The following is a 115,343-nucleotide window of genomic DNA, read 5'->3' on the forward strand; positions in this document are numbered from 1 at the left end:
GCACAAGGGGCTGAAAATGAAATCGCCCTGGGAGTACCGGGCGGAACTGGCATCAAACGAATGAGGTGGTGTCCGGTTTAGCGGGGGCAACTACAATCCTCTCCATAGAATCTAAAGTTGCGATGGCGCATAATCGCAAGCAAGTATGATACATGCAAAGAATAAGGATGTTGGCTTAAATGGACCATCGAATTCTAGTGCTTGATGGCAATCAAAGGGCGGCCTTGGCGGCTGTACGCTCTCTCGGCTCAAAGTCTTTGTGGGCCGCCGTCGGGGAATCAACGACGACATCTCTGGCAGGTGCATCGAGATACTGCTCCCGACGCCTTCAGTATCCGGACCCTTACTCCTCACCAAGAGAGTTTTTCGATGCCATACTGCTTCTTATCGATCAGGAAAGAATTACGTTCCTATTACCAATTACCGAAGCAACCACTTACATCTTGATGAAATACCGGTCTGAGCTACCTGAGTCAGTCATTCTGCCTTTCCCATGCTCAGCCGCAGTTGAAAGCCTTTCAAACAAAAACGAACTCTTTGAGTTAGCTGAACGGTTGGAAATCCCAATTCCACAGACCATCGTGTGTAGGAATGCCGAGCAGGGACTCCTAGCTCTCGAATCTATCAATCACTTCCCTATTGTCATTAAGCCATTCAAGTCGAAAATTCTCACACAAGGCTCGATAACCTCAACTCACGTATTTATTGCTGGTTCGAAAGAAGAGGCTTCACTAGCTCTGCAAACTCATTCCTTCTTCAACTTTCCTTTCACGCTACAGACATTTGTATCCGGACATGGCGGGGGCGTTTTTGCATTGTTCAACGAGGGAAAGCCGGTTTGCTTCTTTGCCCATCGGCGACTCCGCGAAAAACCCCCGGGCGGAGGAGTCAGCGTACTCAGCGAGTCTTCTCCAATAGATGAATCGCTACGTGCTGCAGCCGAGAGGCTTCTAAAAAGCGCAAATTGGCACGGCGTGGCGATGGTGGAGTTTCGGATATCTGACGATGGTATAGGTTATCTGATGGAGGTTAATCCGCGATTCTGGGGCTCCTTGCAACTAGCTATTGATTCTGGCGTGGATTTCCCCTGGCTCCTTTTCCAAATCTGCACCGGACAGAGGACTTCAAAAATCATTTGGAAACCCTGTCGACTTCGATGGCTGCTAGGTGATCTGGACAGGCTCTACCTGATACTCAAGGCGCCGAGATCAACTTATTCAATTCGCAGGAAAATATTGGAGATTCTGAGGTTTCTAAAACCTGGGCGCTTTACTCGCCATGAGGTAAATCGATTGGGAGATATTGGGCCAGCCTGGTACGAGCTGCGACAGTATATCGCTGCACTAAAAAACTAAAAATTTCGAAGGCAACTCATCCAATGCCTTATCTCGAGCTAAAAAGGCTTGGAGTGAAACTACCACTAACTCGCCAATCCTTTTTTAGCTCTTCCAATCCATTTACGATCTGCAGGAACTCTGAGTATTTTTGTGGCAAGGAGAAACGCGGCATTTCGAATGGGCAATTTCCATGTTTGGCATACTCTTGGATCGTGTTGAACGCTAATTCGAAGCCGGCGCTCTTGAGCTCTTCAATGTCGGTAGAGTCATAATCGGATTGTCTTCCGGTTGGGTATGCAAACACTTTTGGATCAAAACCCAGCTCCTGTTGTATACGTTTGCGGGATTCGTTGATCTCAAAGCGTTTTTCATCTCTCGGCAACGCCGAAAGTATTCGATGAGAATAGGTGTGAGGATAGACCCCGTGGCCACGAGCCCTTAGGGACCGGGCATCTTGCCAAGACATCGGCCGGTAAGCAGCGGGGATTTGTTCTGGGAAGGGAACTTCAAGTTTCGGGTATAATTCTGATGTTATCCAGGCATAGATGGCCTGTTGTTTTTCCAACTTCAGTGAATTGCGGATTTGACGAATCGTTGCCTTTAGATCATTCGATTCAAGATCTGCGAAATACCCAGAACCCGAAGGAAGAGTTATTCGAACTTTTGAAACTTCGCTGTGATTGAACGCGTAACTTACTTGATCATCCCAAGGCCAGAGTTTTTGATCCAACAAACCAGTAATCACAAAAAAATTCAACGGAAAACCGTATTCTTCGAACACTCGCGCCGCCAAGTCATGGTGATCATAGAAGCCATCGTCGATCGTAAACACCAAAGATTTTGATGGAAAAGCAGAGCCTCTCTCAAGAATTGAACAGAACTCCTCCATGCCGAGCACGCGAAAGTTGTTTGCTGAGAGATAGTCCAAATATTTGCGAAGTGTTCCTACAGAAATTTTTCCTGAAAAGTGAGTCTCGCTCTCATCTATCCGATGAAGCAGGAATATCGGCAATCTGCCTGGCTTCAAAAACCTGTACAAGCCAGTTTCCCCGAGAAGGATGGCGCACTTCAGAAGAAAACCCCTCATTAACCGCCTCCTGCGTACTAACCCTGAAAGCGCATGCCGCTCCTGACAAAGCGTTAACGCCCGATAAGACATTGATACAGCTCGTAGTACGCGCTCTGCATACTAGTCAGGCTGAACCGCCTGAGCGCGTCGTTTCGAGCATCTTGGCCGAGCTGCGCTCTAAGACCTTGGTCACTCAACCGGGCAATAGCACTAACAATGGCCCCTGGATCTCTGACAGGTACCAGCAAGCCCGTCTCTGTGTCCCTTAGAATCTCCTCTGGCCCACCGCTTCGTGTCGCTACGATAGGTATACTAGCCATCATAGCCTCCACGGTTGAAATTGAGAATCCCTCTGATACGGACGGTAAAAGGAAGATGTCGGCTTGCCTTAGAATATTAACAACGTCGTCACGAAATCCAAGCCAGTGGATATTAGGATAGTTGTCGGCTTGGGCTATTTGGTGGCTCAATTTTGCAAATAGTTCCTCACGCTGATGCCCGACCACCACAAAATGGACAAGTGGATCGCGTTCGGCAAGTGCGACTGCTGCCTCAACAAGGTACTCATATCCCTTTGCCGGGCGTATATTCCCCACTGAAACAACAATAGTTGCGTGGGGTGGTAAGCCAAGTTCGTATCTCAGACCCGAGGCTTGCGATCTGAAGAACAAATCCGGATCGACTCCATTGTATATAAGCCTTAGTTTCTTATCCGGCAAAGAACTACGGTGCCGAAGCTCGTCTTGAAGTCGCTTAGAAACACAGACGATGGCAGAAGCACCAAGCCCTACAATAGCGAACTTCGCTTTCAGAAAGCGCTCGCTGGCGGCAACATCAACTGCTCCATGGAAAGTGGCAATCATGGGCTTTCTGCAAATAAGAGCGACCATGGCTCCATAAACATTGGAACCCAAAAGGTGGGCGTGGATCAGATCAACGCGTCTTTCCCTGACTAACCGCCTTAACTCACTGATATAGCTAAAATTGAAACTCCCCTTAGAATCAAGGAAAACTGGTTGGATGCCGAGCTCCATAACTCGTTCAGACACCCATCCTTTGCCCCTAAGCACGACTACATTGTTCAGCCTAGAGACTTGCATCTTCTTCAAAAGGTTTATGAATACGGTCTCCGCACCGCCTGGGCCCGTAGTATCAATTAGGTGCAAAACCGTTTTCATGTCGTCCCTTCGAGATTCCCTTTGCCTTTTGCCCAATAAAGCGTACGCAGAATTGGGCTCTTGACCAGCATGATAGAGATTAGCTGATAGGCGTCTGTTGCAAATCGCGCTTTGTAATCCTCCCGGCGCCCGACCCCGGCAAGCATGTCTAGCGCGAACGTTTTGTTGTCCTGAAACGCACTTTCAAGTGCGTATCCAAGGTGTAATGAGCCGAGTGCGATTTTCTTGTGAAAGCTTTCGTCAAATCCCGCCTGAATATTGTAGACAACTCCTCGATACCAGACGTTATAAACGACCGAAACGAGCCGATCACCGCAAAAGAGTGCGCTTAGCAAGGGCTGAGCTCCCTCTTTTTCAACACGGGACAAAAATTTTAAATGAAAATCCCAGCTTGTTTGATCGAAGCATGGTTTGCCCCATCGAGCTTGGTGGAAATCGTTCAAAGCGGAGAAGAAAGAATCTGGCCGGCTCGGCCACAAATTTTCCTCCCGTACCGTCCCTTGAGCACCAAGTAGTTTTCTCCGGTTATATAGCCGCAATCGGCTATTAGGCCCTAACGATGCCAGATAATCGGAGAAGCTCCCCCGAGTCGCAACGAGGTATCCGTCATCTTTAGCCACAAACCTGAGGCCCCAACTATTTCGAGCTGCAATCTCATACAATGCTGACAACTCGTCAGAATCTCCGGGCAAGTCACTGAAAAAAGCTTCACCCCATTTACACTTCGCGAGCAGATTACCCAGCTCATCAACCACATTAAGTTTCGCTTTAGCCGGGAAAAAGGAATTGTGCTCAGTTCGCGGTGTTTTTAACTGCCTAGAGCTTGTTCCTACAAACTGGAGTGAACGGATCGTCAAGAGTCCCCTGAACCTATAGTTGGACACGTAGAGCCCTGGAACTTCTCCATCCCACAATTCAACCAACTGAAAACCTTTTGTGTGTCCCCAGGTTTCCCACCAGGCGCTTTGCCACGCTTTTGTCTGAAATACACTCATCAGGGCAAGACCTTCACAATGTGCGGCCCGATGAGATTGGCCAGCCAGACAGGCATCCGTTGCCACACAGCAATCATTACCCGGAATTTTGGATTTTTGGGATTGAGTTTCGGCAGGGCTTTTTCCTCTGGCAGCAGGTAATCCCAGTACAGCTTGACGGGTTCTGCACCCCACTGCTGCTTGAAACGATAAGTCCCGGCATCTTCGCTACAACGGCCAAAATCGAACACTCGGAATCCCTGCTGGACGGCAAATTCCAGTATCTTCCAATACATAATCATATTGATGCTGGTGTGATTGTAGTTGCGCAGTGTTGATGCCCAGGGGATCTCCATTCTGCTCCGATAACCGGTTAAAAAGGCGCAGCCTACGGCTTTTCCCTGAATCTTGACCACTGCAAGCCAGGCTTCACCATTCAGGGTTTCCAACAGATTTCGGAAAAAGCCTTTGCCATACACAGGCGTCCCGAGGTCACGCATGTTGACAGAAAAAACCCGATAGAATTCGTCGAGGAGCTCCTCCCCGCCGATAGCAAACTCGGTCATTTCACGTTCACCACGGCGAACCTGGGCCCGTAGTTTCGGCTGGAAACTGTCCCATAAGTCGGCTGCTTCGGAAGGCAATGACAACCAGAAACTCACTTTATCGGTGCGCTGAGGGAGGCCCAGTGTATTGTCCTGACAGAACCTCAGTTCAACGTGGCCGGCCTGCAACTCTTGGCGCCATTGCTCAGCTTTTGTAAGGAGCTCGGCTGCAATTTCGGGATTGTCTGCCAGCACCCCGCCATAATTAAAATAAGGCATTGAGACTAGGAAGTTGCCGAACAGCCGACTTTTCAGTTGGACGAGAGGCAAAACTCCAACAATGCTGCCGTCGCGCGCCGAAGCACAGAGGAATTGGGTTTCGTGTCCGTAGGTCTTCTCAATAAATGAAGAAACAAGAGGTCTGTGCCAGATGGACGCACCAGGGTGCCCGGCTACATAGGCTTCAGCAGCGTCCAGGTTCTGAGCGCCAACTGGTTCAACGGTTATTGGTTGGGATTGCGCCTGCTTTGCGATGGCGTGTGGAATGGAAACGGGCTTCGGTACCCACTTCTTCCGGGTCACTCCCTGGTTAAGCTGCTTTTTGACAAGCTTCTGGAGCTGCTTGATCTCCCCGGCAACACGTTGTACTTCATTAACCAGTTCTTCGGTATTCTCGCCGTTTTTGCGCGCCTCACCCACCAGCCGGCCTAATCGGCCTTTGGTCGCCTTGAGCTCTTCCAGCCTGACCCTGGAGGCCTCCAGGTTGGCAACAGGCATCTCCGTTCCCATCAAACTATCCTTAGAAAGCTCTCAAACAGTAGCTACTGGCACATTCTCAGACAGCAACAGCTTTGGTGGAAATATCCATCTCGGACAACACATCAGAGACGGAGCCAAACCGGAAATCTGTAAGCAGGCGCTCAAGCCGCCCCATACATTTATCCAGGTTGTTGTAATGTCGAAAGCGAGAGAATGCTTTGACTTTCAGCCTTGGTTGTCCTGTATCGATTTCCCAGGGGTGGAGGTAAAAGATAAAGGGCTGCCCTGCCCTGTTGATTCTGCCCAGCCCCCAGTGACTCAGCCAGTAAGGGAACAAGCGGAAATAACCACCGCCTGCAATAGGCAGCCGATACTTACCGATGGGGCAGGTAGACAGAGGAAACTCGGTAAGGGTCCGGCCGTTAGGAGCTTTTAGAAGATAAGGCTCGTGCGGGGTGCCAGGCATGCCGTAGCGATCGTGATGAACCGGAAAAATGGAAGAGTCCCACGTAAACCCTTCATCACACAGAATATCCAACGCCCAGCGGGATTGTGCGGTAATGGAATAGCTCGCAGCCCTGTAACCCGTGATCGGCTCTCCCGTAATGTCCTCCAGAATACGTTTGGACTTGCGCGTTTCTTCACGAAACACTTCAGGGCTTTGCGTATAGACCAGCTGGTGGCTATAACCATGACTGGCGATCTCGTGACCTGCTTTCTGAATCTTCCGCACCAGCTCCGGTGAACGCTCCGCCACCCAGCCCAGGGTAAAGAAAGTTGCTCTAACGTTGCGATTTTCAAACAACTGCAGTAACCGCTCAGTATTGGCTTCGACTCGATACTCCATAGAGGGCCAATCATCACGATCAACGGCCTCAGCGAGCGCGGCGACCTGAAAATAGTCCTCTACATCAATTGTCAGGGCGTTTTGTCTCACTTCCTTGGTACTCCGAGTATGGAACATCAGTATTTGAAAATGCGGTGGCTCAGAAGAAACGGTAATTCAGTCCTATCAATATCCAGTTCTCTTCATATTCGCTTGTAGGTGCATCACTTGTTCTGGAGGTATGGCCAATCCTGCCCGAGACACCGAGATCCCGAGTGAGCTCGTAAGTCAGCCCGACATCGAGGCTGGCTGTTTCCTGGTCAACGTTGTCCACGTCGAACGTCTCATATTCGTATCGGAGCGTTGAGCCGAAGGTCAACAAAGGGATGATCGGCCGACGATAACCGAGTGATAGCCCAAGTCGGTCCTCAGTTTCGTTTGCGCGAATGTAATCAGATCGATTGGCGAAGGCATTTATGACAACTTGTGATCCATCGCTAAATTGTCTTCTCAAACCGGTGTCAATCGCCGTTACTTCGAGTTCACTTACTTCCCGAAGGTCGAACACGAATTCACCGAATCGAATATCAAAATCAGAGGTTTGGTCTGTAAGCTCCCGGCTGGCATTCAGATAGAAAACAGTAACGGGATTAATATCCCGTTCCAGTTCAATGTTGCCTACCCACCCATCGCTCGATTGGCTACTTCCTGCAAAATCACTCTGAATCTTGCTGACCCCAAGACTGCCGGCAATGCGCGTTGTTGACCATGTTTTGGAGAAAATCACGCTCGCCACATCGGTGTCAATTTCAGCACCGGTGTCAAAGTCTACCTTGTTGGTTGAGAGAGTAATTCCACCGGAAAGAGACTCACTGAAAAGACGATTCCAGGTCGCAGAACCAATATACCGCTCGCTATCAGTTTCTTCTGGTTCACTGAACTCGGTATTTTCGTAGCTGGCCGACAGCCTCAATTGATCAACCCTGCTCAGGGGCAACACATAGACAGGGCCGGTACGGAAAACATTCTTACGGGTTGTATTGTCTGGCGTTTCCGTCCCGCGGGAGTCCTGCACGACATCGCGGAGATTATCGGAAATTTCCCAACTAAAGCCATGAGCAATCTTACAGTTCCCCTGGAAATCCAGAGTCGTATAAATTTCCGGATCATAGGTTCTGTCGTGCCAGATCCCGTAGCCAATATCTGCGAGGGAATCGGTTTGACACTGCCCTGGATCACTCTGGTGAGATAGCTGGAAATTCAACCGTGTCTCCACATCACTAACCGCGTCAGCAGAGGAGTTGGTTACGTTATCACTGTACCGATTCCCTAGCCCCACAGATAAAGCCAAAGGCTCAGCAATCGCAGATGTCGTAATAAAATAGCCAGACAACATTCCAGCAAGCGCCAACGGCAGCTGTTTCCAAAGCTTAATGGAACTAGCCATTGATTACCGCTCCGACAAATTTCTCAGAATTGAACGCCCCTGCTGCATCCTCTATGCCATCTGGCGTCATACCCGCATGAGGAACCACTAGCATGGCGAAGTCACAGAGTTCGGTCAGAATCCTAGCATCCGGAGACTCAGTAATGGGCGCGGTATCAAGAACGACAAAGCGATCCGGGTACCGTCGGCGCACCGCCTGTAGAAACTGTTTCATTCGAAAAGAGGTGAAAAATTCACTTGGTGTCTCTCTTCGGCTGCCGGCCGGTATAAGGCGCAACCTCGGTATTCCTGTGGGATAAAGAATTCGGCCAATGTCGTAATCCGGGTCATCAAGGAAATCCGTAAGCCCGGAATCAGGCATTATATCCAGCATCGAATGCAGCGCAGGTTCCCTGAGGTTGCAGTCTATGATAAGTGCAGTTTTGGCCTCGTCGAATGCAAACGCAGCGGCAAGATTTATGGCAACGAAAGAAGAGCCGGCACTCTCGCAGGCTCCGCTAACCACCAACGTAAAGTTGTTCCCACCGGATTTCTCAAGAAGTTTGGTGCGCAGGTTTCGAAAATGGTTAACAAGTTTGCGATTCGGCGATTCGGGGTAGACGATTCTTCTTTCTTCCAGATCATCCGGTGTCAGGCGCCTGGGCTCCTGCATTCGGGCAATCTGCTTGCTGATGACATACTTGTCGACGCTGCCAGCTCCGAGCTCAAGAGAACTGGGCACCAGCATTCTTGAATCGTCCCACTCGCCGAAACGGTCCTCGCCCCTGCGGACAATTTCCGGCCTCCTAACGTCCTGTTGTTGGCCTGCGTCGGAAACGTCTTCACCATCCCTGTTCATTTTCTCAAGCTTCCATTTCTCGAAATCCGATAAGACGCTGCCCTCGGTTTCGGCTTTCCTGTCATTATCCTTTCTATCCTTGTCCGCTTTGGAATCAGCCATCAGATAACTCCAAACACAGATGCCAGAGCCACGGCCAAATAAGCAGCCGTCACTAAAATGGCCATGAGAACGACCGCGACGGTAACCCTTCTGTCCCGTCGTTTCTCGAATGGTGTTCGAACCTCAGGCAAATGCTCCAGCACCGTAATATCAAGAATCTCTTCAAGTTGTTCCCGAGAACGAATACGAGGATCTATTTGTAATAGCCCTGCTACAGCGCCGAATGGAGCCACAGCCCCTAGAAAAAGACCGGCCAACGCAAACATCGAAAACTTTGGCCCTGTGGGGCTGGTAGGGTATTGCGCGGCCTCGTTTATCTTATAGCTGAGGCCCTGGCCTTCAATGTCCAGATGCATGGATACCCTCGCTTTTTCCCTGCGTTGGAGAAGATCGTTGTAAATATCCCTATTTACCTCCATGTCACGGGTTAAATTCGAATACTGGGCTTTGTTTTCCTGAATGCGCTCCATACGACGCTTCTGCTCTTCAATCAGCCGTTCAATGGAGCGAATCCTCGTCTCAACCGTCTCAACATCTGTATTCGTAGTTACCAGTTCCGATCTAACCTGTTGGTAAACCGGATTAGGCGCGCTCTCAGACCCGGAGGAACCACTTGCAAGCTCTTGTTCCTCTTGAGCCTGAGCTCTTTGTTTTTCCAATTCCTGAATTTGCTCACGGAGGATCACAATGTCCGGATAAGTATCGTGATAACGCAGTCTCAGTGAATCAAGCTGTTCTCTCATCGAATCAAGGCGTTGCCGATAAGCATCCACAGTGCGACCTTGCCTTATTGTCGGACTGATTGCATTTAACTCTCGTTGCAGCGAACTTGCACGAGTCTGCAGCTCTTCCTTCTCCAGTTGAGCAAGCTCAAGCCGACTCTGCAGATTGGATAACCGGGAGTTTGCATCTGCCTCGGTTCCATCAACATTCTCGGACAGGAACTCTTTCATCTTCGATTCTACTTCCGCTATTTGGGCTTCGTAGCTTTTCACCTGCTTGTCTATGAAATCATAAGCGGAACGACTCTCTTCCCGCTTTCGTCTTGCGTTTTCCTCAATGAATGCCTGGCCAAGCTTCTGAGCCACACGAAATGCTGTGAGAGGTGAAGAGGAAGAATATCCGATACTGAAATAGTTATCGCCTCTCTGCCCGACGGACATGGCACTTCGCAGACCATTGATTCTCTTTTCGAGTTCCTCAGGCCCGAGATTGGTCTGATCACCACCAAAAAGTTCATCGTCTTTGGCGATATCCTCCAGTACAGTTCTCGACGCCAAAAGTTCTCTTGCGGCCGATATTTTTTCAGTGACTTCCGTTGCCACGGCCCGCCCTTCCATCAAGGGCTGGATGATGTTTCTGTCATCAACAAATATCACGACCTCGGATTGGTACTTGTAAGGCCATAAAAAGCCGGCTGCCAGAACGCCAAAGCTGACCAATGAAAACATCAGGCAGGCGAGCCATTTATGGGCCCTGACCTCCCTTAAAATTTCTTTTGGCAACTGGTTGATGGGAAGAGCCATGTCGAATATCCGTTATTCAAAGGCGAAGTTACAATTCGAGTACAGACTGCCTCAGAGACTTCTCTCGGGTATTGTGAGAATGTCACCAGGCCTCAATCTGTAATTCGTGGATATATCCCCTCTGGAAAGGATTTCATCCAACCGCACGGGAATAGCAACGACTTCGTCGCCCAGCACCCTGTAGAGGACCGAATTATTCGCAGCCGCAAAAGGGGTTACACCACCGGACGTAAGTACCATATCAAGTACCGTCATACCTGCTCGGTGAGGAACAGAGGTTGGTTGCTGAACAGCCCCTGTAACCCGCACTCGTTCAGTGAATTCGTGGCTTCCCATACTGGTAACGACGATACTGACCTGAGGTTCCCTGATATAAGCTGACAGGCTGGTCTCAATATCGTTCGCCAGAGCTTCCGGTGTGCGCCCGGATGCCTGAACATCGCCAACCAGTGGCACCGATATTTTGCCATCTGGCCGCACCGGCACAGAGATACTAAGATCCTCATTACGCCAGACCGAAACCCGAACAACGTCTGTTGCCCCGAGCACATATTCATCAACGGAATCCGTTGTATCAACCGCCAGAGCTCGCTCGATCTGCTCGGGTGTCGAGACTGTTGGCCCGGCACAACCCGAACCGAACGTCAGAATTGCAAGACACGCTACTAATCCAGGGATTGAGTATTTCATTGACATTGTAATTACTCTCCAAAGTTCCTTATGCGTTTCCATGTAGCAGCTCAAGCGGGCTCAGAGCTATCTGGATCCTTTCTTGAACAATACCACTTCCACTGTCTGAATTATAATCAACAAATCGAGCAACATACTTTGATTCTTGATGTAATAAAGGTCGTAACGAAGCTTCTCTCGGGTGTCTTCCTCATTGTCGGCGTAGGCGAAACACAACTGGGCCCAGCCCGTTAAACCAGGCTTCACCCGGTGGCGCTCATCATAAAAAGGAATTTTCTCGGAAAGTTGCCTAACGAAAACCGGGCGTTCTGGACGGGGCCCGACAAAGGACATCGTTCCATTCAATACATTGAATATCTGCGGCAACTCATCAACGCGTATTTTGCGAATGATTTCACCAACTTTGGTAACCCTTGCATCATTCTGGCTGGCCCAGACAGCTCCATGCTTTTCAGCATCGGTAATCATTGAACGGAACTTGTAAACTTTGAATACCTTTCCATTCAAACCCACACGTTCTTGACTGTACAAAACGGGAGCCTTGAAACCGTCTTCAATCTTGATCGCAATGACTGTAAGCAGCATTAAAGGCAAGCCCGCAACTAATAGCACTGAAGCGGATAGAATATCGAGAGAACGTTTGCTGAATCCGGATACTGAAGAGAGATTGAAGCCGTCAGAAAATACCAGCCACCCCCTCGTCACCATTTCAAGCGCGACTTTTCTTGACTCTCTCTCATAGAAGGTAGCGCCGTCCACGATTCGGATCCCTTCCATTTTGCACTCCAGGAGATCCTCCATCGGAAGACCTTTTCGCCTGTCATCAACAGCAACAACTATTTCCTGAACCGGGTTTTTTAAAACGAACTGGTGTAGGGAGAAAGGTAGGCGAAGCAAGTGCTCCTCAGGAATCTCAACCGGCTGACCTGGCAGCGGTACAAACCCCTGGAGAATAAAACCTTTCCGGTTAAACGGAGTTGTCAGGTCTTCGTGAATCTGCCGAGCCCTGTGTCCAGCTCCGAGCACGAGTACTTTTCTTTTAAATGCGTCCTTCCCCGCCAGAGCAAAAAACATCCAGCGGCAAACGCCCAGAAGAAAGAAACCGAAGACAGAAGCAGAAGTCAGTAAATCTGTGAAGCCCAAATACCAGAGCCAGTCGTTCGACAAGATATAAATAAAAGCAGAGGCGGGCACGCCAATAATGAGGGCGAAAATAGTCCTCAGCATCATTCCGGACATACCCTCATCAAGACGGGACTGATGCACGCCCAGCGAGATCATGATCAAAAGGTTTATCAGCGCGAAAACAAGCGCCGAGGGCAGGAGAAAGAGGTAGCTCTCTAGAAAGAACGAGACTTCACCAAAGTGGCGAAAGAACACCGCCAGAAAAAAGCTGAAGACCAACACAATTAAGTCGATCAGGCCCAGAATAACGAAGGGAACGTGGATGTAATGCCTGAACAATCTGACGTGGGCCACGCCAACTCCTTTTGCTGTCCAATGTAAACACTTCTGCGCATCCGATGCGGCAGATAAGACACTGAACAGAGTTTACTGCATTTTAATGATACTGCAATCGGCCGATGGCCCGCTCACAAGCGGCAAGAGCTCCAGCAAGTCAAAGCACCCTGCTCTCCAAAAAGCCAGGGTGCTCGGTACTTGCTCAATTTAGGCTGATTTACGACGGCGAGCCATTCCCAGGCCCAGCATGCCGAGTCCAAACAAAGCGAGCGTACCCGGCTCAGAAACAGCTTTTACATCCGAGATACCAACGACCAGATCATTGTAATCAAAGTCTCCATTGAGCAGGTCCTCAAATGCAATAATCAGGGAGCTGTTGCTGAAGGCGCTGTTGAAGCTTTTGCTGACATCGAAAATGCGAGTCATGTCAATGCCACCGTTCAATGCAGCATCAGAATAGAACTTAGTGCTGCCGCGCTGAAGATAAAAACCAAAGGTGGAGCCAATATCTGCAGTTCCAAATCTGGTTTTGGCCGTGCCTGCCTCGAGATCAAAATCAACTCTGGAATTTTCATTTACATTCGAGGTGTCGCCACCCTCGAACACCTGGAGTGCCTCGCCAGTGTTGTTGATGTCGTAGATACCGAAACTGTTGATATTTGCAAATCCGGCAAACTCGAACAAAAGAAAAGCACCCGCTGAATCGGAATCACCGTCTGTGTCGGTCAACTGTGCGTATGATAGGCCGGTGTCGTATATCGGCCCGTCGCCCGAGGTATCGTTAAAAATTGCTGAACCATTGTCAGCTTTGAGATCGAAAATATCGACCGGGCCTGCGTGCGCAAATGCACATGCCCCGGCGAGCATTCCTGCTGAGATCAGTTTTGAAATCATTTTCATAGTACTGCTCCTTTTTTAGAGTTATTGTCAAATCTGGTGTATGACCATCAGGCAGCGCTCCTGTCAGATTGATCCTCCACCGGTATTCCATCCTGAAACTGCACGTTGTCCACGACCAGCTTCAGTTGGTTGAACCCCTTGATCCGCTTCCAGCGTTTCTGGGCGGATTGGAGCAACTTGAACACCATCGATAACGTGGTGTCGCGATTGCCACAAGACCGGCTCCGCTTGGTTCTCAGCCGTACTGTGGCGAAGGTGGATTCAATCGGATTGGTGGTCCGTAAGTGAATCCAGTGAATCGCCGGGAAATCGTAGAAGGCCAGCAGCTCATCCCGGTCCTTCTCCAGGTTTTCCATGGCCTTCGGGTACTTGTCCCGGAACCGCCGCAAAGCGCTGTCAAACGCCTTGTGGGCGCTGTCACGAGTCTCTGCCAGGTAGATCTCATGCAAGGCTGACTTCACCTTCGGTTGCACCGACTTGGGCAGCTTGTCCAGCACATTGGCCGTCTTGTGCACCCAGCACCGCTGGTGCCGGGTGTCCGGAAACACTTTGCTCAGAGCCTTCCAGAAGCCCAGTGCGCCGTCACCCACAGCCAGCCTGGGCGACGGCTCCAGACCACGTTCCCGCAAGTCCGTGAGCAGCTCTCGCCAACTGGCCTCGGACTCCCGGTGGCCATCCTCGACAGCCACCAATTCCTTGTGGCCATGCTCAGTCACGCCGATGATTACCAGCAGACAGAGTCGATCGTCCAGCCGGACGTTGCTGTACACGCCGTCGGCCCACCAGTACACATAGCGTTTCTGGCTCAAGTCCCGGCGCTGCCAGTCCTTGTGCTCATCCAGCCACTTCGCCTTGAGCCGGGAGACCGTGTTCGCCGACAACCCGTTGGCCTGCTCGCCGACCAGCGCGCTCAGGGCCTCCTGGAAGTCACCGGAGGAGACGCCCCGCAGGTAGAGCCAGGGAATCAGTTCCTCCAGACTCCGGGCACGCTTCAGGTAGGGTGGCAGCAGGTGGCTGTTGAAGCGAATGCCAGAGCCACTGCGGTCCCGGACTTTGGGAACCTGGACTTCTACGTCGCCGACGCCGGTCTGAACAGTGCGTTTGGGAAGGTGCCCATTGCGCACCACAGCACGGCGGCCATCCGGTGTCTTGACGTCTGCGCACTGCTTCAACAGGCTCTCCAGCTCCGTCTCGACAGCCTGTGCAATCAGATCACGGGCACCCTGACGGATTAACTCGTGCAAGGGATCGTTGCCGGCTACCTCTGGTTGTGAAAGAGCATGCAGGTTAGACTTGGACATGGCGTATCATTCCTCTGTTGGTTGTGATCGTCGCGGTGATCAACCAACAGGATACGCCACCCCTTCAACCTGCTTCCATACACCAGAAATCACCATAACTCCCTTTTTTACTTCTATATCTTCTTGGTGTCCCAAAAGCTAAGCACATTCCAGGCCAAATTTTTAAAGTTTTTAAAACAATACCTTAGGATACACTGGAGAATGACCCGTAAATTTTTTCGACATTTTAAGCACGGTCTCTGACAGTCAAAAAGCCGCTTTACTATTTCCGTTGTAAAATTTTCCGACAATTTTTGATGAGGGATAGGACCTGCCCAAAACGCTCGACAACAATTCCTGAGGAGTTGGTCTAAAAGCTCTCGGAGCATTCCAAAACGTTCCATGGTTCGATTGGCAACTTGTGCTCTAGGAATCAATACTTCTCTTGTGTGATTTGATTTCAAGCAGGGAGAGCACTCATGCTTCGCCAAATCATTTTCCCAGTGATTGTCTCAGGTCTAATGATGACCGGTTGCCAGACCTGGCCACCTCAGGATCCCAATAGACTGCCTCCCTCTGCTGCGTTACCAGCAGAAAGTCAGTCCGGACAGGTTCAGGTTTTTTACTGGGATGGCATATCGGGGACCGCTACGGAAAACCTCACGTCCATTCAAAGGTACCCCAATGCTCCGGACGCCACCGATATTTTATCCACACTTCAGGGACCGACGAACCGTGGTGAAGGTTTTGGTAGCCTAGTGCGTGGATACATTATTCCGCCTCAAAATGGTTTATACACATTCTTTGTAAGCGGAGACGATCAAACAGAATTTTGGTTAAGCTCAACAGAAGCCTCTTCGCAAAAAGCTAAAATAGCAGAGGTTCCAGGTTGGACAAGCCCACTGTCTTACACCAAGTATTCTTCCCAACGATCCGGAGCGATTGAGCTTCAAGCCGGCGAAAAATATTACTTTGAAATCATTCACAAGGAGGGCGGCGGCGGTGACCACTTTAGTGTTGCATGGGAGGGCCCCAATATAAGTCGAACAATCATTGGCGGCGAAAATATTGCAAGTTATGCAGGGGCCATAACCGGTGGTACAGGAGAGAGTTCCGATGAAGAAAGCTATCGATTCGGATACTTAGTCGGCTTTCACGACGGTTCGCAAAGCATTGCATTCAATCCACAGTTTCCACCTCTGGACCAAGACGATGACGGGATCTACGACAATTGGGAAGTGGTGTACGGTTTAGATCCTGAAAACCCCAACGATGCCGCCTCAGATCCGGATAACGACCTGCTTGTAGCTGCCGATGAGTTCTTGCTTGGCACTTCCGAAAACAATGCCGATACCGACGGTGATGGTATTCCGGACGGCGCTGAGTTCGCTATGGAGCTAAACCCGCTGGATTCGACGGATGCCATAGAAGATCTTGATGGAGACGGTGTCAGCAACGTAGATGAATACGTTGCCGGGACAGACCCTTCGGATAGCAGCTCTCTACCTGAACAGGAAACTGCACTTTCCTATTCGAATGGCTTCGTAGGTCAATATTTCCTCGGCACGGAGTTTAACGAGTTCGTACTATCACGTCGGAACGACAGCATCCAGTTTTCTGTCGGTTCAGAAGGGTTTATCGAGGAACAACCAGCCGACAATTTCAGCGCGAGGTGGTTCGGTGAATTCACCGCCCCGCACTCGAGCGGTAGCCGCGAATACATCTTTTACGTCGTGACCGATGATGGCTCAAGGCTATACATCGATGGCCGAGAGAGAATATCGGCGTGGAGAGATCAGGGAGAAACCACATATAGCGCAACGGTATCTCTTGAACCAGCGCAAACGGTCACGCTAGTAATGGAATATTACGAACGAGCGGGAGCAGCTGTGGCTCAGCTCTTCATAGGAGATAACACATCGGGGGAGATATTGAACACGGCTAATGTGGTTGCATCGCCAGACTTTAGCATGTCATCAGGCACTGATTCGGACGGAGACGGAATTCCTGATACTTGGGAACTTCGAAACGGGCTCGCATCTTGGGAAGCCAACGCGTCAGACATCAATAACAACAGCGGAGTTACTAATCTAGAAGCCTTCAATGCTGATTTAAGTCCATGGACTTTGACCTCCCTCGCTTCACCTGAAAGTCCAACCGTCGATGACGGTGGAGGAATTACTGCTCCCCAACCAGCGCCCTCTTCAGCCACATTAACTTGGACGGCACCGCTGACGAGAGTAGACGGGAGCTCCATCAAGTTGAGCGAAATAGCCAGTTATGAGGTTGCTTATGGAACTGGCCAGAATGATCTGGACAACACTGTAACCGTGGACGGCGGTGAAAACAGCGTTGTTATCGATGGGTTAACCGCGGGCACCTGGTTCTTCTCGATTAGGGTAATTGATGCTGACGGACTCGCGAGCGCTTATTCGGAAGTCGTCAGCAAGCAGATCAAATAGCTCGTCTATAAACGAAACAGTGCCATGAACTCATTGACTGGCGTCGCTTCCAAGGTTTGGTGATTAGTACAGGTATCTATGATATTTTTCCGCCGATTCAGTGGAAAACACGTCGCCAGATTCGTGTTAAATTTCTCTTCCAACAGCGGGAGGCCTTCGGTCCTGCGTCTTCGGTGGCCAATCGGATATTCCACTGCCACGTTCTCTGAACTTGAGCCGTCTTTAAAGAACACTTGCACTGCGTTAGCAATGGATCGCTTATCAGGTTCGATGTACTCACGCGTATAGCGCTCATCCTCAACCACCTCCATTTTATTCCGAAGCCTATCAATGATCGGATTCGCCTCGTGGAAGTCGTCCTCATAATGCTCGGCTTTCAGACTTCCGAAGATGAGTGGCACAGCAGTCATGTACTGCAGGCAGTGATCCCTGTCTGCGGCGTTCGCGAGTTTGCCAACTTTTGAAATAATCCGGATGGCTGATTCATGGGTGGTGATTACAATTTTATCGATGTCATCAAGTCGGTTTTTTACTTCCGGGTGAAGGGTCACTGCCGCCTCCGCAGCCGTTTGTGCATGAAACTCAGCCGGGAAGGAAATCTTGAACAGTATGTTCTCCATCACATAGGAGCCGAATTCCTGTGGGATTGAAAGCGCTCGTTCCCCTTCAGGTTTAATTTTCTGATCCTTGTTGGTTTTGCTAAACAGAACATCGTAAAAGCCCCACTGAGGCGCTGTCAGAACACCGGGTATCCCCATTTCGCCTCGCATCGCAATGTCAGCCAGCCTGACAGCCCTTGACGTTGCGTCCCCCGCTGCCCACGATTTTCGTGATCCTGCGTTGGGCGCGTGGCGGTATGTTCGCAGGGCCTGTCCATCGACCCAGGCGTGAGACAGTGCGGAAAGCATCTGCTCCCGGTTTGCCCCCATCAACTTCGCTGACACCGCTGTTGATGCGACCTTAACCAGCAGAACATGATCAAGCCCAACGCGGTTAAAGGAATTCTCAAGCGCCAGAACGCCCTGTATCTCATGGGCCATAATCATCGATTCCAACACCACGCGCATGGTGAGGGGCTCTTTGCCTTCCGATACACGCTTCTGGGATAGATGATCCGCCACAGCCAATATGGCTCCCAGGTTGTCTGATGGATGCCCCCACTCCGCCGCCAGCCAGGTGTCGTTGTAATCAAGCCAGCGGATGATGCAACCGATGTCCCAGGCAGCTTTCACCGGGTCCAGCCGGTATGACGTGCCGGGCACACGGGCCCCTTGAGGTACAGTTGTGCCTTCGACCATGGGACCGAGGTGTTTGGTGCATTCAGGAAACCGAAGCGCAAGCAAACCGCAGCCGAGGGTGTCCATCAGGCAGTAGCGGGCGGTAGTCCAGGCTTCTTCGCTGTCGATCTGGTAAGTGAGGGCGTAATCGGCAATTTTCTGGAGAACGGTGTCGTAGTCAGGCCGTTCGTTGAGATCAAATGTAGCTGTCATTGAGCTTTTCTCCGTGTCGAATGGCTTTACAGGCAGTCTAGTTGGATGTGTCACAAAGTGCAGTCCCAATGCCTGTCTGGCTTTCTGCCCGGAAAAAAGACAGCGTCAGGTTATTTAACATTTATCGTACTTCTAGCTTTTGTCTATTTGCTATCTTCATGTTTTTAATACGCTTTTCCTTCCTGGCCTTTTGTTTGCAGCCGATGGTTTGAGACAAATGTCTCTCCAAAACGCAATAGAACACCGGAAACATTCGATAGAGGGAAGATAATATGATTAGGAAAAATCAATTCGGTGGACGTATAGCAGGCGCTTCAATAGCACTTGTTCTCTTGGCCGGTGCGGCCAACTCAACAGCTGCTCCGATTACATTTTTCGGAGAAGATCCCACAACGGCTGGAACACTGGGCCCAAACTCGACAGCAGCCAGAAACGACTTCCTCTCCAATCTCACAGGAGTTGGGAATGAGGACTTTGAATCCTTCTCGCTGGGAGATGATGCGCCCTTAAACCTGACCTTCCCAGGAAGCGCAGGAACCCTGGGTGCAACCCTTACAGGAACCGGTGAAATAAATGACTCCGGTCCTGGCCGTTTCGCCACATCCGGTACGAATTTCTGGGAGGTTACTACCGGCTCCTTCAAGATCGATTTTTCCGATCCTGTCAGTGCTTTCGGGTTCAATGGGATCGATATCGGAGATTTTGTAACGGACCAGATGGTGCTGAACCTTACCAACGCGTCTGGCGGGACTTCAGAATTGACTGTCCCGCACTCGTTGGGGATTGGGAACAATGATCAAGCAACCCTGTTCTTCGGGTTCTACGATCTTTCCCAATCTTATACCAGTATTGAGTTCACGAATGCCGGCGGTGGAGATTTCTTTGCTTTTGATGACATGGTCATTGGTGATGCAGAGCAAGTGACTCCAGACCCGAAGCCAGTGCCTGAACCATCAACGTTGGCGTTGTTGGCTATCGGACTGCTGGGTTTTGGAATCAGACGTCGGTTCACGCCGCGCCTGCGCCAGTAAGACGAAAGAGCCCTGAAAGTAAAAAGCCATTTGGTTGAAAAACCAAATGGCTTTTTCTTTTATCGAGCTAGATTTGACGCTTTCTTCTGCTCAAACCGAGGCCTGCGAGGCCCAGGCCAAGCAGCGCAAGAGTTCCAGGCTCGGGAACGCTTGCAAACGCATGGTTGTCGGTCTCAAATGCTTTGCCTGTGCTGATCAACTCAATGGTGTCGAAAAGCTCTGAACCGAAGAAGAAGTTCACATAGCGGTTATCGTTCAGGTTAACCTGATTGCCCTCAACCAGAATGTCGGGATCGACGGCCTGAAGTTGCGACCCGGTAACAAGCCAGTTGTCACCAGAAATCGAGTTAGAGAACTTGATCGAGTTATAGTTGTCGATTGAACCCCAGAACAAGCCGAAATAGTTGTATGAACCGCCTGGATCCAGAGTCGCCGACACACCGTTGGTGTAAGGCTCGGGCACGGTCAGATACTCATTGTCGGGTCCCAGATTGAAAGGCGCCGCATACTGGCCGCTCTGGCTTCCTGTGACAACATCGTAGCTTCCTGTGCAGCCTCCTGCGTAACTACAGCCACTGCTGAAATCGATTTCGGTGGCGCCTGCAACACTGCTGTTGTATACGCCGCCGGCTTCAACAGTAATCAGAAGGGCATTGGCGCTGCCACTGGCCATTAAACCGGCCGCTGCAGCTGCGGTGAGGAGTTTTCCATACTTCATAGCGTGACCCCATTAGTCCTGTTTGTCAGGATTCATTCCTGCTTATCAGAGTTCTCGCGAGAGAACCGGGGTAAACAACGCGCAAATCGTGCCATGAACGACGGATTACACTGAAAACAGCACCTTATTGACTACACACGTTCATTGGCAGAACACAATGTAAATAAAGCTGACATATAGGAAACGAAAAAGCGCGGGCATGCTCGGGCACAAAAAAGCCGGAGCATTCGAACTCCGGCTTAATGGCTGGCCCAATCGCTAAAAGAGCCTAGAAGGTATTCCCGGGCACCCTCACCCAACCTTCCATCAAAACCCGCGCACTGCGGCTCATAATGGCTTTGGTTGCGGTCCACTGACCATCCACTTCCTTCGCTTCTGCCCCTACACGCAAAGTGCCTGATGGGTGACCAAAGGTCACATGGGTACGGTCGCCACCGCCAGCAGCGAGGTTTACGAGGGTTCCGGGAACGGCCGACGCCGTGGCAATGGCCACCGCCGCGGTGCCCATCATGGCGTGGTGGAGCTTGCCCATGGACAGAGCGCGAACCAGTACATCCACGTCCCCTGCCCCGATGCTTTTCCCGCTTGAGGAAACGTAGTCCGAGGGTTTCGCCACGAAGGCCACTTTCGGGGTGTGCTGGCGATTGGCCGCTTCTTCGATGTTCTGGATAAGCCCCATTTTCACCGCACCATGGGCACGGATGGTTTCGAACCTCGCCAGGGCCGCGGGATCGGAGTTGATGTCGTCCTGCAGCTCGGTGCCTTTGTATCCGATGTCCTCGGCGTTCACGAAGATGGTGGGAATGCCGGCATTGATCATGGTGGCTTTCAGGGTGCCTACGCCAGGCACTTCCAGGTCGTCCACCTGGTTGCCGGTGGGGAACATGGAGCCTTCGCCATCAGCCGGGTCCATGAATTCCACCTGCACTTCAGCGGCCGGGAAGGTCACGCCGTCGAGCTCAAAATCGCCGGTTTCCTGCACTTCACCGTTGGTGATGGGCACGTGGGCAACGATTGTTTTCTTGATGTTGGCCTGCCAGATACGCACGGTGCAGGTGCCATTTTCCGGAATACGGTCTTTGGCCACAAAGCCGCCGTTGATGGCGAAAGCGCCTACGGCGGCGGTGAGGTTGCCGCAGTTACCGCTCCAGTCCACAAAGGGCTTGTCGATGGAGACCTGGCCGAACAGGTAGTCGACGTCGTGATCCGGCTGGGTGGGTTCTGCCAGGATCACAGTCTTGCTGGTGCTGGAGGTAGCACCGCCCATGCCGTCGATTTGCTTCTGGTAGGGGTCGGGGCTGCCGATCACCCGCAAAAACAATTTGTCCCGGGCTTCGCCCGGGCTCTGGCAGGCTTCCGGCAAATCCTTCAGCCGGAAGAACACGCCTTTGCTGGTGCCGCCACGCATGTACGTGGCGGGGATTTTTATTTGTGGCTTGTGTGTCATGCCGCACCTTCCGATTGCAGAAAATCCTCGGCAAACCGCTGCAACACCCCACCAGCGCTATAGATAGACACCTCTTCAGCGGTGTCCAGGCGGCAGACGACCGGAATGCGCTCGGTGCTGCCGTTCTTCCGATGAATGACCAGCGTGAGCTCTGCGCGAGGCGCAGGGGTGCCCTCCACGTCGTAGGTTTCGGTGCCGTCGATGCCAAGGGTCTTGCGAGTGGTGCCTTCCTCGAACTGCAGGGGCATCACGCCCATACCGATCAGGTTGGTGCGGTGAATCCGCTCGAAGCCTTCGGCCACGATGGCTTCTACGCCTGCCAGTGCCACGCCCTTGGCGGCCCAGTCACGGGAGGAGCCCTGGCCGTAGTCGGCACCGGCGATGATGATCAGCGGCTGCTTGCGCTCCATGTAGGTTTCGATGGCTTCCCACATGCGGACCACTTTGCCCTCCGGCTCGATGCGGGCCAGGGAGCCCTGCTTCACGTTGCCGTTTTCATCCCGGACCATTTCGTTGAACAGTTTGGGGTTGGCAAACGTAGCGCGCTGGGCTGTCAGGTGATCACCACGGTGGGTGGCGTAGGAGTTAAAGTCTTCCTCCGGCACGCCCATCTTGTGCAGGTACTCGCCAGCGGCACTGTTCATCATGATCGCGTTTGAAGGCGACAGGTGGTCGGTGGTGATGTTGTCCGGCAACACCGCCAGCGGACGCATGCCCTTGAGGGTTTTCTCACCTACCATGCCACCTTCCCAGTAAGGCGGGCGACGGATGTAGGTGCTCTGGGGGCGCCACTCGTACAGCGGGTTGGTGTTGGCCTGGGCATCCCGGGTAATGTCGAACATCGGGATGTAGGTGCTGCGGAACTGCTCCGGCTTCACGCTGGATTTCACGATGGCATCGATTTCCGCATCGTCCGGCCAGATGTCCTTCAGGGTGACGGGATTGCCGTCTTGATCGTAGCCCAGGGCATCTTTTTCGATGTCAAAACGGATGGTGCCTGCAATCGCATAGGCAACCACCAGCGGCGGCGACGCCAGGAATGCCTGCTTGGCGTATGGGTGAATCCGGCCGTCGAAATTCCGGTTACCGGAGAGCACGGCAGTGGAGAACAGGTCGCGATCCATGATTTCCTGCGCGATCTTCGGATCCAGGGCACCGCTCATGCCGTTACAAGTGGTGCAGGCAAAAGCCACCACGCCAAAACCGAGCTGCTCCAGCTCAGGCAGGAGTTTGGCCTCTTCCAGGTACATCTTGACGGTTTTGGAGCCCGGCGCCAGGGAAGTTTTCACCCAGGGCTTCCGGGTCAGGCCCAGCTTGTTGGCGTTGCGGGCAATCAGGCCTGCAGCCACCATGTTGCGGGGGTTACTGGTATTCGTGCAGCTGGTGATGGCGGCGATGATGCAGGCGCCATCCGGCATCTTGCCCTCTTCCTGTTCCCATTCACCGGCAATGCCACGCGCTGCCAGCTCGGAGGTGGGCAGGTGTGCGTGAGGGTTGGAGGGGCCAGCCAGTGTGCGAGTGACTTTGGACAGGTCAAACTTCAGCACGCGCTCGTATTCCGCGTTTTTCATGCTGTCGGCCCAGAGACCCGTTTCCTTGGCGAATTTCTCGACCAGGGCCACCTGATCGTCCTCGCGGCCGGTCAGCTTCAGGTAGTCGATGGTCTGACCGTCGATGTAGAACATCGCTGCGGTGGCACCATACTCCGGAGTCATGTTGGAGATGGTGGCACGGTCGCCCACGCTGAGGCTGTCTGCGCCTTCACCATAGAACTCCAGGTATGCGCCGACCACTTTCTCCTTGCGCAGGAACTCGGTGATGGCCAGTACCATGTCGGTACTGGTGATGCCGGGCTGCAGTTTGCCAGTCAGCTCTACACCCACGATATCCGGCAGGCGCATCATGGAGGCACGCCCCAGCATAACGCTCTCGGCTTCCAGACCACCCACACCCACGGAGATAACACCGAGGGCATCAACCATCGGGGTGTGACTGTCAGTACCGACACAGGTATCCGGGAAGGCTACGCCATCGCGGTTCTGTACCACCGGAGACATCTTCTCCAGGTTGATCTGGTGCATGATGCCGTTGCCGGGAGGGATCACGTCCACGTTTTTGAACGCGGTCTTGGTCCAGTTGATGAAGTGGAAACGGTCATCGTTTCGACGGTCTTCAATCTCACGGTTCTTCTCGAACGCGTCCTTCTCGAAACCGGCGTGCTCCACGGCCAGCGAGTGATCCACGATCAGCTGCGTCGGAACCACAGGATTGACCTTGGCGGGGTCACCGCCCTTCTCGGCAATGGCATCACGCAAACCTGCGAGATCCACCAGAGCGGTCTGGCCAAGAATGTCGTGGCATACCACGCGGGCCGGATACCAGGGGAAATCCAGGTCGCGCTTGCGTTCGATCAGCTGTTTCAGGGAATCCGTCAGCACCTCAGGATCGCACCGGCGAACCAGTTGCTCAGCCAGGATCTTGGAGGTGTACGGGAGCTTGTCGTACGCTCCGGCCTGGATGTCTTCCACGGCCTCGCGAGTATCGAAATAGTCCAGGTCGGTACCTGGCAGACTCTTGCGGTATTCAGTGTTCATGGCCGCTCCTCAATCGGAACCCACTTGGCATCCGCCGGGCCGGTGTAATCGGCGCTTGGGCGAATGATGCGGTTGTTCTCACGCTGTTCTTTCACGTGGGCGGTCCAGCCGGATACCCGGGACATCACGAAGATTGGGGTGAACAATTCGGTTGGAATGCCCATGAAGTGGTAGGCGGATGCGTGGAAGAAGTCCGCGTTACAGAACAGTTTCTTCTCGCGCCACATAACCGCTTCACAGCGCTCGGATACCGGATACAGCACGGTATCGCCCACTTCTTCCGCCAGCTTCTTGGACCACTGCTTGATGATGGCGTTCCGCGGGTCGGACTCCTTATAAATCGCGTGACCGAAGCCCATGATCTTTTCTTTCCGCTCAAGCATGCCCATCAGGCCTTCTTCGGCCTCTTCCGGGGTCTTGAACTTCTGGATCAGCGCCATGGCGGCCTCGTTAGCACCGCCGTGCAGAGGACCGCGCAGTGAACCGATCGCACCGGTCACACAGCTGTGAATGTCAGACAGTGTGGAGGCACACACGCGGGCGGTGAACGTGGAGGCGTTGAACTCGTGCTCTGCGTACAGGATCAGAGAAACGTTCATCACGCGCTCGTGCAGCTCGCTGGGCTTCTTGCCGTGAAGCAGCTCCAGGAAATGGCCGCCGATGGAATCCACGTCGCTCTCGGTTTCGATCCGAACACCCTCGTGGGCGAAGCGGTACCAGTAAGTGATGATGGACGGGAACACCGCCAGCATGCGGTCGATCTTGTCGTCCTGCTCGCTGAAATCTTCTTCGGTTTCCAGGTTACCCAGCATGGAGCAGCCGGTACGCATCACGTCCATCGGGTGCGCGTCTTTGGGGATCTGCTCAAGCACGGTTTTCAGGGCAGTCGGCAGGCCACGAAGGCTCTGGAGTTTTTTGGTATAGGCATCCAGCTCCTGCCGATTCGGCAATTTGCCCCGAAGCAGAAGGTAAGCGATTTCTTCAAACTGGGCCTTCTCTGCCAGATCTGCGATGTCATAGCCGCGGTATGTCAGGCCGGCGCCGCTTTTGCCGACGGTGCACAGAGCCGTTTCGCCAGCTACCTGGCCACGGAGGCCTGCGCCACTCAGTTGTTTTGCTTCAGCCATTGTTGTCTCCCATCTTTATCTTGTTTGGACAATGGGGTCAGATAACACGGTCATCTGACCCCAATCGCAGTCGTTAGCCTTTGCTCTGCTGGAACAGCTGGTCCAGCTTCTGCTCGAAATCGTGGTAGTTCAGGAAATCGTACAGCTCCATACGGGTCTGCATCATATCGACCACGTCTTTCTGGTCGCCCTTCTCCAGGATGTTCTGGTAAACAGTCAGAGCGGCCTTGTTCATGGCGCGGAAGGCGCTGAGCGGGTACAGAACCATGTCGGCGCCGGCTTCGGCCAGTTCCTTGCGGTTGTATAGCGGTGTGGCACCAAATTCGGTGATGTTGGCCAGGATAGGCACGTCCAGGGCTTCGGAGAAGGCCTTGTAGTGCTCAAGTTCCGTAACCGCTTCGGCAAAGATGCCGTCGGCGCCGGCTTCAATGCAGGCCTTGGCGCGCTCGATAGCGGCTTCGAGGCCCTCTTTTTGGAACGCGTCGGTACGGGCCATGATAAAGAAGTCTTTGTCTTCCCGGGCATCCACGGCGGCCTTGATGCGGTCGACCATCTCCTCCTGGGACACGATTTCCTTGTTCGGGCGGTGACCACAGCGTTTCTGGGCAACCTGGTCTTCGATGTGGACAGCGGCTGCACCGGCACGCTCCATCTCGCGGATGGTGCGGGCGATGTTGAAAGCACCACCCCAGCCGGTATCAATATCAACCAGCAAAGGTACGTCGGTAGCTGCGGTAATTCGGCGAACGTCCTCGACCACATCGTTCATGGAGGTCATGCCCAGATCCGGCAAACCGTAGGAGGCGTTAGCGACGCCGCCACCTGAAAGATAAATGGCCTGATGACCCACTTTCTCGGCCATCATAGCGGCGTAGGCATTGATGGTTCCGACAATCTGAAGGGGCTGGTTGTCTTTGAGCGCTTTGCGGAAGCGGGCGCCGGGGCTGAGTTTGTTGGACATGGTGTTGGCCTCTCTTGGTTATTCGTAAATTTGTGCGTGAAATCGGGGTCTGCCCCCCTTGTTCAAATTGTGAGCTCGCCTTCCTCGATCTTTCTCTCGATGTTCTGTCTTGCTGCGTTGATATGGCGTTTCATCAGAAATTCGGCGAGTTCCCCATCGCGCTGGGCGATGGCCTCGACGATACGGCGGTGTTCACCCAGTGCCCGCTGGGGGCGCCCGGTGGAGGTGCTGAGACGGTAACGGTACATCCGTACCATGTAATAAAGATCACCAAGCAGCATCTGGGCAAGTTTGGTATTGCGGCTACCGGTGGCGATTCTGTGGTGGAAGTCGTAATCCCCTTCGGCCTGGTAATAGGCCTGGCCCTGGGCTTCATCGATCATGCGTTCGTGGGTGTCGAGGGTAGCCTGAAGATCGGCGATTTCCTGGTCGGTCATGCGCTCGGCGGCCTGTCGAGCGGCCAGCCCCTCCATGACTTCGCGTATGCGGTAGAGCTCCATTAACTCGGACGCACTGACTGAAACCACCTTGACGCCGGCATGGGGACGGCGCACTAGAAGGCCGCGGGATTCAAGACGGCCCAGCGCTTCCCGGAGCGGGCCGCGCGTGAGGTTAAAACGGGAACAAAGCTCCAGTTCGCCGATCTTCTCGCCGGGCGCCAGTTCCCCTTTGACGATTGCCGTTTGCAGACAATCAAACGCCTCATCGGCGCGGGTGTAGGTGGTAGACAGTAACTCAGCCATAGTTTGTCAACAAAACCGGGTTGATTTTGAGCAAAGCTACGCTTGAGCGATCATATTGTCAACAATATTGGCTAAATTGAGCTGCAAATTGTTTACAATAGATAGAGCCAATCAGTAGATCTGGCGTTCGGCGATCGGTGGCGGAGTGTACTGATATAGCCAGGTTTCCGTCAGCGGCTCGCCGCCCAGCCTGAGGTACAGGCGGATATTGATGGGTTCAATCGAGTCATCCGGCACCAGGTCGAACATGGCCCGGTAGCCGTCGATTGCAGACAATGGTCTTGCGGAAGTGATTTCGACGTCTCCATGGCTGACAGTTATGACCGGCTCTACCTCTGCATCCTTGGCGAGCATTTCAAGCGCGCCGCCGGCGAAATCAACCGCAAAGCGCCAAGAGAAATAGGTGCGCTCCTGGCCCACGATACCGCCCAGCCCGGTCCTTGTTGCTTGCACCGTGGCTAATTCATAAGGTTGCAACGGAGCCTGCTCGCCCCAGTGCAGGCGGTAGCTATAGAGGTATTCCCGGCCTGGCAACAGAGGTTCCTGCGGATGCCAGAAGGCGACGATATTGTCGAAGGTTTCATCCACGGTAGGGATTTCCACCAGATCAACACTGCCCCGCCCCCAGTCTCCCCGGGGCTCCACCCAGAGGCTGGGCCGGCGATCGTAAAACACGCCATCATCCTGGTAGTGGTCGAAATCCCTGTCCCGCTGCAGCAGGCCAAAGCCAACGGGGTTGTTATCCTGAAAAGTGTTGAACCTGAGATTGACGGGATTCACCAGTGGCCGCCACAACCACTCGCCGTTGCCGTTGCGAATGGCGAGGCCGTCAGAATCATGTATTTCCGGACGCCAGTCGTAGCCCATGCGATCATCATTTTCACCCACCTGGTACATGCTGGTCAGCGGCGCAATCCCTGCCCTCGTGATTTGCGTTCTCGGGTATAGCGCTACATCCACATCCATGACCATGTTGCGCCCCGGGTCGAGCACAAATGCGTAGGCGCCGGTGGTACTAGGGGAATCCAGCAGAGCCCATACCCTGAGTAGCTGGCTGCCCGGGGCCGGTTGCTCCAGCCAGAACTCCGAGAAACGAGGGAATTCTTCCTCCCGATTCATGCCGGTATCAATCGCCAGCCCCCTGGCTGACAGACCGTACTGCATCTCTGCGCCAACCGCCCGGAAATAGCTTGCTCCAAGGAAGGCGGCTAGATCCAAGGCGAAATTGTTGTGGTAGTGAATCCGAAAACCGGCGTAGCCCAGGTCTTCTGGCAAATCGCCCAGGGGCTGATCGCCGTTGTACCGGAACAGATCCTGTCGATAGGCCAGTTCCGTTGCCTCGCCATCAATGACTTCATGGATTTTTACGGGTTGCTGGAAATACAGCCCAAGGTGGAAGAGCTGAATCTGGAAAGCAGTGTCGTCGTCGCGCCAGAGCGCCCGGTCGGGCCTGAAGGCGATGGCCTGGTAGTCATCCCAGGAAATGGATTTCAGTGATTGGGGCAATTCGTTTTTATGGGAGACATACGCCTCAGCTGCCAATGCCCGGGCCCGACCTTTGAGCCAGGCGTAGCTGAAGGTACGGGGACTGCTTCCAGATACTGGTTGGAGGCCGGTACCCATCGCAAGGGGCGACAGTGGTAACGCGCCAGCACTTACCAGTGCTCCCAGCCCCTTGATCAGCGTTCGTCTGTCCATTGGTCTCGCCCCTCCTGTACCGGGCTATAGATTGCCATAGAGAAGATCACGTGGACTATGTACGAACAATAAAAGGTAGAGAGCCTATTCGGGTAAGGAACCCACGCTGCCGAAAGCGCACCAAATGAGTGCAATCAGGCAAGGAGGATCGCACTAAGAGACCTCTGATCAGAGAAATTTTTGGTAATGGTAAACCTGAAGAACCCTCCTCTTAGGGGCCATAGCTCTTTGCTAGAACGTACAATTTCCAAAACCGCCCTGCATTTGTCGTTACAACTTGGGTAAACTCGGCACACTTTGTGATAGAACACTTGTTGATAGGCTTACGCAGAGGCGTTGAGCGGCCCACAGGGCGTGAAACCGACCATCAAAGGACGAACGATATGATCAGAAAATGCCTGTTTCCCGTCGCCGGCTACGGCACCCGCTTTCTTCCGGCCACCAAGGCGATGCCCAAGGAAATCCTGCCGGTGGTAAACAAACCCCTGGTTCAGTACGGCGTTGAGGAAGCCGCCGAAGCAGGTATTCACGAATTCGGCTTCGTGACCGGTCGCGGCAAGCGGGCCATCGAGGATCATTTCGACATCAGCTACGAACTCGAACAACAGATTGCCGGCTCGGGTAAGGAAGAGCTGCTGACCTCCATCCGCGAGCTTATCGACCACAACAGTTTTGCCTTCACCCGGCAGAATGAGATGAAGGGCCTCGGCCACGCCATACTGACTGGTCGCAACCTGGTGGGTGACAACCCGTTTGCGGTCGTGCTGGCGGATGACTTCTGCATTGGCCCCGATGGTGAAGATGGCGTCCTGGCGCAGATGGTGAAGCTCTACAATCAGTTCCGCTGCTCTATTGTAGCCATCGAAGAAGTGCCGGCTGATGAAACCCACAAGTACGGGGTGATCGCAGGTGAATCCATGAAAGATGGCCTCTACCGGATCACAGACATGGTAGAAAAGCCGGCTCCGGAAGATGCGCCCAGCAACCTCGCCATTATCGGCCGCTATATTCTCACGCCGGATATCTTCGAAATTATTGAGAAGACCCCGGCGGGCAAGAACGGTGAAGTCCAGATCACCGATGCCCTTCTTGAGCAGGCGAAAAATGGTTGCGTGCTGGCTTATCAGTTCAAAGGTCGCCGGTTCGATTGCGGCAGCATTGATGGCTTTGTGGAAGCCACCAACTACGTTTACGAGAATATCTACAAGAAAGGAAAGTAAGAAACCCCGGGGCGGGATCAGTTGCCCAGGATTTGCAGAATCATTCGCCGGTTTTCCGCACTTGTCCTGCGGAACCGGCGAAGAAGCTCCGCTTCTTCCGTGGTCAACTGGACCTTCTCGAGGACTTGTTCCAGCTCGTCCAGCGACTCGAGAAGTTCGTCGCTCTTATCCAGGGCAATACCGGGCAGCTCAAGTTGCCCATGGTCCTCAGGCTTTTCTGGCTCCCAGTGCTGAATGGGTTGCGCATGCTGCATGGCCACTTACCTCGTCATCCAAGCCGGGATACTTGTCCCGATAATGCCCTGCGAAGTGAATCAATCCGGAAATGTAACGTACATATAGCTTTGCACACAATCTGCCTATACTGAAGATGGCAACAACCAAACAGGCTATTTATGGCGGCAAGAACTCTGGATATCGACTCGGCATGGGAGTTGGTGCTTAGCGCAGTTAACCGCAGCAATGTGACACTGCCATTGCCGGGAACCGACAAAGAAGCGGTAAAACTTAACGGCCACGGGGCGTGGCACCTGATGCAGCCGGCCACGGGTGAGGCGAAGGATCTACTCTCGGTATTCCTACCCCTTTGTCGGCCGGTGCAAGATAATGGCAGCCCCAAAGTTATTGGTCAGTTGGGCCAGAGCCTGGACGGACGCATTGCCACGGTTACCGGTCGCTCCCGGTTCATCAACGGCGACGATGGAATTACCCATCTGCACCGGATTCGCGCAGTGTCGGATGCGGTTGTTGTCGGGGCCGGAACCGCAACTACAGACAATCCCCGTTTGACCGTTCGCCGCACCAGTGGCCGCAACCCCGTGCGCGTGGTCATTGACCGTCACCATCGCGTACCGGACAGCCATCACCTGTTCACCGATGGCGAAGCTCCCACCCTGCGGTTGGTGGCAGGTACTTACGAGAAAGCGAAGAATCCATCGATCGGTTCCGGGGTTACGGAGATTCCCTGTCTCGGGGATGCCGAATCCGAAGATGCCGTCGATCCGAGAGTGATCCTCGAGGTTCTCGCAGACCTGGGGCTGAAAAAAGTTTTTGTGGAAGGGGGCGGTGTTACCGTTTCGTGCTTCCTGAACGCTGGCTTGCTGGACCGCCTTCACGTGATGGTCGCACCCATGATCATCGGCAGCGGCAGACCAGCCTTCTCGCTTCCCGAGATCGACTTTCTGGATGATGCCTTGCGGCCGCGCGCCCAGCTTATAAACCTCGGCAGCGACATGCTGTTCGACCTCGACTTTACCCGTGATGTGTAGGTCGAAAAAAAGCAGCCCCTGGTAAACTGGACACCAACACCAACGCTCCGTACCCAACGCTCAGTGCCACGCCCTGCTCCGCGGGCAATCCCGCCATCGGCCACAGCAAGGCTGCCGCGCCCTCGCGGATGCCCCAACCGGCAACCGTCAGCGGTACCACCATGCTGAGCAACAGGATACTGCCCAGACTGACAATGATGGCCGCCGACTCTGTACTTTCGATATAGCCTGCGCCCCAGGCCAGGCAGAGAAAAACCCCAAGATAGCTTGCCAACACCAGTAAAGATGAGCCAATCTGAACCGGCAACACCGTTCGGTTTAGCAAAGACTCGTAAAGATCCCGCCTGAGCCGCTGAAGATAAGCCGCCAGCCCGGTTTTGAGGGCCAACCAGAGTGCAAGAAACACCCCAATAACGCCGGCGCCCAGCAAGAGCCCGCCATTCCATTGACCAGCCGCTACCCGTCCGGAACCGAGCAGCCAGCTGCCCGATATGACAACCACGAGCGCCAAAACCAATTGGCCCGAAAGTCGCTCGATGGCCACCCCGTGCACAGCGGAGAGGCGCTCTCCGGCGCCGCTGCCATGTCGCCAGGCCCGGTTTACGTCGCCGAGCACACCTCCCGGCAACACCTGGTTCAGAAACGTCGCCAGATAGTACTCCCGCACCGCTGCTCCATAGGCCAGGGGCAGCCCGAGCCGTTCGACGGTGTAACGCCATCGCCAGGCAGACAACGCCACCTGAAAGACCGTAAGTGCCAGTGCGGGAACCAGGACATAGGGAGAAAAGCGGGCAAGCTCCTGCCAGAGCTCACCCGAATCAATCGAGCGGATCACGAACCCGATAGCCAGAACCGTGAATAGCCAACGGGCCGCCAGCTTCACCTGCCTTTGACGCAGTTCGGTCAAGGCAATGCCTCGGGTGGCAGCGCCAGCAGATCCAGGTGTCTCACAACAATCGTCAGATTCCTTTCGGATAACTGCTGATTGCGTGTCTCCAGCCAGCGTGACAATCGGTCCGCCTCGTGAGGTGACTGCTCAACGGCCGCGTCGATCCAGCCTTGCATCAGCATGTTGGCCAAGGCGTGATCCGCGCCATCCAGTATCCAGGGGGATTCCGCCAGTTCAACCCGGTAACCTTCGGCAACCAGCAGGTCTTGCAACACAGTGCTGGCCTCCGGCCCGAGCGCGGCACCAATTCCCTTGTCGCCGTGCTGGTGCCGATTTACCAATGTCTTCACCAGCTCATCATCAGGATGCTCGGGAGACAGCTCAAAGTGACCGGCATAGCTCAACACAATGAGCATCGCGGACTTCCTTCCTGCGGCTGCGAGGGCTAACGCATCCAGCCATGGCTCGGAAACCAGATCAATCAGTGCTGACGCTGTTATCAGGTCCGCCTCCCGGGGCAGTTGTTGCTCCATGTTTTCCGACGTCAGCTGAACCGGGCGGGTTTCAAACGGCACATCCAGGCAGTCCACACGCTGTCCGGCCTCCCGCAATAACGCAGAATCCTGATCCAGTGCCAGCCAGGTTTGAGGCACCTGCAGCGCAGGCACCAGGAATAGCGCGTTTGAGCCACGACCGGTTCCAATGTCGACAATTTGCATCGGGTAGTGGCTCTCGGGCGACAAGCCATCATAACGATTCAACAACCAGTGATTGAGCTGATCGGTCAGCCCTTGTGAGCGAGCCCGGTGATCCGCTGCTTCCCGGGCTGCCAGCCATGTGCTCTCGAATTCCGAATGCTGGTGCAGATGCGTGGAAAGGCCACGGAAGTAGTGCAGCGCTTCTAAGACATCTTTGCCGGTATCCGCCCATGAGCGGATTCGGCGGGATTCCCTTGCGGCAAGTTTACGGGCGTGCTCAAGCTGTTCCGGATGTTCCAGCCAGTTCCTGAGGCGCGCCTCAAGGGCCCTGACATCGCCCGCACAATACTGAACCACACCAGGCCTGGCGGAGGTGTTGGCAAGGGCGCCGCCATCGGAGGAAATAACGGGTAGCCCTTCCGCCAGCGCCTCATCAATCACCATGCCATAGCCCTCGTACAGGGAGGGCAGTACAAAGAGATCCGCCTTGCGGTAGAGCTCGGCCAGCCCGGCTTCTTCGACTTCCCCTGCCAGCGCAATCCTGTCTTCAAGGCCCGCTTCTGCAATCGCCTGGCGAACCTGCTGGCTGTATTCCGGATCACGACTGTCAGACCCTGCCAACGTGCATTGCCACGACACGCCCTTCAGGTTTTCCAGCGCCTCCACCAATTGATGCTGGGCCTTTCGGGGTGACAGATGAGCAACGCACAGAATGTGCGGGGTACCGGTTTGCGACGACTGATCACAGCCTCTGGGGGTCGCGGCTCGGGTGACGCCCGGCTCGGCAACCCTGATCATCTCAGCCGGCACCTCGTAATCCGCCAGGCGAGCGGCGGTGTGTTGGCTGGTGGTGATCACTCCGTTTACAGATCCGAGCGCCCGTGTTTCAGAATCCAAAAACCACTGCCTATTGGCTTCGCTGATACCTGTTTCGTCAGCCAGGGGGTGGTGTACGAGGGCAAGCAGATTCAGGCGTCGGGAATGCTTTTCGACGATTTCCGGCAGGCCACCCATGGCAAGGCCATCGAGTACCACAGAGGCGCCATCAGGCAGACTCGCGAGCTTCTTATCCATCCCATTACGGGCGACCCTGTCCGGGCGTGGAAACTGCCCGGGCAACCCACTGACCCGGGCTCTGCAACCGGCGTCGCCCAGGGCTTCCACGAGCTTGCGGACATACCGGTAGCCGCCCGTGTTCTGTTCCGGATCACCCGGAACAATAAACTCCAGGAAGCCCGGTTTGTCAGATTCCGGCATGGTAGCTTGCCCAGGCAATGTGGGATTCCGAGAGGGTGACTTTCAGGCTGACAATCCCTTCTCCTGTCTCGCCAAGACGGCCACCGTGAATGGCTGCCGCCATACGATCGAAAACCAGTTTGGCCATGAATTCGGTGGTGGTATTCCGGCCGCGCAATTCCGGCAGCTCGTCCAGGTTCTGCATATTGAATTCGGAGAGAATGCTTTTGAGAAGTTCGGAAGCCAGGCCAATGTCGACGACCAGATCGTGCTTATCCAGTTGGTGACGCTCAAAGGTCACGTCGACCACATAGGTGGCACCATGAACCTTCTGCGCAGGACCAAAGATCTCTCCGTTGAAGCTGTGGGCAATCATCATGTGGTCCCGGACCGTCAAACCGAACATAGTCTCTCCTTAGCAGGCAATTTTGGATTTTCAGTAAACAACGCGATGGCACAGGGTATCCCGGCCATCAATCAGAATTCGCGCCATGGATTTTGGTAGATCATCAAACTTGCATTCGCCGGTAATCAGCACATCCAGCGCATCGTCCTGGAGCAATTCCAATGCGAGCGCCAGGCGTTTGCGATAGTCCCACCGTGGAACTCGAGATGGCACTATCTGGCCCACCTGGCTGGATTTCAGGGTCAGACGCCGCGGATGGAATGCGGCCCCCAACGGTGCAGATACCAGCTGATCCCCGTACCAGCTCATTTCCACAATGGTCGCCTCCTGCCCTGCCAGCCCAAGAGCGGTCTCCAGGCCCGAGGGGTGGCCACTGGCATGGATAACAAGGTCGTGATCATCAGGGGCCGACTCACTGCTGAAGGTCAAACCGAGCTGTTCGGCAACGGCCTGTCTCTCTGGATTCGTATCGATCGCGGTGACACGAGCTCCCGGGATACGACTCGCCAGCCAGGCGACGAGCAGGCCAACAACACCAAGACCAACCACGGCAATGCGGTCACCGACTGCTGGCGCTCCATCCCAGAGGCCGTTTACAGCGGTTTCCATGTTGGCGGCAAGTATTGCTCGCTCGGCGGGCAAGTCTTTGGGCAAAGGCGTCAACGCCGACGCCGGCACCCGGTAGCAATTCTGATGCGGATAAAGGCAGAACACCGTTTGGCCCACTAACTCGGCAGGCCCTTCCACTACTTTGCCGACGCTGGCGTAGCCGTACTTTACCGGCCAGGGAAAATCTCCCTCCTGAAACGGCGCCCGCATGGCTGCGTATTCGCTCTTTGGTACCCGGCCATGGAAAACCAGTGATTCCGTGCCCCGGCTGATACCCGAATACAGCGCCTGCACCTTGACCAATTCTTCTTTATCTTTCTCAACGGACGTCGCCAGTGGCGTTTCCAGAATCTCGCCCTTGCCGGCGCCGGTTACCCACCAGGCTCGTGCCATCGATTCGGTGTTCGGCTCATCAGGGTCGCGATGCAAAAGGATCTCCTTTTTGGCAGTTTTTCAAACGTGCGGGTCGTCGCCCTGCCAGGGCTGAACCTTCAGGTCTGAACACGGTCTATGCTCGTAAGCATGTTCAGTTATACCAACTATAGTCAGTGTACAGCGCATCCGAGGTCTTTGATGCCTGCAATCCTATACGCTGGAGTTCATTGATGGATTCTAACGGCCATTCAGCTTCGCAAAGGATGCCACTTGCCCTGGATCTCGCCTGGGGCTTTGGGCTTGTCGGCCTGTTCTGCGCAGCCACCGGCTGGTTAACCCAGCCCCCCGTCCTTTTCTACTTCTTGGCAGCGGCGCTTTACCTGGCGGTGTGTGCCCTGGTCATCCGGTTCTGGCCCGAAACCCGGGATTTCGGATGGGCAAACCGGGCGACGCTGCTGAGAGGCAGTCTGGTGATAGCCCTGGTGGCTCTGGCCCCCTTTGCCGACCACCTCACTGACAGCCTCTGGCTCTACGGCTGGATGGCATTGCTGGCGCTGATTCTGGATGGCGTAGACGGAAAAGTCGCCAGGGCCACCGGCTCCCAGAGCGAATTTGGCGCCCGCTTCGACATGGAACTGGATGCCCTGTTTATTCTCGGCCTCAGCGTGGCTGTCCTGGCATTGGGCAAGGCTGGTCCCTGGGTTTTGGCCCTGGGCCTTATTCGCTATGCCTTCGTTGTTGCGACTCACTTCCTGGACTGGCTGAATGCCCCACTGCCGGAGAGTTTCAGGCGCAAGACGGTTTGCGTTTGGCAGATCGTTACCCTGCTGGTGGCCGTGTTGCCGCCGGTCAATGCGCTATTCGCCAGTATCACGCTTGCAACTGCCCTAGCACTGCTTGTGTGGTCGTTTTTCCTGGATATTCACTGGCTTTATCAGAGGAGACATCACCATGATGTTCATTAAACGGAAAACCCTTACCCGTTCTGCCATTGCCCTGCCTGCTGCTCTCGCACTGAGCCCGGCAGCCATGGCCGAGCCGAGAAACTTTGTTGTCGACGACGAACACTTTTCAATGTTCTTCGAAATCATGCACATCGGCTACGCCCCGGTGATGGGGATGTTCCGCGAAGTAGAGGGACAATTCGTTTACGACGAAGAAGCCAGGGAGCTCGAATCTGGTCAGCTGGTGTTCCAGAGCGAAAGTGTGTACACCAACCACAAGAAGCGTGACGAACACGTTCGCAACGAGGATTTCCTCGACGCCGACGAGTATCCTGAGATTACCTTTACTATTACCGACTTCGAAACGACTGGCGAAAACACGGGCAAAGTAACAGGCGATCTGGAGTTGCTAGGCCAGACACGGCCCGTGGTGCTGGATGTGACCCTCAACAAGGCAGACGTTTACCCCTTTGGTCATGAGGAATACACACTGGGCATCAGCGCTTCCACCACCCTGAAACGCAGTGAATGGGGCATGACATATGGCCTTGATGGCGCGATGGTCGGTGATGAAGTGAAATTGCACTTTGGCTTCGAGGCCATTCGGGAATCCGGCATGTTCTGATCACCGGCTGATCGGAATGTGAACCGCCGCACAACGCGGACACATTCTGTTACACATAGAGTCCGGATTTTTGGGGTGCGGCGGAAATCCCGTTATCTTTAGAGCTACAACAATAATCAAGGGAACTGCCGCATGCCGGGCAAGGTCGCTCTTCTTCTGACACTGGTAACTGCTGGCGTGGTTGGCGCGGGGTATCTGCTCTCCGCTGACAACCACACAGATTTCAGCTGGTTTTCGAAGGTGGTCGACTTGGCCGAGACGGCGCCTGTCCAAAACGCAGGGCTGGCAAGGCAGTCTTCTACCGATCCCTCGGCTGAGCCGGAACCACCCTCGGATAATGCCCTCGGGTTCATGCTGGCCAGCGTTGCCGATCAATACGCTGAAACTACCCGATACCCTCCGTGGTCCATACCTCTCTCCCCGGAACAGGCGAACGCCTACCGTGGCAATCACTACGAGCCGGTCAGTCTGCCCCTCGAAGGTGACGGGCAGTTCACCGTAACGCTGGAGAAATACCGGTTTACTGCAGGGGAACAAATTCTTGTTGCAGCGGCTATCCGGGGCTCTCAGGTGGTCGGTCGCTCGCTGTCTGCAACGCTGGAGAGGCCGGAAAGCCGGGATGCCATCGCTGGCACCACCTTGGAAGAGGCGGGTTCCCCGGGTTACTTCGAGGGCGTTCTGTCCGCCGACGAATCACCGGGTGAATATCGGCTAATCGTCGAGGCCCGGCTTGATGGCAAACCAGTCCGCCATGTCTCAACACTGGCCATTGAACCTTACCTGGGCGAATTCGAGGGGCTTGGCGATGCCCGTATCCAGGGTAACAATCTGATAATTCCCGTTCGTTTCTCGCCGGAAGATTCCGGCTACTACGCGCTTTCGGCCCAGCTGTTTGTTGGCCAACGCCCGGTTGCTCAATTGCAGATGGAGAAAAGGCTGGACAGCACCTCAAACTCGATCAATCTGAAGGCACACGGCACGGTATTGGCCAATCAGACGGTGGACGGCCAGCTACTGCTGAAAAACCTGCAGATTCGGCAGCTTCCCGCCCGGCCAGGTGACCGGACTAATTACGCTTTCGGCCCCGACGAGGGCTACGCTTTCACACCGCCGGATCTCGGCAGTCTTACCGATACACCGGCGGTGAATCCCGAATCAGAACAGCGCGCGGCTCTGCTGCGGCAGCTTGCCGACAAGTTCTGATGGCAGGGCGCAGGCTCTGCACCGGCTAACGCCGGGCTGTACCGCTACAAGTGGCGGATAAACGTCTTGTGACAACAATAAAGCAGCAAAGACGGAGCAACTATGAAAACAACAAAGATCGGAAATGCCTGTAAGGCCGCCCTGGCGGTCGCTATCACCGGCAGCTTGTTTGCCGGCACCGCCCAGGCCCAACTGGCCGGGCACAACGTGATCCTGGTTCACGGATTCCAGCAACAAGACCTGGCCAACCCTCCCGCCAATCTGCAGGAGGTGAAGAACGCCGGCGAGGACTATTGGCGTACTTTCTGGCTCTCCCGGGCCGAGGCCCGTATCGACTGGGGCAGTGACGGGCGCGTTGAAGGTGGTATTGCCCAGCAAGCCTATGAACAGATGCGTCAGATCAGTCAGCAAGGTCTGTGCAATGACTTTTGCATCGTTGTTTCTCACTCTACCGGGGATCTCGTTACCCGGTATCTGCTGGAAAACCAGGCACGCTGGCTTCAATCCGAGGGCCTTCAGCCGTTGAAAATCCTGGCAACCCTGGATTACTCAGGCGCCGGCGGTGGCACTGAACTGGCCAACCTGGCACTCAGCCTTGCCTACAACGACAGCTGGTACAACTGGCCCCTCCGGGCAGCAGTAGAAGCCTTCACCGGCATTGAGCCGGAACCCGGCAAGCTGGGCGTGGTAAACGACCTGCAAACCAACGCAGCGCGTAACCTGGCGGTGAGCCCGAATGGAATCCCAAGGCTGCGTTTCGTGGCTGGTGGGTCATCCTATGGCGGTATCACCAAGCCATTCATCGCCGGCACGGACGATGGCGTGGTACCCACCCATTCGGCCTGTGGTGCCACCTCCGCCGCCGGGATCGATTCCTGCTCTTCCAGCATCAGCCTGGCGGGCAAGGTAACGAGCCAGGATGGCCCGGCCGCTCTTTACTTCAACCACTATCCGGTACTGATGAACGAGGGAGTCACCCACAGCGGCGTGCTCGGCTCCGAGACGGGCAACATCTCCGTTCCGGTGGTCAACAACACCACTCTCGGCGGTTTGCAGGTGGATTTCGCCAGTCGCACCTACAACAAGCGCGCCTGGTGGCAATGGTGGGGTTCCGGTGACCGGTACATTGAAGTGCCCGGCTCAGATCAGACGGATATGTCGAATCTGGTTTACACAACCCTGAATAACTGACCGTACACGGACAAATACTACAAAGGGCTCAGGGAAGAGCCGCTTCTCACCTCGGTAGTTTTACCCATCTTTTCTTTTTAGTTCGCAAACTATACATTGGTTCGCTTTCGCCGTTCGATTCAACCACTGCCGCCAAGCGATATCCGATGTCTGACACTCACAAATCCGATCTTCTACTGGTTGTTGTTACCCTGTTTGCAGCCATCAGCTGGATGTTTTCCAAGGAAGCAGTACTGCTGATGCCGCCTCTGATGTTCATGGCGGCCAGGTTTTTGATCGCCGGGACGGTGCTCGCCTTTTTCGCCCGTCGCTCGCTGATGAAACTGAGCGTCGATCAGCTTCGCCGAAGTGTGGGTGTCGGACTGGTGTTTGGCACGGCCATGACCTGCTGGGTGATGGGACTGGTTCATATAACCAGTCTGGGTGAAGGCGCCTTTTTGACCAGCCTGGGTGTCGTAATAGTGCCGATTATCGCACGCCTGGTGTTCAAGGAAGCTCAACCGCCGAGCACATGGTTGGCCATTCCCATTGCCGTTGCCGGGCTCGCGCTGCTCTCCCTTGAGAACGGATTTCGCCCTGAAGCAGGCCAGATCTTCTTTGTCATGGCAGCGACAATTTTCGCCCTGTATTTCAATCTCAATACCAGGGCAGCCAACCAGAGAACCGTGATAAACCGGCTCGGCAGAACGGTGGAAAAACACCGCGTACCCGCCCTGCCCCTGACGGCCATCGCACTGCTGACGGTCGGCCTGCTCACCCTGGTTGAATCCATGATTATGGAGCCCTGGCGGCCTACCTTGAATAATCTCTCACCAATGCTGGCCTGGTGGGTGGTGGCCAGTGCCGTGATTGGCACGGCCGGTCGTTTCCTGCTTCAGACGTTCGCCCAGAGCCTGTCTGCGAACAGCCATGGCGTGGTGATTCTGGTACTTGAGCCGGTGTGGGTTGCTCTGTTCGCGGCAGGATGGTTTGGCGAGTCTATGACCGGCATTCAACTGGCCGGCTGTGGCCTCATCTTTGCCGCCCTGATCGTCAACCGCTGGGCCGTGCTGAGCAAAGCCATCAAGGAAAAACTCCGCAAGCGGAAAACCGCATAAAAGTGGTTGACCAGCATCGGCTGAATCAGTATATTTCGTCCCCGTTGCAGGACACAGGACCATAGCTCAGTTGGTTAGAGCGCTACCTTGACATGGTAGAGGTCCCCAGTTCGAATCTGGGTGGTCCTACCACTCCTGCTGAAAGAGTCAGTTGCTTACTCCCTGTAAGAACTGGCTTTTTTTGTGCCCAAAAGAAAGAGCGGCACTGCATAGACCAGCTATTCCCTTGCGCTCCGCAAGCCCGAGAACATGACCCCTGTTCTTAAAAGCTCCCTGAACGTTGTCTCGCCACTCTCGACCTTCGCCATACCATCGTCCAGCATCATCTGTTGCCCCCGATCATTCAGGGCCTGTCGCAGACTGTGCTCATCTTCATGTTTAAGAATCCTGCCATAGTCTTCCTCGGTCAGTTGCCAGACTTCAAAAACGCCGAGCCGTCCGCGGTAGCCCAGATTATTACAGCTGGGGCAACCTGTCGGCAGCCAGGTCTCTTCCGGCACCTCACGGCCTGCATCCAGCAGCCATTGTCGAGAAATCTCGTCAGGCTGACCTTTCGTGCGGCATTCTTTACAAAGCCTGCGAACCAGCCGTTGTGAAGCAACAATTCCGAGATTGGCCGCGATCTCGTAATCGTCCAGCCCCAGATTCCGAAGTGACGTGATGGTCCCCACAGCATCCCGGCTGTGCAGTGTGGCCATCATGGAACGGCCACTGGTTGCAACGCTGATGGCCGCCTGGGCTGAGGGAACATCGCGAATCTCACCAATCAGGACGTAGTCCGGGTCCAGACGAAGCATCGCCTGGGTACCACGTGCGAAGTCGAGTTCATGGGCGGTATCGACCTGCACCTGATTGATGCCCGGAACCTCGTATTCAACGGGATCTTCCAAAGTGACTACATGACTGTCACTGAGTTTCAGTTCATGCAACAGGGCGTATAGCGTGGTTGTCTTGCCGCTTCCCGTTGGGCCAGACACCAGGAACATCCCACCTGTGGCGTCCATCCAGCGCTGAATCCAGCCGATACCCTCGGAGGGTATGCCAAGCTCCTGAATATTCTGCACCGAAGCCGGTGGCGTCAGGACCCGAATCGCAAGCTTGTCCCCCGAGACACAGGGTATGGAAGTAACCCGGAGATCGAGATCAATATCGTCGAGGGTATAGACAAAACTCCCTTCATTGCACCGAACAGAGGGAATCGGGTCGAGGGTCGCCATGGCTTTGAATTGGTTAACCAGGCGCCGCCCCTGGTCGTACGAGACTTCGACCGCATCAACGATGATGCCGTCGATCCGGAGCCGAACCCTATAATGATCCGGGAAGGGATCCAGATGCAGATCGGTTGCACGCGCTGACACAGCGTCCGAAAGGAGCGCATCGGCTTCCAGTGTTTCCGGAGCCTCGTCATCATCGGCAATCAGTTGGCAGAATTCGACAAGCAGGTGGTCTCTGAGGTGGCGCTCGAATCGGCGCTGGGCGCTGCTTTTTTCACTCATGGAGGGCTCCTTCGGAGGACTGGTTCCCTGAGTGTAGCAAACGGATCTTCAGGCCTTTATTCAGCCCGTGACTGATCAACCATGATCAGCTCTTCCAGATCAAAGCCCTCTGCCTTTGCGCGTTTCCTGAACGCCTCAATCGCCTCCTCACTGACCTCGGGGGTACGCGAGAGAAACCAGAGATAGTCACGGTTGTATCCCGTCACAAAGGCGTATGAATAGTGCTCCTTGTCGAGTTCAAACACCACATAAGAGGCGTAGAAAGGTCCGAAGAAAGACACCTTCAGGTGGCCTGTGCTCTCATCCTCGACAAACACCGCTCGGCCGTCAGCTTCCTCCCATGTTTCTTTTTCGACGTTATAACCCCGATTGATTACCTCGATGCTGCCGTCGTCGTTACGGCTGTATTCCGCGCGAACATTGGTGAGACCGCGCTCAAAGGAATGGTCCAGGCGGGCGATTTCGTACCAGGTACCGAGGTAACGGTCACTCTCAAAACCGGAGACTGGCTCAATACCCTCTGGAAGACCGGTGCAGCCGGCCATGCCGATAAGCGCGGCTACCAGAAACCATCTTTTTAACACTGCCATCATCGCCAATGCTCCATTGTCGAGTCCCAGATACGAGAAGGGCCAGCAGTTGCTGGCCCTCTTTTATACGTTGTAGAAGTCCCGATACCAGTCCACAAACCGCGCAATACCCTCCTCTACGGGGGTAGCTGGCTTATAGCCCACATCGTCGATCAGATCATCAACATTGGCGTAGGTGGCCGGCACGTCGCCCGGCTGCAACGGAAGCAGGTTTTTCTGGGCTTTCTTCCCGACTCGCTCCTCGATAATCTCGATAAAGCGAGATAGCTCAACCGGGTTGTTGCTCCCGATGTTGTACAGGCGATAAGGCGCCTTGCTGGTTCCGGGATCCGGGGTTGCTCCGCTCCACTCCCCGTTTGGTTCGGCGACATGGTCCAGGGTCCGGATCACGCCTTCGACGATGTCGTCGATGTAGGTGAAATCCCGGCGGTGGTGGCCGTGGTTGAAGACGTCGATGGGCTCCCCGGCAAGGATCTTTTTGGTAAAGATAAACAAGGCCATATCCGGACGACCCCAGGGACCATAGACAGTGAAAAACCGCAGGCCTGTGGTCGGCAGGTTATACAGGTGGCTGTACGTGTGGGCCATGAGCTCGTTGGCCTTCTTGGAGGCCGCGTAGAGACTCAGCGGATGATCCACGTTGTCGTGCACCGAAAACGGCATGGTCTCGTTGGCACCGTACACCGAGCTGCTGGACGCATAGACGAGGTGCTTGACCTTATTGTGCCTGCACCCTTCAAGGATGTTCATGAAACCAACGAGGTTGGCGTCCACATAAGCGTGAGGATTCTCGATGGAATACCGGACACCCGCCTGGGCCGCCAGGTGCACTACCCGCTCGGGTTTATGCTCGGCGAACAGCGCTTCCATGGCGGCGCGGTCAGCCACATCCTGCCGGACTTCGGTGAAACCGGCTTTGTCGGTCAGGCGTTTCAGCCGCGCTTCCTTCAGGTTCACATCGTAGTAATCATTGACGTTATCAACGCCAATGACTTCATCGCCCCGATCAAGAAGGCGATGAGCCAGGTGTGAGCCGATAAAACCGGCCGTTCCGGTAACAAGAATCTTCACGCGTCTCTCCCTGAAAAGACTGCCGGTCTCAGAACGAGACCCCGGCACTCACGAACGGTCCGCCTATCTCGACATCAAGCCGGTCATTGCCATCTTCGTAATCAATGGACATCTGACGATAGCCCGTACGGAACTGTATCAGTGAGATCTCGTACTGGCCGTAGGCGTTGAAATCGTGCAGCGAGTCACCGTCGAAGCTGATGAAGTTGCCCTCAGCACCTACGGAAACACCCGTTAGTGGCAGGTCGAAACGAGCGGCGAGGTAGCCCATGGGTATGACCGCATCGACCGTGGTTTCGTTCGATGGCGTACCCGTTAAGGCCTCTTTGACAATAAGCTCTCCGGACAGGTCCCGTGCGGTGAGGCCAAGATCCAGGTTCACCCAGTTATCAAGCACCTCGTAGTAAAGAGTCAGATCCAGTTGCTCCAAATCGAGATCAGACTGAACATCAAGGCCACCAAAATTCACGCCGCCAAAGTTACCATTTACCTGGCCACGACCACTCTGCTGTACCAGAGTGTAGTTCAATCGAACATTGGGAAGCACCGGAATCGGATGCTCAAGATACAGGGACGCATTCGCATTCAAATCGCTGTCTAGGTTGAGGTCATTTTCTACATCAACCACATCACCGTTGTCAGCAGCCTGGCCGGACAGATCCGAATCCCAGTAACTTACGCTGGCTCCGAGACCAACCACATCTGCCTGTGACACAGGCGCCACCAGAAACAGTGAACCACCTACAGCAAGCATCAGTTTACGCATGACACACCTTTTGAATTTGTTGTCAGTTTCAGTCAGTCGAACTGGATTCCCAGACGGCGCCCGACTTCTTCGTACGTTTCGATCACTTCGCCAAGCCCCTGACGGAAACGATCCTTATCCATTTTCTTGCGGGTTTCCTTGTCCCAGATCCGGCAACCGTCCGGACTGAATTCGTCACCCAGAACGATCTTGCCCTCGCAGCGACCAAACTCCAGTTTGTAATCCACAAGCAGCATGCCTGCCTCATCAAACAGGGCCTTGAGCACGTCGTTAACCCGATAGGTCAACGATTTCATCTGCTCCAGCTCATCCGCCGCGGCCCAGCCAAAGCTGACGGCCAGGGATTCGTTGACCATCGGATCGTGGAGTGCGTCGTTCTTGAGGAACAGTTCGTAGGTGGGCGGATTCAGTTCCTGCCCCTCCGCCACGCCAAGACGACGGCAGAGACTGCCGGCAGAAACATTGCGAACCACGCATTCAACCGGAATCATATCCAGCTTCTTGACGAGAGATTCGGTGGACGACAGCAACCCTTCAAAATGGGTGGGCACACCTGCCGCTTCCAGCTTCTCCATGATGAACGCATTGAACTTGTTGTTCACCATGCCCTTGCGATTGAGCTGTTCCTTTTTCTCACCGTCGAAGGCGGATGTGTCGTCACGGAATACCAGCACGAAACGTTCGGGGTTGTTGGTACGGTAGACGGATTTTGCCTTGCCGGCGTAGAGTTCTTCGCGTTTTTCCATTTGGGTCTCCGAAAAGCGGCCGCCTCTGGCGGCCTCTTCCTGAATCAGTATAGGTAATCGAACAGTTGCTCGAGCAAATCCGGCGTCGTCCGGCTGCCAGTGTAACCCGGAACGTCCTCGGCAGAGATGACAATGGCGTCGCTCTGCTGGCTAAGGCTGACTGTGTGGGTATGCTGGGGTGCGTCCTTGTCACTGAACCAGCTGAACCAGCCTGGATCCCGTTCGTCTTCGGTGCGGAAATCGACATGGAACCAGCCTTCACTGCGGTTCAGATCGACAACGGGAATGCCGGAATCTGTAAGTGCCCGACTTACTTCCGCCCAGGAACGACCATAATCAAGCTCCATGCGGATCGCGACGGCTTCATCGTTTTCCGAGATCAGGCGAACCAGCGGATCGCTGACCATTCCGGATGCCGCCCGGGAAAAGGACTTGGTTTCTTCACGCGCCCGGAGAAAGTCACCCAGATCGGACAGCAGGCGTCTCTGCAATTCCAGAGCCTGCTCGGAGGGATCAGAAACGCCAGTCCAGGGGATCAGCTCATCCGGCTGGTCTTCAACATCAAGCCGGCGTACCTGCACCTCTGTGGTCTTGCGTCGCACACCGGGAGCCATCCGAACTTGAAGAACGACTTTCTGTTCGCCGGCAGATGGGTTATCCGACAGCTCTACAAGGTTTCGGGCACGCTTGCTGAAATTGGCAAGTTCGGTCTGAAGGATGCCCAACTGGGGACTGTCGAAGCCGACGCCAAGACCCCGCTCGGAGAGATAGCTGTTTACCGCAGGCCAGATTCTGCCCGGCACGTCGTTGACCAGGAGCCAGAGCCGACCATCCAGCTCTTCGATAACGTAGTTTTCATCAAGGATGTCCGATGTCATGTCCGGCGGACGCGGAATATCGGACGGATACATTTTGCTGGCGTCGGCCGGCTGGACATCACGGATGGGCATGGTCTGACTGAAACGGGAATCGTCGGCGGTCTCCGGCAATTCCAGTGGTTTTCCTTCCGTGGCATTCACATAGCGTTCGGAGCGGTCTTCAACCAGACTGCAGCCCGAGGCTGCTGCCAGAAGCAACAGCCCGGATGCGACAACAACGGGTTTGAACATCAGGGTACTACCGGTTCTTTTTAGAACCTGCATCAGGTTACTCCGGTGATGGGATGATTTAAGCAAACTCAGAGAACACCTGAGGCCTTGAGGGCATCTTCCACTTCGCCATGGAACTTTTCGCTGAGCACGGTCAGCGGCAGGCGGATGCCTTCCCCTATCATTCCCATATGATGGAGCGCCCATTTCACCGGGATAGGATTCGCTTCGAGGAACAGCTTCCGGTTAAGAGGCATGAGCAGTTCGTTCAAACGCTCGGTTTCTTCACGATTTCCGGCAACAGCGGCTTCGCACAGCTGGGACATTGCCTTCGGGGCGACGTTCGCGGTGACGGACACGTTGCCCTTGGCACCGGCCAGCATAAGTTCCGCTGCCGTTGCGTCATCACCTGAATAGACAGCCAGACGGCCGTCCAACGCCTCAATCAGTTCGGCACCCCGAGGAATGTTGCCGGTGGCGTCTTTGATGCCCACGATATTCGGAATATCGGCAAGCCGGAGCACGGTCTCGTTCAGCATGTCGCACGCTGTCCTGCCGGGCACGTTGTACAGCATCTGGTTCATGCCGGGGACGGCTTCGGCAATCGCCTTGAAGTGCTGATACAGGCCTTCCTGGGTCGGCTTGTTGTAGTAGGGAACAACGAGCAGGCAGGCATCTGCGCCAAGCTTATGGGCCTCGGCCGTCAGTTCAATGGCCTCACGGGTGCTGTTGCCGCCGGTGCCCGCAATAACCGGGATGCGACCATTAACACGTTTGATGATGTGGCCAATGGTCTGGCAATGCTCTTCCGGGTCGAGCGTTGCGGATTCGCCGGTGGTGCCCACAGCAACGATGCCGTGTGTGCCGTTTTCAATATGAAAGTCTACCAGCTTGTCCAGATCCTCCCAGTGGATGTCACCGTTTGGATGCATGGGCGTGACCAGTGCGACAAGGCTACCCGTAATCATAAAAGCTCCGTCCGAATAAAACCGATATGGTAATGTTGGGCACGAACTGACACAAGGGAATTAAAGGAGATGTCATGCCATCCGTTGAGTTAAACAAACCCGTACCGGATTTTGAAGCACCCGCTACCGGAGACCAGACTGTTCGCCTGGACGATCTGAAAGGTCAGAACGTGGTGATTTATTTCTATCCGAAAGACAACACCCCTGGCTGTACTACTGAGGGACAGGACTTCCGGGACCGAATGAAGCAGTTTGAGGAGCTTGATACGGTGATTTTCGGCGTATCAAGGGACGGCCTGAAAGCCCATGAGAATTTCCGGGCCAAGCATGAGTTTCCCTTTCACCTGATTTCAGACAAGGACGAGGCCCTGTGCACCCTCTTCGACGTGATCAAGCTGAAAAAGCTTTACGGGAAGGAGTACATGGGCGTCGACCGGAGCACCTTCCTGATCGACAAGGATGGCGTGCTGCGGGCTGAATGGCGCGGCGTAAAAGTGAAAGGCCACGCCGACGAGGTGCTAGAGGCTGTCAAGGCACTTTAAGCGCCTGTCAGGCGCTTCCGGGTTCCGCCGGCGGCGCCGACTCCTTCACTGGCCAGGCAGCAAACACCGCCTTGAGCATGGTAGCCAGTGGAATTGCGAAGAAAACACCCCACAAGCCCCAGATTCCTCCGAAGAACAGCACCGCGACGATAATGGCCACCGGGTGCAGATTGTTCACCTCCGAGAACAGAATGGGCACCAGAACATTGCCGTCAAGCGCCTGAATGACACCGTAAATGACCATCACCCAGATGAACTGGCTGCCCCAGCCGAAGGCGAACAGGGCAATCACCGCAACAGGGATGGTAACGACGGCCGCGCCAATGTACGGAATCACTACACTCAGCCCCACTAACAGCGAGAGCAGCGCAGCGTACGGCATGCCCAGCAGCTTGAAGGCAATGTAGGTCGCGCCGCCCACAATCAGGATCTCGACGGCTTTGCCGCGCACGTAGTTGGCGCACTGGAGGTTCACCTCGTGCCAGATCTGCAGCATCATCGGGCGCTGGGGTGGCAGCAGCCGGGCGATTGAGTTGAGCAGCACCTCCCTGTCCTTCAGGAAAAAGAACACCAGGATAGGCACCAGCACCATGTAGATCAGCAACGCCACGAGATCTGGAATACTGGACAGCGAGAACGACACCAGCCATTGGGTCATGTGCCCCACTTCCGTACTCACCTGGCTGTAAACGGTGCTGACAGCTTCTCCGGAAATCAGGTGAGGATACTGCTGCGGCAGCAGCTCAAGATAGGATTGCAGCTCCCGAATAATGCGTGGCGCCTCGCCGGCCAGGTTGCTCAACTGCGTCCAGATCAGCGGAAGCAGGCCAAACAGGAAGCCAACAAGCACGCCGAGGAAAACCAGGAAAACCCCAATAATGGAAACCGTCTCTGGAACGCCCAGTTTGTTGAGCTTGGTGACCAGACCCTGCAGAATAAAGGCCACAATCAGCGAGGCAATGGCCGGCGCAAGCATGGCACCGAACCAGATAACAAAAATGGTTCCTGTCACCAGTATCAGGAACAGGATGACCGCTTCTTCATCCGAGAAGTATTTGTGCGCGAGACCGCGTAATGTCCTGATCATTTACAGCTCCGAAATCTTAACCGCCGCACTTTATCACAAACCGGTACTGCCCGGCGGTTTCAGAACTGCTCATCAACTTGTGATCGGACATCTGCAGAAAGGCCGGAATATCCCTGGCGGAACCTGCGTCCGTAGCAATCACCTCGAGTTCTTCACCGGGCGCCATGCTGTTCAGTTCCAGCTTTGTCTTCAGCAGCGGCATCGGGCAGCGCAACCCTGAGGCATCAAGCGTTCGATCAACCATACTAGCGATACACCATCACAAAATAATAAGCGGATTTAACAAGCAGGCATTATGCCGACAGTGATAATGTATTGCATCACAATCCTCGTTAACCAGAGGATCAGAACTTTTTATCGCAAACCGCTGTCAAACCGGCGATTCAGACCACAGGCACCCGGCTTTACATGATTGCTATTCAACCCAGATCCCGAACGCTACCGGCAATGGCCATCACCGCCCTGCTGGCCCTGCTGCTTTTTTCAATGCCGGGCCACGCTCAGGAGAGCAGGCTGCCAAGCATTGGCGGTTCCGGTGGAGGCCTGATCGCGGGCCAGCAGGAATCGGATATTGGCCAGCAGGTAATGGTATCTATCCGCCGATCCGCGCCGAGGATCAGCGACCCCCTGGTGTATGACTACCTCAGCGCCATTACCTATCGCCTGGTGCCCTCGGCCCCACTCCAGAATCGGGACCTGACCCTGGCATTGATCGACAGTCCTGCTATCAACGCATTTGCGGTGCCCGGTGGCATTGTAGGCGTTAATGGCGGTCTGTTTCTCAATGCTGCGACCGAGCAACAATTTGCGTCCGTTCTCGCCCACGAACTTGCTCACCTCAGCCAGCGGCATTTTGCACGGCGCATGGAGCAGCAGGAAACCAGCGCTCCGCTCACACTCGCCGGTATGATTGCGGGCATTGTTCTGTCGGCGGTCACCCAGTCTGATATCGGTTTTGCCGCCATTGCCGGGACCCAGGCGCTGGCCGCCCAGAACATGCTCGCCTACAGCCGCTCCCATGAACAGGAAGCCGACCGAGTCGGGCTGGACATTCTGGCCAGCGCAGGGATGGACCCTCGCGGCATGCCGGAAATGTTTGAAATCATGATGCGCCAGAACCGCATGCAGGGAAATCGACTGCCAGAGTATCTGTCGACGCACCCGTTAACCCAGAGCCGCGTGGCCGACACCCGGAATCGTGCCGAACAGTATCCAGATGAAAACATCCGGGACGGCCAGGAATACCATCTGATGCGCAGCCGGCTGCAAGTGCATTACGCGCCCTCCCCCGACGTAGCCGTCGAAACCTTTGAAGCCTACCTCGATCGCCCGGATGCCCAGAGAAACGATGCCATCCGGTATGGCTTGTCCGTGGCCTACCTCGAGGACCGGCAATACGAGAAGGCAGTGGATATACTGAACGATCTGCTGGCCACGAATCCGGGCCGAATCACCTTCCAGGTAACCCTCGCAGAGGTCAGGCTTGCACAAAATCGTGTGGACGAGGCTCGCTCCATTCTGAAAGACGCACTGGCGAGGAATCCGGGGAACTATCCAATCACCCACACCCTCGCCCTCACGGAAATAGCCGATGGTAATGGCGCCGCTGCGGCGGAGCATCTCAAACAGCTGACCCGTCAGCTTCCGGGACAGGAGCATCTCTGGCTGAAACTGGCCGAGGCGGAGGGCATGGCAAGGAATATTGTGGGCGTGCATCGTGCCCGGGCAGAATACGATGTTCTGATGGGCGATCTGGAGTCTGCCCAGCGTCAGCTAAGGCAGGCTCAGGAGAAGTTGCCGGCCGGCGCGCCACAGAGGCAGATTGTGACCGAGCGGCTGGCAGAAATCACCAGCCGCCTGCACGCCCGGGCCAACAGCTGATCAGGCGTTGCCAGCAGCCTTGAGATTCATGTTGGCGGTAAAATCCAACATGCGCTGCAGAGGCTGCAGCGCTTTTTCTCTCAGTTCCGGATCCACGAACACTTCCTGATCGCCCCGCTCCAGTACCTGTAGCAGATTCTGAAGGCCGTTCATCGCCATCCAGGGGCAATGGGCGCAGCTACGACAGGTAGCTCCATTGCCTGCGGTGGGCGCTTCAATCAGCGTTTTGTTCGGAGCTAGTTGCTGCATCTTGTAGAAAATGCCGTTGTCAGTTGCAACAATGAACTTTTCGTTGGGCATGGTCTGGACAGCATGAATCAGCTGCGAGGTTGAACCCACAACATCCGCCATCTCAACCACAGCATCGGGCGATTCCGGGTGGACCAGTACCGCCGCGTCCGGATAAAGGGCCTTCAGATCCTCCAGCCCGCGGGATTTGAATTCCTCATGAACGATGCAGGAACCGTCCCAAAGCAGCATATCAGCACCCGTCGTTTTCTGGACGTAGTGCCCCAGGTGCTTATCCGGCGCCCAGAGGATTTTTTCGCCGCGGGCATCCAGATCTTCAACAATAGCCTGGGCACAGCTTGAGGTAACCACCCAGTCCGCCCTCGCCTTCACAGCCGCAGACGTATTGGCGTAGACCACGACCGTGCGATCTGGGTGCTGGTCACAAAACTCGGCGAACTCATCGGCAGGACAGCCCACATCCAGGGAACAGGTCGCCTCAAGCGTTGGCATCAGAACGCGCTTTTCAGGATTCAGGATCTTGGCGGTTTCGCCCATGAACCTCACGCCGGCAACAACGATTGTGGAGGCCGAATGTTGGTTGCCAAAACGGGCCATCTCAAGGGAGTCCGCAACACAGCCACCGGTTTCCTCGGCAAGCCGCTGGATATCGGGATCGGTGTAATAGTGAGCCACAAGCACCGCATCCTGCTCCTTCAGAGCCGATTTTATACGAGCCTCCAGGTCGGACTTTTCGTCCGCGCTGAGCGGCTTCGGCTCGGCAGCATGCGCCAGGTGCTCTTGAACAAGGATACGGTCTTCAGCGTAAGTCATTACTGCGTCTCTGTATTGCGTGAACCCGGACATTATAACATTCATGCCCCAAGCTTAATGTTTCTGAAACAGTGCGATCATACACTTGTGATCGCTTTGCCTGTTCCCTGTTTACCTAGGTAGGAACGTATACGCAAAAAAAAAGAGCCCGGAGGCTCTTTTTTCACAAAAACCCGCAGGCTTCTGTTATTTGGTGGGTCGTGAAGGATTCGAACCTTCGACCAATTGGTTAAAAGCCAACTGCTCTACCAACTGAGCTAACGACCCGTAACTGGCGACCGAAGCCTTGACTTCAATCTATACCGAATGACTCAGCCCACCCGGTATTTCGTGTTTGGTGGGTCGTGAAGGATTCGAACCTTCGACCAATTGGTTAAAAGCCAACTGCTCTACCAACTGAGCTAACGACCCAAACGAGGCGCATATAGTAATGATTTTTGGCCGTTGATCAACCCCTTTTTCTCAGGTTTCTCAACATTTTTGCCGCGCCAGACAATCAGCCGTTCTGGGACTCGAGAAACTTCCGTGCGAGGTCAGCAGCACTGCTGGACGGGTAATCATCAATCACAGTTTGCATGCTGCGCCGAGCCTGTTCCTTTTCGCCCAGGCGATCATGAGTTACGCCCAGCTTATAGACCGCATCCGGAGCCTTGCGATGGTCGGCAAAACGGGTAGCGACAATCGTGAACGCCTGTTTTGCCTGTTCGAGCTGCGGCTTGACCAGATAGACCTCGCCGAGCCAGTAATAGGCGTTGACCGTCAGATCACCTTCCGGATATTCATCGATAAATTCGTATATCCGACTAATGGCCTCATCGTATTTTTTCTGATTACGAATCAGGTCCTGGATCTGCTCGTAGGCCTTTCGTTCTTCCGCATCGGGCTGGCGGTATTCCCTGGCCTCCCGGGCCTGGCCTGAGGCAGCAGAGCCACCACCTTCGCTGGCTTCGGGAGCCGGCTGTGATGCGACCTTTTCCGAGAGATCCAGAATACGCTGATCCAGATCGATATAACGGTCGCGCCCTTGCTGCTGCAGGCGGTTAATCAGGTGCCGCTGCTCCTCCACTTCGCCCTGGAGCCGTCTGACTTCACCCTGAAGCTGCTGGATCATGTAGAACAGTTCCGACGTCGCCTGACTGCTGTTGGCGTTACGCTGACTGTCCTGGGCTGATTGCGCCAGGGCCACTCCCGCCTGCCCGAGGGCAAGCGGAAGCACCACTGTCGCCATGAGGATTTTTCTCATGGTCGTTCCTGTGTGATTACTCAAATACGAGTTCTACACGACGATTCTGGGCCCAGGCGCTCTCGCTGGAACCCATCACGGCCGGCTTCTCTTCGCCATAGCTTACGGTCTCGAGCTGGCCACGTGAAGCACCGTTTACGATCAGGAAACGCTGAACGGCGTTAGCACGACGCTCGCCAAGGGCCAGGTTGTATTCCTTGGTACCGCGCTCGTCGGCGTGACCCTCAATGCGGACGTTCTGACCCGGGTTGTTGGCGAGGAAACGGGCATGTGCCACCAGCACATCGCGGGCTTCCTGCTTGATTTCAGCCGTATCGAAATCAAAGTAGAAGGTGGTGATTTCACGCAGGGCCTGTTGTTCGGCCTGCTTGCGAGCTTCCATACGCTCTTCTTCGGTCATGGCTGAAGAAGAAACACCGCCCTGGTCGTCACCTCCGTAAACAGTGGATCCACCTTCCTGGTCTACAGCAGCCACATCGGAACCATACTCGCCGCCTTCTTCGGAGGTACCACCGGTAGAGCTACAGCCCGCTACCAGACCGACGGACAACAACAGTGCGAACGCTTTTGATTGAGCTGAAAAATTCATGTTTTCTTCCTTTCAGTTGAGTGACGTTATTGCTTGAACAATGGCCAACACCGGAAAGCTCCGGGAGTCAGCGAACCAAAGGTCCCCAGGCGGGCTCACGGACATCGCCTTCGGATGCCGGCAAGCTGTACGCTGCTCCACCATCCGCGGAAATAACCGTGAGCACGTTGCTGCCATTCTGCCGGGTAGCGTAGATCAGCATCCGGCCATTGGGCGCAACACTGGGAGACTCATCAGACTCGGTGCGGGTTAGGATCGTTTCCTCCCCGGTTTTCAGTTCGGTACGGGCAATGTGAAATGCCCGATCGCGCTGGTGAACGTAATACACATAGTTACCGTCATTGTCGGGCCTTGGCCGAGCGTTGTAACGGCTGCCGAAGGTGATACGACGAGGCTCCGCACCCGGTGTATCCATGTGGTAAATCTGCGGACCTCCGGACCGGTCCGACGTAAAGAAAATGCCCTTGCCAGTGGCGTCATAGCTCGGCTCGGTATCAATAGCCCAGTGGTTCGTAAGCTTGGTCAACTGCCGGGTATCCAGGTTCATCCGGTAGATCTCGGCATTTCCGTCTTTCGAGAGGGTCATCAACAACGATCGGCCATCGTCGGACCAGGCCGGCGCCGAGTTGAGCCCCGGAAAGTCGGCCACTTTGGTGCGATTGCCGGTTGCAAGCTCATGAACAAAAATCACCGGTTTCCCTGTTTCGAACGACACATAGGCCAGCTTTTCCCCGTCTGGCGACCATGCCGGTGACAGGATGGGTTCCTGGCTTTCAAGACGGATTCTGGCGCGCTTGCCGTCCACGTCACTGACCTGCAGTCGGTAACGGGGTTTGCCGTTGGCGGTATCAAGCGTGATATAGGCAAGCTTTGTTGAGAAGGCACCCGGCACGCCTGTGATGGCCTCATATACCTTGTCGCTGATGTGGTGAGCGAGCGAGCGCATATTGGAGGCAGGTGCCGCCGCAGTTTCACCGAGAATCCGTTCCTCGCGGTTTACATCGAACAACTCATACCGGGCCTGAACACGGTCACCACTTCGGCTGAGGGCCCCCACAAGGACATAGCGCTGGCCCAGCAGGCGCCAGTCCCGGAAATACACTTCCTCCCGCCTGGATGGCAGGCTCAGCATCTTCTCGGGAGGCAGAGTCCGGAATTCGCCCGTCATGGTCAGATCCGCCTGAACAATGCTGCTGACCTTGTCGCCAGCGGGCATCTGTCCAGACTCGGCGAAAGGCACCACTGCAACAGGAATGGCCGAATCCGCGCCTTCAGTAATCCGGATCAACAGCTCAGCCCGGGCTGCCGAAACCGCGAAAAAGATCAGTGCCGTGGCGGCAAGAAGCGTTCTGGACGGTTTGTGCCAAATCCGATGTGTCATGGTGTTATCCGCATCCTTATCTCAACCGGCGTGGGTTGAATTCAATCGTAAACTGTCGGAAATACCGTTCAAAGGTATCCCGATCATTGGGTATCGGGTAACGACTCAGGGAACGCACCGCCCCCAGAGCGGAGTTATCGAACGCTGTATTCCCGCTGCTACTGACCAGCCGCACCCCGGCAAGCTCACCCGTCGGTAACAGCGTAATCTGGAGCCGCGCGGTCATCTCTTCAGTAGCCGAACTGGGCGGATACCACGCCTGGCTCAAACGCTCACGGATCAGAGCCTGGTACTTCTCACTCTCCGACAGCATCTGGGCTTCTCGCGCTTTCGCAGCGGCCGCCTCTCTCTGGCGACGGGCTTCCTCTTCCCGGGCCCTCTGAGCCGCCTCCGCCTGGGCTTCAAGCTGCTGTTCCCGGAGCTTGCGCTCTGCCTCGAGGCGCTTGCGCTCAGCTTCCTGGCGAGCCAGTTCCTCCTGGCGCTTGCGTTCGGCCTCTTCCCGCTTCCTCTGCTCTTCCTGGCGCCGCTTCTCTTCTTCGGCTTTTCGTTTTGCCTCTTCCTGACGGCGTTTTTCTTCCTCAGCTTTCTGCCTGGCCCGCTCCTTGGCTTCCGCTTCCGCCTTTTGACGGGCAGCCTCCGCTTCACGGGCTTTCCGGGCTTCGCGTTCTTTCGCCTCTGCTTCCTGTCGCTCCTGCTCTTTCTGCTGCTGGAGCCGTTTTTGTTCTTCCTGTCGCTTCTGCTCTGCAATGCGACGGGCTTCTTTTTCCTGCCTCTGTCGTTCAGCTTCTTCCTTGCGACGCTGCTCTTCGGCCCGGCGTTCTTCGTCCCGCTTTTGCTGATCGACCGGCTCTACCACCGGGCTCGGTTCCGGCTCCTGCTGGGTAATCAGCCGGGCCGATATGCTCCTGGGTGGCGGCTCATGATCGGTGCTGGTCCAAGACCAACCCGCAAGCGCAATGCCCAGAATCAACAGGTGCAACGTGACCGAGAGCGCCACCGGTGATTTCCATGGTGGCACGCCTGTTGTGGTTACTTCGCGCTGGTGATCTCTCACAACACTCCTGCCCGCAACACTATCAATTGTCGTCCCGCGGTGATTCGGTGATCAGGCCGATACTGCTCGCCCCGGCACCCTGCAACTCGGCCATCAACCGAACAACTGTGCCGTAAGTAACATTCTCATCGCCGCGAACCAGAATCTCACTGGAGGCCCGTTGCGAGAGGATCTTGGAAACCTGGGCACGCAGGTCGGACAGCGTCATGGGGTCACTGCCCTCGTCTCCGATATCGACGTAGTACGCTCCGTTTGCATCAACCGAAACAATGATGGACTCAACATCCTTGTCAGACTGAATAGGATCGGAAGTGGTCTGGGGCAGATCAACCTTCACCCCTTGCGTCAGCATCGGGGCGGTGACCATGAAGATGATCAGCAGCACCAGCATTACGTCAATGTACGGAACCACGTTGATCTCCGACATTGGCTTGCGCCGGTTTTCCGGCATCATTCCCATGCCTTTCATAGAACTGTGCTCCTGGGCTGATTCCTGCCTCTAATTACCAACCGCATCATGCGGCGCCCTTCTCGCTCTGGTGGACGCGGCGATGGAGGATGCTGGAAAACTCATCCGCAAAGGTTTCGTAGTTCTTCAACAGGGCATCGGACATGGCGGAAAAACGGTTATAGGCAATAACCGCCGGTATTGCGGCGAACAGACCCATGGCGGTTGCGATGAGGGCCTCGGAGATGCCGGGCGCCACCGTGGCCAGTGTCGCCTGCTGAACCTGTGCCAGCCCCCGGAACGAGTTCATGATGCCCCAGACGGTGCCAAACAAACCCACATAAGGACTGGTGGAGCCGACCGTCGCCAGGAACGGCAGACTGGCCTCCAGCCGCTCCTGCTCCCGGGAGAAGGCCACCCGCATTGCCCGCTGGGTACCTTCCATAACCGCATCGGCGTCCCGGCTTTGCTGGCGCAACCGGGAAAACTCCTTGAAACCGGCCCGGAACAGGGATTCCATGCCGGAAAACGGTGTTGGATCGGCGTTCACCTCCCGGTATAACTGCCCCAGATCCATGCCTGACCAGAAACGCTCCTCGAACGCCAATTGGGCCTTCCTGGCCTTCCGGAATACCTGCAGGCGCTGGAAAATCAGGGCCCAGGACATGATTGACGCCAGGGCCAGCAAAAGCATGACCAGCTGAACCAAGACACCGGCATTGGCAATGAGGTACCAGACTGAAAGTTCTGAATCCACTTCTTACTCCTGGCTCGTTCTGTTTATCGTTTCGGTGGGCTGGACATTCCTGGCCAGCAATTCCTGCATATTCGTCGGTAACCGGCGGGGACGACCGGAATCAAGCGCTACGCAGGCTACCCGCACATCACTGTCACTCAGCAACTTTCGGTCTTCGGCCCGCATCACACGCTGACGGAAATCCATCCAGACTCTACCAAAAGCCACGGGTTCCGCAGTAACCAGCAGTTCGTCATCAAGCTTGGCCGGCACCGCATAATGAATGGTCAGCCGTTGCACCACATAACTGATATTGTCTGCCAGACCCGCCCTGAGGCCAACGCCGCAACTGCGCACCCATTCGGTTCGGGCCCGCTCCATGTAATGGAGATATTTGGCATGAAAGACGATGCCACCAGCGTCGGTGTCCTCGATATAGACCCGAATCGGCAGCTCGAACCTTCCCTCTGGCGCCTGTTCAACCAAAAAGATCGTCCTCCCTGCCCGACTTCGGCGGAATCACGCCGAAATGCTGATAGGCGTTGGAGGTCACCATCCGCCCTCTGGGAGTCCGGACCATATAACCCTGCTGGATCAGGAAGGGCTCAAGCACATCCTCAATGGTGCCGCGCTCTTCACTGATCGCGGCAGCAAGGCTCTCGACCCCGACAGGGCCACCGTCGAATTTCTCGATCATGGCCAGCAGCAGGCGCCGATCCATGTGATCGAAACCCTGGTTATCCACTTTCAGCATATTCAGTGCCTGATCGGCGATATCAGAGGTTATACGACCGTCTGAGCGGACTTCCGCAAAATCGCGGACACGGCGCAACAGGCGATTGGCGATACGCGGGGTACCCCGGGACCGACGGGCAATTTCGAACGCGCCTGCCTCATCGATGGCTACCGAGGACAATCGCGCGGAGCGCAGAATGATGCTGGTAAGATCTTCGGTGTTATAGAACTCCAGCCGCTGCACGATGCCGAAGCGGTCACGCAGCGGCGAAGTCAGCAAGCCTGCACGGGTGGTCGCACCGACGAGGGTGAACGGCGGCAGGTCCAGTTTGATGGAGCGGGCGGCCGGGCCCTCACCGATCATGATGTCGAGCTGGTAATCTTCCATCGCCGGATACAGCACTTCTTCCACTGCCGCGCTGAGACGGTGGATCTCGTCAATGAAGAGAACGTCACCTTCTTCGAGATTAGTCAGCATGGCGGCCAGGTCGCCGGCTTTTTCAAGCACAGGACCAGACGTTGTCTTGATGGATACGCCCATCTCATTGGCGATGATATTGGCAAGGGTTGTTTTGCCCAGACCGGGCGGGCCAAAGATCAGAACGTGGTCCAGCGCTTCCTGACGACCCCGGGCCGCGGATATGAAAATATCCATCTGCTCACGGACCGTGGGCTGGCCAACATACTCGGCCAGCAGGGTCGGGCGAATGGCCCTGTCCTGTACTTCCTCATATTCACCGGCCCGGGCCGAGATCAACCGGTCGGATTCGATCATGGCATCACCCATAGTGTGGGAATCAACATCGTGCCTCACGTTTGCCCGCTATTCCAGCGCAGCCCCAATTGTACAAAGGGGTTAGCAGGTGTCACGTTACGCTCTCTACAGGTTCGCGACAGGTTCTGACGATCAGGCCGGAATCATGTTTCGCAGGGCCAGACGGATGAGCGTTTCACTACTCATCCCCTCCTCGGCCACTTTGCTGATGGCCTTGGCAGCCTCCTGGGGCTTGTAACCCAGAGCGATCAGTGCGGCTTCCGCCTCTTCAGTGGCCGCCGGCCCGCCAGCGGGGCCTTGTCCGCCCGGCTGCCCCACGCCTGTCGCCTCGGGCGACGTTGGCACAAATTGACCTTCAAGTTGCCCTATCCGGTCCGCCATTTCAATAAGAAGCCGTTCTGCTGTCTTCTTGCCAACGCCGGGGAGCTTGACCAGTGAGGCGGAGTCACGATTCTCAACGCAGCGAATGAACTGCTGTGCGTCCAATCCGGAAAGAATGCCAACGGCCAGCTTAGGGCCAACCCCATTGACCTTGATCAGCAGGCGGAAGAGGTCCCGGTCCAGGCTGGAAGCAAAGCCGTAGAGGCTCTGGGCGTCTTCTCGGACGGCAAAATGGGTGTGCAGGGTGACTTCATCGCCGGTCTCCGGCAGATGAAAGAAGGTGGTATAGGGGATGTCGACTTCATAGCCCAGGCCCGCGCACTCAACCAGCGCCTGGCCCGGAGCCTTTTCGACCAGAATACCTCGGATACGACCAATCAAGCTGAATCTCCTGTCGCTCCTGGGAGCGGTTTATTGTTGTCGCACACGACCGCTTCGGACTTTTCCCGCGCCACTGGCCACCCGCAGGATACTCTGACTCATGTGGGCATGGCACATGGCGATGGCGAGCGCATCGGCCGCGTCTGCCTGGGGTTTGCGTGAAAGCGAAAGCAACACCTGAACCATGTGCTGAACCTGGGATTTGTCAGCGCCGCCCTTGCCGACCACCGCCTGCTTTACCTGCCTCGCCGAGTATTCATGAACCGCCAAGCCACTGTTGGCGGCACTGACGATGGCCGCGCCGCGGGCCTGACCGAGCTTCAGAGCCGAGTCAGGATTGCGGGCCATGAACACCTGCTCGATGGCAAATTCTTCCGGCCGATACTCTCCGATCAGGGTGGCAAGGCTCTGGAATATGGTCTGAAGGCGTTCAGCCATGGGCTTCTCGCCCACCCGGATACAACCACTGTCGATGTACTCGATGTGTCGACCATCTGCCCGAATGACGCCGTAACCGGTAATTCGTGACCCAGGATCAACGCCCAGAATTATCGCCACATCAATGCTCCTGACTGGTCAAAGCGATTCCATGATGTCGCCGGAGATATCCGCGTTATGGTATACATTCTGAACATCGTCCAGATCTTCGAGCATATCAATAAGCTTGAGGATGGTTTCCGCGCCGTCCCGATCCAGCTCAACCCGCGTGGATGGAACCATGGTTACTTCAGCATTGTCCGGCACCAGTCCCGCATTGACCAGAGATTCCTTGACGTCCAGAAACTGCTCGGGTGTGGTTACGATTTCCCAGGAACCGTCGTCCTGGGCCGCAAGGTCTTCGGCACCGGCGCTGAGTACGGCTTCCACCAGCCTGTCCTCTTCCCACTCCGGACCGTAGCTGATAATTCCCTGCTTGCTGAACAGGTAGGCAACCGATCCGTCGGTACCGAGATTGCCACCCATCTTGTTGAACGCGTGGCGGATTTCAGCCACAGACCGGTTTTTGTTGTCGGTCATGACTTCCACGAATATCGCCACACCACCGGGGCCATAGCCTTCGTAGGTCAGCTCTTCGTAGTTGTCATCATCGCCACCACCGGCGCCACGTTCAACCGCGCGCTCGATGGTGTCTTTTTTCATATTGGCGGTGAGCGCCTTGTCGATGACGGCGCGCAGGCGGGGATTATCATCGGGATTCCCCCCGCCCTGGCGCGCGGCCACGGTCAGCTCACGAATGATTTTGGTGAAGATCTTGCCCCGCTTGGCATCTTGTGCCGCCTTGCGGTGCTTGATGTTGGCCCACTTACTGTGACCCGCCATACAGCTCCTCCCTTAAATCACTGACTTACTCGTTGCCCTCACCGGCTTCCGCCTTGTTGCCTTCAACCGGCTTTGACGGCTTGCGCAGACGGATATGCAACTCACGCAGCTGCTTCTCATCCACTTCGCCCGGCGCCTGGGTCATCAGACAGGTGGCACTCTGGGTTTTCGGGAATGCGATAACGTCACGGATGGACGAAGCGCCGGTCATCAGCATGACCAGGCGATCCAGGCCGAACGCCAGACCACCATGGGGCGGGCAACCAAACTTCAGGGCATCCAGCAGGAAGCCGAACTTGGCGCGGGCTTCCTCTTCACCGATACCCAGAATACGGAACACCGCTTCCTGCATTTTCTCATCGTGAATACGGATAGAACCGCCGCCCAATTCAGTGCCGTTCAACACCATATCGTAGGCGCGGGACAACGCGTTGGCGGGGTCTGCGGCCAGATCTTCCGGACTACAGGACGGCGCGGTGAACGGGTGGTGAATCGCGGTCAGGCCGCTGTCCGGAGTTTCCTCGAACATCGGGAAATCGACAACCCAGAGCGGCGCCCACTCGGAAGTCAGCATGTCGAGATCGTGACCGATCTTGATCCGAAGTGCGCCGAGGGCTTCATTGACCACGTTGGTTTTGTCCGCGCCGAAGAACACGATGTCGCCGTCTTCGGCACCCACACGCTCCATGATAGCCAGAGCAACATCATCACCCAGGAACTTGATGATCGGGGACTGCAGACCTTCAACGCCCTTGGACAGGTCATTGACCTTGATATAGGCAAGACCTTTGGCACCGTAGATACCAACAAACTTGGTGTAGTCGTCAATCTGCTTGCGCGTCAGCTCGCCGCCTTTCGGCACACGCAGAGCCGCCACACGACCTTTCGGATCCTTGGCGGGACCGGCGAAGACCTTGAAGTCCACGCCTTCAACCAAATCGTTCACATCCAGCAGCTCCAGCGGGATTCGCAGATCCGGCTTGTCGCTGCCGTAACGTTGCATTGCCTCCGCATACGGCATTTGCGGGAAGGACGGCAGTTCAACCTCCAGCACGTCCTTGAACAGCGCCCGGATCATGTCCTCGTTCAGCTTCATCAGGGTCTCTTCATCAATGAAAGAGGCCTCGATGTCTACCTGGGTGAACTCCGGCTGACGATCTGCACGCAGGTCTTCATCCCGGAAACACTTGGCGATCTGGTAGTAGCGGTCAACACCAGACACCATCAGCAGCTGCTTGAACAGCTGGGGAGACTGGGGAAGCGCGAAGAAGGAGCCTTCGTGGGTACGGCTCGGCACCAGATAATCCCGCGCGCCTTCCGGCGTGGCACGGGTCAGGATAGGAGTTTCGACATCCATGAAGCCGTTGCTGTCGAGGTAGTTACGGATATAACTGGTCACCCGGGAACGGAAACGCAGGCGGTTGATCATCTCCGGACGACGCAGGTCCACAAACCGGTAGCGCAGGCGCACGTCCTCGCCAACGTCGACATGCTCATCCAGCGGGAACGGCGGCGTTGCCGCAGCGTTCAGGATAGTCAGCTCCTTACCCAGAAGCTCAACCTGCCCGGTCGGCATGTTGTTGTTCTCGGTTCCGGCAGGACGACGACGCACCCGGCCGGTGACCTTGATCACGAACTCGCTACGGACTTTTTCCGCAAGCGCAAAGCTCTCAGGGGTATCAGGATCCACAACCACCTGAGACATACCATCCCGATCCCGCAAATCCAGGAAGATAACCCCACCGTGGTCACGACGGCGGTGTACCCATCCGCAAAGTGTGACTTCCTGATCGATGTGGCATTCGTTGATCCCACCGCAATAATGACTGCGCATACCGGTTCCCGTTACGTTTAATGTGTTCAAATATGGTGCGTGTTCTGGATCGCTTGAAAAATGGTGCGACCATAGCGGAAAAGCCGCCCATTATAAACACAATGGCGGTGAAAATCAGGCGTGCGAGCACGCAAATCAAGCGGTCGGATGACTGCAGGTTGGCAGCCGGCTAGAATGCTTCTTTTTTACCAGCAGATGGAGTCTGAACTTGGCCACCAGAGCGGAGCAAAAACAGAAAACCCGGCGGGCACTGATGGATGCGGCGCTCTCGCAACTGAGTGCGGACCGGGGCTTTGGCAGTCTGAGTTTACGGGAGGTTGCTCGGGAAGCCGGCATCGCCCCCACGTCTTTTTACCGGCACTTTGCCGAGCTTGATGAACTGGGCCTGGCTCTGGTAGACGAAGGCGGCGTTGCCCTGAGACAACTAATGCGTCAGGCCCGCAAGCGGATTGCCCGCGATGGTGGCAGCGCCATTTCCACTTCTGTAGAAACCTTCATGGAGTACCTCGGCAACAATGCCAACCTGTTCCGGCTGATGCTTCGGGAAAGAACCGGAGTCTCCAAGCCTTTTCGGACAGCCGTAAAGGCCGAGATTGACCACTTTGTGACCGAACTGGCCGATGACCTGCGGCGGATCGCCGACGAGCAGAACAAGCCCCTCTCAGAAGCCAGGCTGGTGGCCGAGGCCATGGTAACGCTCGTCTTCAACCAGGGGGCAGAAGCGCTGGATGCAACCGCTTCCGAACGTGATGAGCTGAAGGCCAAGCTGAAAACCGAGCTCAGAATGATCCTGGTCGGCTCCCAGACTCTGGCGAGACGCAACTGACCTCACTTTCGAATTAGAAACCGGCCTCAAGCTCAGCAAGAACCGGAGCCAGTCTCGAGCGAACCTGCGCCAGCTCCTCATCGAAATAAGCAACCGGCGCCTGCTTGCCCCACACAGGGCCCGGCCATGCCGGGTCGCCTTCGAACCGCACGATATGATGAAGATGAAGCTGGGGCACCATGTTGCCAAGGGCTGCGACGTTCATCTTGTCGCCGCCAAAGACATCCATCATGGCTTCGCTGAGCGCGGAGGATTCGCGGACCAGCTGGTGCTGCTGGTCCGCCGACAACTGGTAGATCTCACGGATGCCGGCGACCGCCGGCACCAACAGCACCCAAGGCCAGGTGCTGTCATTCATCAGTCGGATTTCACAAAGTGAGCTGCTTCCAAGGCCAATCGTGTCGGCCTTCAGTCGCTCGTGTAACCGGAAAACTACCGGTTCACTCATACTCATCCTCCGATTATCTGGGTTTACTCGGAGTGGAACTGGGTGCGGCCACGGCCAATGGCATAGTAAATTAGGCCGTAGCGATCCAGCATTTCCGGCTCGTAGAGATTGCGGCCATCAAAGACCACTGGTTCACGAATGGTCGCAGCAATGGATTCGAAGTCTGGCGACCGGAACTCTTTCCACTCGGTGCAGATAGCGAGAACATCTGCCCCTTTAAGCGCCTGCTCTTTCGTGCCGCACAGTGTCAGGCCATCCTGATCACCGTAGATGCGCTGGGTTTCCTCCATGGCCTCCGGGTCGAAAGCCTGCACTCTGGCGCCGGCTTTCCAGAGATCTTCCATCAATGTGCGGGAAGAAGCTTCGCGCATATCGTCGGTATTCGGCTTGAACGCCAGCCCCCAAAGCGCAACGACCTTGCCATCGAGATCACCACCAAAATAGTGGCTGACCTTGTCGAACAGCACGTGTTTCTGGGCGTAGTTGACCGATTCAACCGCATTCAACAGCCGTGCTTCGTAACCGCAGTCGCTGGCAGTTCGGGCCAGGGCCTGAACGTCTTTCGGGAAGCAGGAACCGCCGTAACCACAACCAGGGTAGATGAAGTGATAGCCAATCCGCGGGTCGGAACCAATGCCCCGGCGCACGGCTTCGATATCAGCGCCCAGTCGCTCTGCCAGGTTGGCGATTTCGTTCATAAAGCTGATCTTGGTGGCCAGCATGGAGTTGGCCGCGTACTTGGTGAGCTCGGCAGACCGCAGGTCCATAAAGATCATGCGGTCATGATTCCGGTTGAACGGGTAGTAGACCTCCCGCAGCAGTTCCGCAGCCCGCTCGCTGTCGGTACCGACAACAATGCGGTCAGGCTTCATGAAATCGTTGATAGCCGCCCCTTCCTTGAGAAACTCGGGGTTCGACACCACATCAAAATCCAGCTCCAGGCCACGTCGGTCCAGCTGGGCGCGAACCGCAGCCCGGACCTTGTCGCCGGTACCCACCGGTACCGTGGACTTGTCGACCACCACCTTGTACTCCTCCATGTGTTCACCAATGGAACGGGCTACGGCAGTAACATACTGGAGGTCGGCAGAACCGTCTTCATCCGGGGGGGTGCCCACCGCGATAAACTGGAGTGTGCCGTGACGAACGGCCTCCGCGCTATCTGTGGTGAACGAAAGGCGGCCCGCCTCAACGGTGTGCTTTACGATATTTTCAAGGCCTGGCTCATAGATGGGAATCTGGCCATTCTTGAGCTTTTCAATTTTGCCCTGGTCCACGTCCATACACAAAACGTTGTGACCTACATCCGCCAGGCATGCGCCAGTAACCAGACCGACATAGCCGGTCCCAAAAATCGTAATTTTCATCCGTTAAATCCCGATACAAATACAGAAAAGTTATGGGGCGTCGTCAGCTTTTTTCTTCTGCCAGATCGCTTCCCAGGCCAGAGCTGTGCCGACAATGGTATCCAGATTGTCGTAGTCCGGCTGCCAGCCCAGGGTCTGGCGGATAAGTGTGTTGTCAGCCATCAATGCTGCCGGGTCGCCGGCGCGGCGGCCGGTTTCGGTGACCGGAAAATCAACGCCGGATTGCGCCTTGACCACATCAATCACTTCCCGGACCGTAAAGCCGCGACCATAACCGCAGTTCATGACCTTCGAATGACCACCATCTGCCATGTAGTCCAGCGCCATCACGTGGGCCTTGGCCAGGTCCTCCACGTGGATGTAGTCGCGAATGCAGGTGCCGTCCCGGGTATCGTAATCGGTGCCGAAGACACTCATGCCTTCCCGCTGTTCCGTCACGCACTCACAGGCGACCTTGATCAGATGCGTGGCTTCAGGTGTGGCCTGCCCCAGCAGCCCTTCCGGATTCGCGCCTGCTACATTGAAGTAACGGAGAATCACATAATTGAGGCTGGAGGCTGCGGCCAGATCCATGATCATCCGCTCGCTCATCATCTTGGACGCGCCGTAGGGATTGATCGGGGCCAGCGGCAGATCCTCAGTGAGCACCGTCTGCTCAGGCATACCATAGACAGCCGCGGTGGAGGAAAACACCATGTACGGCACTTCGTGCTTTTCGACCGCTTTCAGGAGGTTCAGGGTATTGCGGGTATTGTTGCTGTAGTACTTCAGGGGGTTGGCGACAGACTCCGGCACCACAATATTGGCAGCGAAATGCAGGACTGCCTCAAACTGGTGACGGGAGAACAGATCTTCGATTGCCGCTTCGTCGGCCAGATCCCCGACCACCAGTTCGCCGGCGGTGACCGCCCAGCGGTAGCCAGTGGAGAGGTTATCGAAAACAACGATATCGTGACCGGCCTGGCCCAGCTGACGGACCACGTGACTGCCAATATATCCGGCTCCGCCGGTAACGAGGACTTTCATAGGCGAAAACTACTCCTTCCCTGAATTCTGTTTGCGCAGACGCCGGATCTCTGCCCGTCGCCGACTGAAAAACTCACTGATCACCTGGCTGCACTGATCTGACAACACGCCGCCAACGGCGGTCACGTCCCAGTTCAGATGGGGCTCTTCGAGTGTCCGGCGTGCAGACTCTATTGCACCGGCCTTGGGCTCACGTGCCCCATAGACAAGCCGACTGATTCTGCCGTGGACGATAGCACCCACGCACATGGTACAGGGCTCCAGAGTAACGTAAAGCGTGGCATCCGGCAGCCGATAATTGCCCACCCGGGCGGCGGCATCGCGCAGCGCCCTGATTTCGGCATGGGCCGTGGGATCGCAACCGGAAATCGGCGCGTTAAAACCCGCGCCGATTTCCTTGCCATCCAGAACCACCACGGCACCGACAGGCACTTCGCCCTTTGCTGCAGCCTCACCAGCCAGCTGGAGCGCGCGATTCATCCAGCGCTCGTCTTCCGACGTCGCCTCAGACATCGGACCGGCTCACCCGTCGATTATTCCCACTCGATGGTTGCGGGCGGCTTGGACGAAACATCGTAGGTCACCCGGGATACACCGGTGATCTCATTGATGATCCGGTTGGAAACGGTCTCAAGGAGATCGTAAGGCAGATGCGCCCAGCGGGCGGTCATGAAATCGATGGTTTCAACAGCACGAAGAGCCACCACGTATTCGTAGCGGCGGGCGTCACCTACCACGCCAACCGACTTGACCGGCAGGAATACTGCAAAGGCCTGGCTCGTCTTGTGGTAGAAATCCGCACGGTGGAGTTCCTCCAGGAAAATGGCGTCGGCGCGGCGCAGGATATCGGCATATTCCTTTTTAACTTCACCGAGAATACGCACGCCCAGACCCGGCCCCGGGAACGGGTGGCGGTACACCATGTCGTATGGCAAACCAAGCTCAAGGCCGATCCGGCGCACCTCATCCTTGAACAGCTCCCGCAGCGGCTCCACCAGCTTCATTTTCATGGTTTCCGGCAGGCCGCCCACATTGTGGTGGGACTTGATAACGTGCGCTTTGCCGGTCTTGGACGCAGCAGACTCGATCACGTCCGGATAGATCGTGCCCTGTGCCAGCCAGTTCACGTCCTTGATATTGGCCGCTTCATCGTCGAACACGTCGATAAAGGTATTGCCGATGATCTTGCGTTTCTGCTCTGGATCATTGACCCCTTTGAGCTTCGACAGGAACAGGTCTTCAGCATCAACCCGAATCACTTTTACGCCCATGTTGCTGGCGAACATGTCCATCACCTGATCGCCTTCATGAAGACGCAGGAGACCGTTGTCCACAAACACACAAGTGAGCTGATCACCGATTGCCCGGTGCAGCAGTGCTGCCGTCACCGAGGAATCGACGCCACCCGACAAACCAAGCAATACCTTGTCGTTGCCCACCTGCTCGCGAATTTGCTGAACCGCATCATCGACGATCTTGGCCGGCGTCCAGAGGGCTTCGCATTTGCAGATAGTCAGGATGAAATGCTCGAGAATCCGCTTGCCCTGCAGGGTGTGGGTTACTTCGGGGTGGAACTGGACGCCATACAGGTTCCGGCTGAGATCCTGCATTGCGGAAATTGGCGCGCTCTCGGTGGAGGCCAGCAGCTCGAAGCCTTCAGGCATCGCCACCACCTTGTCACCGTGGCTCATCCACACGTCCAGCAGCGACTCACCAGCCGGCGTCAGATGATCGGTAATATCCGCCAGCAGCGGACCCTTGGCGCGAACCTTCACCTGGGCATAACCGAACTCGCGTTTCTCCGAACTGGCAACGCGGCCTCCAAGCTGCTCCGCCATAGTCTGCATGCCGTAGCAGATGCCGAGAATCGGGATACCGCGGTCAAACAGCCCTTCCGGCGCCCGGGGACCGCCCAGCTGAGTTACCGACTCCGGACCGCCTGCAAGAATAATCCCCTTCGGATTGAACTCATTAAGCTCGTCATCGGTGATATCGAACGCTTTGATCTCACAGTAAACGCCGATCTCGCGAACACGGCGGGCAATCAGCTGGGTGTACTGGGAACCGAAATCGAGAATCAGGATGCGGTGGTCGTGGATGTTCTGGGCCATGGAGTCCTCGGGGCTGAATAAACAACGCGGCCCTCTGGGGGCCGCGTCTGGTAGGGCAATGGTTAACCGATACGGTAGTTGGGCGATTCTTTGGTGATGGTCACGTCGTGCACATGGCTCTCACGCATACCCGCGTTGGTGATGCGCACGAATTCAGGCTTGGTGCGCATTTCTTCCATGGTGGCGCTACCGGTGTAGCCCATGGCAGCCCGCAGGCCACCAACCAGCTGGTGAACGATGTTACGCATCGGACCTTTGCAGGCAACGCGGCCTTCGATGCCTTCAGGAACCAGTTTCTCGATACCCTTACTGGCGTCCTGGAAGTAACGATCGCTGGAGCCCTGCCCCATGGCGCCGATGGAACCCATGCCACGATAGGCCTTGTAACTGCGGCCCTGGAACAGCTCCACTTCGCCAGGTGCCTCATCGGTACCTGCCAAAAGGCTACCGATCATGACGCTATGGGCGCCTGCGGCAATGGCTTTGGCAATATCACCGGAGAAACGGATACCGCCATCAGCGATTACCGGGACTCCATGCTCTTTCAGCGCTGCGGCCACGTTGGAAACCGCAGAAATCTGGGGCACACCAATACCCGCCACAATACGGGTGGTGCAGATGGAACCGGGGCCAATGCCTACCTTTACTGCATCCGCGCCGGCTTCCGCCAGGGCGAGCGCCGCGTGTGACGTGGCGATGTTGCCGCCAATCACCTGCACATCGGGGAAATTCTTCTTGATAAAGCGCACGCGCTCCATCACACCACGGGAATGACCGTGAGCGGTATCCACCACGATCACGTCGACCCCGGCTTCGGCCAGTGCGGTAATGCGGACTTCGGTGTCGCCACCGGTGCTCACGGCCGCGCCAACTCTCAAACGACCCTGATCGTCTTTACACGCCAGCGGGTAATCTTTCGCCTTCTGGATATCCTTGACCGTGATCAGGCCGCGCAGCTCGAAGTTATCGTTAACGACCAGAACCTTCTCGATCCGATGGCGATGCAGCAGCTCTTTCACTTCCTCGAGACAGGCGCCTTCCTTGACCGTAACCAGCTTTTCCTTCGGCGTCATGATATCCCGAACCAGCGTGTCCATCCGGCTTTCAAAACGGATGTCGCGGCCAGTGACGATACCGATCAGGTCGTGGCCGTCCACCACCGGAAGACCGGAGATGCTGTTCGCCATGGTGATATCTACCAGTTCGCGAACCGTTGTCTCGGGCGAAACTGTAATCGGATCCTTCACCACGCCACTCTCGAACTTCTTGACCTTGCGGACGGCTGCCGCCTGTTGCTCAACGGTCATGTTCTTGTGCATGATGCCGATACCGCCTTCCTGAGCCATGGCGATGGCCAATTCTGCCTCGGTAACGGTATCCATGGCGGAAGACAGAAGAGGAATGTTGAGGGTGATACCCTTGGTCAGCTGGGTTTGCAGGCTAACCTCGTGGGGCAGCACTTCTGAATATCCGGGAACCAGCAGAACGTCATCAAATGTGAGGGCTTCTTCGGCAATTCGCAGCATTGGGATCCGCCTTTTGATCGTGCTAAGTTGGGAATTTCCGTGCCGTACCCGCGGCGGTACGACAAAGCAAAATCCTTAATCGATCTATTATAATGGGGCTCTCGAAGACAGTAAACCGGCCCTTTTTTAAGGTTCGATTGCATCTTTTTGAAATTTCGCTATTTTTACCCTCCCTCTTTTCGGCTATTGCGTATGTATAACGACGGATCAGGACCGGCGACGCCGCATCTTCAGGACACCCGCCCCCGGGCACTCAGCGTCAGCGAGCTCAACCACCAGGCCAGACATCTTCTGGAATCGAGCTTTATGCAGGTGTGGGTGGAAGGTGAACTCTCCGGATTTTCTCGCCCCTCGTCCGGCCACTGGTATTTTTCCCTGAAAGACCGGAAATGCCAGGTGCGATGCGCCATGTTCCGGGGCATGAACCAGCGCATCCGCACACCACCGAAAGAGGGCGATCAGGTCCGGATCCGCGGCAAGGTCACTCTTTACGAGAACCGCGGCGACTTCCAGATTATCGCTGAACACGTCGAACCTGCGGGGCTCGGCGCCCTCCAACAGGCCTTCGAGGAGCTCAAGCGGAAATTGCTGGCCGAAGGACTGTTTGAACAGGCCAGCAAGAAACCGCTGCCCTCACTGCCCAGACACATCGGTGTCGTCACCTCACCCACCGGCGCCGCGATCCACGACATACTCACCGTTCTCGCCCGGCGGTGCCCCGCTATACCCGTAACGCTCTACCCCACTGCCGTTCAGGGCAAGGCGGCTACCGCTGACATCGTACGAGCCATCGAAGCCGCACAGAACCACGGCGTTGCCGATGTCCTGATTATCGGCCGTGGCGGTGGCTCTCTGGAGGATCTCTGGTGCTTCAATGAAGAAGCGGTCGCCCGCGCGATTGCCGCTTGCCGGATCCCCACGGTCAGTGCGGTTGGTCACGAGGTCGATGTAACCATTGCCGATTTCGTGGCTGATCTTCGGGCCCCGACGCCCTCGGCGGCCGCCGAAAAGATTTCGCCGGACCAGTCAGACTGGCTTAAACAGCTAAGAGACCGGGAATTCCGCCTGTCCAACGCCATGGGCCTGGCCCTGAAGCGCCTGGGCACCCAGCTCGGACATCTGAGCGCCCGGTTGCGCGACCCAAGAAGGGAGCTTCTGGAGAAAGCCCAGCGAATGGATGAGCTCGAACTGCGCCTCCGAAAAGCTATTCGACAGCGCCTGACATCCGTTGGCGTGCGCAATGATCACCTGCGCCAGAGACTGGTCATGCAGTCGCCACACCGCCAGCTCTCGGATAGCCAGGACGCGCTGCGGCGCGTGAGCGAGCGATTGGTTTCGGTAATGCAGCAGGACCTGAAACAGCGTCGCGACAACCTGGAACATGCGGCGCAGACTCTGAATGTGGTCAGCCCCCTTGCGACCCTTGGACGGGGTTATTCCATCGTGCGCGACAACAACGGAAACATTATTAGGGATGCCACAAACGTTAATCCCGGCGACACCATCTCAGCCCACGTTGCACGGGGTGAAATGACTGCGAAGGTGACTTCGGTCAAATCTGCAGAAGAAACTGGCCCCTAGAGCCCCAAGACTAAGCCAATGGTCTACTAGTCCATGATTTCAAACGGCCTAAAGTTGTCAGGAAACGTATTAAAACAACAACAGGCACGATGAGGTGGAATGTATGGACTACCACTCAGAGTTCCGGCGGTCGATAGACAAACCGGACGAATTCTGGCGTGAACAGGCGGAAAAAATTGACTGGATCGAACCGCCGAAAACCATCTGGCAGCCAACCGACAATGGGCACGGGCAGTGGTTCCCCGACGGCACTCTGAACACTTGCGATGTGGCACTGGATGCCAACATCCGTGCAGGGCGTGGCGACCAGAAAGCCCTGATCTACGATTCTCCGGTTACCGATACCCAGCGCTCCTACACCTACAACGAGCTGACCGATGAAGTGGCCCGGTTCGCTGGAGCCCTCAAAGACCGTGGCATCACCAAGGGCGACCGGGTCATCATCTACATGCCGATGATTCCGGAAGCCGTCATTGCAATGCTCGGCTGCGCGCGAATTGGCGCCATTCATTCTGTGGTCTTCGGCGGCTTTGCAGCCCATGAGCTTGCGGTTCGCATCGATGACGCCAAACCGAAGGCTGTGATTACCGCTTCCTGTGGCATCGAAGTCACCCGTGTGATCGAGTACAAGCCCCTGGTCGACAAGGCCATTGATCAGGCCAGCCACAAACCGGAAACCTGCATCGTTTACCAGCGCCAACAGGCAAAGGCCGAACTTCAGGCTGGCCGTGACCACGACTGGAACGAATTGATGGAAACGGCCGAACCAGCCGACCCGGTGCCCGTCAAATCAACAGACCCTCTCTATATTCTTTACACTTCAGGCACCACCGGTAAACCCAAAGGTGTGGTGCGCGACAACGGTGGTCATGCGGTTGCGCTGAACTACAGCATGAAGCTGGTCTACGACGCCAAACCCGGCGATGTTTACTGGGCTGCCTCTGACGTTGGCTGGGTCGTCGGCCACAGCTACATCGTCTACGCGCCATTGTTTGCGGGTTGCACGACCATCATGTACGAGGGCAAGCCGGTGAAAACACCGGATGCCGGCGCCTTCTGGCGAGTGGTTCAGGATCACAAAGTGAACATGCTGTTCACTGCCCCGACCGCATTCCGGGCCGTCCGCAAGGAAGATCCGGAAGCAGACCAACTTTCACGCTACGACATCAGTTCACTGAAAAGACTGTTCCTGGCCGGCGAGCGACTCGATCCCGCCACCTATGAGTGGCTGAAAGAGCACACTGGCCTGCCGGTTCTCGACCACTGGTGGCAGACCGAAACCGGTTGGGCCATTTGCTGCAATCCGGTGGGAATCGAGTTAATGGCGACCAAACCAGGTTCGGCAACCGTTCCCTCCCCTGGCTACAACGTGCAGGTAGTGGACATGAACGGCAGCCAGATGCCCGCCGGCGAGCAGGGTCAGATTGCTGTAAAACTGCCACTGCCACCCGGCTGTATGATGACAGTCTGGGGCGACGATGAGCGATTCCGCAACACCTACCTGGAACCGATATCGGGATTCTACAGCTCCGGCGACGGCGGCTTCATTGACGATGACGGGTACGTGTTCGTTATGGGCCGTACCGATGACGTTATCAATGTCGCTGGCCACCGGCTCTCTACCGGTGAGATGGAGGAAGTCGTCGCTTCCCACCCGGCCATAGCAGAGTGCTGCGTCGTGGGTGCGCACGATGATATGAAAGGGCAGATCCCCATAGGGCTGGTTCTGATCAAGGACGGCGCAACCATCGACCATGACGAACTGGAAGACGAGCTGGTGGAGATGGTTCGAGACAAGATTGGCGCCATCGCCTGTTTCCGCCGCGCCCTGGTGGTTGATCGCCTGCCCAAGACCCGTTCCGGCAAGATCCTCAGACGGGTCATCCGCCAGATTGCCGATGGCGAGGAATACTCGGTGCCCAGCACCATTGATGACCCTGCCATTCTGGAAGAAATCAGCGAGCAGTTCCGCCGCTGACAGAGCCACCGTGAAAGCTGCCCGCCCCGCCCGAACCGGGGGCGGGCAATTTTTACCCAATCAAATCCCAACCTGTTGTTTTTGCCGGCAATAAAACCTTCACGAAAGCTGCAAAAATTTCGTTGACGCCCCCCAAAGTCGGTCTATACTGAAATTGCTGTGAAAATACAGCGGTATTTGGTGAATGCGTTTCAACGTCCTGCCGAAGTGCTCTTCGTTGCCCCTTCCTCAGTACTCTCTGGATTTCTCAGCAACAATTCCATGTGGAATTTTGAAGGTCCCGTGAGGGCAAATTACAGAAAGACAGGAAAGATCAATGTCCGATACTAAAACCGGCCACGTTAAGTGGTTTAACGAGTCCAAAGGCTTTGGCTTCATTGCTCAGGACGGTGGCAGCGACGTGTTTGTTCACTACAGCGCAATCAATGCAAGCGGTTTCCGTACCCTGACCGAAGGTCAGCAGGTGCAGTTCACCGTAACACAGGGCCCGAAAGGCCCGCAGGCGGAAAACGTAACCCCGGTCTAAGGGACTACGCTCCGTCCTTTGCCCCTCACGGGCATCGGAAAACCAACAAGCCGGCATTCGTGCCGGCTTGTGTCGTAATAAACAGCAGGTATCAGGCACCCGCCGGTTCAGCCTCTGCTTCCGCCTCAGGCATTTCAACACCCACTGCCTGGGCGACTGCCGAAAAGAGTGCCTGCAACGTCGCAGACGTTGTGTCTTCTGCCAGCGCCGCGGCACTGCAGTGCATACCACTTGCGGTCAAGCGAATACAGGCCAGTGCGTTGGCATTGGTGCCCTCACCCAGCGCAAACTCGTCGTAAGCCTCTACAGCAATGGAGATACCAAAGCGCTTCTCGAGCGCTTCCGATACGGCCTCCACGGCGCCTAGCCCATGGCCATCCAGACGAACCGGCGACGCATCGCGACCCACCGACACCTCGGCATGAACACCCTCTTCGTCCCGGTGCAAATCGTAGGAGCGCAGCGCCCAATCGGCGTGAACTTTCAGATAGCGATCCTCGAACAGGCGATGAATGGTCAGTGAGTCAATCTCGCCGCCATTGGTTTCCGCCTCTCTCTGAACCACCTTGCTGAACTCGATCTGCAACCAGCGTGGCAGGCTGATGTTGTAATCCCGCTCCAGCACATAGGCGACACCACCCTTGCCAGACTGACTGTTGATGCGAACCACCTCCTCATAGCGGCGGCCGACATCGAACGGGTCGATGGGCAAATAGGCGACATTCCAGGTTTCGCCATCCTTGCGGCGCGCCAGACACTTGCGAATGGCATCCTGATGGCTGCCTGAGAAGGCGGTGAAGACGAGTTCGCCGGCGTAGGGATGGCGAGGATGGGTGGAAATCTCCGTACAGGCCTCGACCACCTCGGTGATCTCTGCCATGCCCGACAGGTCCAGCGTGGGATCAATGCCCTGGGAGTAGAGGTTCATGGCCATGGTCACCAGATCCATGTTGCCGGTGCGCTCACCGTTCCCCATCAATGTGCCCTCGACCCGATCGGCCCCTGCCATTACCGCCAGTTCGGCGGCGGCTACGGCACAGCCGCGATCATTGTGGGTATGCACGCTGATGCTGATGTGTTCACGGCGCTGGATGTTGTCGCAGATCCACTCTATCTGGTCCGCAAACACGTTGGGTGTCGCCATTTCAACGGTGGCAGGCAGGTTGATAATCATCGACTGGCCCTCTTCCGGACGCCAGACCTCACTCACGGCATCAATCACTTCCGCGGCGAAATCCAGCTCGGTACCGGTAAAGCTCTCCGGTGAATACTGGAACGTCCACTCGGTCTCCGGGTGGCGCGAGGCGATGTCGCGAACCAGTTTGGCTCCGTTGACGGCAATGTCCCTGATACCGTCACGATACAGACCAAACACCTGCTCCCGCTGAACCGTGGAAGTAGAATTGTAGACATGCACGATTGCCTTTCGGGCGCCGGCCAATGCTTCATAGGTACGCTCGATCAGCTCAGGACGGGCCTGGGTCAGCACCTGTATCTTCACATCCTCGGGGATGCGATTTTCTTCAATCAGCTTGCGGCAGAAATCGAAATCCGGCTGGCTGGCAGCGGGAAAGCCAATCTCGATTTCCTTGAAACCCAACTTCACCAGCAATTCGAACATCCGCGTTTTCTGGGCAACAGACATGGGCTTCACCAGTGCCTGATTACCATCCCGAAGATCTACGGCACACCAGGTTGGCGCCTTCTCAATGACCTTGTCCGGCCAGCGACGATCGGTTTTGGCAACAGGTTTGAACGCAACGTATTTGCGATGATCGAAAGCCATGCGTGTAATTCCTTGCGGTTTCAGGAGTGAATTCTTTGATGGGTACAGGTTAACGCGAAAAAGCTGGTATTTGATTGCGAACTTGAGCGGGGAAGCGTATTTTCTAACCTATAAATTGCCTGATAAACGCCATTCTTGGAATTTTATGACCGAAAACAAGAAAAGCCTCGCCAAAATTGACAAGATGGACCGCCGAATCCTCGAACAGATCCAGCAGGATGGCTCCCTGACCAACCAGGAGCTGGCTGAGAAAGTCGGGCTATCCCCTTCGCCCTGTCTCCGTCGTGTACGGGCCCTTGAGGATGCCGGTATCATCGTCAGAACCGTCACCATTCTGGACCACAAGAAACTTGGCCTTTCTCTGACGGCGATCATCCTGATTGGCATGGATCGGCATACGCCCGAGCGTTTCGCGGCGTTTGAAGAGCAGGTTGCCGAGTACCCGGAGGTGCAGGAGTGCTACCTGATTACCGGCCAGGACGCCGATTACATGCTGAAGGTGGTGGTACCGGACATGGACCATTACCACCATTTCCTGCTGAACCGCATTACCCGCATTCAGGGCGTCAGCGGCGTGCACTCCAGCTTCGTGCTCCGGCGAGTAATCGACAGTACTGCCCTGCCATTGGGGTACCTTTCCTGACTCAGGCGACGAGCTCGCGGACGTAAGCCCTTGCCATGCATTTGAGCTCCTCCACCAGTTGTCGACCCTGGGCGTCGGGCAGAGTTACCGCCAGCCGGAGGACAGTGCCGGCGGACCTTGGCAGCAAAAGGCTTGCGGTCCAGCGCCGATCATCAGGAATCCGGGGACACTCCTCTTTGAGTTTCCGGTCCAGATCGCGGGCGTTAGTGTACAGCTCTCTGAGATCCAGCTCCCTCAGCTCAGGCATTGCCTCTACACCACTCCAGATCGCCGAGTAGGCGGGCTCGTGGCGATAGAACTCATAAAACTGATCGATGAGAACGTCTACCGCATCGCTGAGGTTCAGTTCCTGCAACCGTTCCCGCAGAGCCCGCTCCATCTTCTCCACGTGCTGTTCGGCAATGGCATGGACGATGGCCGCCTTGTTGGGAAAGTAGCGGTAGAGAGAAGCCAGCGACATGCCCGATTGTCGGGCAATGGCTGACATGCTCGCAGCATCGACACCGGTCTCATGAAAAATGGCGGCGGCATGGCGAAGGATGGTGTTGACGCGCTCCCGGCTGCGGGCCTGAACCGGCCGGCGCCGCGGGGCGACATCAATAGATTCGTCGGTCATCATCTGTACCTTGTGCAACAGGCTCCGTACAATAATGGCCACTTTACGACAAATAAAGGCTCCGGCGGGCCAACCGCCGCCTGTCCATTAGTCTAACACTTCAGATTTATTACAAACGGAAGACACGATGCGAGCAAGCCGCTACCTGATTGCCACCCAGAAAGAGACCCCCGCCGACGCCGAGATCATCAGTCATCAGTTGATGTTGCGTGCCGGCATGATTCGCAAACTGGCCGCCGGGCTATACACCTGGTTGCCAATGGGCCTGCGTACCCTGCGCAAGGTCGAGCGAATCGTTCGCGAAGAAATGGACAAGAGTGGCGCTCAGGAAGTGTTGATGCCTGCGGTCCAGCCGGCCGAACTCTGGGAGGAATCCGGACGCTGGACCCAGTACGGCGGCGAACTGCTGCGAATGAAAGACCGTCATGGCCGTGATTTCTGTTTCGGACCGACCCACGAAGAGGTCATTACCGACCTGATCCGGAATGAGATCAGCAGCTACAAGGAGTTGCCAGCCAACTTCTACCAGGTTCAGACCAAATTCCGGGACGAGCGTCGCCCCCGGTTTGGCGTGATGCGCGCCCGGGAATTCCTGATGAAGGACGCTTATTCCTTCCATCTGAACGCCGAGTCCCTGAACGAAACCTACGAATTGATGCACAGCACCTACTGCGCCATTTTCGACCGTTTCGGCCTGGATTACCGTGCGGTACAGGCGGACTCCGGCGCCATTGGTGGCAGCGCATCCCACGAGTTCCATGTGCTCGCATCTTCGGGTGAAGATGACATCGTGTTCAGCACCGGGAGCGATTACGCAGCCAACATCGAGAAAGCAGAGGCAGTAGCCCCGAGCGGCACCCGCCCTGCTCCGGCCGAGGAAATGAAGGAAGTCGGCACGCCGGACCAGAAAACCATCGAGGCGGTATCACAGCTGCTGGGCATTGACGCCACCCGCACGGTTAAAACCCTGCTGGTGAAGGCGGAAGCCGACGAGGACGGCAACGCCGGGCTGGTTGCACTGGTTCTGCGGGGCGATCACACCCTGAACGAGATCAAGGCCGAAAACCTGGCCGGCGTTGCCGAGCCTCTGACAATGGCCACCGATGAGGAAATCGAACAGGCTGTCGGCTGCAAGCCCGGATCTATCGGACCGGTAAACCTCAACGTGCCCGTCATTGTTGACCGCAGTGCCGCGCATCTGGCTGACTTTGTCTGCGGCGCCAACCGGGAAGGCTTCCACCTTACCGGCGTGAACTGGGAGAGAGACGCTGCGCTTGAACGGGTGGAAGACCTGCGCAACGTGGTTGAGGGCGACCCAAGCCCGGATGGCAAGGGCACTCTGGAGATCCGGCGCGGCATTGAAGTGGGCCACATCTTCAAACTTGGCAACAAGTACAGCACTGCCATGAACGCCACGGTTCTCGATGAAAACGGCAAAACCGTGATTATGGACATGGGCTGTTACGGCCTGGGTGTTTCCCGGGTTGTTGCCGCAGCCATTGAACAGAACCACGATGAAAACGGCATCATCTGGCCCGATGCCATTGCGCCTTTCCAGGTGGCCATTGTTACCCTGAACGCCCATAAGTCACCGACCGTTGCCGAGGCCGGCGAAAAGCTTTATGAACAGCTACGCCAGGCCGGTTACGATGTGCTTCTGGACGACCGCAAAGAGCGCCCGGGCGTGAAGTTTGCCGATATGGAATTGATTGGTATCCCGCACCGGTTCGTGGTTTCCGAGCGCGGTCTGGCAGCCGGAACCCTGGAGTACAAGGGCAGAAAGGATGCGGAAAAACAGGATGTACCGGTAGCTGAAGCGCTGCCATTCCTGGTCAACGCATCGCCCCGAAAAGGGCTCTGATCGCTGTCCGCATGCGCGGACAAGCCTCTGACGGCACTTGCATAAAGCAGTGCCGTCAGGGATTTTCCCTTCCCGAACCACCCACAATCCCTGGCTCCATTTCCAGGGTGACACCGAACCGGTCAACCACTGACTGACGAACTTCTCTGGCAAGCTCCAGTATGTCGGCACCTGTGCCGCCCGAGTGGTTAATCAGAACCAGTGCCTGTCGGTTGTGCACGCCCACCCGGGCATTCCGGAAGCCTTTCCAGCCACTTTGATCGATCAGCCACGCCGCTGCCAGTTTGACCCCCTGCTCCTGAGGATAAGCCACAATATCCGGGTGCCGCTCGCTGAGTGCCTCGAACGTTACTCCGTCAACCACCGGGTTCTTGAAGAAACTTCCGGCGTTCGGAATCATATCCGGGTCCGGCAACTTTCGTCGGCGAATGGCCATTACGGCCTCTGCCACATGCAAAGGATCGAGGGCGGTTTCCGCTGTATCACCGAGGTACTCCCGGAGATCCCGATATCCGAGCACCAGAGGACGTGAGCGGGACAGGCCCAAACGGATTTCGGTGATCACATAGCGACCCGGCGTCTGTTTGAAGAGGCTGTCGCGGTAGGAAAAACGGCACTGGGCGTTATCGAGAACAACCAGCTCACCCGAATTGCGATCCAGTGCGGTGACGGATTCCAGGCAATCGCCGAGCTCAACACCATAGGCACCAATATTCTGGACGGGCGCCGCGCCGGCGGTGCCCGGGATAAGCGCCAGATTCTCGATACCGCGATAACCGGCCCGGGCAGCATACAGGACCGCCTCATGCCAGTTTTCACCCGCACCGAGCACCAGGGTCGCCCTGTGGTCCTCAATGTGCTCCCAACGGCGGCCACGAATCGCCAGACGCACCACCAGCCCCGCGAAGTCACCCGCGAACACCAGGTTACTGCCGCCCCCCAGAATCAGGACTTCCTGATCCTCCGATGAGGCCCAGTCCAGAGACCTGACCAACTCATCTGAGGTGTGAACTTCGACATAAAAACGGGCTTTGGCCGGCACGTGCAGGGTATTCAGCGCCTCCAGCTCTATGTTTTCCCGAATTTCCGGCTGCTGACTCAAGCCAGGCGCCCCCGGATGTCCGCCAGCAGGCCCTCGCCGGCTTCCTGAATCAGGTCAAGCACGGTTTCAAAACCTGCGTCACCACCGTAATAGGGATCTGGCACCTCCTGGTGGGCCGACTGACCGAACTCCAGAAACAGAGCTGGCCGGGTGCCGCCATTCTGATGCCATACGTCCTTGATGTCCGCCAGGTTCTGGCGATCCATCACCAGCACGTAGTCAAAGGTGTCCAGATCCTCCGGACTGAACTGGCGGGCCCGTAATCCACTGATGTCGATACCCCGCCGACGGGCAGCCTCCTGGGCGCGGGCGTCAGGACTCTTGCCAATGTGCCAGTCACCGGTGCCGCAGGAATCGATCTGGACCTGCTCTGCAAGGCCCGCCTGCTCCACCAGTGAGCGAAACACACCTTCAGCACTGGGCGATCGACAGATGTTGCCCAGGCACACGAAAAGAACGTTTACCGGTTCAGCCATTCTCGCTATTCCTCTTCTCCAGCCAGCCTCGGACCCTGTGCAAATCGGCGTCGGTATCAACGCCGCCCGGCGGGTTGACGGCGGCCACATCCACGTGAATACGGGCACCGTTATAGAGCGCCCTCAACTGTTCCAGAGATTCGGTTACCTCGGTCGGCGCAGGCGCCCAGCTGACAAACTCGGCCAAGACGGAAGCACGGTAACCATAGATGCCGATATGCCGGAAATATCCGACATTATCCGGCAAGGCGGTGTCCAGCCCCGTCAGAGGTGTGCCCTCCCGCCACTGATCCCTGGCCCACGGGATCGGCGCACGGCTGAAATAATGGGCGATCCCCCTGTGATCGAACACCACCTTGACCACATTGGGATTGAACACGTGCTCCGGATCGTGGATCCGCTCACACAGTGTGGCAATGGCGACTTCAGGATAAAACTCCAGATTGTCGGCCACCTGGTTGATCAGTTCGGGCGGGATCAGGGGCTCGTCACCCTGGACGTTAACGACCCGATGATCCGGCCCGAAACCCAGCACCCGTGCAACCTCCTCAAGACGGTCTGTGCCGCTGGCGTGATTGGGTGATGTCATCACTACTTCTGCACCAAAGCCTTCGCATGCGGTCCGGATCCGATCATCGTCCGTGGCGACAACGACCCTGTCTGCCCGGCTTTCCGCGGCACGCTCACAGACATGCTGGATCATCGGCTTGCCGGCAATGTCTGCCAGAGGCTTGCCCGGAAGGCGGCTGGACGCATAGCGGGCCGGAATCACAACGGTAAAAGACATGTAGTAACCACCTGGCTGACTTGGGTTTAACGCTTGTGCAGACGCTCATCAGTAGAGAGCGTCCGGGCTTCGGTAGCCAACATCACAGGAATCCCCTCGCGGATCGGGAACGCCATGGCGTCCTGGTAACAGACCAACTCGGTTCTGTCCTCGTTGAGTTTCAGATCGCCCTTACACACCGGACAGGCCAACAGCGCCAACAGTTTTTTATCCATGTTGCTTACTCACTTGATATCAGGAAGTTAACGGCTCGGAACATTGGCGAACCCGGGCCAGAAACGCGTCCCGGAACGGTCCCGGCAATCTGGCCTCAACGGTGAGGCTCCAGGCATTATCGGGTGCAAATTCCCGGCATTTCACCGCGTCTTTTGCGGTCATGACTATCAACTCATCGGTATCACTGTTCAGATCCTCGGGACGGAAACGATGGTGATCCGGAAAGGCCGCTTCGGTAACATCGGCGCCAAGGGTTCTGAGTGTATCGAAAAACCGGGCCGGGTTTCCGATCCCGGCCACAGCCCTCACGGCCTTGCCCCTGAGATCGCCAACGGCTCTCGACTCCCCTGTTTTCAGGTGAACAAGGGTTGCAGGCTCAAGAATCATGGAAAATATCGCAGGGTGGTCAATGCCAACAAAGCTTTCCATGGCCTGCTCTGAAAGCTCTTTGCCATTTACAATAACAAAGTCCACAGAAGCCAGTCGCGAAACCGGCTCCCGAAGCGGGCCAACGGGGATCAAGGCGCCGTTACCGATGCCCCTTTGCCCATCAAATACCGACAGCTCCAGGTCTCTGGGCAACTTGTAGTGTTGAAGGCCGTCGTCACAAATCAGCACATCACCCAGGTTTTTCTCAAGAGCGTAATCGGCGCCCCGTCGGCGGCGCGGATCAACAACAACCGGGCAACCGGTGCTCAGCGCCAGCATGACAGGCTCGTCACCGGCTTCGGAAGGACTGGTCTCCGCCGCAACTTCCAGCGGGTACTGGCCAGCATCGCCACCATAACCCCTGCTGAGAATAACCGGCCGCCAGCCATCGGATGCCAGTGCGGAAACCAGCCAGGCGGTGAGCGGCGATTTGCCGGTTCCACCGGCAGTGATGTTGCCAACCACAATGACCGGAACCGGGAGCGACGCATCTCTCGCATCCCAGGCGGCCCGACGGCGGGCTTCCGCGATGCTCCGGTACAGCCAAGACAGCGGTGCCAGAAAAGCCAGAGGGCGCTTCCTTCCATACCAGAGACGCTCAACCAGCGAACTCATGGCAGATTGCACCGCGCTCATGACTGCTCGCTGAACTGCATCTGGTGCAATTGAGCGTAAGCGCCGCCAGCGGCAAGGAGTTCGTCGTGGCGGCCGGATTCGGCGATGCGGCCATTGTCCATCACCAGGATTCGGTCCGCTTTCTCGATGGTGGACAGGCGATGCGCAATGACCAGAGTGGTACGGCCCTGCATAACCGTTTCCAGCGCTTCCTGGATGTGGCGTTCAGATTCCGTATCCAGCGCCGATGTCGCCTCATCTAGGATCAGAATCGGGGCGTTCTTGAGCAGCGCCCGGGCGATGGCGAGCCGCTGTCGCTGCCCACCGGAAAGCATGACCCCGTTGTCACCGATCATGGTATCCAGTCCCTCGGGCATACGGTCAATAAATTCGAGCGCATGAGCCTTGGCGGCGGCTTCGCGGATTTCCTCCGGTGTGCAGTCTCTCAAAGCACCATAGGCGATATTCGCAGCGATGGTGTCGTTGAACAGGACAACGTTCTGGGTTACCAGAGCGATCTGTTTACGCAGGGCCTTGAGGGAGAAATCGCGCAACGAGTGCCCGTCGATTCGGATATCTCCGCCGGTGTACTCATAGAACCTCGGCAACAGGCTCACCAAGGTGGATTTACCGCTGCCGGAACGCCCAACCAGAGCCACACTCTGCCCGGCAGGAATGCTGAGGGATATGCCTTCCAGCACATTGTCCAACTGGTCACGGTACCGAAACGCCACTTCGTCAAACTCGATGTCGCCTTCAACGCGATCCGGCGAATACGTGCCCGGATCCTGCTCCGGCGACTCGTCGATGGTTTCGAACACATCGTAAGCCGCGGCAACGCCCTTCTGGATCTTGGCGTGAACAGAGGTGACCTGGCGGATGGGCTTGGCCATGGTCGTCGCTGCCGTAATGAATGCCACCAGCTGGCCGGTGGTCATCTCACCACGAATTTCCGGCGCCAGCATCATCCAGACGAGCCCGGCAATGGCGATGGCCACCAGCACCTGAATCACTGGAACACTGATCGCCTGAGTCGACGCCATCTTCAGACTTTGCTTGAGGTTTTTGTTATTAACCTCCTGAAAACGTTGGCGTTCGTAATCTTCACCGCCGAACGTACGAACAACCCGGTAGCCGGTAATGGATTCAGAGGCCACGTGGGTAATATCACCCATGGAGCCCTGGATACGTTTGCTGATCTTGCGGAAGCGCTTGCTGGCATAGCTTACAACCGCGGCAATAAGCGGCCCTACCGCCAGGAAAATCAGCGTGAGTTTCCAGTTGGTGTAGAACATGTAACCCAGCAGACCGACGATGGTCAGACCTTCACGGAGCGTGATGGTCACGGCGTTGGTCGTCGCCTCCGCCACCTGCTCGACGTTAAAGGTAAGCTTGGACACCAGCCGTCCCGCCGCGTTGTCATCGAAATAGCGGGAAGGCAGTGTCATCAGTCGATCAAATACATCGTTACGGAGCGCATTGATGACCTGGCGACCGACATAGCTGATGAAGTACTGGCTCAGGAAGGTGCCCAGCCCACGGAATGCGAACACGCCAACGATAACCAGGGTCAGCATCAGACGATTCTGCTCGGTCGGATTCTCGATCGCCGCGATGACATATTCCATGGCTGCCGCCATGCCCGTCGATGCGGCGGCATAGATGATGTTACCGAGTACCGCCAGAGAGAAGGCCAGCAGAAAGGGCTTCACATAGGCGAGCAGGCGTTTGTAGGTTTCCCAGCTGCCCGCCGGCAGGCCGGCCGCAGGGTCTGGTAAAGGCTCGGGTACCTTCACTGGCTCTCAGCCTCCCGCTCAGTGGTGATACTGAGCTTGGCGAACCCCAGGCGTCCGGCAACGTCCATGGCACGAACCACAAATTCATGGGGTGTGCGGGCGTCAGCGGTAATGATGAACGGAAGCGAGTTATTGCCTTCAGCCAGTTCACGGACACCCCGCTCAAGGGTTTCCCGCCGATTATTGACCAATGTGCGGTCGTTCAGGATGTACTGACCCTCGGCATTGATCACCACGTCGATCTGCTGCACTTCAGATGCCGGCGCAGGCTCTCCACTGGCCTCAGGCAATTCAACCTGCAGATGGCTCTCGCGGGTAAAGGTCGTGGAAACCATAAAGAAAATCAGCAGCAGAAACACCACGTCGATCAGTGGCGTCAGGTCTACCCCGACTTCCTGGCTCCTCTGGCGCTTGAACTTCACGGCGTTCAGGCTCCTTCCACGTCGATTTCGCGGTCTCCGTGCACTACCTCAACCAGCTTGATCGCTTCCTGCTCCATGCCGACGACCAGCTCATCCACTCTCCGGATAAAGTAGCGGTGGCAGATAAGTGCCGGGATGGCGACGCTCAGGCCAGCGGCCGTAGTAATAAGCGCTTCAGAGATACCACCGGCGAGGTTGCCGGCGTTGCCAACCCCGGCCAATTGGATCTCGGCAAATACCTTGATCATGCCAATGACGGTGCCAAGCAGCCCCAGCAGAGGGGTGATCGTCGCAACGGTGCCCAGCGGGTTAAGGAAACGCTCGAGATCATGGATGACCTGGCTTGCCTCGTGCTCGATGCTTTCTTTCATGATTTCGCGACCATGCTTGGCGTTAAGCAGGCCACCGGCAAGAATCCGGCCCAGGGGTGATGACCCCTGCAGGGCTTTCAGTTTCCGGCCATTGAGTTCTTTCTTCTTGATCCAGCGCCATAACTCATTGATGGTCTGGGGGGGCGCGACCCTGGAGGCGCGAAGGGTCCAGAAACGCTCCAGAATGATGGCCAGCGCCAGAATGGAGCAGGCAACAATTGGCACCATCAGAATGCCACCGGCTTTCAACAGCTCGAACACGCTTGGTCTCCCTGATTGTTTGCAAGCCGCGCTACTTTAGCATAGCTACCCGTGGAGGCCACACCTGCAATGTCACGGTATTTTACATTGGTCACGGGCAAGCCCCGAACCACCGATCCAGAACGACGAGCCATGCCGCATTTCCTTTAATACAAGCTTTTTATCGACAACGGTCATCTCGACGCTGCCTGAACATGCTGTGTTCAGCGGAACCGCTCCGACCCCCGCGTAACGTGCGGTTACCGTCGGGTGGGGATGACCGTACCGGTGGCGATAGCCAGCGGTATAGATGACCCGATCTGGTCTCAGCACGCGCACCCAGGGTTCGGAAGATGAGGTTTTGCTCCCGTGGTGGGGCACAACGAGCACGCGAGTCGAAGGAACCTGAACGTCCTCTCGGCCAGCCATATAAGCCAGATACTCTGCCTCCACGGGTTCGGTAATATCTCCCGGCAAGAGCCACTCAGTTCCGGAGTCAGGGTGGTAGATACGCAACACACAGGAAGCGTCGTTACCCTCTTGTGCGCCCTCGCTCTGCCAGAACTCGAGGACCAATCCTCCCAGCCTTTCTTCAGCCCGTTTGCAGGCTTGCACAGGCAGTTCGCCAACCTGCTGTCTGACCGGCGCAGGCTCACCAGCAATGACACGGCCGACACTGACGTTCCGGGAAAGCTCCGAGATGCCACCGGCATGATCGCTGTCGGCGTGGCTGATCACGAGGGTGTCAATTCGCTTGATTCCTTCAGCCGCCAGATTGGGCAAAAGCGTGGATTCGACGGCCGAAAACACGCCGGGCACGGCGGGACCGGTATCGTAGACAAGAACCTCGCGCCCGTGTCGGACCAGAACCGAAAGACCCTGCCCAACATCCCATACCCTTACAACTGGCTCTGAAACGTACGAATTCCTTTCGGAAGAAGGGGCCGGATACACCAGCCACAACACCGCAGAAAGAACCGCCACAAGCCGGAACATGGCGAACGGCAAACACAATACTGAGACGCTCAGCAACGCCCAGCCAACAAGCTCTGGGACACCAGCCGGGATGTCGGGCGCCTGCCATTGCGCAAGCCACATGAGCAATTGCCACAGAACACCGAGGGTTAGATCGAATATTGGTAAGAACAGCTGGGCGGCGCCTGGAACTACGGCGGCAAGCAACCCACCCGCGACAAGCACTGGCATAACCACAAGGGATACCCAGGGAATCGCGACCAGGTTGGCCAACAAACCTACCAGGGGCTGGCCCTGCCCCAGTATTTCGAGGATTGGCCATAATCCGCCAAAAACCGCGAGCTGGGCCAGGACGAGTCCTCTCAGCCACCCGGTTCCAGCCAGTCGCGACGAGAATACAGTGATCAGGGTGGCAACCGCAGCGAACGAAAGCCAGAATCCCTGGTCCAGGGGCGCGAAAGGGTCCAGCACAAGAACGGCAGCCAACGCGGCCAGGAAAACGTGCCAGACCGGGGCCTGACGACTCATCAGTACCAGCCACCCACCGGCCACAACCATCACCAGAGCCCTCTGGGTTGGAACGGTAAATCCCGCCGCCAGGGCATAAACGAGACAGCAGAGGATAACGGCCAGGAAGGCAAACCAACGCCTTGAGCTATCGCTGACTATCTGTGCCGGAAAAGTCAGCAACAGTCGCCGGCACAGAAACCCTGCCCCCAGGGCGATCAGACCCAGGTGCAGGCCCGATATGGCAACCAGGTGAATGGTGCCGGTCGCCTTGAGCACATCCCAGTGCTTCTGTTCCATGTGGCCGCGATGACCTATGAGCAACGAAGAAACCAGCGGAAAATGACGGGCACCGCCAAATTGCTCGATGGTCCATTGGTGAAGCAAACGATGCAGCTTCCGGTACCGGCAATGGACGAAACACCCGACATCCCGGTCAACCTTCACGCTACGAATGCTGCCCGTGGCCCGGTAGCCCTTGCGAAACAGCCAGTCCTCGTAGCGAAAGCCCGCGGGGTTCAGGGAGCCGTGGGGGCGCTTGAGCACAACTTCCAGCCGCAAACGTTGGCCCGGGAGCCGCTCCATTCCGTGACCGTACCAGGACAACCTGAGCAGGTCCGGCATCCTTGCTTCCTCTCGGGTCGGGATGGGAAGGTTGTGCCACTGGGTGACACAGAAACTGAAACGTAAACTATTGAAGCTACCGGGCGAAGGAATATCACATACGTATCCCGAGACAGAGAGACGCTGTCGTTCCAGGCTTGCCGGCAGAACCGTTGAAAGCCGGTCACTGGCATGCCACGAGGCCCAGGAGAGTCCGACCATGATGCCAAGAGCAGATACGAATGCGGAGCTGGCAAAGGTCGGGGAAACGCAGATCCGGCCTAAGGCCAGCAGTGGTATCGCGGCTATCAACCACGTGGGAGGTGGCAGTATCGACAACCAATACAGTAAGATAACGCCACAAGAGAAGGCGATAACGACCAGCGCCGCGGAACCGGAGTCGCCCGAAGGGCCCACCGGTCTGTTGATACTTCCGGACAATCCTTGTCCTCCTGTATGTCACAAACACCGGCAACATCCGATGAGCCGGTCTACTAACTCCGTCTAAAGGCAGAACTTCCAATGCCAAAGAAGTTCATGAAACGCTATCTGCCCTCACCAGAGAAGGTGCAAGCGATGCAGTCGCTGAGCTTTCTGGGCGATATCCTTCATGAACCGAACCTGTGGCACATCAACCGTCATAGTGTTGCGCGGGCCTTTCTCGTCGGCATCTGGTTCTGCTTTATTCCCATGCCCTTCCAGATGCTCGCGGCGGCCTTTTTTGCCATCTGGTTCAATGCCAACCTGCCGCTTTCAGTGGTCCTGGTATGGATCAGCAACCCTGTAACCATGCCGCCGATGTTCTATTTCAACTACAAGATTGGCGCCTGGGCTCTGGATCGGCCTGTACTCAGTTTTGATTTTGAGCTCTCGTGGTCCTGGATCAGCGAGCGGCTGCTGGATATCGGCATTCCCCTCTATCTCGGGTCTCTGGTGGTCGCAACGGTTTCCGCTTGCGTGGCCTACCTGATTATCCAGTATCTATGGCGCCGAAAAATTCGCTCTGACTGGCAGGTGCGACGCACCGCACGACTCAGACGCCGTCGTGAGGCTGATCAGGCTTCCTGAATCAGGCGACCCTGCTCAAGCCGCATGACACGCCCCAGGCTTCTGGCCATTTTCATGTCATGGGTGACCATGACAAAGGCAATACCCAGCTGATCCCTCAATGACTCGATCAGCGCCTGCACCCCTTCTCCAGTATGTTCATCCAGGTTGCCCGTCGGTTCGTCCATCAGAACACAGTCCGGTTCGTTGACCAGTGCCCGGGCAATGGCCACCCTCTGGCGTTCGCCACCGGACAGCTCACCGGGTTTGTGATCCAACCGCTCGGCAAGCCCAACCCGCTGCAGCAGGCTGGCTGCCTTTTCCCTGGACCTGGATACCGCCATACCGCCTAACGCACACGGCATCATCACGTTTTCCAGAGCGGTGAACTCCGGCAACAGGTGATGGAACTGATAGACAAACCCGAGATGGGCATTCCGGAACCGGGCGCGCCGTCCCTCGGAAAGCCGGTGAATGTCTTCGCCACAAATGGAAATCTGGCCGGAAGATGGCTTGTCGAGCCCCCCCAATAAGTTGAGCAACGTGGTTTTTCCGGCACCGCTACTGCCCACAATGGCAACGGTCTCCCCCTGTGCAACTTCGAGCGAGATATCCGAAAAAATGGTGAGCTTGCCGAGACCCTCGTTATAGGTCCGGGTCACCTGACGGCAGTCTATTACCAGGGCAGAGTGTGCCATTGCGGATTGTTCCTTACTCATAACGAAGCGCCTCCGCCGGATCCACCCTGGAAGCCCGCCAGGCCGGATAAATCGTTGCCAACAGACTCATGGCGAGGCCGGCGCCACTGATGATAAACACGTCCTGCCATTGCAGCTGGGAAGGCAGATAGCTGATGAAGTAAACGTCCGCGCTCAGGAACTGGTGGCCAAGCGCTCCCTCCAGCCAGGAAATAAAGGCACTGATGTTGAGCGCTCCGAAAACGCCCAGCGCCGTGCCAACAATGGTTCCGAAGATACCGATGACCGCCCCCTGAACAATGAAGATCCGCATGATGCGTCCCGGTGTTGCCCCCATGGTCCTGAGGATGGCGATGTCACCGGTTTTGTCGGTAACCACCATCACCAGCGTGGACACGATATTGAATGCAGCGACAGCCACGATAAACATCAGCAGCAGGCCGATCATGGTTTTCTCCATGCGGATGGCCTGGAACAGGTTGCCGTGGGTTCGGGTCCAGTCGGATACGTAATACCGGCCGCCCAGCGACTCAGCAGCCTGCTGCGACACCTTGGGAGCGGCAAAAAGGTCATCCACCAGCAGGCGAATACCCTCGGCTTTGCCCCCGGTCCGCATGAGCTTGGCGGCATCATCCATGTGAATCAGGGTGTAATTGCCATCCAGTTCTGCCCCGACACTGAAGATGCCCTTGACCGTGAACCGTTTGAGCCTGGGCAGGACCCCAGCCGGCGTAACCGAGGCTTCCGGCAGGACCACGGTTACCTTGTCACCGATCTGAAGACGCAGGCTGGCCGCCATCAACCGACCGATGATGATGCCGAATTCGCCAGAAACCAGATCGTTGAGACTGCCTTCGACCATGTGGTTTTCAATGATAGAAACCGTGCGCTCCTCTTCCGGGAGAATGCCGTTAAGCACGACCCCGCGAACATTTCCACCGCCGGTAACCATACCCTGCCCCTGTATGAAAGGCGCAGCAGCCAGCACGCGGGGGTGCTGCTGCACCTTCGCGTCGATTGATTGCCAGTCGTCAAGCGGCCCGGCGCCTTGAATGGTAGCGTGGGGCACCATCCCGAGAATTCTCTGCTTGAGCTCCCGATCGAAACCGTTCATGACCGAGAGCACGATGATCAGAACCGCAACTCCCAGCATCAGCCCGATCATGGAGGTCAGGGAAATAAAGGAAATGAAGTGATTGCGGCGTTTGGCGGCCGTGTAACGCAAGCCAATATAGAGTGATAAGGGTCTGAACATTGAGAGGTGCCTGTTGCTACCTTCCGGTCTGTCGTGGTCTGGTTTTCCCGGGTACCTTCCAGCACGACGGGAAACTGCTAAACTGTTCTGTACCAAATAAAAATTCAGCCTTCCGGAGCCGCGATGCAGTCGTCCGACATCCCCAACCAACCGGTGGACTATTCACCCGAACGGCGGGACTTTTTCCGCATTGAAGACCGGATCGGCCTGGAGATCCGCAAGCTGGCGCCTGGCACCGCAATGGAAGAAGATGCCTTCGACGGCGACCATCTTGAGAGCCTGAAAGCTGAATTCAGGCGGCTGGATCAGGACGTTAAATCCCAGCTTGCCAGCCTTGCCGAAAAAGACCGGCTGCTTACCGGACTGATCAAATCCCTGAACGGCAAGCTGGACACGCTTGCGCGCATTATGGCCTTTGAGCAAAATCCGTTGCAACCTGAGGACTGGCAGGAAGTAACCCTGAGCGAGGGTGGGCTGTCGTTCTCGAGCAGCACCCCTGCCTGGCAGCCGGGAGACCGGCTCGCCGTTCGAATGACCCTCCCACCCGAACTTTTCCAGCCCCGCGCAGTTGCCCGAGTTATCGAGGTACACCCCGATTCGTCAGGCGGAGCAAGGGTCCACACCGAATTCGCCCGGATTGAGGACAGCGATCGCCAGCAAATCGCACGACATGTGATGCGGTGGCAGATTCGACAGCGTCAAAAGGAGTAGACTGGGGAAAAACGAGTGACTTTTGCTAATCTTTTTCGGATATTACGCTTTATCCATGTCCTCCCGAGGACATCAGTTTTCATGGAGACCCATCAATGAGAAAGCAAACTACCCTGTTCGGCGCACTGGCAGTGACTGCCACACTGGCCCTTTTCCCGATGACGTCCGCGGTAGCTGAAGAAGTCCGCGTGCCAGTCGGCACCCAGGCCGATCGCGACCAGGCCAGCTTCCCCGGCTCTGGCATGAGCCAGTCATCAGTGCGCGCCTCCTGGGGTGCACCCGTGGAAATTGAAGGTCCCGTGGGCCAGCCACCGATCACCCAGTGGCACTATCAGGGCTTTATCGTGTATTTCGAAGGCGACCGGGTTATCCATACCGTTCTCAAGCCGAATCGCTGAAGGCCCGAGGGGCCTTTCCAGGCTGGAAATTCCCTTCCCATGTCCTGACGTTCAACCAATCGTTGGTTAGAATGGCGTCTTTTATGATTCAAGGTGACGTAGTGACAACCAAACGAGTGTTGCCCGCAGAGTGGGCGCCGCAGAGTGCCATCATGCTGACCTGGCCCCACCCGGGAACCGACTGGGCAGGCCTGATCGACGAAGTTGAACCGGTGTTCCTCGACATCGCGAAAGCCGTACTCCCACACGAACACCTTGTCATCAGTTGCGAACACGTTGTCCGCCTTCAGGAGCTAGAACGAGACCTCAATCGGTACGCCGAGGACAATGGCTTTCCGGGACGCGTGAGATCGGTTCCGGCACCGGCGAATGACACCTGGGCCCGCGACCATGGACCCATCACCATTCTCACCGATGAAGGGCCGACACTGCTGGATTTCAGGTTCAACGCCTGGGGCGGAAAGTTCCCCTGGGAAAAGGACGATGCGTTAAATAATCACCTTTTCAATGCTGGCGTCTTCGGCACAACCAGGATGCAGCAGGTCGGTTTTGTGCTGGAAGGGGGTTCATTTGAATCGGATGGTGAGGGCACCCTTCTGACCACATCCGAGTGCCTGCTGACGCCCACCCGAAACCCGGCCATGGATCGCACGGCGATTGAACAGCTGCTTTCCGAGGTGCTGGGAATCCGGCGGATTCTCTGGCTCAACCACGGCTATCTTGCCGGGGATGACACCGACAGCCACATCGATACCCTCGCCCGATTTTGCGCCCCGGATCACATCTGCTACGTGACTTGCCCAGATGTGGCGGATGAACACTACAGCGCGTTGGCAGCCATGGAGGAGGAACTTCAGGAGTTCCGCCAGGCCGACGGCGCCCCTTACAAGCTGACGCCTCTGCCCTGGCCTGATGCCATCCATGATGAGGACGGTGAGCGTCTTCCGGCCACCTATGCCAACTTCCTGATCATCAACGAGGCGGTTTTGCTTCCCGTTTACGGCGTTGATCAGGATCAGGACGCCGTCGCTGTCATGAAAGAGATCTTTCCGACACGAGAAATAGTGCCGATCAATTGCCGGCCCTTGATTCGTCAGCATGGCAGCCTTCACTGTGTAACCATGCAAATTCCCGCCGGAGTAGTCAGTTGATGAGCAGTGAGTTGCGCAAAAGCCAAATCAATGTTGCCGCCATCCAGCAGGCCTGTAGCAGCGACAAGGCCGCCAGCCTCGCCACTACCGAGAAACTGGTTCGTGAGGCCGTAGCCAGTGGCGCCAACCTGGTGATCCTCCAGGAACTTCACGCTACCTTATATTTCTGCCAGACCGAGGAAACGTCTGTTTTCGAGCTGGCAGAGCCGATTCCCGGCCCTACCAGCAAGCGCCTGTCTGACCTGGCCCGGGAACTGGGTATTGTGCTGGTTGGATCCATTTTCGAACGTCGTATGAACGGCGTGTACCACAACACGGCGGTTGTATTTGAGAAAGACGGCTCCCTGGCAGGGCTGTACCGGAAAATGCACATTCCGGACGACCCGGGTTTCTATGAAAAATTCTACTTCACGCCCGGTGACGCCCAGTTCAACGATGGCCGCAGCGGTTTCACGCCTATCGATACGTCTGTCGGCAGGCTCGGCGTGCTGGTGTGCTGGGACCAGTGGTACCCCGAGGCCGCAAGGCTGATGGCCCTGGCTGGCGCCGAGATCCTGATCTACCCCACTGCGATCGGCTGGGATGTAACGGATGACCCCGATGAACAGGCGCGTCAACTGGACGCCTGGGTCACCGTGCAAAGGGGCCATGCAGTTGCCAACAACCTGCCAGTCGTGGCTCCGAACCGGGTAGGCACCGAACCCGACCCCTCCGGGCACAGCGACGGCATCCGTTTCTGGGGCAACAGTTTTATCTGTGGCCCGCAGGGTGAGTTGCTGGCCCGCGGCGATGACAGCTCCGAATGCATCCTTGCCGTCACCCTGGATCGCAACCGCAGTGAATCGGTTCGCCGTATCTGGCCGTATTTGAGAGATCGCCGAATAGAGGCCTACGGCGACATCCTCAAACGCGTAAGGGACTGAGCCCCGAATGAAAAAACTGGTCGATACCGTAGTCAGCGAACTGAACCAGATACTCCTTGGCAAAGACCAACAGGTACGCCTTGCCCTCTGCGGGCTTCTGGCCCGGGGGCACCTGCTGATCGAAGATATCCCCGGCATGGGCAAAACCACTCTTTCTCATGCCCTGGCCAAGGTGATGGGGCTGACGTACCAGCGCATCCAGTTCACCAACGACCTGCTTCCGGCGGATGTGCTGGGTTACTCCATGTACGACAAACAGGCCGGCAGCCTCGTATTCCACCCCGGCCCGATCTTTGCCCAGGTGGTGTTGGCTGATGAAATCAACCGGGCATCACCGCGAACGCAGAGCGCTCTGCTCGAAGCCATGGAAGAACGGCAAGTGTCCATCGAGGGCGAGACCCGGCCACTGCCCCATCCGTTCTTCGTGATTGCCACCCAGAATCCCATCGAGCAGGGCGGCACCTACCCCCTGCCCGAGTCCCAACTGGACCGGTTCCTTATGCGTCTTCGCCTCGGCTATCCGGACCCACGGGCCGAGCGGGAGCTGCTGGAGGGCGAAGACCGACGTGCCATGACCGAAAAGCTGCCGACCCTGCTCTCCCAGGCCGACCTGAAAACCCTGCAGGAGGGCGTTACCCGGATAACCGCCAGCCCGGCACTTCTGGATTACGTGCAACGGTTGCTGGAACAGAGCCGGAGAATGCCCGGCCTTCTGTACGGGCTTTCGCCCCGGGCGGGATTGGGACTGGTGCGGGCCGCCAAGGCCTGGGCCCTGATGGAGGGGCGTCATCACGTGCTGCCTGACGACATCCAGGCCGTGTTCCCTGCAGTGGCAGCCCACCGTCTCGAACAGGGCGAGTCCGGCAAAAGCGCGGAAAGGGTTCGTCAGCTGTTGGCAACTGTTTCTGTGCTTGAGTAAATAGCAAGGTTTTATAAGCGGAATTGGCCAAAACGAATGGCAGACCGCGCCTTTCATGTTAGCCTTTGCCCCTTTCCCCGAAGCGTCTGGCCCTGAAACCGGGGCCCGGCAACGTACGGCTTTTTCAGTGAGAGAATTCCCAATGAGCGACACCAAACATTCCCGACTGATCATCCTCGGTTCCGGCCCCGCAGGTTACACCGCTGCCGTTTACGCAGCCCGCGCCAACCTGAATCCGACCCTGATTACCGGTATTGAAGTCGGCGGCCAGCTCACCACCACCACCGACGTCGACAACTGGCCCGGCGACAACGACGGCGTTCAGGGCCCGGAGCTCATGCAGCGCATGCTCAAGCACGCCGAACGCTTCGAAACCAGCATCGTCTACGACACCATCAACGAAGCCGACCTCCGTAACCGCCCATTCCGCCTCAAGGGCGACGGCGGCGAATACACCTGCGACGCCCTGATCATTGCTACCGGCGCCTCCGCCATGTATCTCGGCCTCGAGTCTGAAGAGAAATTCAAAGGCCAGGGCGTCTCCGCCTGCGCCACCTGTGACGGCTTCTTCTACAAGAAGCAGAAAGTTGCCGTTATTGGCGGCGGTAACACCGCGGTCGAAGAGGCTCTGTACCTCTCCAACATTGCCGACGAAGTGACCCTGGTGCACCGCCGCGACAGCCTGCGTGCCGAAAAGATCCTCCAGGACAAACTGTTTGAAAAGGCCGAAAACGGCAACGTCAAGATCGTCTGGGACCACACCCTCGACGAAGTCCTGGGCGACGGCACCGGCGTCACCGGTATGCGCATCAAAAGCACCAAAGACGACTCCACCCAGGAAATGGACCTGGCCGGCGTATTCATCGCAATCGGCCACAAACCCAACACCGACCTGTTCCAGGGCCAGTTGGACATGGAGAACGGCTATATCCGCATCCGCTCCGGCCTCGAAGGCATGGCCACCCAGAGCAGCATTCCCGGCGTATTCGCCGCCGGCGACGTAGCCGACCACGTCTACCGCCAGGCCGTCACCTCCGCCGGCTTCGGTTGCATGGCCGCCCTGGATGCGGAAAAGTTTCTGGATCAGCAAGACTGATTGTGCTTGAGTAAAGAAAAGGAACGCGAACTCAAAAGTTTGCGAAGGTCGGTGGGAGCCGCCTTCTGAAACTGTGCGGAGCCATGGATGGCGGAGCCAAGCGTACAAGGACGTATTCACAGCGTGTTTCAGAAGGCGGCTCCCACCGGCCGGTACTCTGTAAAATAGAACCGAAACATTGCAGTAATTGCCGGAGAAGGATGACCTCACTACCCTGGCTAGACCCGGACCAACTCTGGTTCCCCCCCGCCAACGAAGCCCTGGACGACCCGGACGGCCTTCTTGCCCTCGGCGGCGACCTTTCCACCGAGCGACTCATACTGGCCTACCGGAACGGCATCTTCCCCTGGTACAGCGACGACCAGCCCATTTTGTGGTGGTCACCGAATCCGCGGTGTGTCCTTTTTCCGAACGAAATCCACGTTTCACGGAGCCTGCGCCGGACCCTGAACCAACAACGCTTCCAGGTAACCGCAGACAGACACTTCGGACGAATCATCCGCCTGTGCGCCTCAACCCGTGCCGAAGGTACCTGGATTACCGAAGAAATGATTGCCAGCTACTCAGAGCTGCATCGCATGGGCGTCGCCCACTCCATCGAAATCTGGAACCGGCGTGGTGAATTGGCCGGTGGAATGTATGGACTGGCCATTGGCCGGTGTTTCTTCGGTGAATCCATGTTTTCTCTGGAAACCAACGCGTCCAAAGTTCTCATGGTTCACCTGGCGCACCAGTTACAGCTCTGGGGCTACCGGATCATGGATTGCCAGGTAGAGAGCCGGCACCTGCTTACCATGGGCGCACGGACTATTCCACGGGAAGAGTTTTTATCTATACTCAGGATGAGCATCGATCAGAAACCGGATCAGACCGACTGGACCTTCCGATGGCGTTGGCCCGGGCCGGAGGCGTGAATGAGCAATCTCAGAACCCTGGTCTTCTTCGCGACACCACCGCACGATTGCAGCTACCTGCCAGACCGCGAGGCCACGACCATGTTTGTGGATCCGCGGGCTCATATCGACAAAAAGCTTTACAGCCAACTCACGGCTCTCGGCTTTCGCCGCAGCGGATCCCACTACTACCGACCTCACTGTGAGCAGTGCAATGCCTGCATACCGGTTCGGTTGAAAGTTGATGATTTCAAGCCGGACAGAAGCCAGCGGCGGGTTCTCCGGAAAAACAAGGATTTGCAGTGCACCATGGTGCCCGCCACCTTTGCGGAAAGGTATTACCAGCTCTACGCCAATTACATCGAACAAAGGCACAAGGACGGCGATATGTACCCGCCGACCCGGGAACAGTTCACCTCGTTTCTGGTAGAAGGCGCAACCGATTCCTGGTTTCTGGAAATCCACCAGGGCGAACGGCTGGTAGGACTGGCAGCAGTCGATCTTCTGGACGATGGCCTTTCGGCAATCTATACAGTTTTCGACCCTGATCTGGAGGACCGCAGCCTGGGCACCTTCGCAATCCTCTGGCAAATTGAGGAAGCCCGCCGCAGGGGGCTTCCCCACCTGTACCTCGGTTACTGGATCAAGCAGTGCCGAAAAATGAATTACAAAACACGCTTCCGACCCATCGAAGCACTGAGAGACGGGCACTGGCGTGAACTGGACGCAGGCTAACTTTGCCAAACGCCGATAAATCAGGCAGAATTGCGCAATTTAGAATCACCAGAAGCATATTCAAACGAGGTTTCTACTGAATGCCGAAATCAGATGCCATTGAAATGGAAGGCGTTATTATCGATACCCTTCCAAACACCATGTTCCGCGTTGAGCTGAGCAACGGTCATGTTGTGACAGCCCATATCTCCGGAAAGATGCGCAAGAACTACATCCGCATCCTGACAGGTGACAAGGTCAAGGTTGAGCTGACTCCCTACGACCTGAGCAAGGGCCGGATCGTATATCGCGCCCGTTGATGCTCCCATGACATCTGAAAGCCCCTTCGGGGGCTTTTTTCGTCAGGGCACAAAAAAACCGCTGCCGGTTACCCGGGCAGCGGTTTTTCTTTAATCGAGCCTCTCTCAGACCGCCTCTGCCGGCTCGTCCTCGTACTCGAATACCAGCTCGTCATCGCGCAGGTGGATGAAGACATCCCCGCCTTTCTCTGAAAGGCGCCCGAACAGGATCTGCTCGGCCAGCGGCCGCTTGATCTTGTCCTGGATCAGGCGGGACATGGGGCGGGCCCCCATGGTGACGTCGTAGCCCTTTTCAGCCAACCAGGCCTTCGCCTCGTCATCCACATGCAGAACCACATGCTTCTCGTCCAGCTGCGCCTGCAGCTCGGTGAGGAACTTGTCCACCACGTGGGTGATGGTGTCAATCTGCAGGTCGCCGAACTGGATGATACCGTCCAGGCGATTGCGGAATTCCGGCGTGAAGGTCTTGCTGATAATTTCCATGCCGTCGGTGCTGTGATCCTGCTCGCTGAAGCCAATAGAGCGACGAGCCATGCTCTCGGCACCGGCATTGGTGGTCATTACCAGAATCACGTGGCGGAAATCTGCCTTGCGGCCGTTGTTATCCGTCAGCGTGCCGTGATCCATGACCTGCAACAGGAGGTTGAACACTTCCGGATGGGCCTTCTCGATCTCGTCCAGCAGCAGGACACAGTGCGGATGCTTGTTCACCGACTCGGTCAACAGGCCACCCTGATCGTACCCAACGTAGCCCGGAGGCGCACCGATCAGCCGTGATACGGTGTGCCGCTCCATATACTCCGACATATCAAAGCGTACCAGTTCGATACCCAGAACCTTGGCCAACTGCTTGGTAACCTCGGTTTTACCGACACCGGTCGGCCCTGCGAACAGGAAGGCACCCTCTGGCTTCTCAGGGGCCTTGAGCCCGGCGCGAGCCAGCTTGATAGCAGTGGACAGCGATTCGATGGCCGGATCCTGACCAAAGACCGTCATCTTCAGATCCCGCTCCAGATTCCGCAGCAGATCCTTGTCGCTGGTAGACACGTTCTTCGGTGGGATACGGGCAATATTTGCAACCACATCCTCGATCTCGGTGACATCAACGGTCTTCTTACGCTTGCCTTCCGGCTGCAGCCTCTGGCGCGCGCCCGCCTCGTCAATGACGTCAATCGCCTTGTCCGGCAAGTGCCGATCGGTGATGTAACGGTCGGACAGCTCTGCAGCCACCCGAAGCGCCTTGTCGGTATATTTGAGATCGTGGTGCTTTTCAAAATTCGGCTTGAGGCCCTTCAGGATCTGGTAGGTGTCCTCAACACTGGGCTCGTTCACATCGATTTTCTGGAAACGGCGCGCCAGGGCACTGTCTTTCTCGAAAATACCCCGGAACTCCTGGAACGTTGTAGAGCCAATGCACCGGATTTCACCCGAACTGAGCATGGGCTTCAACAGATTCGACGCATCCATCACGCCGCCAGAGGCAGAGCCCGCTCCGATAATGGTGTGGATCTCATCGATGAACAGGATCGCGTGGTTTTCTTTCTTGAGTTCGGCAAGCAGACCTTTCAGACGCTTTTCGAAATCGCCGCGGTACTTGGTTCCGGCCAGCAGGGCACCCAGATCCAACGAATAGACCACCGCATCGGAAATAATATCGGGGACCTGTCCGTCGACGATACGCTTGGCGAGCCCCTCTGCGATAGCGGTTTTGCCAACCCCGGCCTCGCCGACCAGCAGCGGGTTGTTCTTCCGGCGGCGTACAAGGATCTGCACCACCCGCTCGACTTCGTGTTCACGGCCGATCAGCGGATCAATGCGGCCCTGACGGGCCTGCTCGTTAAGGTTGGTGGCGTAGCTTTCAAGCGGCTTGGATTGTCCGCCTTCCTCGCCAGCCTCCTCGTGTGACGCCTGATCGTGACTTTCCTGATCTTCGGCGCCCTGAACCCTGGAAATGCCGTGGGAAACAAAGTTGACCACATCAATGCGGGCAATGCTCTGTTTCTTGAGCACATACACCGCCTGGCTTTCCTGTTCACTGAAGATGGCCACCAGCACATTGGCACCGGTTACCTCTTTCTTGCCCGAGGACTGCACATGGAACACAGCCCTTTGCAGGACTCGCTGGAACCCCAGTGTTGGCTGGGTCTCGCGCTCACTGTCGCTGCTCGGAATCAAAGGTGTGGTGGAGTCCACGAATTCGACAAGCTCTTCCTGAAGCCGCTTGAGGTCTGCACCACAGGCTTTCAGGACGCCCACTGCCGATTCATTATCCAGTAGGGCCAGCAACAAATGCTCCACAGTCATGAACTCATGACGCTTGTCTCGGGCATTCTTGAAGGCCGTATTCAGCGTAATTTCTAGATCTTTGCTCAGCATGGGCCACCCCAACGTCTATCAGTCCGCACGTTCAATCTCGCAAAGGAGCGGATGTTCGCATTCCGAAGAATACTGGTTCACCTGTGCCGCCTTTGTTTCCGCGATGTCCCGGGTATATACCCCGCATACAGCTTTTCCCTGTGTATGGACGAGCAGCATCACCTGCGTCGCCTTTTCCTCATTCATTCCGAAGAACTTCATCAACACATCGACCACAAAATCCATGGGCGTGTAATCATCGTTTAGAAGCACCACCCTGTATCGCGCCGGGCGTTTGAGAGCGGGCTTCTCGGGAGCAACGCTGAGGTCATCCTGTCGCCCCGGTTGTTCGTCCTCCCCCTGATTGAATACTAGTAGAGAATTTTCGATAGTCCGCATCATTCCTTACCGGTTTATCGGTGCCCTTGTTAAATGTGGATGTCCGCCCCGGGGTTTTCAAGCGGGGCATGAGATATTTATCAATACGAACATGATACCGCTTCCAGACTGCGTTCAACCACACATTCCAGGCATAGAAACTATTGACTCACCGCAATGATTGGCCGAAAGTTAAGTTGCAATGTAAAATAATGTAAATCCATGCAAGGTTTGTGTAACAGGATTCGGACCGACTGTGCGACGGCGCCGATAGGCACACAGAGATTTAACAAGAATAGAGACAGCAAAAGAACAGGGGAGTTCATCATGCCAAGAGGCAAGGTCAAGTGGTTCAACAATGCCAAAGGGTACGGATTCATCATCGAGGATGGCTGCAGTGACGACCTGTTTGCGCACTTCTCTTCGGTGCAAATGGACGGCTACAAGACCTTAAAAGCCGGCCAGGCCGTAACCTTCGACAAAAAGCCCAGCGACAAGGGCATTCACGCAGTCAACATCGTTCCCGACGAGCTGCCTGCCAGCAAGGCGCAAACCGACGCCAGCAGCAACTCTGCCGGACAATCCGGCCAGCAGGAATCAGGCAGGGACGGCTATCCGCCCCGTGCAGTCAACGCCTGACCTGTTCTGGTAACGCAAAATCACACCCACCGGTCGTCTGCTGGTGGGGGTCTCTTTTTTTGTCCTTCAAAAAACGTCGGGTGACAGCTCCCCCTGGGCGGTGGCGCCCGCCCTACTTTGCCAGCCTTCCTGTTTGCAGTACGCTGCACTGCTCAAAGACAGCGGATATCCGGGAAAGACCTGCGCATGGCCGAACTCGTGCTTTTCAATAAACCCTTTCATGTTCTGAGCCAATTCACAGACGATGGCGCTTCCGGAAGTAAACCACCTCGCGCTACCCTGGCAGATTACGTGCACATCCCGGGCATATATCCGGCCGGACGTCTGGACTACGATTCCGAGGGCCTGCTCCTTCTGACCGCTGAAGGCTCCCTGCAACACCGCATAGCGTCACCATCACTGAAGATGCCAAAGACCTACTGGGTGCAGGTAGAAGGAAACATTTCCGAAGAAGCACTGAGACACCTGGCTACCGGCGTGCAACTCAAGGATGGTCTGACCCGGCCGGCAAAAGCCGACAGAATGCCTGCCCCGACGGTCTGGCCGAGAGTGCCTCCGGTGCGACATCGGGATAACATTCCGACGAGCTGGATTGAACTGACGATAACCGAGGGCAAGAACCGGCAGGTACGTCGAATGACCGCTGCCGTCGGGTTTCCGACCCTTCGCCTGATCCGGTACCGGATTGGTGACTGGACCCTTGACGGCCTCGAATCCGGAGCCCATCGAACGGTCACCGTCAATTTACCCGCTTCACCAAAACCAACCCGCCGCGGCAACGCCGCTGGCGCCCGAACCAGGAGAAACCGGAAATCATGACCTGGACACCCCATGCTACCGTGGCCGTTATAGTCGAGGATGAAGCCGGCCGTTACCTGATGGTTGAAGAGGTCAGCGGCGGCAAGGTTGTTTTCAACCAGCCGGCTGGCCATATTGAAGAAGATGAAGCCATTCTGGATGCCGTTCAACGGGAAACCCTTGAAGAGACAGGCTGGAACATAGACCCCATACACTTCCTTGGCATTTACACCTACAAGGCTCCGGCCAACGGCGTTACTTACTATCGTTTCTGCTACGCTGCGCGGGCTGGCGACCGGGTTACTGAACAGCTGGACGATGGCATCATCGCCGCCCACTGGCTCACCCTGGATGAAATCCGCGCGCTGGGGGACAAACTGCGCAGTCCGCTGGTCATCCAGTGCATAGAAGATTACCGAAACGGCCGGCGATACCCGCTGGACGTGGTGGTGGACGCGCAGACGACACCCTCGGAAAGATGATAAACTCGCGGTTTTTTAGCCGGTAACGAAGCTGTCATGACCAACGCACCCGAAGCCTCCTCTCCAAACAGTAACGCCAACACGCGTGTGATCGTCGGCATGTCCGGCGGCGTGGATTCTTCAGTGGCCGCCTGGCTTCTGAAAGACCAGGGCTACCAGGTTGAAGGCCTGTTCATGAAAAATTGGGACGAGGATGACGGCACCGAGTACTGCACAGCCATGACAGATCTGGCCGACGCCCAGGCCGTAGCCGATGCCATCGGCATCAAATTGCACACCGCCAGTTTTGCGGCCGAGTACTGGGACCGGGTTTTTGAACACTTCCTCTCTGAATATCAGGCCGGACGAACACCCAATCCGGATATTCTTTGTAACAAAGAAGTGAAATTCCGGGCTTTTCTGGACTATGCCATCACCCTTGGTGCCGACTATATCGCAACGGGCCACTACGCCCGGCAACGGCCGATTGCTGGTTCAACGGGCAAGGCCCAACTCCTCAAGGGACTGGATCCGAACAAGGACCAGAGCTATTTCCTGCATGCCGTCTCCGGCGACCGCATTGCGCGAACCCTTTTCCCGGTCGGCGAGCTGGAAAAACCGGAAGTCCGCCGTATTGCCGAGCAGCAGGGTTTCGTTACCCATGATAAAAAAGACTCCACCGGTATCTGCTTTATCGGCGAACGCAAGTTCAAAGACTTCCTGAAGCAATACCTTCCGGCCCAGCCCGGCGACATTGAAACACCGGACGGCCAGAAAATTGGCCGGCACCAGGGTCTTATGTATCACACCATCGGCCAGAGACAGGGCCTGGGCATTGGCGGTCTCAGTAAATTCGGGGACGAGCCCTGGTATGTGGCGGACAAAGACCTCAGCCGCAATGTGCTTGTTGCGGTTCAGGGCAAACACCATCCCCTGCTCTTTTCCCGCGGCCTCGTATCCGGCCCGATTGACTGGGTTGCCGGAGAGGCACCAGCTGGACGTTTCCGCTGCAAGGCCAAGACCCGTTATCGCCAGCCGGATCAGGACTGCGAGGTTCTGTTGATCGACGGCGGTGTCCGCGTCGATTTTGACGACGCCCAGCGGGCTGTAACACCAGGGCAGTCCGTGGTTTTCTACGACGGCGAGGTATGCCTTGGTGGCGGCGTTATTGAGCAGACCTGGCGTGACGACGAACCACTTCCAGATCGTCTGACCGGCACCCGTTCCGAGGAACAGACCGCATGAGCCGCTCACTCAAGGATCAGACCCTGGCGTTGGCCGGGGTATTCCAGGCCGCCAACCTGGTCCAGCAGATTGCCCACAATGGCCAGTGCAACGAGGCCAGCCTGGAAACGTCTATCCGTTCCCTGTTTGCCACCAACCCCGAGAACACACTGGACGTCTACGGAGGCGAGCTTCGCGATATCCGAGAAGGCCTCGTCACCCTGTCCTCGGTGCTCAGCCAGCAGTCACGGCAGCAGGACATCGAAGTTCTGCGCTACGCCCTCAACCTGATCCAGCTCGAATCCAAACTGAATCGCCGCTCTGACATGCTGGACGTGATTGGCAGTCGCATTGATCAGGCCAGGCACACCGCCAGCCACTTTGGGTACACACACCCGAACCTGATCAGCAATCTGGCTTCCGTCTACGCCGATACCATCAGCACCTTTCGCCAGCGTATCCAGGTGAGCGGTAACCCCTCCGTGCTCCAGCGCGAGGAGAATGCCGCGAAAGTGCGGGCACTGCTGCTGGCGGGTATCCGTTCCGCCGTGCTCTGGCGCCAGACCGGCGGCCGACGCTGGCAACTGATCTTTGCCCGCAAGAAAGTGATCGGGCTTGCCAAAGAGCTTGCCGAAGAAGCCAATCGCTCCCTCTACCACTGACGGCGCTGATTCAGAGCCGGCGGTGGTGTATGATATGCACCCCTATTTTCTTTTGATCCGATTCTTTGATGACTTGAGAGGTTTTCGATGGAACTCACCGCCCTGACCGCCATTTCCCCGGTCGATGGACGCTATGGCAACAAGGTCAGCGTCTTCCGTGAAATTTTCAGTGAGTATGGCCTGATCCGGAATCGGGTGACCGTCGAGATCCGCTGGCTACAGAAACTGGCCGCTCACCCTGGCGTGGCCGAGGTTCCTCCGTTTTCCGCCGACGCCAACGGCTTCCTGGACCGTCTGGTGAGCGAATTCAGCCTGGAAGACGCAGAGCGTATCAAGGACATCGAACGCACCACCAATCACGATGTGAAAGCGGTGGAGTACTTCATCAAGGAAAAGATCGCCAGCGTTCCTGAGCTGCACGCTGTCACGGAATTTGTTCACTTCGCCTGCACTTCTGAAGACATCAATAACCTCTCCCATGCGCTGATGCTGCGGGAAGGCCTGGACCACGGCCTGCTACCGGCCATGGACCGCGTTGTCGACAAGTTGGCGCAGCTTTCTCATGACCATGCCGAACAGCCGATGCTGTCGCGCACTCACGGCCAGACGGCCTCGCCCACGACCGTGGGCAAAGAGCTGGCGAACGTCGTTCACCGTCTGCGGCGCCAGGTAAAACAGATCCGGGAAACCGAGCTGTTGGGCAAGATCAACGGTGCCGTGGGTAATTACAACGCCCATCTCTCCGCCTATCCGGAAATCGACTGGGCCCAGAACGCACGGGAGTTCATCGAGAGCCTCGGGCTCGACTGGAACCCTTACACCACCCAGATCGAACCGCACGATTACATTGCCGAGCTGTATGACTCCGTCGCTCGCTTCAACACCATCCTGATCGATCTGGACCGTGACGTCTGGGGCTATATTTCCCTCGGCTACTTCAAGCAGAAAACGGTAGAAGGCGAAGTAGGCTCTTCGACCATGCCCCACAAGGTCAATCCCATCGATTTCGAGAACTCCGAGGGCAACCTTGGCATCGCCAATGCGCTGTTCAGCCACCTCTCTGCCAAACTGCCTATATCACGCTGGCAGCGGGATCTGACCGACTCCACCGTACTGCGTAACCTGGGTGTTGGCTTTGCGCACAGCTTGATTGCCTACGAAGCCACCCTAAAAGGCCTGGGCAAACTGGAAATCAATCCGGCCCGACTGGATGAAGACCTGGACCATGCCTGGGAAGTGCTTGCCGAGCCGATCCAGACGGTGATGCGCCGTTACAATATCGAAAAGCCCTATGAAAAACTCAAGGCATTGACCCGTGGCAAGGCAATGACGCCGGAAGTGATCAAGAATTTCGTTGAGAGCCTCGACATTCCAGATCAGGCCAAGGCCGAACTGATGGCTTTGACGCCGGGCCGTTACATCGGTAACGCAGTCGATCAGGCACAAAACATCTGAAACCGGGAGTAACACCCATGGACATGCTTGGCGGACTCACACCCTCTGAATTTCTGCGGGACTATTGGCAGAAAAAGCCGCTGGTTATCCGTCAGGCGTTTCCCGATTTCCAGTGCCCGGTCAGCGCTGATGAACTGGCCGGCCTGGCCTGTGAGGAGGGCGTCGAGTCCCGGATTGTGATCGAAAATGACGATGGCAAGCCCTGGCAGCTCCACAACGGCCCCTTTTCGCCGGACCGGTTCAGCAGCCTGCCCGAACAGGACTGGACGCTCCTGGTGCAGGGGCTGGACCACTGGGTGCCCGATATTGCAGATTTGCTGGAACACTTCCGCTTCATCCCCAATTGGCGCCTGGATGACATTATGGCCAGTTTTGCCCCGAAAGGCGGCAGCGTTGGCCCCCATTACGACCAGTATGATGTATTCCTCCTCCAGGCCCAGGGCCACCGCCGGTGGACGTTTGGAGGCCATTGCGATCATACCTCTCCCCGCGTAGAGGGCACTCCGCTGCGCATTCTGAGCAGCTGGGATGGCGAAGAAACCGTTACTCTGGCACCCGGTGACATGCTGTATCTGCCGCCGGGTATTGGCCACCATGGAGTGGCCGAGGATGACTGTATCACGCTGTCGGTTGGCTTCCGTGCACCCACCGTGGATGACATTCTGACCGGATTTACCGATTTCCTCTGCAGCCAGTCTGACGCCTCAGATCACCTGAACGATCCGGATCTGAAAATACAGGACAATCCGGGCACGATTCAGCCGGATGTGGTTGACCGCCTCGAGACCGTTATTCGGGAAAAACTTGAGGACCGCCGGCAACTGGCCCTCTGGTTTGGCCAGTTCTCAACGGCGCCCAAGAGCATGGATATTGTGGTGCCCGCGGAGGAGCCTGCGTCCACCGGAGACGTCGCCGAAGCAATACACGCGGGCGAGCAGCTGCGGTGGAACGAAGGCTCACGTTTCGCGTACTACGAGTTTGCCAGCGAAACCGCCCTGTTTGTGGACGGCGAGCAGTTCCTGCTCAAGGGCGATGCCCAGCCGTTTGCTCCGCTTCTCTGCTCGGGGGCCCGCGTCGATATGCCGACCCTCGCCCGGCTCTCCGAAGACGAAGCATTGCTTGGGCTTCTGACCACCCTCTACAATCAAGGCTCGATTTACTTCGAATAGGCGTTATGAGCATCCGGTTTCGCAAATACAGCTGGCAACTGGCCCCGGCATCCATCCGGGATATCCGCCAGCAGGTGTTTATTGAGGAACAGAAAGTCCCGCCGGAGCTGGAGTGGGATGAAACCGACGAAATTGCCGATCACTATCTGGCAGTGCTGCCAGACAATACCCCGGCAGGCGTGGCACGACTGTTTTCAACCCTTGAAGAGACCGGCCACATCGGTCGCATGGCGATCCTGCCCCAATACCGCGGACAGGGTATCGGGAAAGCATTGCTCCGGCACCTGATCGCAGACTCGGCTGACCGTTTTGCCGAGCTCAGGTTGTCTGCCCAGGAGCACGCCATTCCTTTCTATCAACGGTCAGGCTTCCACGTCTGTTCGGGCGTTTACGACGACGCCGGCATTCCCCACTTTGACATGCGTAGCCTGGCACCGGGACTCGCGGCCGAGGGCCTTGGCTCCCGGGACCGGCCGATGATTCTGGGCAGCGACACGGACTCCTGGCTGTTTGATACCGAGGCCAGGCTACTGGGGCTAATGGATTCGGTGGTTGGCCAGGCCGGCCAGCGCATCTGGCTGTATGACCGCCTGCTCGAACACGATCTGTATGATCGGCATCGTTTCCGGGAGCTGATCTCCGCCCTGGCTCGTCGGCACCGGCTTAGCGAAGTCAGGTTGCTGATCCACGACGACAAGCCGCTGGTGAAACGTAGACACACACTGGTCGAACTGATGCGCCGGCTGCCGAGCCGCATGGAACTTCGACTGGTCAACGAGGACTACCCGGTTGAGGACCAGCCCTTCATTATCGCGGACCGTGAAGGCGTGGTGTATCGACATGATTTCTACAAGCCAGAGGGTTTCGCCAAGTTCTCGGACGGTGGCCGAGTAAAGCTCTTGTCGGAAAACTTCCAGCGCATGTGGGATGCGGCCCGCCCTTCCCTGGAGCTTCGGGAACTACCGCTCTGAGTGATGGGCCTGGGGCGCGTCCGGCGCTTCGAACCTGGCCCCGAACGGTGCAAACTCGGTATCCACCTCCGTAGCCACCTCAGCAATCAGTTTGCGCAGCCATTGATGGTCCGCGTTGTGCTGCAACAGAGGGCTCCAGGCCATTTTCAGCTCGAACGGTGGAATCTCGAACGGAGGCACCTTGACCACAAGATTCGGGTTGTCTTTCTGCAGCCAGGCTGCCCGGGATGGCAGCGTGGCAATCAGGTCATGCTGTTCGGCCAGCAGCATCGCAACCTGATAGTGACGGGTGAAAACGGAAATCTGACGCTTGCGCCCCATTCTCGACAGCGCCTCATCAACCCAGCCCAGCCGCTGGACATCCTTCGGGTTTACACCAACACCAACACCAAACCCGGTCTTGCTGACCCAGATATGGCTGGCGTCCAGATAGGTGTCCAGGGTGAAGGGCTCCTTCAATACCGGGTTACGGGCGTTCATCAGGCAGGCAAAATACTCGGTCCAGAGGGTCTTCTGATGGAAAGACTGGGGGATCTTGTCGAACCGGTTGATCGCCATATCCAACCGCCCCTGCTCGACATCCAGGAAGCTGACGTCACTGGGCGTGAGCACATCCAGGGTGACGTGCGGCGCTTCCTGACGGATCCGCCTCAGAACCCGGGGCATCAGGCAGGATTCGGCATAATCACTGGCCATGATCCGGAACACGCGCTGGCTTTCAAGAGCTGAAAAGGGTGTCTTATCTTGCACGGCCTGTTCAATATCCGACAGGATTCCCCGCACTAGCGGTTGTAGTTCACGCGCGCGCTCCGTGGCCGTCATACCCTCACTGGTTCGCACCAGGAGCGGATCACTGAACAGATCCCGCAACCGCTTCAAACCATTGCTCATGGCAGGCTGGGTAATACCCAGGTGGTTCGCTGCCTTGGTCACATTCCGCTCGCGCAGCAACACATCCAGGTACACGAGCAGGTTCAGATCAACACGGGAAATATCCACAAAAACTCCGGAACACCAGAACAACAGGAAAAGCGAGGCTCATTCACGAGAGCAATATACATGATAGCGAGGATTCACGTAATCAATCAGCAACACGAACTTTCACATTTGAAAACGGATCTGGAGCGGTATTTCTGCTAGTCTTTCGGATACTTGCTGAATAATATCGGTGTTTTGAGGCCGGTTTGTACACCCGCCATCATTTGATCCTGAAGCCGGAGTCGTTACTGACAAAATGGATACCACTACGATCGTCCTTCTGCTGGCGGCCATCGTTACCGTCTCGATTGTCATTATTGTGCTCAGCCAGATGCGGGAACGCGCCCGCATTGAACGGGCGCGCAAGATTACCGCTCAGGAAGACGCCTATAACAGGGCCAATCGCCTGCTGACCGAAATTCCAGGCCAATACCTGACAGCGGATCTGAAACTGCTTCTGATTAAACGCATGGAAGAAGCTTGCGCGGAGCTGGCCGGCCTGAAGTCGAACCTGCCGGTCAAGGAATGGCAGAAGTCCGCTGCAGAACTGAAAACACAGATCGTTGAAAAGCGCGACACCACCACGCCAGTCAAGATTGATTCCGCGGAAAAATCGAATTACGTCAAGGAATTGCTTCAGAATCTGTTCAAGATGATTGAAGCCATGCACAAGAGCGGGCGGATTGATTCGGCCACCGCCAAGAAAAACCTCAAGTATGTGCTCTTCCTTGTCCACAAGACCCACGCGGATCTGCATGTGTTTCAGGCCCGGGACTATGTTCGCCAGAACCAGATCCGGAAGGCCATTCACGCCTATCACCTGGCCAGTACCGAAATGGGTAAATCCCGCGACAATCCTCTTGCCATGAAAGCAGTGAAGAGCTTCCGGACGCGCATTCAGGAACTTGAGGCCATGAGTGCAGAGGGTAAGGAAAGCCCGCAGGGAGAATCCAAACTGGACCGTGAGTGGGATACTTTTCTCCACGACGATGAGTGGAAGAAAAAGGCCGATTACGACGACTGAAGGTACCGAACGGGTCGCTGTGAGAGGCCCGTCAACAGGGACAGTGCAAACCCGTGAGCAACGGCTTCAAACAACGGCTTTCCTATAGACTGACTCGAGACACGGTCCTCGTTGCCATGGCCCTCGGGCTGGTGCTGAATGTGGTCCAGATTACCCTGGACTACTTCAGCGCGAAGGATTCCATGGAGAAGGAAATCCATGCGCTGATCGATATCAGCAACAGCCCGGCCTCCCAGATTGCCTATAACATCGACGTCCGTCTGGCGGAAGAGTTGCTCGACGGCCTGCTTCGCCATCCCGCGACCATTGATGCCCGGATTACCGATAATGACGACGAGACCATGGCAGCATCCAGCAAGAGCAGCCCGGTCTCGCCCTATCGCTGGGTCAGCGATCTGCTGTTCGGGCCGGATCGCGTATTTCGACAGGAGCTCCGGGTTCCGCAGCTTGAGGATCTGCCACTTGGGCATCTGATCGTCACCATTGACACCTATCACTATGGGGCGCTCTTCCTCCAACGAGCCGGATACACGCTGATCAGCGGGCTACTGAAAAGCCTGATCCTGTCTGCAGCTCTCCTTGCCATTTTCTATTTTGTGCTGACCCGTCCCATGCTCAATGTGATCAGCGCACTGAGCCAGGTGCGGGCTACCTCTCCTGAAAAGGTCAGGCTTCCGATCCCGGCAAACCATCGGGAAGACGAGATCGGGACCATGGTTGGTATCATCAACCAGCACCTGGAAACCATCGATTCGAGCCTTGCACAACTCCGGCACGCCGAGAGTGCCATGAAAAACTACTCCACCCAGCTTGAGCAGGAGGTGGCGGACCGGACCCGGGAGATCTCCGAAAAGAACGATGCTTTGCAGCGCGGTAATCGCGCCCTGGTCAAAGCCAAGGAAGATGCAGTTCGCCGGGCGCGGGCAAGGGCCAATTTCCTGGCCAGCATGAGCCATGAGATCCGGACTCCGCTCAATGGAGTTCTCGGGATGCTCGGCCTGGCACTCGAGGGCGAGTTGGATTCTGCCCAGCGCAACAGGATAGAAATTGCCCTGAACGCCGGTGAAAGCCTGCTCGGGCTGCTTAACGACATACTGGACATCTCGAAAGTGGAGGCCGGCAAACTCAGTCTGGAAAACATCCCCTTCAGTGTCCGGCACCTGATCGAAGAGTGCGCGACACTCCATGCCCAACAGGCGCGGCGCAAGCGTATTCACCTGGTCACCGAAATCGATCCGGATCTGCCTGAAGACTTCCTGGGAGACCCGACACGGGTACGCCAGGTGCTCAACAACCTCCTGAGCAATGCCATCAAATTCACGGACGAAGGCAGCGTGAAATTAAAGGCGGCCTACTCCGGGGGTAGCCTGAGAATCGATGTCGTGGATACCGGGATCGGTATGTCTACTGAGGGCCTGCACCGGATTTTCTCACCCTTCTCCCAGGCTGATGCAGAGACCACGCGGCTTTATGGGGGCACCGGTCTCGGCCTGACGCTCTGCCGTCAACTTGTCGAACGCATGCATGGCCAGATTCTGGTGGACTCCCGGGAGGGCAGCGGCACACACTTCACCGTTACCCTGCCCCTGCCGGTTCATGAAGCCAGCGAAGATTATGATCTGCCCCGCGTGGATTCGCGGCTCAAGGACATTGGCATAGCGATGGCAATACCACCGGACAACCCACACCGGTCTGCGATCGAAGCCCAACTTCGCAAATGGGGCATCCCTATACGCGGCGCGAGCAGACACCCGGATGGAATTCTACTTGCACTTGCCAACGCCGGAGACGAAGAAACCCTGGCATTCGCAGACAACTGGCAAGGCGCCGGCGTCGTACTGGTGGACTCTTCCGGAACCCTGCCCCCTGCCCTGGGGCAGCAACAGCTGCTCTCGTTGCCATTGCGTCGGGATGAATTGCTACGTTGCCTGCTTCTGGCCGCAGGGCTGCTGAACAGCGAGGAACAAACGGCTACCGCCGTGGAAGACGATGAGCAAACCGGCACGGAGGCTTCCCTGAAAGTCCTTCTGGTGGAGGACAATCAGGTCAACCAGATGGTGGCCGTCAGCCTGCTCAAGAAACTCGGCCATCGCACAGATCACGCAGAGAACGGCCTCAAGGCCATACAAGCACTGGAAAACAACCACTATGACCTGGTGCTGATGGATTGCCAGATGCCGGTTATGGACGGCTACGAAGCTACACAGAGGATTCGGCAGAACCCTGAATGGAAAGAACTGCCGATCATCGCTGTTACCGCAAATGTGATGCAGGGCGACCGCGAGGACTGCCTCGCCTCAGGCATGAACGACTACATTACCAAGCCGTACAAGCGCGAAGAGCTCAGGACGGTCATCGACCGCTGGCGCCCCGCGATTTGACCGCGGCCTTCAGGCCGGTAACAGTTTCTCGATGTCGGCCCGAATATCCTCCGGCTTGGTTGTAGGCGGATAGCGACGGACTACCTTGCCATCGGGAGCTACCAGGAACTTGGTGAAGTTCCACTTGACCTTTTCCGACCCCATCAGTCCCTTGGCTTCATGCTTGAGAAAACGAAACAGTGGGTGGGCGCCATCACCGTTGACTTCGACCTTGGAAAACATGGGGAAGTCGACCCCGTAGTTGAGACTGCAGAACTGGCTAATTGCATCCTCGTCGCCCGGGTCCTGATTAAGGAACTGGTTGCAGGGAAAACCCAGAACCTCAAACCCCTTACTCCCCAATTCGTTGTGCAGGGACTGCAGGCCTTCGAATTGCGGTGTGAAACCACATTTACTCGCGGTATTCACGATCAGGAGCACCTTGCCCCGGTACTCTGCCATGCTTTGTTCATTACCCTTGATATCCCTTACCGTAAAATCGTAGACCGTCTCGCCTGCCATGGAGCTCTCCCTTCGATGTTTGTGTTCGTCGTGACTCCATTGTTCACAACACAGACCAAAAAACCATGGCAATGCAGGCTCTACGGCGATCATTTTTAAAAACCGGTTCAGGTTTGTGTGCTAAATCTGCCTTCACACGACACAATTCATCATAATTCCCCTGTTGCCGCCGGGCCTCGCTCCGCTAGAATAAAGGCCTCTCGTATTGGCAGGTGCCATTTTTCGCTCTCAAAAGAAGGACGTCCGGGTCTTATGCAGAACTACTACAAATCCGCCAAGCTGGATAACGTGTGTTATGAAATCCGTGGCGTGGTTCTGCGGGAGGCACGCCGGCTAGAGGAAGAGGGTCACCGGGTACTCAAGCTTAATATTGGCAACCCTGCAGCGTTCGAACTGGATGTCCCGGAAGAAATCCAGCAGGACGTCATCTACAACATGCACCAGGCCCAGGGCTATGTGGAGTCGAAGGGGTTGTTCTCCGCCCGCAAGGCGGTCATGCACTACTGCCAGCAGCGGGGTATCGACAAGGTCGATATCGACGATATTTTCCTGGGCAACGGCGTCAGCGAGTTGATCGTTATGACGATGCAGGCCATGTTGAATACCGGCGACGAAGTCTTGATCCCGGCCCCGGACTACCCCTTGTGGACCGCAGCCGTCACACTTTCCAGCGGCAAGCCCGTGCACTATCGCTGCGACGAACAGCAGGACTGGTTTCCGGATATTGACGATATCCGCAAGAAGATCACCCGGCGGACCCGTGCCATTGTTCTGATCAACCCCAACAACCCGACCGGGGCAGTGTATTCAAAGGAGCTTCTCGAGCAGGTCATCGAACTGGCCCGCAAGCACAACCTGATTATTCTGTCGGACGAGATCTACGACAAGATCCTCTATGACGGTACCCAGCACATCTCGACCGCCTCGCTGGCCGACGACGTGCTGTTCTTTACCTATAACGGCCTGTCCAAGAATTACCGGGCAGCGGGTTACCGCTCGGGCTGGATGATCGTCAGTGGCGCAAAACACCGGGCGAAAGATCTGATCGAAGGCATCGACATGCTCTCGAATATGCGCCTGTGTGCCAACGTTCCGGCCCAACTGGCCATTCAGACAGCCCTGGGAGGCTACCAGTCCATCAACGATCTGGTGGCGCCAGGCGGGCGGCTCTACGAACAAAGGGAAACCGCCTGGCGCATGCTTAACGACATTCCGGGCGTGAGCTGCGTCAAACCCCAGGGTGCGCTTTACCTGTTTCCGAAACTGGATCCCAAGCACTTCCCTATCGTGAACGACGAGAAACTGGTTCTGGACCTGCTGTTGCAGGAGAAGATCCTCCTGGTGCAGGGGTCGGCCTTCAATATCGATGACAGGCAGCACCTGAGAGTCGTGTTCCTGCCCAGGGAAGATACCCTCGAGGATGCCATGGGCCGGCTCGGCAATTTCCTTGGCCAATACCAGCAATAACGGGGAAAACCATGGCGGATATTCACGTCGAGGAATTCTACAAGGATGCGGCCATTGCCCTGGTGCAGTTGTATGGCGCCTTTCCCAGGCGCATCAACCTGTTTGTCGAGGACATTGCAGGCCCGGATGAGCCGGACGAATTTGGCCTGCACAGCAAGCGACACATGGCCTGTTTCGGCGCCCTGCTCTGGCTCGCAGAGGAAGGCTTGCTCCGGTACGTCGACACCATCCGCCAGGAGGCTCTGGACCAGGCGGTTCTGACCAGAGACGCCTTTATCCGCCTGAGCGCACCGGCGCCAGAGACTCTGACCAGCGAATTCGGAATCCCCGAGGAAACGGCTGCCGGTAATCTGCCCCCTTCCGTTCAGGAGGATCTTTCCACTCACATCCACCTGATTCGCAGGGCGCTGCGCGGGGGGAACTCCGCCCGAATCAGCCAGATCATGCAGGCAACCTTTTTTGCCGACCGCGGCAATTATTAAATCACCGTAAGCTCGTTGATTGATTGAACCGCGACCGCATATAACGGTCTGAATAGCGGCTTTATTTTCTTTGACGAACTGATCAGGGCACCAACATGCGTATTCTGCTGTTTCTGGCAACCAACCTTGCTGTCATCCTTGTCGCGAGCTTTACACTGCGGCTGTTGGGCGTGGATAGCTACCTTGCCCAGAATGGTATTCAGTATGGCTCTTTGCTGGCCTTCGCGGCGGTCTTCGGATTTGCCGGCGCCATCGTGTCTCTGCTGATATCCAAACGAATGGCCAAGTGGAGCACCAGGGC

The 115,343-nt window shown here is 56.4% G+C and carries 110 protein-coding genes, 3 tRNA genes and 1 pseudogene (1 of these 114 running past the window's edge); 42 read left to right on the plus strand and 72 right to left on the minus strand.

The genetic code is table 11. From position 1 onward, the window contains the following. Window positions 1-179: 179 nt before the first annotated feature. A complete protein-coding gene (locus EDB94_RS01785; RefSeq protein WP_108017297.1) occupies window positions 180-1,355 on the plus strand; it encodes an ATP-grasp domain-containing protein in 1,176 nt (391 codons plus the stop codon). Between the two features lie 28 nt (window positions 1,356-1,383). On the opposite strand, the gene EDB94_RS01790 is transcribed toward EDB94_RS01785, so the two are convergent. The 12 genes from EDB94_RS01790 to EDB94_RS01845 form a co-directional block, all read right to left on the minus strand. Then, window positions 1,384-2,424: a polysaccharide deacetylase family protein gene (locus EDB94_RS01790; RefSeq protein ID WP_181258995.1), complete on the minus strand. Its 1,041-nt coding sequence runs from the start codon at window positions 2,422-2,424 to the stop codon at window positions 1,384-1,386. A gap of 53 nt (window positions 2,425-2,477) precedes the next feature. Further along, window positions 2,478-3,584: a glycosyltransferase family 4 protein gene (locus EDB94_RS01795; RefSeq protein WP_108017299.1), complete on the minus strand. Its 1,107-nt coding sequence runs from the start codon at window positions 3,582-3,584 to the stop codon at window positions 2,478-2,480. Then, the gene (locus tag EDB94_RS01800) at window positions 3,581-4,579 is read right to left on the minus strand and encodes a GNAT family N-acetyltransferase (RefSeq protein WP_108017300.1); all 999 of its coding nucleotides are present in this window, start codon (window positions 4,577-4,579) and stop codon (window positions 3,581-3,583) included. The genes EDB94_RS01795 and EDB94_RS01800 overlap by 4 nt, the downstream gene beginning before the upstream one ends. Beyond that, on the minus strand, window positions 4,579-5,892 hold the full coding sequence (locus tag EDB94_RS01805; RefSeq protein WP_108017301.1) for a FemAB family XrtA/PEP-CTERM system-associated protein: 1,314 nt from the start codon (window positions 5,890-5,892) through the stop codon (window positions 4,579-4,581). The genes EDB94_RS01800 and EDB94_RS01805 overlap by 1 nt, the downstream gene beginning before the upstream one ends. Window positions 5,893-5,938: 46 nt before the next feature. Continuing rightward, entirely contained in the window at window positions 5,939-6,826 is an 888-nt protein-coding gene (locus tag EDB94_RS01810) for an XrtA system polysaccharide deacetylase (RefSeq protein WP_108017302.1), read from the minus strand. 22 nt (window positions 6,827-6,848) lie between these two features. Then, window positions 6,849-8,135 carry an outer membrane beta-barrel protein gene (locus tag EDB94_RS01815; protein WP_260312497.1) on the minus strand — a complete coding sequence of 429 codons (1,287 nt, stop codon included), beginning with the start codon at window positions 8,133-8,135 and terminating at the stop codon, window positions 6,849-6,851. Then, window positions 8,128-9,075 carry a polysaccharide biosynthesis protein gene (locus tag EDB94_RS01820; protein WP_108017303.1) on the minus strand — a complete coding sequence of 316 codons (948 nt, stop codon included), beginning with the start codon at window positions 9,073-9,075 and terminating at the stop codon, window positions 8,128-8,130. Before EDB94_RS01820 ends, EDB94_RS01815 begins: the two co-directional genes overlap by 8 nt. Continuing rightward, complete coding sequence (locus EDB94_RS01825; RefSeq protein ID WP_108017304.1) at window positions 9,075-10,601, minus strand: XrtA system polysaccharide chain length determinant; 1,527 nt, start codon at window positions 10,599-10,601, stop codon at window positions 9,075-9,077. The genes EDB94_RS01820 and EDB94_RS01825 overlap by 1 nt, the downstream gene beginning before the upstream one ends. Window positions 10,602-10,652: 51 nt before the next feature. Further along, entirely contained in the window at window positions 10,653-11,333 is a 681-nt protein-coding gene (locus tag EDB94_RS01830) for an XrtA/PEP-CTERM system exopolysaccharide export protein (RefSeq protein ID WP_228743682.1), read from the minus strand. Window positions 11,334-11,357: 24 nt separating this feature from the next. Beyond that, window positions 11,358-12,770 carry a TIGR03013 family XrtA/PEP-CTERM system glycosyltransferase gene (locus EDB94_RS01835; RefSeq protein ID WP_108017305.1) on the minus strand — a complete coding sequence of 471 codons (1,413 nt, stop codon included), beginning with the start codon at window positions 12,768-12,770 and terminating at the stop codon, window positions 11,358-11,360. A gap of 189 nt (window positions 12,771-12,959) precedes the next feature. Next, on the minus strand, window positions 12,960-13,652 hold the full coding sequence (locus EDB94_RS01840) for a PEP-CTERM sorting domain-containing protein (protein WP_108017912.1): 693 nt from the start codon (window positions 13,650-13,652) through the stop codon (window positions 12,960-12,962). 47 nt (window positions 13,653-13,699) lie between these two features. Continuing rightward, window positions 13,700-14,953, minus strand: coding sequence for an IS256 family transposase (locus EDB94_RS01845; protein WP_008172221.1), 1,254 nt, complete (start codon window positions 14,951-14,953; stop codon window positions 13,700-13,702). 458 nt (window positions 14,954-15,411) lie between these two features. Here EDB94_RS01845 and EDB94_RS01850 point away from each other — a divergent pair, with 458 nt between their 5' ends. Further along, on the plus strand, window positions 15,412-17,394 hold the full coding sequence (locus EDB94_RS01850; protein WP_108017306.1) for a PA14 domain-containing protein: 1,983 nt from the start codon (window positions 15,412-15,414) through the stop codon (window positions 17,392-17,394). Between the two features lie 5 nt (window positions 17,395-17,399). Here EDB94_RS01850 and prpD read toward each other — a convergent pair whose 3' ends face one another. Beyond that, window positions 17,400-18,884: a 2-methylcitrate dehydratase gene (gene prpD / locus EDB94_RS01855; protein ID WP_108017307.1), complete on the minus strand. Its 1,485-nt coding sequence runs from the start codon at window positions 18,882-18,884 to the stop codon at window positions 17,400-17,402. Window positions 18,885-19,156: 272 nt separating this feature from the next. Between prpD and EDB94_RS01860 the strand changes: the two genes are divergently transcribed. Continuing rightward, window positions 19,157-19,915: a PEP-CTERM sorting domain-containing protein gene (locus EDB94_RS01860; protein WP_108017308.1), complete on the plus strand. Its 759-nt coding sequence runs from the start codon at window positions 19,157-19,159 to the stop codon at window positions 19,913-19,915. A gap of 67 nt (window positions 19,916-19,982) precedes the next feature. Here EDB94_RS01860 and EDB94_RS21000 read toward each other — a convergent pair. From EDB94_RS21000 to EDB94_RS01895, 7 genes and pseudogenes are all read right to left on the minus strand, one after another. After that, window positions 19,983-20,072, minus strand: a pseudogene (locus EDB94_RS21000) (PEP-CTERM sorting domain-containing protein); the annotation flags it as partial. 829 nt (window positions 20,073-20,901) lie between these two features. Continuing rightward, a complete protein-coding gene (prpF, locus tag EDB94_RS01870; protein ID WP_108017310.1) occupies window positions 20,902-22,080 on the minus strand; it encodes a 2-methylaconitate cis-trans isomerase PrpF in 1,179 nt (392 codons plus the stop codon). After that, a complete protein-coding gene (acnD, locus tag EDB94_RS01875) occupies window positions 22,077-24,674 on the minus strand; it encodes a Fe/S-dependent 2-methylisocitrate dehydratase AcnD (RefSeq protein WP_108017311.1) in 2,598 nt (865 codons plus the stop codon). The genes prpF and acnD overlap by 4 nt, the downstream gene beginning before the upstream one ends. Further along, the gene (gene prpC / locus EDB94_RS01880) at window positions 24,671-25,801 is read right to left on the minus strand and encodes a 2-methylcitrate synthase (RefSeq protein WP_108017312.1); all 1,131 of its coding nucleotides are present in this window, start codon (window positions 25,799-25,801) and stop codon (window positions 24,671-24,673) included. The genes acnD and prpC overlap by 4 nt, the downstream gene beginning before the upstream one ends. 73 nt (window positions 25,802-25,874) lie before the next feature. Further along, on the minus strand, window positions 25,875-26,762 hold the full coding sequence (prpB, locus tag EDB94_RS01885) for a methylisocitrate lyase (protein WP_062782672.1): 888 nt from the start codon (window positions 26,760-26,762) through the stop codon (window positions 25,875-25,877). A gap of 62 nt (window positions 26,763-26,824) precedes the next feature. Further along, window positions 26,825-27,505: a GntR family transcriptional regulator gene (locus EDB94_RS01890; RefSeq protein ID WP_014577287.1), complete on the minus strand. Its 681-nt coding sequence runs from the start codon at window positions 27,503-27,505 to the stop codon at window positions 26,825-26,827. Window positions 27,506-27,616: 111 nt separating this feature from the next. Beyond that, the gene (locus EDB94_RS01895; protein WP_181258996.1) at window positions 27,617-29,203 is read right to left on the minus strand and encodes a glucan biosynthesis protein; all 1,587 of its coding nucleotides are present in this window, start codon (window positions 29,201-29,203) and stop codon (window positions 27,617-27,619) included. Window positions 29,204-29,586: 383 nt separating this feature from the next. Here EDB94_RS01895 and galU point away from each other — a divergent pair, with 383 nt between their 5' ends. Further along, complete coding sequence (gene galU / locus EDB94_RS01900; protein ID WP_062782669.1) at window positions 29,587-30,423, plus strand: UTP--glucose-1-phosphate uridylyltransferase GalU; 837 nt, start codon at window positions 29,587-29,589, stop codon at window positions 30,421-30,423. A 17-nt stretch (window positions 30,424-30,440) separates the two neighbouring features. On the opposite strand, the gene EDB94_RS01905 is transcribed toward galU, so the two are convergent. Next, window positions 30,441-30,677 (minus strand): hypothetical protein, encoded by a 237-nt coding sequence (locus tag EDB94_RS01905; protein ID WP_041645256.1) that lies wholly within the window; start codon window positions 30,675-30,677, stop codon window positions 30,441-30,443. Between the two features lie 141 nt (window positions 30,678-30,818). Here EDB94_RS01905 and EDB94_RS01910 point away from each other — a divergent pair, with 141 nt between their 5' ends. Then, window positions 30,819-31,691, plus strand: coding sequence for a RibD family protein (locus EDB94_RS01910; protein WP_108017313.1), 873 nt, complete (start codon window positions 30,819-30,821; stop codon window positions 31,689-31,691). Here EDB94_RS01910 and EDB94_RS01915 read toward each other — a convergent pair. Genes EDB94_RS01915 through EDB94_RS01930 form a run of 4 tightly spaced genes read right to left on the minus strand, consistent with a single transcriptional unit; the run spans window position 31,675 to window position 35,958 of the window. Beyond that, window positions 31,675-32,598 carry a lysylphosphatidylglycerol synthase transmembrane domain-containing protein gene (locus EDB94_RS01915; RefSeq protein WP_108017314.1) on the minus strand — a complete coding sequence of 308 codons (924 nt, stop codon included), beginning with the start codon at window positions 32,596-32,598 and terminating at the stop codon, window positions 31,675-31,677. The two genes, EDB94_RS01910 and EDB94_RS01915, sit on opposite strands and share 17 nt — an antisense overlap. Continuing rightward, on the minus strand, window positions 32,595-34,535 hold the full coding sequence (locus EDB94_RS01920; RefSeq protein WP_108017315.1) for a glycosyltransferase family 4 protein: 1,941 nt from the start codon (window positions 34,533-34,535) through the stop codon (window positions 32,595-32,597). The genes EDB94_RS01915 and EDB94_RS01920 overlap by 4 nt, the downstream gene beginning before the upstream one ends. Further along, window positions 34,522-34,920: a 6-carboxytetrahydropterin synthase gene (locus tag EDB94_RS01925; RefSeq protein WP_108017316.1), complete on the minus strand. Its 399-nt coding sequence runs from the start codon at window positions 34,918-34,920 to the stop codon at window positions 34,522-34,524. The genes EDB94_RS01920 and EDB94_RS01925 overlap by 14 nt, the downstream gene beginning before the upstream one ends. A 30-nt stretch (window positions 34,921-34,950) precedes the next feature. Beyond that, on the minus strand, window positions 34,951-35,958 hold the full coding sequence (locus tag EDB94_RS01930; RefSeq protein WP_108017317.1) for a zinc-binding alcohol dehydrogenase: 1,008 nt from the start codon (window positions 35,956-35,958) through the stop codon (window positions 34,951-34,953). Window positions 35,959-36,134: 176 nt separating this feature from the next. Here EDB94_RS01930 and EDB94_RS01935 point away from each other — a divergent pair, with 176 nt between their 5' ends. From EDB94_RS01935 to EDB94_RS01960, 6 genes are all read left to right on the plus strand, one after another. Next, window positions 36,135-36,869: a CDP-alcohol phosphatidyltransferase family protein gene (locus EDB94_RS01935; protein ID WP_108017318.1), complete on the plus strand. Its 735-nt coding sequence runs from the start codon at window positions 36,135-36,137 to the stop codon at window positions 36,867-36,869. Then, complete coding sequence (locus tag EDB94_RS01940) at window positions 36,856-37,473, plus strand: YceI family protein (RefSeq protein WP_108017319.1); 618 nt, start codon at window positions 36,856-36,858, stop codon at window positions 37,471-37,473. Before EDB94_RS01935 ends, EDB94_RS01940 begins: the two co-directional genes overlap by 14 nt. Before the next feature lie 132 nt (window positions 37,474-37,605). Then, on the plus strand, window positions 37,606-38,676 hold the full coding sequence (locus tag EDB94_RS01945) for a hypothetical protein (protein WP_108017320.1): 1,071 nt from the start codon (window positions 37,606-37,608) through the stop codon (window positions 38,674-38,676). A 102-nt stretch (window positions 38,677-38,778) separates the two neighbouring features. After that, a complete protein-coding gene (locus EDB94_RS01950) occupies window positions 38,779-39,867 on the plus strand; it encodes a hypothetical protein (RefSeq protein ID WP_014577299.1) in 1,089 nt (362 codons plus the stop codon). 146 nt (window positions 39,868-40,013) lie between these two features. After that, a complete protein-coding gene (locus EDB94_RS01955) occupies window positions 40,014-40,964 on the plus strand; it encodes a DMT family transporter (protein ID WP_014577300.1) in 951 nt (316 codons plus the stop codon). Window positions 40,965-41,019: 55 nt separating this feature from the next. Further along, window positions 41,020-41,096: transfer RNA gene (locus tag EDB94_RS01960), tRNA-Val, on the plus strand. A gap of 86 nt (window positions 41,097-41,182) precedes the next feature. On the opposite strand, the gene EDB94_RS01965 is transcribed toward EDB94_RS01960, so the two are convergent. The 7 genes from EDB94_RS01965 to dapA all read right to left on the minus strand — a co-directional run bounded on the left by EDB94_RS01965 (window position 41,183) and on the right by dapA (window position 47,689). Then, window positions 41,183-42,460, minus strand: coding sequence for a GspE/PulE family protein (locus tag EDB94_RS01965; protein ID WP_108017321.1), 1,278 nt, complete (start codon window positions 42,458-42,460; stop codon window positions 41,183-41,185). A gap of 56 nt (window positions 42,461-42,516) precedes the next feature. Next, on the minus strand, window positions 42,517-43,050 hold the full coding sequence (locus EDB94_RS01970) for a lipocalin family protein (protein ID WP_260312498.1): 534 nt from the start codon (window positions 43,048-43,050) through the stop codon (window positions 42,517-42,519). A gap of 63 nt (window positions 43,051-43,113) precedes the next feature. Continuing rightward, entirely contained in the window at window positions 43,114-44,121 is a 1,008-nt protein-coding gene (locus EDB94_RS01975) for an NAD-dependent epimerase (protein ID WP_053112168.1), read from the minus strand. Between the two features lie 28 nt (window positions 44,122-44,149). Then, a complete protein-coding gene (locus tag EDB94_RS01980) occupies window positions 44,150-44,887 on the minus strand; it encodes a TIGR04219 family outer membrane beta-barrel protein (protein ID WP_108017323.1) in 738 nt (245 codons plus the stop codon). A 32-nt stretch (window positions 44,888-44,919) separates the two neighbouring features. Further along, window positions 44,920-45,633, minus strand: coding sequence for a phosphoribosylaminoimidazolesuccinocarboxamide synthase (gene purC / locus EDB94_RS01985; protein WP_108017324.1), 714 nt, complete (start codon window positions 45,631-45,633; stop codon window positions 44,920-44,922). A gap of 44 nt (window positions 45,634-45,677) precedes the next feature. Further along, window positions 45,678-46,775, minus strand: a complete 1,098-nt coding sequence (gene bamC, locus EDB94_RS01990) for an outer membrane protein assembly factor BamC (RefSeq protein WP_108017325.1) — start codon at window positions 46,773-46,775, stop codon at window positions 45,678-45,680. A 35-nt stretch (window positions 46,776-46,810) separates the two neighbouring features. Then, a complete protein-coding gene (gene dapA, locus EDB94_RS01995) occupies window positions 46,811-47,689 on the minus strand; it encodes a 4-hydroxy-tetrahydrodipicolinate synthase (RefSeq protein WP_053112172.1) in 879 nt (292 codons plus the stop codon). Window positions 47,690-47,763: 74 nt separating this feature from the next. Here dapA and EDB94_RS02000 point away from each other — a divergent pair, with 74 nt between their 5' ends. Beyond that, entirely contained in the window at window positions 47,764-48,231 is a 468-nt protein-coding gene (locus EDB94_RS02000) for a peroxiredoxin (protein ID WP_108017326.1), read from the plus strand. Between the two features lie 7 nt (window positions 48,232-48,238). On the opposite strand, the gene EDB94_RS02005 is transcribed toward EDB94_RS02000, so the two are convergent. Beyond that, window positions 48,239-49,318: an AI-2E family transporter gene (locus EDB94_RS02005; protein ID WP_008169115.1), complete on the minus strand. Its 1,080-nt coding sequence runs from the start codon at window positions 49,316-49,318 to the stop codon at window positions 48,239-48,241. A gap of 16 nt (window positions 49,319-49,334) precedes the next feature. Continuing rightward, window positions 49,335-49,562, minus strand: coding sequence for a sulfurtransferase TusA family protein (locus EDB94_RS02010; protein ID WP_008169116.1), 228 nt, complete (start codon window positions 49,560-49,562; stop codon window positions 49,335-49,337). A gap of 203 nt (window positions 49,563-49,765) precedes the next feature. Between EDB94_RS02010 and EDB94_RS02015 the strand changes: the two genes are divergently transcribed. After that, entirely contained in the window at window positions 49,766-51,199 is a 1,434-nt protein-coding gene (locus EDB94_RS02015) for a M48 family metalloprotease (RefSeq protein WP_108017327.1), read from the plus strand. Here EDB94_RS02015 and nadA read toward each other — a convergent pair whose 3' ends face one another. From nadA to aspS, 15 genes are all read right to left on the minus strand, one after another. After that, complete coding sequence (nadA, locus tag EDB94_RS02020) at window positions 51,200-52,261, minus strand: quinolinate synthase NadA (protein WP_014577384.1); 1,062 nt, start codon at window positions 52,259-52,261, stop codon at window positions 51,200-51,202. Window positions 52,262-52,452: 191 nt separating this feature from the next. Further along, window positions 52,453-52,528: transfer RNA gene (locus tag EDB94_RS02025), tRNA-Lys, on the minus strand. 68 nt (window positions 52,529-52,596) lie between these two features. After that, window positions 52,597-52,672, minus strand: a tRNA-Lys gene (locus EDB94_RS02030). An 85-nt stretch (window positions 52,673-52,757) separates the two neighbouring features. Next, window positions 52,758-53,504, minus strand: a complete 747-nt coding sequence (gene ybgF, locus EDB94_RS02035; protein WP_008169119.1) for a tol-pal system protein YbgF — start codon at window positions 53,502-53,504, stop codon at window positions 52,758-52,760. 16 nt (window positions 53,505-53,520) lie between these two features. Then, on the minus strand, window positions 53,521-54,093 hold the full coding sequence (gene pal, locus EDB94_RS02040; RefSeq protein ID WP_008169120.1) for a peptidoglycan-associated lipoprotein Pal: 573 nt from the start codon (window positions 54,091-54,093) through the stop codon (window positions 53,521-53,523). A gap of 67 nt (window positions 54,094-54,160) precedes the next feature. Next, a complete protein-coding gene (gene tolB / locus EDB94_RS02045; protein WP_014577386.1) occupies window positions 54,161-55,474 on the minus strand; it encodes a Tol-Pal system beta propeller repeat protein TolB in 1,314 nt (437 codons plus the stop codon). Window positions 55,475-55,490: 16 nt separating this feature from the next. Then, the gene (gene tolA, locus EDB94_RS02050) at window positions 55,491-56,471 is read right to left on the minus strand and encodes a cell envelope integrity protein TolA (RefSeq protein WP_108017328.1); all 981 of its coding nucleotides are present in this window, start codon (window positions 56,469-56,471) and stop codon (window positions 55,491-55,493) included. 79 nt (window positions 56,472-56,550) lie between these two features. Further along, a complete protein-coding gene (gene tolR / locus EDB94_RS02055; RefSeq protein WP_108017329.1) occupies window positions 56,551-56,997 on the minus strand; it encodes a protein TolR in 447 nt (148 codons plus the stop codon). Window positions 56,998-57,043: 46 nt separating this feature from the next. Continuing rightward, window positions 57,044-57,733, minus strand: a complete 690-nt coding sequence (gene tolQ / locus EDB94_RS02060; RefSeq protein WP_108017330.1) for a protein TolQ — start codon at window positions 57,731-57,733, stop codon at window positions 57,044-57,046. 3 nt (window positions 57,734-57,736) lie between these two features. Next, window positions 57,737-58,198, minus strand: coding sequence for a YbgC/FadM family acyl-CoA thioesterase (locus EDB94_RS02065; RefSeq protein WP_014577390.1), 462 nt, complete (start codon window positions 58,196-58,198; stop codon window positions 57,737-57,739). After that, on the minus strand, window positions 58,191-59,222 hold the full coding sequence (gene ruvB, locus EDB94_RS02070; protein ID WP_108017914.1) for a Holliday junction branch migration DNA helicase RuvB: 1,032 nt from the start codon (window positions 59,220-59,222) through the stop codon (window positions 58,191-58,193). The genes EDB94_RS02065 and ruvB overlap by 8 nt, the downstream gene beginning before the upstream one ends. Window positions 59,223-59,354: 132 nt before the next feature. Then, on the minus strand, window positions 59,355-59,984 hold the full coding sequence (gene ruvA, locus EDB94_RS02075) for a Holliday junction branch migration protein RuvA (protein WP_108017331.1): 630 nt from the start codon (window positions 59,982-59,984) through the stop codon (window positions 59,355-59,357). A 30-nt stretch (window positions 59,985-60,014) separates the two neighbouring features. After that, window positions 60,015-60,542 (minus strand): crossover junction endodeoxyribonuclease RuvC, encoded by a 528-nt coding sequence (gene ruvC / locus EDB94_RS02080; RefSeq protein ID WP_014577393.1) that lies wholly within the window; start codon window positions 60,540-60,542, stop codon window positions 60,015-60,017. Window positions 60,543-60,560: 18 nt separating this feature from the next. Continuing rightward, on the minus strand, window positions 60,561-61,304 hold the full coding sequence (locus EDB94_RS02085) for a YebC/PmpR family DNA-binding transcriptional regulator (protein WP_062782619.1): 744 nt from the start codon (window positions 61,302-61,304) through the stop codon (window positions 60,561-60,563). A 25-nt stretch (window positions 61,305-61,329) separates the two neighbouring features. Next, window positions 61,330-63,138, minus strand: a complete 1,809-nt coding sequence (gene aspS / locus EDB94_RS02090; protein WP_108017332.1) for an aspartate--tRNA ligase — start codon at window positions 63,136-63,138, stop codon at window positions 61,330-61,332. A gap of 208 nt (window positions 63,139-63,346) precedes the next feature. Here aspS and fabR point away from each other — a divergent pair, with 208 nt between their 5' ends. Further along, window positions 63,347-63,964, plus strand: coding sequence for an HTH-type transcriptional repressor FabR (fabR, locus tag EDB94_RS02095; RefSeq protein ID WP_108017333.1), 618 nt, complete (start codon window positions 63,347-63,349; stop codon window positions 63,962-63,964). Window positions 63,965-63,977: 13 nt separating this feature from the next. On the opposite strand, the gene EDB94_RS02100 is transcribed toward fabR, so the two are convergent. The 6 genes from EDB94_RS02100 to guaB all read right to left on the minus strand — a co-directional run bounded on the left by EDB94_RS02100 (window position 63,978) and on the right by guaB (window position 70,442). Then, window positions 63,978-64,412: an HIT domain-containing protein gene (locus tag EDB94_RS02100; protein ID WP_181258997.1), complete on the minus strand. Its 435-nt coding sequence runs from the start codon at window positions 64,410-64,412 to the stop codon at window positions 63,978-63,980. Window positions 64,413-64,435: 23 nt separating this feature from the next. After that, on the minus strand, window positions 64,436-65,779 hold the full coding sequence (locus EDB94_RS02105) for a UDP-glucose/GDP-mannose dehydrogenase family protein (RefSeq protein WP_108017335.1): 1,344 nt from the start codon (window positions 65,777-65,779) through the stop codon (window positions 64,436-64,438). A gap of 30 nt (window positions 65,780-65,809) precedes the next feature. Next, window positions 65,810-66,805, minus strand: a complete 996-nt coding sequence (gene galE, locus EDB94_RS02110; RefSeq protein WP_108017336.1) for a UDP-glucose 4-epimerase GalE — start codon at window positions 66,803-66,805, stop codon at window positions 65,810-65,812. A gap of 9 nt (window positions 66,806-66,814) precedes the next feature. Then, window positions 66,815-67,318 carry a tRNA adenosine(34) deaminase TadA gene (tadA, locus tag EDB94_RS02115; RefSeq protein WP_108017337.1) on the minus strand — a complete coding sequence of 168 codons (504 nt, stop codon included), beginning with the start codon at window positions 67,316-67,318 and terminating at the stop codon, window positions 66,815-66,817. A 20-nt stretch (window positions 67,319-67,338) separates the two neighbouring features. Continuing rightward, a complete protein-coding gene (gene guaA / locus EDB94_RS02120) occupies window positions 67,339-68,916 on the minus strand; it encodes a glutamine-hydrolyzing GMP synthase (RefSeq protein ID WP_008169149.1) in 1,578 nt (525 codons plus the stop codon). A gap of 62 nt (window positions 68,917-68,978) precedes the next feature. Beyond that, complete coding sequence (guaB, locus tag EDB94_RS02125; RefSeq protein ID WP_108017338.1) at window positions 68,979-70,442, minus strand: IMP dehydrogenase; 1,464 nt, start codon at window positions 70,440-70,442, stop codon at window positions 68,979-68,981. Window positions 70,443-70,634: 192 nt separating this feature from the next. On the opposite strand from guaB, the gene xseA reads away from it, so the two are divergent. The 3 genes from xseA to EDB94_RS02140 all read left to right on the plus strand — a co-directional run bounded on the left by xseA (window position 70,635) and on the right by EDB94_RS02140 (window position 74,527). Beyond that, window positions 70,635-72,023: an exodeoxyribonuclease VII large subunit gene (xseA, locus tag EDB94_RS02130; RefSeq protein ID WP_108017339.1), complete on the plus strand. Its 1,389-nt coding sequence runs from the start codon at window positions 70,635-70,637 to the stop codon at window positions 72,021-72,023. 103 nt (window positions 72,024-72,126) lie between these two features. After that, window positions 72,127-74,001 carry a propionyl-CoA synthetase gene (locus EDB94_RS02135; RefSeq protein ID WP_108017340.1) on the plus strand — a complete coding sequence of 625 codons (1,875 nt, stop codon included), beginning with the start codon at window positions 72,127-72,129 and terminating at the stop codon, window positions 73,999-74,001. 316 nt (window positions 74,002-74,317) lie between these two features. Then, on the plus strand, window positions 74,318-74,527 hold the full coding sequence (locus tag EDB94_RS02140) for a cold-shock protein (protein WP_008169155.1): 210 nt from the start codon (window positions 74,318-74,320) through the stop codon (window positions 74,525-74,527). A 91-nt stretch (window positions 74,528-74,618) separates the two neighbouring features. Here the strand turns inward: EDB94_RS02140 and leuA are convergent, their stop codons facing one another. Further along, window positions 74,619-76,313, minus strand: coding sequence for a 2-isopropylmalate synthase (leuA, locus tag EDB94_RS02145; protein ID WP_108017341.1), 1,695 nt, complete (start codon window positions 76,311-76,313; stop codon window positions 74,619-74,621). A gap of 145 nt (window positions 76,314-76,458) precedes the next feature. On the opposite strand from leuA, the gene EDB94_RS02150 reads away from it, so the two are divergent. Then, window positions 76,459-76,956, plus strand: coding sequence for an Lrp/AsnC family transcriptional regulator (locus EDB94_RS02150; RefSeq protein ID WP_108017342.1), 498 nt, complete (start codon window positions 76,459-76,461; stop codon window positions 76,954-76,956). A gap of 1 nt (window position 76,957) precedes the next feature. Here the strand turns inward: EDB94_RS02150 and EDB94_RS02155 are convergent, their stop codons facing one another. Then, window positions 76,958-77,572, minus strand: a complete 615-nt coding sequence (locus EDB94_RS02155; protein ID WP_041646252.1) for a TetR/AcrR family transcriptional regulator — start codon at window positions 77,570-77,572, stop codon at window positions 76,958-76,960. Window positions 77,573-77,699: 127 nt separating this feature from the next. On the opposite strand from EDB94_RS02155, the gene EDB94_RS02160 reads away from it, so the two are divergent. Then, complete coding sequence (locus EDB94_RS02160; protein ID WP_108017343.1) at window positions 77,700-79,433, plus strand: proline--tRNA ligase; 1,734 nt, start codon at window positions 77,700-77,702, stop codon at window positions 79,431-79,433. A 55-nt stretch (window positions 79,434-79,488) separates the two neighbouring features. Here the strand turns inward: EDB94_RS02160 and murB are convergent, their stop codons facing one another. The 9 genes from murB to EDB94_RS02205 all read right to left on the minus strand — a co-directional run bounded on the left by murB (window position 79,489) and on the right by EDB94_RS02205 (window position 88,389). Further along, a complete protein-coding gene (gene murB / locus EDB94_RS02165; protein WP_108017344.1) occupies window positions 79,489-80,535 on the minus strand; it encodes a UDP-N-acetylmuramate dehydrogenase in 1,047 nt (348 codons plus the stop codon). Beyond that, a complete protein-coding gene (locus EDB94_RS02170) occupies window positions 80,532-81,011 on the minus strand; it encodes a low molecular weight protein-tyrosine-phosphatase (RefSeq protein WP_108017345.1) in 480 nt (159 codons plus the stop codon). Before EDB94_RS02170 ends, murB begins: the two co-directional genes overlap by 4 nt. Continuing rightward, window positions 81,004-81,798, minus strand: coding sequence for a 3-deoxy-manno-octulosonate cytidylyltransferase (kdsB, locus tag EDB94_RS02175; RefSeq protein WP_108017346.1), 795 nt, complete (start codon window positions 81,796-81,798; stop codon window positions 81,004-81,006). Before kdsB ends, EDB94_RS02170 begins: the two co-directional genes overlap by 8 nt. 26 nt (window positions 81,799-81,824) lie before the next feature. After that, window positions 81,825-82,013 carry a Trm112 family protein gene (locus EDB94_RS02180; protein ID WP_008169170.1) on the minus strand — a complete coding sequence of 63 codons (189 nt, stop codon included), beginning with the start codon at window positions 82,011-82,013 and terminating at the stop codon, window positions 81,825-81,827. A 19-nt stretch (window positions 82,014-82,032) separates the two neighbouring features. Continuing rightward, window positions 82,033-83,079: a tetraacyldisaccharide 4'-kinase gene (gene lpxK / locus EDB94_RS02185; protein WP_008169172.1), complete on the minus strand. Its 1,047-nt coding sequence runs from the start codon at window positions 83,077-83,079 to the stop codon at window positions 82,033-82,035. Further along, the gene (msbA, locus tag EDB94_RS02190) at window positions 83,076-84,854 is read right to left on the minus strand and encodes a lipid A export permease/ATP-binding protein MsbA (protein ID WP_082220527.1); all 1,779 of its coding nucleotides are present in this window, start codon (window positions 84,852-84,854) and stop codon (window positions 83,076-83,078) included. The genes lpxK and msbA overlap by 4 nt, the downstream gene beginning before the upstream one ends. Next, window positions 84,851-85,276 carry a biopolymer transporter ExbD gene (locus EDB94_RS02195; RefSeq protein ID WP_014577411.1) on the minus strand — a complete coding sequence of 142 codons (426 nt, stop codon included), beginning with the start codon at window positions 85,274-85,276 and terminating at the stop codon, window positions 84,851-84,853. Before EDB94_RS02195 ends, msbA begins: the two co-directional genes overlap by 4 nt. A 5-nt stretch (window positions 85,277-85,281) precedes the next feature. Continuing rightward, a complete protein-coding gene (locus EDB94_RS02200) occupies window positions 85,282-85,908 on the minus strand; it encodes a MotA/TolQ/ExbB proton channel family protein (protein ID WP_008169179.1) in 627 nt (208 codons plus the stop codon). 72 nt (window positions 85,909-85,980) lie between these two features. Continuing rightward, window positions 85,981-88,389: a DNA internalization-related competence protein ComEC/Rec2 gene (locus EDB94_RS02205; RefSeq protein ID WP_108017915.1), complete on the minus strand. Its 2,409-nt coding sequence runs from the start codon at window positions 88,387-88,389 to the stop codon at window positions 85,981-85,983. 105 nt (window positions 88,390-88,494) lie between these two features. Between EDB94_RS02205 and EDB94_RS02210 the strand changes: the two genes are divergently transcribed. Continuing rightward, a complete protein-coding gene (locus EDB94_RS02210) occupies window positions 88,495-89,040 on the plus strand; it encodes a DUF2062 domain-containing protein (RefSeq protein WP_008169186.1) in 546 nt (181 codons plus the stop codon). On the opposite strand, the gene EDB94_RS02215 is transcribed toward EDB94_RS02210, so the two are convergent. Continuing rightward, complete coding sequence (locus EDB94_RS02215; protein WP_008169187.1) at window positions 89,028-89,717, minus strand: ABC transporter ATP-binding protein; 690 nt, start codon at window positions 89,715-89,717, stop codon at window positions 89,028-89,030. The genes EDB94_RS02210 and EDB94_RS02215 overlap by 13 nt on opposite strands. A gap of 13 nt (window positions 89,718-89,730) precedes the next feature. Next, window positions 89,731-90,972 (minus strand): lipoprotein-releasing ABC transporter permease subunit, encoded by a 1,242-nt coding sequence (locus EDB94_RS02220; protein ID WP_014577414.1) that lies wholly within the window; start codon window positions 90,970-90,972, stop codon window positions 89,731-89,733. A 123-nt stretch (window positions 90,973-91,095) separates the two neighbouring features. Here EDB94_RS02220 and EDB94_RS02225 point away from each other — a divergent pair, with 123 nt between their 5' ends. The 9 genes from EDB94_RS02225 to infA all read left to right on the plus strand — a co-directional run bounded on the left by EDB94_RS02225 (window position 91,096) and on the right by infA (window position 98,097). Further along, window positions 91,096-91,683 carry a PilZ domain-containing protein gene (locus EDB94_RS02225; protein ID WP_014577415.1) on the plus strand — a complete coding sequence of 196 codons (588 nt, stop codon included), beginning with the start codon at window positions 91,096-91,098 and terminating at the stop codon, window positions 91,681-91,683. Window positions 91,684-91,778: 95 nt separating this feature from the next. Beyond that, complete coding sequence (locus EDB94_RS02230) at window positions 91,779-92,081, plus strand: hypothetical protein (protein WP_014577416.1); 303 nt, start codon at window positions 91,779-91,781, stop codon at window positions 92,079-92,081. 101 nt (window positions 92,082-92,182) lie between these two features. Further along, complete coding sequence (locus tag EDB94_RS02235) at window positions 92,183-93,232, plus strand: agmatine/peptidylarginine deiminase (RefSeq protein WP_260312499.1); 1,050 nt, start codon at window positions 92,183-92,185, stop codon at window positions 93,230-93,232. Then, window positions 93,232-94,155: a carbon-nitrogen hydrolase gene (locus EDB94_RS02240; RefSeq protein WP_108017348.1), complete on the plus strand. Its 924-nt coding sequence runs from the start codon at window positions 93,232-93,234 to the stop codon at window positions 94,153-94,155. Before EDB94_RS02235 ends, EDB94_RS02240 begins: the two co-directional genes overlap by 1 nt. Before the next feature lie 7 nt (window positions 94,156-94,162). After that, window positions 94,163-95,074, plus strand: coding sequence for a MoxR family ATPase (locus EDB94_RS02245; protein WP_014577419.1), 912 nt, complete (start codon window positions 94,163-94,165; stop codon window positions 95,072-95,074). 142 nt (window positions 95,075-95,216) lie between these two features. Next, a complete protein-coding gene (trxB, locus tag EDB94_RS02250) occupies window positions 95,217-96,170 on the plus strand; it encodes a thioredoxin-disulfide reductase (protein ID WP_008169196.1) in 954 nt (317 codons plus the stop codon). A gap of 200 nt (window positions 96,171-96,370) precedes the next feature. Beyond that, the gene (gene aat, locus EDB94_RS02255) at window positions 96,371-97,084 is read left to right on the plus strand and encodes a leucyl/phenylalanyl-tRNA--protein transferase (RefSeq protein WP_108017349.1); all 714 of its coding nucleotides are present in this window, start codon (window positions 96,371-96,373) and stop codon (window positions 97,082-97,084) included. Next, on the plus strand, window positions 97,085-97,798 hold the full coding sequence (locus EDB94_RS02260) for an arginyltransferase (protein ID WP_008169199.1): 714 nt from the start codon (window positions 97,085-97,087) through the stop codon (window positions 97,796-97,798). Window positions 97,799-97,878: 80 nt separating this feature from the next. After that, window positions 97,879-98,097 carry a translation initiation factor IF-1 gene (gene infA / locus EDB94_RS02265; protein ID WP_008169200.1) on the plus strand — a complete coding sequence of 73 codons (219 nt, stop codon included), beginning with the start codon at window positions 97,879-97,881 and terminating at the stop codon, window positions 98,095-98,097. A gap of 105 nt (window positions 98,098-98,202) precedes the next feature. Here the strand turns inward: infA and clpA are convergent, their stop codons facing one another. Further along, window positions 98,203-100,473, minus strand: coding sequence for an ATP-dependent Clp protease ATP-binding subunit ClpA (gene clpA, locus EDB94_RS02270; RefSeq protein WP_053112223.1), 2,271 nt, complete (start codon window positions 100,471-100,473; stop codon window positions 98,203-98,205). A gap of 18 nt (window positions 100,474-100,491) precedes the next feature. After that, window positions 100,492-100,851: an ATP-dependent Clp protease adapter ClpS gene (gene clpS, locus EDB94_RS02275; RefSeq protein ID WP_008169202.1), complete on the minus strand. Its 360-nt coding sequence runs from the start codon at window positions 100,849-100,851 to the stop codon at window positions 100,492-100,494. Window positions 100,852-101,157: 306 nt separating this feature from the next. Here clpS and EDB94_RS20955 point away from each other — a divergent pair, with 306 nt between their 5' ends. The 8 genes from EDB94_RS20955 (at window position 101,158) to EDB94_RS02315 (ending at window position 108,209) form a co-directional block, all read left to right on the plus strand. Then, window positions 101,158-101,469, plus strand: a complete 312-nt coding sequence (locus tag EDB94_RS20955) for a cold shock domain-containing protein (RefSeq protein WP_108017350.1) — start codon at window positions 101,158-101,160, stop codon at window positions 101,467-101,469. A 186-nt stretch (window positions 101,470-101,655) separates the two neighbouring features. Then, entirely contained in the window at window positions 101,656-102,288 is a 633-nt protein-coding gene (locus tag EDB94_RS02285) for a pseudouridine synthase (protein ID WP_108017351.1), read from the plus strand. Then, complete coding sequence (locus tag EDB94_RS02290) at window positions 102,285-102,749, plus strand: NUDIX hydrolase (RefSeq protein WP_108017352.1); 465 nt, start codon at window positions 102,285-102,287, stop codon at window positions 102,747-102,749. Before EDB94_RS02285 ends, EDB94_RS02290 begins: the two co-directional genes overlap by 4 nt. Before the next feature lie 36 nt (window positions 102,750-102,785). Continuing rightward, window positions 102,786-103,973, plus strand: a complete 1,188-nt coding sequence (gene mnmA, locus EDB94_RS02295) for a tRNA 2-thiouridine(34) synthase MnmA (RefSeq protein ID WP_108017353.1) — start codon at window positions 102,786-102,788, stop codon at window positions 103,971-103,973. Beyond that, window positions 103,970-104,614, plus strand: a complete 645-nt coding sequence (gene hflD, locus EDB94_RS02300) for a high frequency lysogenization protein HflD (RefSeq protein WP_008174761.1) — start codon at window positions 103,970-103,972, stop codon at window positions 104,612-104,614. Before mnmA ends, hflD begins: the two co-directional genes overlap by 4 nt. Before the next feature lie 87 nt (window positions 104,615-104,701). Then, window positions 104,702-106,069: an adenylosuccinate lyase gene (purB, locus tag EDB94_RS02305; RefSeq protein WP_108017354.1), complete on the plus strand. Its 1,368-nt coding sequence runs from the start codon at window positions 104,702-104,704 to the stop codon at window positions 106,067-106,069. A 17-nt stretch (window positions 106,070-106,086) separates the two neighbouring features. Further along, window positions 106,087-107,238: a cupin domain-containing protein gene (locus EDB94_RS02310; protein WP_008174755.1), complete on the plus strand. Its 1,152-nt coding sequence runs from the start codon at window positions 106,087-106,089 to the stop codon at window positions 107,236-107,238. 5 nt (window positions 107,239-107,243) lie between these two features. After that, on the plus strand, window positions 107,244-108,209 hold the full coding sequence (locus EDB94_RS02315) for a GNAT family N-acetyltransferase (RefSeq protein WP_108017355.1): 966 nt from the start codon (window positions 107,244-107,246) through the stop codon (window positions 108,207-108,209). Here the strand turns inward: EDB94_RS02315 and EDB94_RS02320 are convergent. Further along, the gene (locus EDB94_RS02320) at window positions 108,198-109,208 is read right to left on the minus strand and encodes a LysR family transcriptional regulator (RefSeq protein ID WP_039882066.1); all 1,011 of its coding nucleotides are present in this window, start codon (window positions 109,206-109,208) and stop codon (window positions 108,198-108,200) included. The two genes, EDB94_RS02315 and EDB94_RS02320, sit on opposite strands and share 12 nt — an antisense overlap. Before the next feature lie 235 nt (window positions 109,209-109,443). On the opposite strand from EDB94_RS02320, the gene EDB94_RS02325 reads away from it, so the two are divergent. Together EDB94_RS02325 and EDB94_RS02330 are read left to right on the plus strand one after the other, a co-directional pair. Further along, on the plus strand, window positions 109,444-110,211 hold the full coding sequence (locus EDB94_RS02325) for a hypothetical protein (protein WP_014577434.1): 768 nt from the start codon (window positions 109,444-109,446) through the stop codon (window positions 110,209-110,211). A 53-nt stretch (window positions 110,212-110,264) separates the two neighbouring features. Beyond that, on the plus strand, window positions 110,265-112,592 hold the full coding sequence (locus EDB94_RS02330; protein WP_108017356.1) for an ATP-binding protein: 2,328 nt from the start codon (window positions 110,265-110,267) through the stop codon (window positions 112,590-112,592). A gap of 9 nt (window positions 112,593-112,601) precedes the next feature. On the opposite strand, the gene EDB94_RS02335 is transcribed toward EDB94_RS02330, so the two are convergent. Beyond that, entirely contained in the window at window positions 112,602-113,093 is a 492-nt protein-coding gene (locus EDB94_RS02335; protein ID WP_092029806.1) for a glutathione peroxidase, read from the minus strand. 252 nt (window positions 113,094-113,345) lie between these two features. On the opposite strand from EDB94_RS02335, the gene EDB94_RS02340 reads away from it, so the two are divergent. The 3 genes from EDB94_RS02340 to htpX all read left to right on the plus strand — a co-directional run. Further along, window positions 113,346-114,560, plus strand: coding sequence for a pyridoxal phosphate-dependent aminotransferase (locus EDB94_RS02340; RefSeq protein WP_014577437.1), 1,215 nt, complete (start codon window positions 113,346-113,348; stop codon window positions 114,558-114,560). Between the two features lie 11 nt (window positions 114,561-114,571). Beyond that, a complete protein-coding gene (locus tag EDB94_RS02345; RefSeq protein WP_053112241.1) occupies window positions 114,572-115,042 on the plus strand; it encodes a hypothetical protein in 471 nt (156 codons plus the stop codon). A gap of 95 nt (window positions 115,043-115,137) precedes the next feature. Then, window positions 115,138-115,343, plus strand: partial view of a protease HtpX gene (gene htpX / locus EDB94_RS02350; RefSeq protein ID WP_053112243.1) — the 5' portion only. The gene runs 676 nt beyond the window's last position; the window shows 206 of its 882 coding nt (coding positions 1-206); its start codon is at window positions 115,138-115,140; its stop codon lies beyond the right edge, outside the window.

This window comes from Marinobacter sp. 3-2, assembly GCF_003751355.1.
Taxonomy (GTDB): domain Bacteria; phylum Pseudomonadota; class Gammaproteobacteria; order Pseudomonadales; family Oleiphilaceae; genus Marinobacter; species Marinobacter adhaerens.

Bases quoted from the DNA above. Each gene is read 5' to 3' on its own strand.
- EDB94_RS01785 (WP_108017297.1), top strand. From the start codon at position 180: ATGGACCATCGAATTCTAGTGCTTGATGGCAATCAAAGGGCGGCCTTG.
- EDB94_RS01790 (WP_181258995.1), bottom strand. From the start codon at position 2,424: ATGAGGGGTTTTCTTCTGAAGTGCGCCATCCTTCTCGGGGAAACTGGC.
- EDB94_RS01795 (WP_108017299.1), bottom strand. From the start codon at position 3,584: ATGAAAACGGTTTTGCACCTAATTGATACTACGGGCCCAGGCGGTGCG.
- EDB94_RS01800 (WP_108017300.1), bottom strand. From the start codon at position 4,579: ATGAGTGTATTTCAGACAAAAGCGTGGCAAAGCGCCTGGTGGGAAACC.
- EDB94_RS01805 (WP_108017301.1), bottom strand. From the start codon at position 5,892: ATGGGAACGGAGATGCCTGTTGCCAACCTGGAGGCCTCCAGGGTCAGG.
- EDB94_RS01810 (WP_108017302.1), bottom strand. From the start codon at position 6,826: ATGTTCCATACTCGGAGTACCAAGGAAGTGAGACAAAACGCCCTGACA.
- EDB94_RS01815 (WP_260312497.1), bottom strand. From the start codon at position 8,135: ATGGCTAGTTCCATTAAGCTTTGGAAACAGCTGCCGTTGGCGCTTGCT.
- EDB94_RS01820 (WP_108017303.1), bottom strand. From the start codon at position 9,075: ATGGCTGATTCCAAAGCGGACAAGGATAGAAAGGATAATGACAGGAAA.
- EDB94_RS01825 (WP_108017304.1), bottom strand. From the start codon at position 10,601: ATGGCTCTTCCCATCAACCAGTTGCCAAAAGAAATTTTAAGGGAGGTC.
- EDB94_RS01830 (WP_228743682.1), bottom strand. From the start codon at position 11,333: ATGGAAACGCATAAGGAACTTTGGAGAGTAATTACAATGTCAATGAAA.
- EDB94_RS01840 (WP_108017912.1), bottom strand. From the start codon at position 13,652: ATGAAAATGATTTCAAAACTGATCTCAGCAGGAATGCTCGCCGGGGCA.
- EDB94_RS01845 (WP_008172221.1), bottom strand. From the start codon at position 14,953: ATGTCCAAGTCTAACCTGCATGCTCTTTCACAACCAGAGGTAGCCGGC.
- EDB94_RS01850 (WP_108017306.1), top strand. From the start codon at position 15,412: ATGCTTCGCCAAATCATTTTCCCAGTGATTGTCTCAGGTCTAATGATG.
- prpD (WP_108017307.1), bottom strand. From the start codon at position 18,884: ATGACAGCTACATTTGATCTCAACGAACGGCCTGACTACGACACCGTT.
- EDB94_RS01860 (WP_108017308.1), top strand. From the start codon at position 19,157: ATGATTAGGAAAAATCAATTCGGTGGACGTATAGCAGGCGCTTCAATA.
- prpF (WP_108017310.1), bottom strand. From the start codon at position 22,080: ATGACACACAAGCCACAAATAAAAATCCCCGCCACGTACATGCGTGGC.
- acnD (WP_108017311.1), bottom strand. From the start codon at position 24,674: ATGAACACTGAATACCGCAAGAGTCTGCCAGGTACCGACCTGGACTAT.
- prpC (WP_108017312.1), bottom strand. From the start codon at position 25,801: ATGGCTGAAGCAAAACAACTGAGTGGCGCAGGCCTCCGTGGCCAGGTA.
- prpB (WP_062782672.1), bottom strand. From the start codon at position 26,762: ATGTCCAACAAACTCAGCCCCGGCGCCCGCTTCCGCAAAGCGCTCAAA.
- EDB94_RS01890 (WP_014577287.1), bottom strand. From the start codon at position 27,505: ATGGCTGAGTTACTGTCTACCACCTACACCCGCGCCGATGAGGCGTTT.
- EDB94_RS01895 (WP_181258996.1), bottom strand. From the start codon at position 29,203: ATGGACAGACGAACGCTGATCAAGGGGCTGGGAGCACTGGTAAGTGCT.
- galU (WP_062782669.1), top strand. From the start codon at position 29,587: ATGATCAGAAAATGCCTGTTTCCCGTCGCCGGCTACGGCACCCGCTTT.
- EDB94_RS01905 (WP_041645256.1), bottom strand. From the start codon at position 30,677: ATGCAGCATGCGCAACCCATTCAGCACTGGGAGCCAGAAAAGCCTGAG.
- EDB94_RS01910 (WP_108017313.1), top strand. From the start codon at position 30,819: ATGGCGGCAAGAACTCTGGATATCGACTCGGCATGGGAGTTGGTGCTT.
- EDB94_RS01920 (WP_108017315.1), bottom strand. From the start codon at position 34,535: ATGCCGGAATCTGACAAACCGGGCTTCCTGGAGTTTATTGTTCCGGGT.
- EDB94_RS01925 (WP_108017316.1), bottom strand. From the start codon at position 34,920: ATGTTCGGTTTGACGGTCCGGGACCACATGATGATTGCCCACAGCTTC.
- EDB94_RS01935 (WP_108017318.1), top strand. From the start codon at position 36,135: ATGGATTCTAACGGCCATTCAGCTTCGCAAAGGATGCCACTTGCCCTG.
- EDB94_RS01940 (WP_108017319.1), top strand. From the start codon at position 36,856: ATGATGTTCATTAAACGGAAAACCCTTACCCGTTCTGCCATTGCCCTG.
- EDB94_RS01945 (WP_108017320.1), top strand. From the start codon at position 37,606: ATGCCGGGCAAGGTCGCTCTTCTTCTGACACTGGTAACTGCTGGCGTG.
- EDB94_RS01950 (WP_014577299.1), top strand. From the start codon at position 38,779: ATGAAAACAACAAAGATCGGAAATGCCTGTAAGGCCGCCCTGGCGGTC.
- EDB94_RS01955 (WP_014577300.1), top strand. From the start codon at position 40,014: ATGTCTGACACTCACAAATCCGATCTTCTACTGGTTGTTGTTACCCTG.
- EDB94_RS01965 (WP_108017321.1), bottom strand. From the start codon at position 42,460: ATGAGTGAAAAAAGCAGCGCCCAGCGCCGATTCGAGCGCCACCTCAGA.
- EDB94_RS01970 (WP_260312498.1), bottom strand. From the start codon at position 43,050: ATGGCAGTGTTAAAAAGATGGTTTCTGGTAGCCGCGCTTATCGGCATG.
- EDB94_RS01980 (WP_108017323.1), bottom strand. From the start codon at position 44,887: ATGCGTAAACTGATGCTTGCTGTAGGTGGTTCACTGTTTCTGGTGGCG.
- purC (WP_108017324.1), bottom strand. From the start codon at position 45,633: ATGGAAAAACGCGAAGAACTCTACGCCGGCAAGGCAAAATCCGTCTAC.
- bamC (WP_108017325.1), bottom strand. From the start codon at position 46,775: ATGCAGGTTCTAAAAAGAACCGGTAGTACCCTGATGTTCAAACCCGTT.
- dapA (WP_053112172.1), bottom strand. From the start codon at position 47,689: ATGATTACGGGTAGCCTTGTCGCACTGGTCACGCCCATGCATCCAAAC.
- EDB94_RS02000 (WP_108017326.1), top strand. From the start codon at position 47,764: ATGCCATCCGTTGAGTTAAACAAACCCGTACCGGATTTTGAAGCACCC.
- EDB94_RS02005 (WP_008169115.1), bottom strand. From the start codon at position 49,318: ATGATCAGGACATTACGCGGTCTCGCGCACAAATACTTCTCGGATGAA.
- EDB94_RS02010 (WP_008169116.1), bottom strand. From the start codon at position 49,562: ATGGTTGATCGAACGCTTGATGCCTCAGGGTTGCGCTGCCCGATGCCG.
- EDB94_RS02015 (WP_108017327.1), top strand. From the start codon at position 49,766: ATGGCCATCACCGCCCTGCTGGCCCTGCTGCTTTTTTCAATGCCGGGC.
- nadA (WP_014577384.1), bottom strand. From the start codon at position 52,261: ATGACTTACGCTGAAGACCGTATCCTTGTTCAAGAGCACCTGGCGCAT.
- ybgF (WP_008169119.1), bottom strand. From the start codon at position 53,504: ATGAGAAAAATCCTCATGGCGACAGTGGTGCTTCCGCTTGCCCTCGGG.
- pal (WP_008169120.1), bottom strand. From the start codon at position 54,093: ATGAATTTTTCAGCTCAATCAAAAGCGTTCGCACTGTTGTTGTCCGTC.
- tolB (WP_014577386.1), bottom strand. From the start codon at position 55,474: ATGACACATCGGATTTGGCACAAACCGTCCAGAACGCTTCTTGCCGCC.
- tolR (WP_108017329.1), bottom strand. From the start codon at position 56,997: ATGAAAGGCATGGGAATGATGCCGGAAAACCGGCGCAAGCCAATGTCG.
- ruvB (WP_108017914.1), bottom strand. From the start codon at position 59,222: ATGATCGAATCCGACCGGTTGATCTCGGCCCGGGCCGGTGAATATGAG.
- EDB94_RS02085 (WP_062782619.1), bottom strand. From the start codon at position 61,304: ATGGCGGGTCACAGTAAGTGGGCCAACATCAAGCACCGCAAGGCGGCA.
- aspS (WP_108017332.1), bottom strand. From the start codon at position 63,138: ATGCGCAGTCATTATTGCGGTGGGATCAACGAATGCCACATCGATCAG.
- EDB94_RS02100 (WP_181258997.1), bottom strand. From the start codon at position 64,412: ATGAGTGAACCGGTAGTTTTCCGGTTACACGAGCGACTGAAGGCCGAC.
- EDB94_RS02105 (WP_108017335.1), bottom strand. From the start codon at position 65,779: ATGAAAATTACGATTTTTGGGACCGGCTATGTCGGTCTGGTTACTGGC.
- galE (WP_108017336.1), bottom strand. From the start codon at position 66,805: ATGAAAGTCCTCGTTACCGGCGGAGCCGGATATATTGGCAGTCACGTG.
- tadA (WP_108017337.1), bottom strand. From the start codon at position 67,318: ATGTCTGAGGCGACGTCGGAAGACGAGCGCTGGATGAATCGCGCGCTC.
- guaA (WP_008169149.1), bottom strand. From the start codon at position 68,916: ATGGCCCAGAACATCCACGACCACCGCATCCTGATTCTCGATTTCGGT.
- guaB (WP_108017338.1), bottom strand. From the start codon at position 70,442: ATGCTGCGAATTGCCGAAGAAGCCCTCACATTTGATGACGTTCTGCTG.
- xseA (WP_108017339.1), top strand. From the start codon at position 70,635: ATGTATAACGACGGATCAGGACCGGCGACGCCGCATCTTCAGGACACC.
- EDB94_RS02135 (WP_108017340.1), top strand. From the start codon at position 72,127: ATGGACTACCACTCAGAGTTCCGGCGGTCGATAGACAAACCGGACGAA.
- EDB94_RS02140 (WP_008169155.1), top strand. From the start codon at position 74,318: ATGTCCGATACTAAAACCGGCCACGTTAAGTGGTTTAACGAGTCCAAA.
- leuA (WP_108017341.1), bottom strand. From the start codon at position 76,313: ATGGCTTTCGATCATCGCAAATACGTTGCGTTCAAACCTGTTGCCAAA.
- EDB94_RS02150 (WP_108017342.1), top strand. From the start codon at position 76,459: ATGACCGAAAACAAGAAAAGCCTCGCCAAAATTGACAAGATGGACCGC.
- EDB94_RS02155 (WP_041646252.1), bottom strand. From the start codon at position 77,572: ATGACCGACGAATCTATTGATGTCGCCCCGCGGCGCCGGCCGGTTCAG.
- EDB94_RS02160 (WP_108017343.1), top strand. From the start codon at position 77,700: ATGCGAGCAAGCCGCTACCTGATTGCCACCCAGAAAGAGACCCCCGCC.
- EDB94_RS02170 (WP_108017345.1), bottom strand. From the start codon at position 81,011: ATGGCTGAACCGGTAAACGTTCTTTTCGTGTGCCTGGGCAACATCTGT.
- kdsB (WP_108017346.1), bottom strand. From the start codon at position 81,798: ATGTCTTTTACCGTTGTGATTCCGGCCCGCTATGCGTCCAGCCGCCTT.
- EDB94_RS02180 (WP_008169170.1), bottom strand. From the start codon at position 82,013: ATGGATAAAAAACTGTTGGCGCTGTTGGCCTGTCCGGTGTGTAAGGGC.
- lpxK (WP_008169172.1), bottom strand. From the start codon at position 83,079: ATGAGCGCGGTGCAATCTGCCATGAGTTCGCTGGTTGAGCGTCTCTGG.
- EDB94_RS02210 (WP_008169186.1), top strand. From the start codon at position 88,495: ATGCCAAAGAAGTTCATGAAACGCTATCTGCCCTCACCAGAGAAGGTG.
- EDB94_RS02215 (WP_008169187.1), bottom strand. From the start codon at position 89,717: ATGGCACACTCTGCCCTGGTAATAGACTGCCGTCAGGTGACCCGGACC.
- EDB94_RS02220 (WP_014577414.1), bottom strand. From the start codon at position 90,972: ATGTTCAGACCCTTATCACTCTATATTGGCTTGCGTTACACGGCCGCC.
- EDB94_RS02225 (WP_014577415.1), top strand. From the start codon at position 91,096: ATGCAGTCGTCCGACATCCCCAACCAACCGGTGGACTATTCACCCGAA.
- EDB94_RS02230 (WP_014577416.1), top strand. From the start codon at position 91,779: ATGAGAAAGCAAACTACCCTGTTCGGCGCACTGGCAGTGACTGCCACA.
- EDB94_RS02240 (WP_108017348.1), top strand. From the start codon at position 93,232: ATGAGCAGTGAGTTGCGCAAAAGCCAAATCAATGTTGCCGCCATCCAG.
- EDB94_RS02245 (WP_014577419.1), top strand. From the start codon at position 94,163: ATGAAAAAACTGGTCGATACCGTAGTCAGCGAACTGAACCAGATACTC.
- trxB (WP_008169196.1), top strand. From the start codon at position 95,217: ATGAGCGACACCAAACATTCCCGACTGATCATCCTCGGTTCCGGCCCC.
- aat (WP_108017349.1), top strand. From the start codon at position 96,371: ATGACCTCACTACCCTGGCTAGACCCGGACCAACTCTGGTTCCCCCCC.
- EDB94_RS02260 (WP_008169199.1), top strand. From the start codon at position 97,085: ATGAGCAATCTCAGAACCCTGGTCTTCTTCGCGACACCACCGCACGAT.
- infA (WP_008169200.1), top strand. From the start codon at position 97,879: ATGCCGAAATCAGATGCCATTGAAATGGAAGGCGTTATTATCGATACC.
- clpA (WP_053112223.1), bottom strand. From the start codon at position 100,473: ATGCTGAGCAAAGATCTAGAAATTACGCTGAATACGGCCTTCAAGAAT.
- clpS (WP_008169202.1), bottom strand. From the start codon at position 100,851: ATGCGGACTATCGAAAATTCTCTACTAGTATTCAATCAGGGGGAGGAC.
- EDB94_RS20955 (WP_108017350.1), top strand. From the start codon at position 101,158: ATGCCAAGAGGCAAGGTCAAGTGGTTCAACAATGCCAAAGGGTACGGA.
- EDB94_RS02285 (WP_108017351.1), top strand. From the start codon at position 101,656: ATGGCCGAACTCGTGCTTTTCAATAAACCCTTTCATGTTCTGAGCCAA.
- EDB94_RS02290 (WP_108017352.1), top strand. From the start codon at position 102,285: ATGACCTGGACACCCCATGCTACCGTGGCCGTTATAGTCGAGGATGAA.
- mnmA (WP_108017353.1), top strand. From the start codon at position 102,786: ATGACCAACGCACCCGAAGCCTCCTCTCCAAACAGTAACGCCAACACG.
- hflD (WP_008174761.1), top strand. From the start codon at position 103,970: ATGAGCCGCTCACTCAAGGATCAGACCCTGGCGTTGGCCGGGGTATTC.
- purB (WP_108017354.1), top strand. From the start codon at position 104,702: ATGGAACTCACCGCCCTGACCGCCATTTCCCCGGTCGATGGACGCTAT.
- EDB94_RS02310 (WP_008174755.1), top strand. From the start codon at position 106,087: ATGGACATGCTTGGCGGACTCACACCCTCTGAATTTCTGCGGGACTAT.
- EDB94_RS02315 (WP_108017355.1), top strand. From the start codon at position 107,244: ATGAGCATCCGGTTTCGCAAATACAGCTGGCAACTGGCCCCGGCATCC.
- EDB94_RS02325 (WP_014577434.1), top strand. From the start codon at position 109,444: ATGGATACCACTACGATCGTCCTTCTGCTGGCGGCCATCGTTACCGTC.
- EDB94_RS02335 (WP_092029806.1), bottom strand. From the start codon at position 113,093: ATGGCAGGCGAGACGGTCTACGATTTTACGGTAAGGGATATCAAGGGT.
- EDB94_RS02340 (WP_014577437.1), top strand. From the start codon at position 113,346: ATGCAGAACTACTACAAATCCGCCAAGCTGGATAACGTGTGTTATGAA.
- EDB94_RS02345 (WP_053112241.1), top strand. From the start codon at position 114,572: ATGGCGGATATTCACGTCGAGGAATTCTACAAGGATGCGGCCATTGCC.